This window comes from Psychroflexus maritimus, from assembly GCF_011089875.1.
GTDB lineage: Bacteria > Bacteroidota > Bacteroidia > Flavobacteriales > Flavobacteriaceae > Psychroflexus > Psychroflexus maritimus.
Genome location: NZ_JAANAS010000001.1, coordinates 57672 through 173014, shown reverse-complemented (window position 1 = coordinate 173014; position 115343 = coordinate 57672). Strand labels below are relative to the sequence as shown.

The following is a 115343-nucleotide window of genomic DNA, read 5'->3' as shown; positions in this document are numbered from 1 at the left end:
TTTTTCAATACCATCAATCAGGTTTTGTGCCGATTTCTCCGCCATTCGTTCTAAGGGCAAAACCTGTTCTTTCTTTAAGGTGTATAAGTCGGCATAATTTTCAATAAGTTTCTCTTTAACTAATAGGGCTACTGTTTCTCCACCCAAACCTTCAACATCCATAGCTTTTCTTGAGATGAAATGCTGAATTCTTCCAGTAACTTGAGGCGGGCATGAAGTAGCATTAGGGCAAAAATGCAAGGCTTCTCCTTCTGTTCTAACTAATTCTGTATTGCATTCAGGACAATGTGAAATATAGTTGGTGGGTTGGCTTGATGTATCTCTTTTTGTAAAATCAACGCCTACTATTTTAGGTATAATTTCTCCACCTTTTTCAACAAAAACCACATCCCCTTCTCTAATGTCTAATTTTTCAATTTGATCGGCATTATGCAGTGAAGCTCGTTTAACTGTTGTTCCAGCCAATTGAACAGGAGCTAAATTAGCTACAGGAGTAATTGCTCCGGTTCGCCCAACTTGGTAAGTAATCTCTTCCAGACGAGTGCTTTCTTGTTCTGCTTTAAATTTGTAGGCCATAGCCCAACGAGGAGATTTAGCAGTAAATCCAAGCTCTTCTTGTTGCTGAAGTTGGTTAACTTTAATTACCACGCCATCGGTTTCATAAGGTAAGTTGAAGCGTTCTTGGTCCCAATAATTTACATAGGCTAAAACCTCTTCAATAGAATTGGCTAATTTAAAATGAGGCGGTACTTGAAAGCCCCACTTTTGAGCTTTCTCTAAAGATTCTATTTGTGTTTGTATGCCTAGTTTTTCGCCGGTTATATTGTACAAAAAGCAAGCTAATGGGCGTTTGGCTACTTCTGCACTATCTTGCAGTTTTAAACTTCCTGAAGCTGTATTGCGCGGATTGGCATAAGGTTCTTCACCATTTTTTAAACGCTCTTGATTCATCTTGGCGAAACCTTCAAAAGGAAGAATAATCTCACCCCTAATATCAAATTTCTCTGGTACATCTTTTCCATTTAGTTTTAAAGGAACAGATTGAATAGTTTTAATATTTGCAGTTACATTATCTCCTTGTGCGCCGTCACCTCTTGTTACAGCTTGTTTTAATTCAGCATTTTCATAAGTTATACTAATGGAAGCTCCGTCATATTTTAGTTCACAAACATAAGCTATAGGGCCATCTACAAGTTTAGATATTCTTGTTTCCCAATCTATCAAATCTTCTTTTGAGTATGAATTAGACAGTGAATACATTCTGTTTTCATGCACTACTGTTTCAAAATTTTTGGTGACCTCTCCTCCTACACGTTTGGTAGGTGAGTTTGGGTCATCAAACGCTGGATATTTTTTTTCAAGTGCTTCTAGTGTTTTCAGTTTTTGGTCAAACTCAAAATCTGAAATACTTGGTTGGTCTAAAATATAATAATTGTAATTATGGAGTTGCAACTCTTCTCTAAGTTGCTCAATTCTGTCTTTTACTTCCATGTTGAAAAATTTGATCAAATTACATAAAATGATGATTGTTATTGATTAGCTCTAAAATTGAGCTTTCAATTTGGTCATCAAAAATAAGCAATTTTCGGTCTCTTACTTTACCTTGTGGACAAACAAAAAATAATTTATTAATATAATAAATATACAAATCTTCAAATTCAGGGTTGGCTTGCACTTGTAGTTCGAGGTTTTGTTGCAAGTTGTTTTCAATTACTTTAGACCTCCATAGCCTGTGTTGGTTATAATCAATATTGAGTCCAACAATATCAATTTCTGGATAAATTTCTCTTAAGCGATTGATTCTTGGTAGTCTTCGGTTTATATTAGAGTTTGAATATGCCGACCACGTATGGACAATGGTAGGCTTATTGAGGTGAGGTTCTAAGGTGATTTTTTCTTTATTTAAGTTGATAAATTCTAAATGACTTACGGTATTTCCTACTACAAACTGTTCATGAAAATCTGCAAGACGCTCTAGAAATTCAATGTCTGATTTCAGTAAGTTGTATTGATTAATTTCTTGAAGCGTATTTTGAATTTTTTCATCGGTATCTGCATAAGTAATTTCTAGTGTTAAAAATCGCTTGATTAAATGATTCTTTAAAAAGGGATTTTTTATAAGTTTGGAAGTTACCTTTCTTCTAGAAATTAGGTGTTCTACCGTATTCACTCTATGACAAAGTGATGGCTTAATAGATCGATTTAAACATTCATCTACTGCTAGGTTTTTTGTATAATTATCAAGAAATTTTAAATAAGCTAAATCCCAGTAAGAATTAGTTGTATTAATTTCTACATCTTCTCTGTAGTTTGCGATAGTTTCTTGATCCAATTGACTAAGTTTAGTGTCACTTCGCTTAGTCAAAAACAGATAGCTTTCATTGAGGTTGAAGGCATGATAGTGAATGGAATTGGTTAGGTAATTTTTGAAAAAATCAGAAATAGAAGATTCGTATTCTTTATCAGATTTAAATTTATCTAAATAGCTTTCACTAATCGAATTAGTTAAATTAAAAAATTCTTTAGGTGAATACTTGTGATGATTAAGAAGTAGGTCTTTATCTTTTCTGAAATCCAAAAAAAAGTTAATCATTAAATTATTCTCTCTGGCCGAATCTCCGCCAAAAGCTAAGGAGCCGTCAAAATCTACTGTATTTAAACGCAAGGTTAAACTATCCTTAGGTTTTATGTACAGGAGCTGAATTTCTGGAGAATGCTTAAAATGAAAAACCTTTTCTTTCAGAAGCTCTAATTCGTAGCTAAATTCACCTTGCTTGTTTAGAAAAATAGTATCTGTAAAGTTTTCTCTATCGGTTAAGATTAAGAAATTTTGATTAGGGTTTTTAATTTGCCCAGTAATTAAAGTCCTGTCTTTTTCCTTATTTGAACAGGAAACTAAAAAGCAAAAAGCCACAAAACAAAATAATCTTTTCATTACTAAAGGTTTAAAACAAATATAGAGAGGCTTTATTAGTGTACTTGTTAATCGCTCGTTAAAAGATAACACACCAAATGCATTTCATTAAATGAGTTTTTATACCTACTTTTGCAAAAAATTTATTTTTATGCTTTCAGTTTCAAATTTATCCATTCAGTTTGGTAAACGCGTTTTATTTGACGAGGTTAATGTCAATTTTTCTAATGGCAACTGTTACGGAATTATTGGAGCCAACGGCGCAGGAAAATCTACTTTTTTAAAAGTACTTTCTAAGCGGTTAGACCCCACTTCTGGGCACGTTCATTTAGAGCCTGGTAAACGCATGTCGGTTTTAGATCAAGATCACAGTCTGTTTGACGAATACAGCGTTTTAGATACAGTAATGATGGGTAATGAGCCACTCTTTAAAATAAAAAAAGAGATGGATGAAATTTATGCAAAATCAGATTTTTCTGATGCTGATGGTGAACGCGTAGGTGTTTTACAAGTTGAATTTGAAGAAATGGACGGCTGGAATGCTGAAAGTAACGCTGCCTCACTCTTATCTAATTTAGGAATTAAGGCCGATTACCACTACAGTCTGGTTAAGGATTTAGACGGAAAACAAAAAGTAAGAGTCCTAATTGCTAAAGCACTTTTTGGAAATCCTGATGTGCTCATTATGGATGAGCCTACTAACGATTTGGATTACGATACCATTAATTGGCTTGAAAATTTTCTAGCTAATTACGAAAACACTGTGATTGTTGTTTCTCACGACCGTCACTTCTTAGATGCAGTTTGTACTCATATTTCTGATATTGACCACGGAAAAATAACACACTACAGCGGTAATTATACGTTTTGGTATGAGTCTTCTCAATTAGCGGCAAGACAACGCGCACAGCAAAATAAAAAAGCAGAAGACAAGAAAAAAGAATTACAGCAGTTTATTGAACGATTTAGCGCCAACGTTGCTAAATCTAAACAAGCTACTTCTAGAAAGAAGATGATTGAAAAACTTAATATAGAAGAAATTAAACCTTCTAGTAGAAGATATCCAGCCATTATTTTTGAAAGAGAAAGAGAAGCAGGAGATCAAATTTTAAACATTACCGACTTAGCTGCATCCATTGACGGTGAAACATTGTTTTCTAAAGTCAACATCAATTTAGCAAAAGGAGATAAAACTATATTTTATTCAAAAGATTCTAGAGCAACTACTGCTTTTTACGAAGCTATTATGGGCAATGCTACTCCAGATAGTGGAAAAGTTGAGTGGGGAGTGACTACAAATCAATCTTACTTACCCAATGATAACTCTAGCTTTTTTGAAGAAGACATGAGTCTAGTAGATTGGCTGAGACAATGGGCAAAAACCAATGAAGAAAGAGAAGAGGTTTATGTACGTGGATTTCTAGGAAAGATGCTATTTAGTGGCGACGAAGCTCTAAAAAGTAGCACCGTGCTTTCTGGAGGAGAAAAAGTACGTTGTATGTTAAGTAGAATGATGATGATTAGAGCTAATGTTTTAGTTATTGATGAACCTACTAATCACTTAGATTTAGAATCGATTACTGCTTTTAACAATGCACTTAAAAACTTTAAAGGTAATTTATTATTTACCACCCATGATCATGAGTTTGCTCAATCGGTTGCCAACCGAGTAATTGAACTTACTCCGCAAGGAGTTATTGATAAATACATGACCTTTGACGAGTACATGACCGATAAGAAAATTAAAGAACAGCGTGCACAGATGTATGCCGTTGAAGCTTAAAAAGAATATCAACTATTTAAAAAAAGCATCCTTTTTTTGTTTGAAAAAAGGATGCTTTTTTAATGCTTAAAACCAAACTTATTCATCTATTGATTCAAATTTTTCGGTACCTTGTATTAGCCAACTTAAAAAATTATTAGCGTTTGGTGTATAGCCTACGGGACTATTTAGTAGTTCAAAATTACTATTCATTAAAACGTAATAAGGCTGCGAATTATTTTGGAAGTTAACCGTTTGAAAAGTAGCCCATTTATCACCAATAGTTTCTATTCTTTTTACTCCACCTTTTGGTCGTTCAAAATTAAACTGAAGCTCTTCAGGAAGTTTCTCACGGTCATCTACGTAAAGCGAAATTAAAATATAATCGTCTTGAATAACTTGATAAACCTCGGGAATGCTCCAAACTTGCTCTTCCATTTTCCTACAATTTACACAAGCCCAGCCGGTAAAATCTAAAAGTATAGGTAGGCCAGATTGTTTTGCAGCCGCCACGCCTTCATCAAAATCCTTATAAGCCTTTAAGCCTAGTGGTCCTGAACTATCTTTTTCATAAACACTATAAAAAAGAGGAGGAGGGAAACCACTTAACAATTTTAAATTAGCATGTTCTGTGTTAGTTAACCCTGGAATTAAGTAAATAACAAAGGCTATTGTAATAATTCCAAACCCTATTCTTGGTTTACCAAGTTTTGTTTTTGGTCCATCATGCGGAAAACGAATTATTCCAAACAAGTACAGCGCCATAGCTGCACCAATGATAATCCAGATTCCAATAAATACTTCTCTAGGTAAAAGCCCCCAATGTTCTACTAAATCTGCATTAGACAAGAATTTAAAGGCTAACCCGAGTTCTAAGAAACCAAGTACCACCTTTAAGGTATTCATCCAGCCACCAGATTTAGGCAAAGAATTGAGCCAATTAGGAAACAAGGCAAATAAACCAAAGGGTAAAGCTAAGGCTAATCCAAAACCACCCATTCCAAAACTGAGTTGTGTAGCCCCCCCGTCGGAAGTTAGTGAGCCTCCTAGTAAAGAACCTAAAATTGGCCCAGTACAAGAAAAAGAGACTAAAGCTAAAGTTAAGGCCATAAAAAATATCCCTAACACACCACCTACACTACTTGCTTTTTGATCTAATCGATTGCTCCATGAGTTAGGTAAAGTAATTTCAAAATAACCAAAAAAGGAAATAGCAAAGACTAAAAATATTGTAAAGAAAACAATATTTAAGACGGTATTGGTAGAAATATTATTTAAAATTTCTGGGTTTACAGAATCTAATAAGTGAAACGGAATACTTAACAATAAGTAAATGGCTAGGATAAAAACCGCATACATTACAGCGTTAATAAGTCCTATTTTTCGGGTTCTTGCTCCTTTAGTAAAAAATGAAACCGTTAATGGAATCATTGGAAAAACACAAGGAGTAAGTAAGGCAATTAAGCCTCCTATAAAGCCCAAGAAAAAAATAGTAGCATAGGATTTATCTTCTTCCTCATCTTCTAGTTGAGTAGAAGCATCACCTTTTAAGTCAATTTTTAAGGATTCTGTTAAGGCTTGGTCTTCTTCAGATAATTCAACTTCCTGTTCTACTAAAGCAAAACTTTGGTTTTTCATATCTAATTGGACCTGTATAAAATTAATATCCGGAGCTAAGCATTTTACATCATTACATATCATGAAGTAAATCTCTATTCCTAGTAAAGCTTGCTCATCATTGACCTTTATTTTTTGTTCAAAAATAGCTTCTTTTTTAAAATGTTTTAAGAAGGAATTGAAAATAGGATCCATAGCTTCAATGCCTTCAGATTCTGTAGTTTCTCCTAGAATTTCAAAAGCATTTTCTTCAAACTCAAAGCTGATATCGGTAGGAATGGGGCCGTCTTCTCCTTCTGGAATCTCACGCATAGAGGGTAATTTCCAACCTTTGTCTATAGTAGCAATTACTTTTAAGTTAATCTCTCCTTCTTCTTGAAAATCAATTGCTAAATCAAAATCTAAATGGCTTTCCATTTGATTTTCCTCTTCTTGATTTTGTTCAAATTGTGCTTGAACTAAAAAACTAACTAATAAAAATAAACTTAGTAAGAATTGCTTGAACTTAACTTGAATTGAATACATTTTTGGTCTTCGGTTTTAATTTTATAATTTTGAGAGGTGCGGTAACCCACCACCCAGATGATTTCATTTTTATTTAGTAAAACCCAAACCTCACTTTTTAGATGTTTGGGTACTTTTTCATCGTTTAAAAAATCACTTACTTTCTTTTTGCCATTCATTCCAAAGGGAACAAAAAAATCCGTTTGTTTCCATTTTCTAAGTTGAAGAGGAAAGGCTAAGTCGGCTTTCAAAAAATAAGCATATTGCTTTTCTTTTTTTATTTTTCCTTTATATTCGGATAACTTTAAAATAAAATTGTCAAAGTTAACTAATTCATTAGAATTATGAATTTGAATTTCATCTATTTCTTTCAAAATGTGATTTTTTTCAGTTAAGACTAAAAAATCACCATCTTTCATCAACCAATAATTAGGTGCAGAAACTTTTTTTCCATTCGCTGCATTAATTAAATGCGCTATGTCTTGCCAGGCAGTAAATTGGTATTGGTTAAGGAGCTGATATAAAATTGCTGTTTGATTAGGAAATTCTTGAAGCTTCTTAAGATTTATAAACACGGTTCCAGCTTCTTTTTTAACCACTTGATTGGCAACTGTATGAATGTAATCTTCAATCAAATTTTGAGCTTCATTTAGGTGTTGATGAGTTTGCTGAAAGCTCGCTAAAAAGTTTGGGTTTTCTTTTTTTATTAGAGGAATAATTTGGTTTCTAACTCTATTTCTTAAATAATTCAGAGATGCGTTTGAAGCGTCTTCTCTCCAATCAACTTGATGTGCTTTTGCCCAATCAATAATCTCATTTTTAGGCACCTTTAATAATGGACGTAATACCTTATCATTTTTTTGAGGAATTCCAGTAAGTCCCTTTAGTCCTGTGCCTCTAATAAAATTAATCAGGAAAGTTTCAGCATCGTCGTCACCGTGATGAGCCGTAAGGATATAATCTAATTTTTCTTGTTCACGAAGCTCTTCAAACCAATTATACCTTAATTCTCTTGCGGCAACTTGTGTAGAAGTTTTATGTTGAAGGGCATAAGCTTTTGTTTTCATTTTCTGAACAAAACAAGGAATTTTGTATTGTTTACACCAATCACTTACCAAGACTTCATCTAAATCACTTTCCTTATTTCTCAACTGAAAATTACAGTGTGCTACCACAAATTTTAATTTGTTTAAACGGCATAAGTTGGCTAACACCATGCTATCAACACCACCACTTACGGCAATCAAAAGTGATTTTTCCTGAAGCTGATAGTTAGCCACAAATTGATGAAACTGGTCTTGCATTCAAAAAAGTTTGTTCAAATATACATTTTATTGATTTAAATAGGTAATGAACTATAAATCACAGAAACTATGTTTTAAAGCTTAGCTCAAAACCTCTTTCATGGCTTTAGCTTTGATAAGGCATTCCTGGTATTCTTTCTCAGGGATGGAGGCAGAGGTAATTGCGCTACCTACAGCATAACTAATGTTTTGATTAGCTGAATTATACAAAATACTTCTAATTACCACATTAAAATCGAAATTTCCGTTAGGTGTAAAATAACCAATACTTCCGCTGTATAATCCGCGTCTAAATGATTCTAGTTTTTCCATTAATTGCATTGCAGATACTTTTGGAGCGCCTGTCATACTTCCCATAGGAAAAGTACTCTGAATTAAACTTACAGGTGAAAAAGTAGTTTTGGGTTGCGAAGTTACTGTTGAAATCAATTGATGTACTTGTTTAAAACTATACACTTTACACAGTTCTTCAACTTTAACCGAAGCTTTTTGAGCAGTTTTAGAGAGGTCATTTCTCACCAAATCTACGATCATGATATTTTCAGATTTTTCTTTAGGGTCGTTCTCTAAAGCTTTTTTCAAGGCAAGGTCTTCTTTTTTTGTTTGTCCACGTTTGGCTGTACCTTTAATGGGTTGAGAAATCAATTTTTGTTGATGGTGTTTCAAGTAACGCTCAGGACTTGCACATAGCGCAGAGTAATGTTCAAATTTTAAATAAGCAGCTTGCGGAGGGCTTGAAATTGCATTTAGTTTGAGGTAAGTGTGTAATGGATTTAGCACTACATTAGTAGCGTAAAAATCCATGCAAAAATTAGCTTCATATATGTCTCCTCTAGCAATATGAGCGAGTGTTTTTTTAACTGATTCAATATATCCTGAACGACTAATTCTTGGGGTTAATTGGATGGGCTTAGAGGGTTGAAGAGCAGGAATTTGATAATCTAAAATCACTCTAAAATCGGATTCTATTTCTTCTTCAACGCTAGTTAAGTAATGGAAAGTAACTGTATTCCCTTTTAATTCAATCACTTTTATTGGTTGAACAAAGTATAAGTTTGGAAAATTTACCTCGTCTTGATTATTAGACTGTAGGTTCTCAATTTCGTTTTTTAAATCGTAGGAAAAATAACCAAAAAGCCAGTCGTTAGAAAATTTTTGATACTCCTCCAATTGCTTAAAAGCATTACCTTCCTTGACTTTCAGAGCAGTAAAGGCGCCAATACCTACAATGCTGTCTGCAGTTGTATAGGTGTCCTTTTGTAGATTGCTATCTAAAAAAACACAATATTCATCTTGATTTGCCCAATGAAGTAGATTTTCCTTAAACTTCAAGACCTGTTTTAGTTCAAATTTAGCTTGCTTCCGCATTATATTTGTTGCTCAAAGTTAGTAATTACATCTTGAAACCCTAAAGCTAAAATTTCATCTGTAATTTCTTGCTTTTGTTCATCAAAATTAGTGGTAAATGAAGGGAAACTAAAGGCTTCAATAACAGCAGCACCGAAGCGCTTAAAGTAATGATCCTTAACAAAATTCAAGGCAGATTTTGCACCTCGTTGTCCTGGTGAAGTACTTGTAAGTAAAACTTTTTTTTCGGCTAAAAATTGAGCATCAATTCTTGAAAGCCAATCCATCTGATTTTTGAAAAAAGCTGAAACCATACTATTGTGTTCGTTAACTGAAACAATTAAGGCCTTGGCTTGATCAATTTTGTTTTTTAATTGATAGGCTTCAATAGGTATTCCGTTATCTTTTTCAAAATCTTCAGAGTACATAGGAAGATTGTATTCTGTTAATTGAAAAACTTCTACTTCAGCAGAAAGCCGAGAGGCAATAAATGTAACTAATTTTTGATTGATTGAAGAGCTAGAATTAGACCCAGAGAAAGCGATTATATTCATTGTTCTTTTTTCAGCTAAGGTAAAAATTGACTTAGAAATAAAAAAATAAATTTTTTGCGTGTAAAAGTTTGATTTTACCAACAACAATGAAACCAATAAATGCAGCTATTTACTCAAAAAAAAGCAATCATTTCAAGTTGTTTTACAGACATCAATTTATTGTTCCACGCTTAAGTTCACTGTTTTTTGTTGAATTCTGTTCATTTAAAGGGCTGTTAAAAGATAGCTTATACCAATCTAAGTTTGCATTTGTTTTATATTAGGCAAAAAATGGAAGAACAGAAGGCAGGAATAAGGTTCCTTATACCAACCTAATAAACCCAAAAGGCTCAATTAAAAAAACTATATTTGTAGCGCATAATTTTGACGATACGTATAATGAAAAATAAAACTATTCTGTTGTTTTTTATCCTGTTAATAGGATCGCTTGTTTCATGTAATTTAAATGATTATTCCAGGCAATTAGGAGTGGTTAATACCAAAGAAAAATATGCCTTTCAAGTAGAAAAAAACGATTATAAATTAATGGTAGATTTAAAAGAAGTTGCTACTGATTTTATTTTTGATATTAGGTATGCTACAAAAAATAACTTTACAGGAGAAAAAATTTACCCTTCTAATGATGCTTTTTTAAGGAAGTATATTGCTGAGGACTTAAAGAAAGCTAATGATTCCTTAATGAAATTAGGCTACCAATTAAAAATTTTAGATGCCTACAGGCCTTATAGCGCAACAATAAAATTTTATGAAATTTATCCTGATGGAGATTTTGTGGCTAATCCAATGGTAGGCTCAAGACACAATAGAGGCACTACGGTAGATGTTACTTTGGTTGATAGAAAAACTGGAGAAGACTTAGAAATGCCAACCAAATTTGATGTTTTTACAAAAGAAGCACACCCAAATTTTGATGATTTACCACCCCATATTATTGAAAACAAAATGTTACTAATAAATGTAATGAAACATTTTAAATTTGATGTACACCCTAATGAGTGGTGGCATTATGATCATGCAAGGTGGCAACGCTACCCAATGATGGACTTAACTTTTAAACAAATAAAAGACGTAGCTGAAAGTTACAAAGAAGAGGAGTATGATTTAAGTTTATAAACCAAATTTGCTTCAAAAATTGAAAATAATATCAGTGAAAGCTTCTTTAAAAAATTGTATTTTTGAAACGATTAAAAAAACACACAAAATAATGGAATACAGAATAGAAAAAGACACCATTGGTGAAGTTAAAGTACCCGCAGATAAATTATGGGGTGCACAGACCGAACGTTCAAGAAACAACTTCAAAATTGGTCCCTCAGCATCGATGCCTTTAGAAATAATTTACGGCTTTGCTTATTTAAAAAAAGCAGCCGCCTACACCAACGCAGAATTAGGAGTATTGGAAGAGGATAAGAAAAAATTAATTGCTCAAGTTTGTGATGAAATTTTGGCAGGTAAACACGATCATCAATTTCCACTTGTTATTTGGCAAACAGGTTCTGGCACTCAATCTAATATGAATGTAAATGAAGTTATAGCTAATCGAGTTCATCAAATTGAAGGAAATGAATTAGGGAAAGGAGAACGTAAAATTTCGCCTAACGATGACGTAAACAAATCGCAGTCTTCAAACGATACTTTTCCTACCGGAATGCACATAGCCATTTATAAAAAAATTGTGGAGGTGGCCATACCAGGAATCAAACAGCTTAGAAATCGGTTAGACGAAAAATCAAAAGCCTTTAAGGATGTTGTAAAAATTGGAAGAACTCATTTTATGGACGCCACACCACTTACCTTAGGTCAGGAATTTAGTGGTTACGTTTCTCAATTAGATCATGGATTAAACGCCTTAGAAAATACGTTGCCCCATTTGTTAGAACTAGCTTTAGGAGGTACCGCCGTAGGAACAGGATTGAACACCCCTAAAGGCTACGCATTAAAAGTTGCTGAATATATTGCTGAATTTACAGGTTATCCTTTTGAAAGTGCTGCTAATAAATTTGAAGCTTTAGCAGCCCACGATGCCCTTGTTGAAACACATGGTGCCCTCAAACAGCTTGCCGTTGCTTTAAACAAAATAGGAAACGACATTAGAATGTTATCTTCCGGTCCTCGAAGCGGAATAGGAGAAATTACTATTCCTGCCAATGAACCAGGTTCTTCTATTATGCCTGGTAAAGTTAATCCAACCCAATGCGAAGCATTAACCATGGTCTGTACTCAAGTAATAGGTAACGATGTTGCTGTAACTACGGGAGGTATGCAAGGTCAATTTGAATTAAATGTTTTTAAACCAGTAATGGCAGCTAATTTACTAGAATCAGCACAATTACTGGGCGATGCTTGCGTTTCTTTTGATGAAAATTGTGTTGCAGGAATTGAACCAAACCAAGCTAGAATTGATGAGCTTTTGAAAAACTCATTAATGTTAGTAACTGCATTAAACACAAAAATTGGATATTACAAAGCTGCTGAAATTGCAAATACAGCTCACCAAAATGGAACGACTTTAAAAGAAGAAGCCGTTAGATTAGGCTATACTTCTGAAGAAGAATTTGAACAATGGGTAAGGCCAGAAGATATGATTGGAAATTAGTAATCATAAAAACCTGCAATAATCAAAAAAACGCTTTGGATAAACTCCAAAGCATTTTTTTGTTAACTATTTTTTATACGAGAATTTAATCTTGTTTAAAAAATAACATGAGCTCTCACGAAATTTAATTCAACTACAAAATCAGTAATTGTTTATGGAATAAAGTGCTAACCCTCTAAATAAATCAAAGATTTTTGTAAATCTGGATTAAAACTTAATAAGGAAATTATAAAGAGTTTTAATTCTTCAATCTCGTAAGGTAAAAGATGTTTAACTGCTTTTTTTACTTCTTTAGTAAAGAGAGTAGTATCAAAACTTACTTTTCTAAGCACTTCTTTTGTGTATTCAAACATAGCTCTAGCCATAATTGAAAATATAATTAGGTTAAGTAGTTTTTAATCATATAATTCGTTATAAATTTTTGTCTAAATTAGTGAAAAGACTAGCTAAACAATGTTAACGAATTGTTATCAAAAAACGGAATCCTCAATTTTAACATACTTATTTTTTTAATTTAATAGTCCAAATAAACTGAAAATGAGAAACTAATTCATTTTTTTCATTATAACCTAAAGATTTCAAGTTTAACGTTTGGCCTTCTTTAGTTGATTTGCAACGTTCAATAGTTTCCCTAACCAATTCTCCTTGATTACATTCAAAGCGAATCACTCCTGTGGCTTTTTTGTGAAAAAAAGATTGATTTTCAAGAACAAGCATCGAAAAATTTTGGGGATTCCTGTTTATTTCTTGCATCACTAAAGCGCCTGTAGTTAATTCAGCAGCCATTGCTTGAACAGCAAAATACATGCTTCTAAACGGGTTTTGATTAAACCATTTATGTTTTACTTTACTTTTTGCTGAGGTTGATGAAAGATGAGTCAAACGAACTCCACTCCACCAAGCAGACGGGAGTTTAAAGAAAAGAAAAAAGTTGATTTTTGTTGAGTTCATAGAGTAATCCTGTTTATAGTTTAGCAAGTTCTAAAATAAGATAATTTACTCAAGCTTTTATACATTTAATTCACAAAAGCAAAATAATTCCAATTTTAGAAAATAGAGATAAGGTAAAACTGTTTTTTAATAAATAACTTTAGTATAGCAAAATCTAAAGTTGATAAATGTGTAGGAAGAATTATCAAGTTAAGATATAGTTATAGCTTTAAATAATTTAGTAACTTTGAATCCAATTGTAATATTAAAAAACTAAGCCTTGATTACACATATTAGCATTAAAAATTTTGCTCTAATTGATGATATTTCCATCCCAATCCGTGATAATTTCACGGTAATTACAGGAGAAACTGGTTCAGGAAAATCAATATTATTGGGGGCTCTTGGTTTGGTATTAGGAGAAAGGGCAGATTTAGAAGCGATTAAAGACCAAACTAAAAAGTGCGTTATTGAGGTCAATTTTCAAATTCAAAACTACAAGTTACAATCTATTTTTAAAAAACTTGATTTTGATTATGAAGATGAGACTATTATAAGAAGAGAAATTCTTCCATCTGGAAAATCGAGAGCCTTTGTTAATGATTCTCCAGTTAAGCTTCAGGGTTTAAAGAAATTAGGGCAACATTTAATCGATATTCATTCTCAACATCAAACTTTAGCTATTGGTAAAAAGGAAGTGCAGTATAAATGTGTAGATCACTTTGCAAAACATCAAGACAAGCTAGCTGATTTTCAATCAAATTTTTCTGAATTTAACCACCTTAAAAAACTTTTACAAGATTTAATAGATAAGCAAAAAGCAAGCAATCAAGCGCATGATTATAATTTGTTTTTACTTAAAGAATTAGATGAAGCAGAACTCTCTAAGGGGGTGCAAGAGCAATTAGAAGAGGAGCAACAAGCCTTAAGTAATGTAGAATTATTAAAAGAACAACTTTCTAAAGCTATACAGCTTTCAGAAAATGATGAAATAGGTACGTTAGATCAACTTAAAGAAACTTATAATTCGCTTTATTTACTAAATGACATAAAGCCTATTTACCAAGAACTTTCTGAACGCTTAAAAAGCATTCAACTTGAACTTGAGGATATTGTGATAGAGCTTAATAGACAAATAGATCAGGTAGAAGACAACCCTAATCTACTTGAAGCAACTAATGCAAAGCTCAATACTATCTATCAACTTCAAAAAAAACATCAAGTAGATAATGTAGATGAATTATTAGAAATTAATCGTCGTTTGGCCGATCAAATACTTCAGAAAGATCAACTAAAAGACGAAATAGAAGAAACAGAAAAGCAACTACTTGAGTATAGAAAAATGCTTCGCAAAAAGGCGGAAGATTTGTTTGAAGGAAGAAAAAAAGCTATTCCTCAGCTAGAAAACGCACTACAACAAATTCTATCAAAAATAGGCATGCCTTCAGCTACATTCCAACTAGAGCTCAATAAACTAGACACCTTATCTAGTTTTGGTATAGATGAATTGATTTGGAAGTTTTCTGCCAATAAAGGTAGCCAACCTAAACCGGTAGAAAAAGTAGCCTCAGGTGGAGAATTGTCAAGAATTACTTTAGCAATAAAGAGAATCTTAGCTAAAAACAGCAAATTACCAAGTATAATTTTTGACGAAATAGACTCCGGGGTTTCAGGAGATGTTGGAAGTAAAATAGGTGAGGTATTAAAAGAAATGGGCGAACAAATGCAAGTGATTTCAATTAGCCATTTACCACAGTTAGCAGCATTAGCAAAAAACCATTTTAAGGTTTACAAAACTGAAGGAAAAGACAATACTTCCACAAAAATTAAAAGCTTAAATAAGCACGAGCGAGTGGAAGAAATAGTTAGTATGTTAGGTGCTAATTTAGAAACTTTTTCTGCAGTAGAACATGCAAAATCTTTGTTAAACAGATAAAAACATTATATTTACGCAATTAAAAATAGACACTATGGCCTATAACTTATTAAAAGGAAAAAAAGGAATTATTTTTGGAGCTTTAGACGAAAACTCCATTGCTTGGAAAACTGCAGAGCGTGTAGTTGAAGAAGGAGGAGAGATTGTATTAACCAATGCTCCTATTGCTATGCGTATGGGAAGCATAAAAAAATTGGCTGAAAAAACCAATGCCAAAATTATTCCTGCAGATGCTACAAATGTAGAAGATTTAGAAAAGCTTATTGACGAATCTATTGAAATTTTAGGCGGAAAATTAGATTTCGTACTTCACTCTATTGGAATGTCAATAAATGTAAGAAAAGGAAAACACTATACAAATCAAAATTATGATTGGACACATAAAGGCTTAGATGTTTCTGCGATGTCTTTTCATAAATTAATGCAAACATTACATAAGAAAGATGCAATGAACGAGTGGGGAAGTATAGTTGCACTTACTTATATGGCAGCGCAACGCGTTTTTCCTGATTATAACGACATGGCAGATAATAAAGCCTTTTTAGAATCAATAGCAAGAAGTTTTGGCTATTTTTACGGGAAAGACAAAAAAGTTAGAGTTAACACAATCTCACAGTCACCAACACCTACCACCGCTGGAAAAGGAGTTAAGGGGTTTGATGGGTTTATAAATTATGCCGACCAAATGTCTCCTCTTGGCAATGCTACTGCAGCAGATTGCGCAGACTACACGCTTACACTTTTTTCAGACCTAACTAAAAAAGTAACCATGCAAAATTTATTTCATGATGGTGGGTTTTCAAATACAGGAGTTAGTGATGAAGTAATGGCTAAATTCGAGAAATAAATAATTAATTTTAAAATTATATTCAACATTGCGTTAAGAATTTGTAATTAATTTATAAATTTAAACCCAAATTAAAATTAGATTAATATGAGAAAAATAATACCCTTATTAGCTGTTGCTTTGTGTTTGGTTATATCTACCAATTTAAAAGCCTCAAGCTATTCTAATTCAAATCCATTTAATATACCATTTACTAGCGTTTCAAATCATTTAATTACTAGTAACTTAGATGCGTATTTATTTGAGGATTGTGACCCGATAGAAGCTCCTTATTTAGATGATTTAGATGGTGATAATTGGGTAGCAGGTTCTGGTTTTTTTAATAGTGGTTCCGAAATTGACCCATGTTGGGAAAGTAACCCAACCTCTGGTTTTTTCTGGGGAACAAGAACAGGTGATACCAACTCGTCAAACACAGGTCCAAGTGATGATGTGTCTGGAGGAGGAAATTATGTGTATTTGAGAACCTCCTCAGGTAATGATGGTGACCTTGCTACCCTTCAAGGACCAACAATTAATGTAGGGACTGCAACCGATCCAATCATCAGTTTCTATTACCACATGTTTGGAGATAATATGGGAACTTTAAGCCTTGAAGTAAGAGAGGAAGGAGATGCAGATTGGACAGAAGTGTTCAGTCTAACAGGACAACAACAAACTTCTTCAGCAGACGACTGGATTCAAGAAACTGTTGCTCTTACAGACTTTGATACGGCAACTAACATAGAATTTAGATTTTTAGGTGAACGCGGCGATGGCTCTCTTGGAAATATGGCCATTGATGAAGTTTATGTTGGTTCAGCGCCCACATGTTTTGATCCTGAAAATATAGCAATCACAACTGATGCTAACTCAATTGATTTAGTTTGGGATCTTGCATCGGAAGCTTCTGAAGGTTACATTTGGGAAGTTTATGAGTTTGGAAATAACCTAAGTGATGAAAACCCGTTTTTGGACGGAACTGTTGGTTCTACTGAAAACACACTAACTATAGAAGGCTTGCAAGCGGGCTCAATTTACACCCTTAGATTATTAAGTGATTGCGGTGTTGATGATGGTTTAAGTAGTGGATCATTAATTGAATTTGAAACAGAATGTGGGGTGGTATTTACCCCTTATGTTGAAAATTTTGATGGTCCAAGATGGGCTACAGGAACAACTGATGCAAACGATAATATGGTCTTGGATGAATGTTGGGAAAATGATGAACCTGTAGATGGTTTCTTTTGGGGAACTAGAACAGGAAATACTAATTCATCAGATACAGGGCCTAATCAAGACTTCAATGGAGATGGAAATTATATTTACCTTCGCTCCAATTCTACATCAAGTGGAGAAATAGCTTCTTTTAAAGGACCCGCAGCAAACCTAGCAAACTTAGAGGAGCCCTCCATATCATTTTACTATCACATGTACGGAGAGGATATGGGAACACTTAGTTTAGAAGCGAGAACACTGGGTGATACAGATTGGGTTGAAGTGTTTAGTATTTCTGGACAACAACAAGAATCAAACGGCGATTTTTGGGAAGAGGTTGTAGCTGACATCACAGATTTTGCAAACGAAACTATTGAATTTAGATTTTTAGGCGAAAGTGGAAGTAGTTCAGCTAGTCAAATGGCTATTGACAATGTTTCTATACAAGAAGCACCTTCTTGTTTTAATCTTACAGAATTTGATGTTTTAGGAGGAGACGTTTTTGCAAATGCAACTTGGAATAATTCGCCTAGTGCGTCAGAAGGATTTATTATAAATATTTATGAATCTGGAGCAAATATTGAAGTAGATGACCCTTTGTTCACAGAAATAGCAGAAGCTGGTACTAGTGAATTTGAAATTACAGGCTTAGAGCCATTAAATGATTATTTAGCTACTATTCAAGCAGATTGTGGTGCAGAAAATGGATTAAGCAATTTACGCCAAGCGGTTTTTAGTACTTTCAATACTGGAGATGCCTGTGGAGCTGCTATTGAAATTGATGAAGTTCCTTTTTCTGATTCCGATTCTACAAGTAACTATACTAGTATTTATAGTGGACTTCCAGGAAGCGAATGTGGAAGCACACTTCAACACTTAAACCAAAACGATGTTGTATATCGCTACACTGCTGAAGAAAGCGGAGGCCTAGATATTACTTTAAAAGACATTTCAGGGACTTATGCAGGAGTTTTTGTTTATGACACTTGTGACGATATAGGAGACTTTTGTCTCGACGGATTTGGAAATGCTTTTGGTGATGGTTCAAGCGATATTAATTTAATAGAAGTTCCTGTTGAAGCTGGTGAAAATTATTACATTGTAGTTTCTCACTGGCTTAATACAAGTATTGATTACACCTTAGAGGTAGATTTTATATCTTGTGCAAGACCAGGAAACCTTGGTGATCAAATCACAGGACCAGCAGAAATAGAATTATTTTGGGATGCTCTTGGAGATGAAACTCAATGGGAAGTGGAATATGGTTTAACACCAACGCAACAAGGAGACGAAGGAAATACAACAGTTCTTGTTGATCAAGAAAGCCTTATTTTAGACGATTTAGAATCTACCACCAATTACAGATTTTGGGTGAGAGGCGTCTGCGATTTAGAAACTGAAGATTATAGCGTTTGGGTTGGTCCTCACAACTTTAGAAGTCCAATTATCCCTATTGAGATTGGAGCAGGAGAATCTTATGAAGAGGTATATTGTTACGGAAACAATGAATTTAAAGAGTGGTTGTTTTTATCAACTGCAGATCCTATTGAAGAAGGATTATTAATGACTTGGAATTCTGGTAGTATTGAAGATTTAGCAAATTCCAACGACGTGTTAAGGATTTATGACGGATTTAGCAATGAAGGTAATTTATTGTGGGATTCAGATGATGATGGAGTAGAACTTACTGATTTAGAATTCGAATCTACAACAGGTGCTTTCTATATGATTTTAATTACCGATATTGCTCAATCATGTCAAGGTGGTCAGGGAGAGCTTCCTGAAGAATTTGATTTCAAAGTTAGCTCGCCTACAGACATCAGCACAACCGATTTTGATGCTGACAACTTTAGCTACTATCCAAACCCAATAGAAAACATTTTAAACGTAAACGCAATCAATGTTATTGACGATATACAACTTTTTGATATAACTGGTAAAAAAGTGAAAGCTTTTACACCTAATAATAATCAAATCCAACTAAATTTAGAAGGAATTCCTTCAGGAACTTATATCATGAAAGTTGAAATTAATGGTGAATCCGAAAACTTTAAAGTGATTAAGAAGTAAGTATTTATAAATTTTTAATAGAAAAAGGGGTAGAATTAATACCCCTTTTTTAATTTTATGTAATTTAGTTAATGAAGTAGTTGAATAATATCGATTTATAAACTTAATAACACAGCTATTTAAAAAATATAATTACTTTTGTGAAAAATTAAAATTATGGCATTAGAAATAACAGATCAAAGTTTTGAAGAAACTGTTTTAAAAAGTAAGCAACCCGTACTTGTTGATTTTTGGGCTGCTTGGTGTGGACCATGTAGAATGGTTGGGCCAATCATTGACGAAATAAGCAAAGAATACGAAGGAAAAGCTGTTGTAGGTAAAGTTGACGTAGATGCAAATCAAGAGTTTGCAGCAAAGTATGGAGTTAGAAATATTCCAACTGTCTTACTTTTTAAAGACGGCGAATTAATTGAACGTCAAGTAGGTGTTGCGCCTAAAGAAACTTACACAGAAGCTATTGAAAAAGCTATGTAAGATATTCAAAAAATAAAATGTAAAAAAACCTGAGTCTTCACTCAGGTTTTTTTACATTTATACTTTATATGTAATGATGAATAGTAAGCAAATAAATAAAGAATCTAAAAAGTTTAATCATTTCAAGTTTCTTGCTAACCAAGTAATGGAAGGCTATATTAGTGGAATACATAAAAGCCCATTTCATGGATTTTCTGCCGAATTTGCAGAACATAAACTGTATAACAAGGGAGAAAGCACAAAACATATTGATTGGAAACTCTTTGCAAAAATCGATAAGCTATATACCAAAAAATACGAAGAAGAAACAAACCTAAGATGCCAAATAATCATAGACTCTTCTTCTTCTATGTATTTTAAACCCAATAAAAATAGATTAAGAAAAATAGACTTTGCTGTTATAGCTTCATTAAGCTTAATGCAAATTTTTCAAAAGCAAAGAGATGCGATTGGCCTTAGCATTTATAATGATGAGATTACTTACCATCAAAAGGCAAAAGGAAATAACGCTCATTTTAGTAATCTTGAAAACAAATTGATTGAATTAATAGATGAAAACCCACAAAATAAGAAAACTAAGACTTTCAGCTTTTTGCATCAGTTGGCTGAAACTTTGAGCAGAAGAAGTTTGATATTTATATTTTCCGACCTTCTTCAAACGGAGGTAGAAAATCAAAAACTTTTGGAAGCTATTCAACATTTGAAATTTAATAAACATCAAGTGGTTATATTTCATACTTTTAACGAAGATGAGGAAGTAAACTTAGATTTTGAAAATAAACCCATTAGATTTCATGATTTAGAGACTAACCAATCCTTAGATGTATTTCCAGAACAAATAAAAGATGAATATGTTCAAAAAATTAAAGCATTTAAAAATCAACTTAAAAATAGTAGCCAACAGTACCAAATAAACTATCAATATTGTAACGTGAACAGAGGTACAACTTCCTTAATCAAAAGTTTTTTAGAAGAGGTTCAATAATTAAAAATATAGAACTCAATAACTTAAAATAGGCAAGTAAAAAAAACTAAAAAAACCTAATAAAAAGATTTGTTGAAACAAAAAATGGTTTTATATTTGCACTCGCTACAAAGCAACGGTCTGGTAGTTCAGTTGGTTAGAATACCTGCCTGTCACGCAGGGGGTCGCGAGTTCGAGTCTCGTCCAGACCGCTTTTTTTTATGAAGTTGTGTTGTGAGTATGTAAATACTCGGGTTTTTTTAAAACCGTTGAAGAGCTTTTCCAAATGGAAAGGCTTTTTTTAATTCAAGTACACAAGTTAATCTATCGATTACTTTCCCCTTTAGTTTTAATAGCTTAATTAGAATTTAACAGGCCCTCCTTTTATCAGTTAATACTTATTGTATAATCGCCTAGGCAAATTCTAATATTTTTGTAAATTTCGAAAATATAGATAAATAAATGTTTTATGGAAAAAAGTGTATTGATTGAGGTAAAAAATAGTGTAGCATATATCAAGTTAAATCGCCCTGCAAAGTTTAATAGTTTTAATCGGGAGATGGCTTTGCTTTTACAGAAAACTTTAGATGATTGTATAAGAAATGATGAGGTAAGGGCGCTTGTTTTAATGGGAGAAGGAAAGGCTTTTTGTGCAGGACAGGATTTGGGAGAAGTAACTAATACAGATCAAAATCCGGGTTTTAAAAAGATTTTGGAAGAGCATTACAATCCCATAATAACTCGTATTAGGAACATTGAAAAACCAGTAATTGCTGCAGTAAATGGAGTTGCAGCTGGTGCTGGAGCTAATATTGCTTTGGCGTGTGATATTGTTGTTGCTTCAGAAAGAGCAAGTTTTATCCAGGCATTTTCAAAAATTGGATTAATTCCAGATTCTGCAGGAACCTTTTTTTTACCTCGCTTAATAGGTTTTCAAAGAGCCTCTGCATTAGCTATGTTAGGCGATAAAGTTGATGCTATTGAAGCTGAAAGAATGGGAATGATTTACACCTATTATTCTTCAGAAACATTTGATTTAGAAGTGGATAAATTGGCTAGACAATTGGCACAAATGCCTACTAAAGCTTTAGCTTTTACTAAAAAAGCCCTGAATAAATCTATGCAAAATTCATTAGAAGAGCAATTAGCTTTAGAATCTGAATATCAAATTGCCTCTGCGCAAACCTTAGATTACAAAGAAGGAGTAACCGCTTTTGTAGAGAAAAGAAAGCCTGTATTTAAAGGAGAATAATTAAAAACTTGAAAAAGTCCTAAAAAATAATCCCAGTAGGAATCCCACCTACTTAATTTTAAACTATAACTATCAAAATACTAAATAGTTATAAAAGTGCCCAGAGCGGGAGTCGAACCCGCACGCCCTTACGGACACATGGCCCTCAACCATGCCTGTCTACCAATTCCAGCACCTGGGCAATAAAGTAAATATAAAAAAAAACCTCTTAAAAGTAAGAGGAAGTTTTATTGTTTTTTAAATGCTTTTGAAAGCATCAAAAAATGAACTTAAATTTTGTGATCTGGCTGGGGCTTCCCGTATAATATTTCTACGGTCACTGCGTTTCCTTGAAATCTATCACGGGATAAACTTCTCGCCCATCAACTTCAGAACTTAAATTTTGTGATCTGGCTGGGGCTCGAACCCAGGACCCTCTCCTTAAAAGGGAGATGCTCTACCAACTGAGCTACCAGATCATTTTTTCAATGCGGGTGCAAATATACTAGCTATTTTTAAATATGCAATAAAATAATAAGTATTTTTGTGCTTTTATTTATTGTTTATCCATTATAAAATATAAGCTATTGAAAATAATATTATTAGGCTATATGGGGGTTGGTAAATCAACGCTAGGAAACGCACTCGCCAAAGAGTTAGAAATCAATTTTATTGATTTAGATGCCTATATTGAGCAAAAGGAAGGTAAATCGATAAGTGATTTGTTTGTAAACAAGGCTGAAATTAGTTTCAGGAAAAAGGAAACTAATTACCTCAAACAAATTTTAAATCACGAGTCGTCATTTGTTTTGTCATTAGGAGGAGGAACTCCTTGTTATGCCAATAATATGGAGTTAATCAATAAGTATTCAAAAAACACTTTTTATCTGAAGGCTAGTTTTCAATTTTTAAGCAAGCGCTTGTACAATGAAAAAAATGTTAGACCTTTGCTTCAGCATTTAAAGCATTTAGATGAATTTGAAGATTTCATTAGAAAACACCTTTTTGAACGTCAAAATTATTATTTCTTGGCTAATTTTACTATTAACGTAGAAACTCAAAGTATTGAAAACAATATAACTCAAATATTAAATCAATTAAATTAAAACCAATGAAGAAAACATTTTTTTTACTCTGTTTAGCTTTTACATTATCTTCATGTGACGAACTTCAACAAATTGCTAATGAAGCAGTTTTAACCAATCAATCTGATTCACAAATAAGTAGCGGCCTTAAACAAGCTTTAGAGTTAGGTGTAGAGCGTCAAGTTAAAGAACTCACAGCACCTGGTGGGTTTTTTCAAAATGAGGAGGTTAGAATTTTATTACCAGAAGAATTGAGAAAAGTTGAAACCGCGCTAAGAAGGGTAGGTTTAAATAACCTTGCAGATGAAGGATTAATAGCTTTAAATGCGACTGCTGAAGATGCCGTAAAAGAAGCTACTCCTATTTTTGTTAATGCTATAAAAAATATGTCAATTCAAGATGCACAAAAAGTTTTAATGGGTAATGAAAATGCTGCAACCCAGTTTCTTGAAAGACAAACTTCTGAAGAACTATATGCAAGCTTTTATCCTGTTGTTGAAGATTCTTTTCAAAAAGTAGGTGCTGATGAGATTTGGTCTAATTTGATTTCTAAATACAATAACCTTCCGTTGACCTCTAATGTAACCACCGATTTGTCTGATTATATCACTCAACAAGCTATGCAAGGGGTTTTTATAATGATTGCTAAAGAAGAAAAAGAAATCAGAAACAATGCTCAGGCTAGAACAACGGATTTATTGAGAAGAGTATTTAGTCTTCAAGATTAAGTGCTGATTATAGGTTGTGATTGTATAAACTTGATACTTTCTTGATTAAATAGAATAGGCGATTCAACATTAACTACATGCCCGCATTTTTCAACAATATAAAGTCGGGCTTTTTTATGCTTTTCTGCAATTTTCTTTACACTAGGCAAAAACAGATGGTCTTGTTCTCCCATAATATATAAGGAAGGAATATTGATGTCTTTTTGCCTAAAAAGCTTGAGTAGAGGATTAATTTCTGAAGTTAATTTGAACCATTTTATAAATTCCTTTTGGTATAATTTTTTAGCTTCTCTTACAAATAAACTTCTTGATTGCTTATGATTTTTTCGCGGCATAATAATGAAAGCAAAAAAACGATAAAGCAGTAAATATGGAATTACCGATTTAAAAATATTTCCCATTCGCATTAAAAACCTAGACCGTACATTCATTTTAAGTATTGCACCACCCATTATCATAGATTCTACTCGCTCTGGATACTTCTCGGCAATATTTCTAATTAAAATTGTGCCCAGAGAAATACCTATAAAATGACTTTTTTCAATTTTCTCAAAATCGATTACTTCAATTATATCTTCTGTAATAAAATCAAAAGTGTAGTCGTTTTTAAAGCTATCTTTAAACTGAATAGAATGATTTTTAGAGTTTCCGTGCCCTCTTAAGTCAATTAGCAAGACATTAAATTTCTTTTTAAAATCTCTTATTTGCTTAAACCAAATAGAAGAACTTCCTCCGGCACCATGAATAAAAGTAACCCAAGTCGAAGAATTTGAATGCGTATGTTTTTGATAGCTTATCACGTTGTAAAAATCGCTATTATTTATCTATTCAAGCATGATTTTTTAGAATAATTAATTTTTTTACTTTTTGTAAGCTCTTATATTGAATTTTTAATTGACATCTGTAACTTAATGTTTAAATTTGCTCACTATTAACGAATTTGTAGCTGAGCTAAATTTGACCTAATGACGTATTTCAGAAAAATTCTTCGCTTTGCGAAACCTTATAAAACTTTTGCTATTCTAAACATTATTGCGAATATTTTTTATGCTTTGTTTAGTACTCTAGCTATGATTTCGCTTTTTCCTATGTTAAAAGTTTTATTTGGTGATGATGAGCCAATTTATGAAAAACCTGTTTGGCAAGGATTGACTGAAGCTACTAAATATGCAGAAAATTATTTGAATTTTTTTATAACGCAAAAGGCTGAAGAAGGAGCAGATGTTTTAATTTACATGGTGGTTTTAATCATTGGCATGTTTTTACTTAAAAATTTCTTTAACTATTTAGCCATGTTTTTTATTACCTTCCTAAGAAATGGAGTGTTAAAAGATATTAGAGATGCAATGTATAAAAAAACCATTGAATTACCCCTTTCACATTATTCAGAAAAGCGAAAAGGTGATACTATTGCTCGTATTACTAGTGATGTTTTGGAAGTTCAGCATTCATTTCTATCTATTTTAGAATTGATTGTTCGTGAACCATTAACCATTATATTCACCATAATCGGTATGCTTGCAATTAGCTTGAAACTTACTCTTTTTGTTTTTATTTTTATTCCAATTTCTGGTTTTATTATAACCAGGATAGGAAAATCTTTAAAGAAAAAGTCAGATCGGGTTCAAGAAGAACAAGGACTTTTTTTGTCAATTTTAGAAGAAACCTTAGGTGGATTGAAAATAATTAAAGGCTTTAATGCTGAAAGAAAGTTTAATGAACGATTTCAAGCTTCAACTAAACAATATTATAATTTCTCAAATAAGCTTTTAAATAGGCAAAACTTGGCCTCTCCAACTTCAGAGTTTTTAGGAATAGGAGTAATTGCTATTTTACTTTGGTATGGAGGACAAATGGTTTTGGATGAAAAAAGTCTAGATGCCGCACTTTTTATTGTTTACATGAGTCTTTCTTATCAGATATTGACGCCAGCAAAAGCTATTTCTAAAGCTTCATATAGCGTGAAGAAAGGAAATGCAGCTGCCGATAGAATCCTTCAAATTTTAGAAACTGAAAATGAAATTGAAGACGCTCCTGATGCTATAAATAAAACTTTGTTTGATGCCCGTATCGAAGTTGATAATATCAGTTTCGCTTATGAGGAAGAGTGGGTGTTGAAGAATTTTAGCCTCCAGGTAGAAAAAGGAAAAACTCTAGCTTTAGTTGGTCAATCCGGTAGTGGAAAATCAACCATAGCTAACCTACTTACTCGTTTTTATGATATTCAAAAAGGTGAAATTAAAATTGATGGTCAAAATATTAAAAAAATCAGCCAAGCCTCTTTACGGCAATTAATGGGCTTAGTTACTCAAGATTCTATTTTATTTAATGACACCATTAGAGAAAATTTACTTATAGGCAAACAAGACGCTTCTGAAGAAGAACTTTTAGAAGCTTTAAAAATTGCAAACGCTTATGAATTTGTAATGAGTTTACCCAAAGGAATTGATACCAATATTGGCGATAGCGGCGGAAAATTAAGCGGTGGCCAAAAGCAACGAATTTCGATTGCCAGAGCCGTACTTAAAAATCCACCTATTATGATTTTGGATGAAGCTACTTCAGCCTTGGATACAGAAAGTGAAAAATTAGTGCAAAAAGCACTTGAAAATATGATGAAAAATAGAACTTCGGTAGTTATTGCGCACCGACTTTCAACCATTCAGTCAGCAGATCAGATTGTTGTAATGCATCAAGGCGAAATGGTAGAAAAAGGAACGCATGACGAGTTAATGCTGAAAAATGGAACCTATAGAAAACTGGTAGAAATGCAGTCTTTTGAATAATTAAAGACTATCATAAATAGAAACAACTTGCCAATTTATCATTTACATTAGCACCCAAATTATTTTCCATTGGAAGAACGTGAATTAGTTGAGAAGTTAAAAGACAAAGCCTTTAAAAATGAAGCCTTTGAAGAACTGCTTAACCAATATAAAGAGCGTTTGTATTGGCATATTAGAACTATGCTTAAATCTCACGAAGATACCGATGATGTGCTTCAAAATGTGTTCATTAAAATTTATAAGAATATTGATAAATTTAAAGGGAATTCTAAACTTTACTCTTGGATGTATAGAATTGCAACCAATGAAAGCATCACCTTTTTAAATAAACGAGCTAAGCGACTTCAAATTTCTGATGAGGAATTACATACTAAAATGATTAATGACTTAAAAAGTGATGTGTATTTTGAAGGAAGTGAAATTCAATTGAAATTACAAAAAGCTATTGCACAACTTCCTCAAAAACAACAACAAGTTTTTAATATGAAATATTTTCAAGATTTAAAATACAAAGAAATGTCAGAAATATTGGATACGAGTGTTGGAGCTCTAAAAGCAAGCTACCACCATGCAACTAAAAAAATAGAAGAATTTTTAAAATCAGTTTAAACTTTTTGTCTATATATTCGTCTAATAATTAGCATGAAAAATAAAAATGAAATAGAATCAGGGTTTAAAACACCTCCTCATTATTTTCAAAATTTTAATCAAAAATTGAAAGTAAAAATGAAGGATGAAAGGACTGATGAAGTAATACCTGGATTTAAAGTTCCTGAAGCTTATTTTGACCATTTAACACCTCGCATAAAGACAAAAATTGCTGAAGAAACAAAATTTGAAAAGGCTTCTCAGTCAAAAGTAGTTAGCTTAAGCTATTGGATGAAAACCGCCGCCGCAGTTTTGGTAGTGTTGGGAAGTTTGTGGTTTTTTAGTTTAAACAAAAAAGTGAAACCAAAAGCATCTAATACGCTAGTCATTGAAAATTTAGACCAACAGTTAATTAATCTTTATGTGGAAGATTACATCTTACCTTATGATGATTTGTCTTTTGATCTTTACAACGAATTTCAAATTAATGATATTGCTGAACATGATTTGATGGAAGTTGACCAACAAAAAATATTAAATTATTTTGAAGAAGATTTATACGATGCTGATTTTTTAAACAAATAAAATGAAAAATCTATTATTACTTATTGGATTATTTTTTACAAGCTCTTTTTTTGCCCAAGACGATGAGCAAATTTATGCGTTAAAGGTCTCTTATTTTACCTCTGAACTAAACTTGAGTAGTACTGAAGCCGAACGGTTTTGGCCGGTTTACAATCGAAATACGCAAAAGTATAATTCGCTTAAAGATGGAATTTGGAAAAGTATAAAAAACAGACTTAACCGAATTGATGAACTCACAGATGAAGAATCTATTCAACTCTTAGAAGATTATACCAATTATCATGATGAGCGTCTCATCTACCGATTAGATTTTATAGAAGAGCTCAAAGGTGTTATCTCTGCAAAAAAAATAATGAAATTGAAAAAAGCTGAGTATAATTTCAACAAGAAGCTACTAAAACAATACCGAAGTAAAAAAGAAGACTAATTATAAGGATTAAAAAGGTTGAAATAAATTTAACTTTATATACTTTTTCAATGAAATCAATACAGATTAGACTTGGTATTTTGCTTTTATGCTTTACGCTTTCACTTCAAGCGCAAAAATCTGAAGGAATAGGTGGGATTGTTAATCTTGAACGTCATCAATTTACCATAGGAACAGGATTTAATTACGAATTAGGATTACTTAGAAACCTAAGTATTTCAACAGGCTTTTCTCCTACACTTGGTGTACTTGAACAGGGAAGTATGTTTGGACTAGCTTTTAATACTAGAATTAGATACTACCATAACTTCAAAGAACGAACTGATGCATTTAAAAAAGTAACCGGTAACTCAGCAAATTACTTTGGTCCTGCGTCTTCGTTTTTTTGGGAGCCTTTGCTTCTTACCCATAACTTGAAGGGTGATAAAAAGTTTTCATTGGCGTTTTATGGGGGTTATTATGGGTTTCAGCGAACTAGCACAAAAGGCCTAAATATTACTCTTGAAGCAGGTGTTGGGTTTTATGATGCGGTTGCTACTCAGGGAGGATTTGGAGGATTATTCAGCTTTACCTTAGGCTGGGTACCTACCAAACAAGGAAGAAATGAACCAGAAATTTATTTAGATAAACCCAATCCACTGGAACAAATAGAAGAATAAATATCCAACTTTTTTAAGTTGGCTATTTATTGATATAGTAAAATAACTCAGTTTACTTCTCTACTCCAAACTCTTTTAAAATCGCATTGATTTTCTCTAAAGCTTTTTCTTGTTTTTGACCAAAATCTTCTACTTTAGAAAAGGCTTCATTTACACTTATATAGAATTTTATTTTAGGTTCGGTGCCACTTGGTCTTGCGGCTACCTTTGTTCCATTTTCTGTATAGTAAATCAACACATTTGACTTAGGAATAGCAATGGATTTAGTTTCGTTATTTTGTAAGTCTTTAGCTTCAGAAGTGCTATAATCTTCTATCAATACTACTTTTTCGCCGTTAATTTCGCTTAAAGGCTGCTTTCTTAAATCAATCATTTTTTGTTTGATTTCTTCAGCGCCAGCTAAACCTTTCTTTACTAAGGAAACTAAGTGTTCCTGATAAAAGCCGTACGTCTGGTAAATCTCAATTAATTTTTGGTAAAGTGTTTTTCCTTCAGCCTTTAATTCAGCGGCCATTTCACAGGTTAGCAAAATAGCCGAATTAGCATCTTTATCTCTAACTACATCAGAAACCATGTAGCCAAAACTCTCTTCACCACCGCCAATATAAGTTAATTCGGGATGGTCTTTAATTAGTTTTGCAATCCATTTAAAACCGGTTAAAGCTTCTTTATAAGTAACCCCGTAATCTTCAGTTAGTACCTTCATTAGAGGTGTAGAAACAATGGTAGAAGCAACAAATTCTTTCCCTGAAAGCTTTCCTGCTTTTTTCCATTTTTCCAGTAAAAACCAAGTCATTAAAACCATGGTTTGATTGCCATTTAATAATTGAATATTCCCCTCTAAATCCCTCACAGCAATTCCTAATCGGTCGCCATCTGGATCGGTGCCAATTACCAAGTCGCTGTTTTTTTCTTCAGCTAATTTGATAGCTATTTCAAGAGCTTCAGGTTCTTCTGGATTAGGCGATTTTACCGTAGGGAATTGTCCATCTGGCGTAGCTTGTTCATCCACAATATGCACTTGACTAAACCCCGCCTTTTCTAAAATAGGAGGAACCGTTTTAATTGCAGTGCCGTGTAAGGAAGTAAAGCAGATGTTGAGGTTTTTTCTAGCTTCTGGAGTGGCATCAAAGGTTCCTATTTTAACTACTTCTTCAAAATACTTTTGATCAATTTTTTTATCAAGGAGTTCAATTAACTCTTCATTTCCAACAAGCTTAATTTCTTCGTAATTTAAGTTTTCAATCTCTTGAATTATTTCCTCATCTTGTGGAGGTACCAGTTGACCACCATCTTTCCAATACACTTTATACCCATTGTATTCAGGAGGATTATGACTAGCCGTAAGCACAATTCCACAGGTACAATTTAAGGCTCTTACGCTGTAAGAAAGTAGGGGAGTAGGACGTAATTCTGGAAATAAATAGACTTTAATTTGATTGGCGGCAAATACATTAGCTACAACACGAGCAAGGGTATTGCTGTTGGTTCTACAATCATAAGCTATAGCTACAGAATGTGCTTGGTTGGGCAAAGTTTTATGAATGTAATTTGAAATTCCTTGGCTGTTTTTACCTAAGGTATATTTGTTTATTCGGTTGGTTCCAACGCCCATCACACCGCGCATTCCTCCCGTACCAAAAGAAAGATTTTGATAAAAGCTCTCTTCTAATTCTTTTTTATTTTGATCGATTAGCAGTTGAACTTTGTTTTTAGTTTCATTATCAAAAAAACTACTCATCCAATATTGAGCTTTTTTTAAAATATCTTCCATAATGTATTAATTTTCAATTTTTTTTGTACTCGATTTAATTTGATAGCGTTGACTTTGGTGGTCAATTTTCAAAATTAATTCGCCTAAAAACCCCGCTATAAACAAAAGTATGCCAATAAGCATTGCGGTTAATGCGATATAAAACCATGGATTGTTGGTCACTAAAATCGCTGGTAAGCCATTCCAAAGTTTATAAATTTTGGAAATACCAATCCATGCTGATGCAAAAAAACCAATGAGAAACATTAAGCCTCCTAGTGCTCCAAAAAAATGCATAGGTCTTTTTCCAAATTTGGTAAAAAACCAAACGCTGATTAAATCTAGAAATCCATGAACAAAACGCTCAGGCCCAAATTTTGTGCTTCCATACTTACGGGCTTGGTGTTTTACTACCTTTTCTCCAATGTTTTCAAAACCTTCATTTTTTGCTAGAATAGGGATGTATCTGTGCATTTCGCCTTTTACATCAATGCATTTAATTACTTCTTTTTTATAGGCTTTAAGCCCACAATTAAAATCGTGTAACTTAATTCCAGAAGTCCAACTGGCTACTTTATTAAAAAGCTTAGAAGGTATATTTTTAGTCAGTACAGCATCGTGTCTAACTTTTTTCCATCCAGAAACTAAATCAAATTTTTCTTCAATAATCATTTGATACAACTCAGGAATTTCATCTGGATTATCCTGTAAGTCGGCATCCATAGTAATTACAACTTCGCCAGCGGCTACTTTAAAACCAGCATTTAAAGCTTGTGATTTACCGTAGTTTTTAAGGAAATGAATAGCGTGAACAAATTCAAATTTTTGCGTAAGCTGATTTAAAATTCCTTCAGATTCATCTTTACTTCCGTCGTTGATAAAAATAATTTCAAATGAAAATTGATGTTCAGTCATTACCTTCAAAATCCATTCAACTAACTCTTGAATAGATTCTTCTTCATTAAATAAAGGAATAACAACCGAAATTTGCATAGTTAGTAATCTTGTTGATTATTTTTGAAAATCAAACCTAAGACTAAGCCTATAATGAATGATTTCAGCATTTGCCCAAACAAGGCTAAAGTTGCTAGGGTGAAAGGCGAAGTAAAAATTTCAAGTCCTTTGTAAGCGGCATCTTTTTCTTCAGTACTAGCATTGCTTTCTACAAAAGTTCGTTCAACTTCTTCAACTGCAGTTTCTTTCATTTCTATAATAAAATCTGGGTCAATTACGGTATAATGCAAGTATTGATAAACGGCATAAATCAAACCTCCAATTACGCCGGTTATAAGTCCGATTTTTATAGCGTTAGAAAGCGTAAGAATGCCATTTTTCTTTTTAAAATCAGTAATTGCGTAATAAAGTAAGCCAATTAAGATGACTAAACTTACAATTGATAATACAGTCTTGATGTTTTCTCCTTGGCTATAGGTTATAAAAAGTGTTAAAATTGAAATTCCTCCGTAAATAACTCCTGTATTTACCCCAAACTTTTGCACTGAAACTTGATTTTCCATTAATTTAAATTTAAATTGCTAAAATAAGTGTTTTATTTTTATTGTTCTTTTGTATTGGTCTATTTTGTTGGATTTTGTTACAAGCCCTTATTAAAAAAAACTTGATTTTCATTTCATTGCTTTTCTATTAGACGGCTTATTTTGCTTAGGTTTCAACTTATAGCCTATCTTTGCAACAAATTAATCACTAAATTTTACTCACATTGAATTACGTTTCAGTTGAAAATATAAGCAAATCTTACGGTATTTTAACTCTTTTTGAAGGGATTTCTTTCGGTATAAATCAAGGTCAAAAAATTGGGTTTGTGGCTAAAAATGGTTCGGGTAAAACCACCTTACTTAAAATTCTTTCAGGAAAAGAAACCCCCGACGAAGGTCAAGTGAATTATCGCAAAGAGCTAAAAGTTGGAATTTTACATCAAGAACCTGATTTAGACCCCAATTTGAGTATTGAAGAAGCTATTTTTGCTTCAGATAATCAGATTTTAAGAGCTATTAGTAAATATGAAAAAGCCCTACAAAATTTAGATGATACTGAAACTTACCAAGCAGCATTTGATCAAATGGATCAGCTTCAAGCTTGGGATTTTGAAACCCAATACCGTCAAATCTTATTTAAACTTAAATTAGATGATTTAAGTAAAAAAGTAGCCGATTTATCGGGTGGGCAAGAAAAGCGTTTGGCTTTGGCTATTCTGTTACTACAACAACCCGATTTGCTAATTCTAGACGAACCTACCAACCACCTTGATTTAGAGATGATTGAATGGTTAGAAAGTTTCTTTGCTTCAGAAAACATGAGTTTGTTTATGGTGACCCACGACCGGTATTTCCTTGAGCGTGTGTGTAATTCTATTATTGAATTAGATGAAGGCGAACTTTATACGTATAAAGGAAATTATTCGTATTACTTAGAAAAAAGAGAGCAACGCTTAGAAACGGAAGCAGCTACCGTTAGCAAAGCAAAACAGCTTTACAAAAAGGAGCTGGATTGGATGCGAAGACAACCTAAAGCCAGAACTACAAAATCAAAATCAAGAATTTCTGATTTTGGTGACGTAAAAGAACGCGCTCATAAACGAAGAAAAGACCACCAAGTTGAATTGGAAATAAATATGCAACGCCTTGGAACAAAAGTGGTAGAGATGCATAAAATTTCAAAATCCTTTGAAGGCAAAGATTTATTTACAGATTTTGATTACAATATTAAAAAAGGAGACCGAATTGGTATTATTGGAAAAAATGGTTCAGGGAAATCTACCTTCTTGAAAATTTTAACCGGTAAACTACAACCCGATACGGGCAAAGTTGTGATTGGTGAAACCGTACAATTTGGATACTATACCCAAGGCGGAATTCAAGTAAAACAAGGGCAAAAGGTAATTGATGTTGTACGTGAATTTGGCGAGTACATTCCTTTACAAAAGGGAAGAAAAATTTCTGCTCAACAACTTCTTGAGCGTTTCTTGTTTGATCGAAAAAAACAATACGATTTTGTTGAAAAACTAAGTGGTGGAGAACGAAAACGACTTTATTTATGTACGGTTTTAATTCAAAATCCGAATTTTCTTATTTTAGATGAACCTACCAACGATTTGGACATTATCACCCTAAATGTGTTAGAGAATTTCTTGTTAGATTACCCCGGTTGCTTGCTAGTGGTTTCTCACGATCGTTATTTTATGGATAAAATTGTTGATCATTTGTTTGTTTTTGGAGATCATCGAATAAAAGATTTTCCTGGCAATTATTCAGATTATAGAGAAATAGAAGAGCGTTTGAAAAATTCTGATGATAAAGAGGAAAAGCCCCAAGAAACAAAGTCTGTTTCAGCAAACACAAAGACCGATAAAACTAAAAGTTTATCCTATAACGAACAAAAAGCATTTAAAAAATTAGAAAAAGAAATACAGGATTTAGAAAAGAAAAAAAAGCAACTAGAGCATAAGTTTTTAGAAGAACTTTCTCCCGAAGAGATTAAGGGAAATTCTATTAACCTTGAAGAAATTACCCAGTCTATTGAAGCTAAATCTGATGAATGGCTGGAGTTGTCGATGAAAATGGAAGAATAAACTAATCCATTTTATCACTCAATTTCTTGAAAACTTTTCTTGGATTTTTGTTTTCGTAAAGTACTTTATGAACGGCATTAATAATAGGTGTTTTGGTTTTCTTTTTTGAAAAATAGTTGATTGTATAAAATTTTAATGCTGCTTTTTAAGGCAAAATAGCAAAGTTAATTTTATTAACAATAACCAAATCATTTTATAAAAATTGACTTAATTTTTGATTTTTTTTCATACTATTGTTTTAAAATAAATAACATGAAAAAATCTATCTCATTTTCAATTTTACTTTTGGTAATAATTAATCTTACAGGGTGTTCAAGTATAAAGGTCTCTGACGTATGGAAATCTGAACAATTTGAAGCTATAAAGGACAACAAAGTTTTAGTAATAGCAAGAACAGATAACACACAAGCAAGACTTGCCTTTGAAGGAGAACTCAAAGAACAATTAGAAAAAAATGGTGTTAAAGCAACAGCAAGTGCTACAACACTTCCTACAAAAATTAAAGTAGAAAAGGAACTAAGTCAAGATCAAAAAATGGCTTTTCGTGATTTTTTGAAAAATGAAGCTTACGACGGTGTGGTTTTAAGTGTTATTAAAGATGTAAAAGAAACAACCAGGACAGTAACAGAAGGCGGATATTACGCAGGAGCAACCCTGCCAAGGTATTATCCGTATTATTATACCGGTTTCTTTTCTTATTATTACAATCCACTTTCTTATTCAAGCTTCGGTACCTATGTAGAACCTTCTTCAACAACTTATTCTTATAAGACTTATATAGTAGAAACCGTTGTTTACGATTTAAATCAAAAGGAGGGAGAGCAATTGTTAGCTGTTATAACCGCTTCTATAGAAGATCCTTATAATTTAGATAAATTTGCCAAAACTTACGCCAAGAAATTGGTTAAATCTTTGAAGTAAAGCCAATTTAAAATTCAGTTTTTGTGTTTAAACTTTTACGAAAGCCAAAGTTATGATTAACAAGTTGCTTGTTCTTTTGTTTTCTTTACTAGGAATTGTTATTTTAATCTATAGTTTTTTTCTACCTACAGACTCTGAGATTTATCGTTTACTTTGGTATTATGATTTTATTTTATGCTTGTACTTTTTATTTGATTTCTTAAAGCAGTTTTTTGAATCTAAAAATAAATTTCGATTTTTTTTCACCGTAGGTTGGTTAGATCTTTTGTCAGCTGTTCCGGTTATGTATCAATTTCGATTCTTTAGGATTTTTAGAATTGTAAGAATTATTAGAATACTTAATTCTATCACCTCTTTAGCATCTATATTAGATTTTGTTAAAAGTAAACCCAAACAAAGTTTTTTTGGATTCATCATCTTTTTTATTGTTTCTTCTTTGTTAATAACTTCTGTTGGTGTATTGTATCTAGAACAAGAGGTTGGTAATATTACCACTGCCGAGGATTGCCTTTGGTGGGCAATGGTTACAATAAGTACTGTTGGTTATGGCGACCTCTACCCTGTTACAAATTTAGGTAGATTTTTAGCAATGATTTTAATCTTTACAGGTGTTGTTTCTTTTGGTGCACTTCTATCCTATATTAATGGACGCTTAAATTCATTTAAAAACTAGTACATACAATCTTATTTAATGTTTCTAGAAATGTGTTACTATTCTTCTTATACTAGTTATTATTTGAAATTCCTGTAAAAGAAAATGGAGGTTTTTAATTATCTAAATTCGAAAAATCAGACCTAGCCAAAGTTATGCTTTTTTTGTAATGAAAAAGATAGCAAGAAAAAAGGCGTTTTATTGCCGTAATTTCATTTGATAAATGGTATTGTATTTAATGAATGTTTTTTTAAATCTTGTTTGGCAGATTTGGTGACTTCTACTTCATACTTTCCCATATGGAATCTGTTTCAAGTAAAAAGGTTTCACCATCTTCAATTTCCTTTTCAGCATTTTTAATTTTAGCCACAAATTCTGGGTTGTAAGGGGATTCTGGTTCTTCTAGCATTTTTACATCCTTTTGATCTTTATCAATATGAAATGCTTTTAAAAAAGCGAGTAGTGTCTTTCCTTTTTCAGAACCCTCATTAATTTTTAAAGTTATAGTAACTATACTATGTAACTGTTACAATTACAAATATACCTATTTTTGTGTATTGAAACTGTTTTTTTTGCGACAGATGCTTTTCTACGTGAACCAAATAATTCTGTATAATGACTTTAGGATTATGTCTTTTTATCACAATTACAGTCACCCAACACCTTCAATGAAATAGAAATTTTAATTTCGTAATTGAATTAATCCCGTGAGTGAAGCGATACGGGACAACATCAATTACCAAACACCCATCACCCTACACCAAACAAGCCACCACCCCTCAAATTTTAACACTAATTGCACAAAACTTGCATAAATCTGCAAAAAATCTGCAAATAAAAAGTTTATTTTTATGACTTTTATACGTTAGTTTTGGAATGTAAACAAAAAGGAAACTGAAATCTAAACTGATGGTGATAATTTTTGACATTAATTAATATGGAAAAACAAATTAAATTGTTGTTGATTTTATTTATGATGACAGCTAGTTGTAATCACGTAGTAGATGAGTTTAAATTAACTGGTGCTGAGATAAAAGAAATTGATGACTTAACTACACAATACCAAAAGCAAAGCTATCTTGAAAGCATTTTTAAAAGCGATCAGACTATAAGAGAAATATGTGCAGGATTGATTGTAGCTAATGGATTAGATTCTATTGAACATAAAAATTGTATTAGGGAGAACAATGAAATTGATGCTATAAATTTGCTTAAAATCGAATATTTTTTAGAAAAATACGGTTATCCTTCTAAGTCTGTTTATGGTGAAATCGCAGCTTACACTCCATTTTTAATTATACACCATAGTGATAGCAAAGAAGCTAGATTAAAAAATTTCAATTATTTGAATAATGCTTATCACAATCAAGATATTAAAGAAAGTTCGTTTCTTCTTTACTTGAACAGATTTTACAGGATGACCTATGGAAAACCTTTTAATAAAAATACAGAAGTTGATGAAGTGTCTGCACTTATAGATATTCTTGAGCTTAATGAACATATGTGATATTTTATGGCGTAAACCGAAAAGTCTTGAATGAGTAGGGGAAAACAAAATATTTACAAATGAAAAAAAAACTCAAATTAAATAGGGAAAGAATAGTTTCCTTAAACGACAAACAAAAGCTAATTATAAATGGAGGTTCTGCATCACAGGACGAATTAGCTTTAACAGGCAGTAGATTAATTGTTTGTGGGTCAAAAAAACTTGTTCACACTCCTGTAAAGGTATCGTTTGTGTACCCGTTTAAATTATTCTACAATTTACTGGTTTATGGTAAAGCAACAAGATTTTACCATAAACCATACCTATTCAAATATTTAATTTTATTCTTTTCGACGTTTATTTTAAACAGCTTTGAGATTAACTCTCAAATAAATTTTGAAATCGCTAAGCAATTAGATGATAGAGTAAAAATTGTAGCTTTAGGAGATCCTACTCATTTTGAAGGAACTATCAACTCAGAACGTATTCATCTAATTAAAGAGTTACACCAGCAAAAAGGATTTGGCATAGTTGCTTTTGAATCTAATCTATTTGAAGTTTACTATGGGTATAGAAAATTTTTAGCTACAGATAATCCTAATCCAATATTTCAAGGTATGTATAACATGCTAGCATGCACAGAAAAATATGAACTTTTTGAGTATGTAAAGGAAATGAACAAAAAAAAAGACTCTATTCTAATTATTGGATTTGAAACCAAATTCTCAGGAGAAAATACGGTAGATAATTTTAAAGATTTCCTGAAAACTGAATTACCTGAGATCGATTTAAGTTTAATAAATGATGAAGTTTACTTTGAATATTTGAAAAAGTTAGTCACAAAAAGTTCTTATCATTTAAAGCTAAAAAATGATATTCAAAAAGATTATATTATCAACCATACAAATAAAATAGTAAATCATTTAGAGAAAGTTGAAATGGAAGCCACTTCAAAAATGATTTTGACACAAACCTTAAAAAATATTATTGCAGATGCAAAAAGAATTAGTTTAGACAAGCACCACGACATAAATAATTTAAGAGATTATGAAATGGGTAAAAACATTAGTTTTTTAAAAGATAGTTTAAGTCCTATATACGGCAAAATAGTTTTATGGGGTTCTTCTACACATTTTAGAAAAAAGCCTAATGCATCAAAATATTTCAAAAATAAGAATATAATTTCTCTAGGAGATGAGCTAAATAAGAGATATGGAAACGAGTATTATTTTATTGCTTATAGCTCATATAATGGAAAGAAGAAAAGGTTTTTGTGGTTCGACAAGAAGCTTAAAAAACCTAAAGAAGAGGCTTTAGAGTATCTAGCAACAGAATCTTTTAACGACCATGCTTATAAAGATTCTATTTATTTTTTAAGTTTTAACTCTAACAATCCTTATCATCTAACCAACATGGACAATAAAAATAAATGCAGGATTTATGGTCATTATTACGATTCAATTATAGAAGAAGATTTTGATGCTTTGGTTATAGTCAAGGATACTAAACCTTATACAAGATTATGAATATTGGAATATTAGACCTTGGTATTTTTGATTTGGAGAATGAAACAGCTGAAAATCTTTTGAATCAAAGCTTTTCATATGTAGAGAAAGCTGATATACTAGGATTCTCAAGATATTGGTTTGCTGAACATCATGCACCAGATACTATAATACCTCTACAAATGAAGATAAAGTTTACTTGATAGATATAGAAATTGCTAATTCATATTTTTCTATTTCTGTAAATAAAAAAATCATTAATATCAATGATGTGAAATATTTTATTCACAGAAAAGGGGATATTAATCTTTTAATAGACTTGAAAAATTTAGATGATAAAACTTCACAAGAAGTTGAATTTCTAGAAAAAGAACTTATAATAATTAAAAACTATATTTTTTTAGCACTTCAGACTCAAACAAAAAAATATTTTGGTGATTATTTTAAACGTTACCCTAATGAACTAAATTATTTAAATATTGCAAATTCTGTTGGCTTAAAGATACCTGAAACAATAATTACACCATCTAAAGTAAAGTTGAATGATTTGATTTTCAGTAAAAAACATTCAACCTCATTGTGTTTTTGTTGTTAAATTTTTAGAATTAAGCGTATTTTTAAAAAAAATACTCAATTTTATTTTTTTACTTTATTATAAAGTTTGTAAAATTGTAACATAATATTTTGATTTAAATCCATCATGGAAAAAAAATACATTGGTTTAGTCTTATTAATTTCTGTTTTTATTGGTTGTGATCAGGAAAAAACTGCTGAACCTCAGCCTGATTTAAAGGTTAAAGTAGTTCAACCAATTCAAGAAGATATAATTATAGAAAAAGACTTTGTTGCTCAGGTTTATGGTTATAGAGATGTATCTGTTAGAGCTAGAAATGAGGGTTTTTTAGAAGCCCAAACATTTCAAGAAGGAGGTTTTGTTAAAAAAGGACAACAACTCTATAAAATTGATGCTGAACCCTTAAGAGAAGCCGTCATAAAAGCAGAAAATCAACTCGAAAGAAACAAAGTGAATCTGCAGCGCGCTATTAGCGATTTAAATAGGATAGAACCTTTAGCAAAAATTAATGCTGTAAGTCAAAAAGAATTGGATGCTGCAAAGGCAGAATCTAAAGCTCTTGAAGCCTTAGTTAATTCCTCTAAAGCCAACTTAAACATAAGTAACTTGAGATTAAGCTATGCAAGTATTCAATCGCCAGTTGACGGAGTAGTAGGTAAAACCCTTGTTCAAGTTGGGGAGTTTATAGGAAGAGCAACCGATAATAAAATCCTTACCACTGTTTCTGTAATCGATTCTATTCGTGTTGAGTTTTTTATTACAGAAAATGATTATTTAGCTTTTTCTAAACGTAGCCAAGAAAATCAGTCAAAGCTCTTAGAATTGCCTTTACGTCTTGTTTTAAGCGATGGTAGTGTTTTTTCAGAATTAGGAAAAATTAAGTTCATAAATAGAGAAGTAGATAATATTACTGGAGCAATCCTTGTTCAAGCAATTTTTCCAAATAAAAAGCACCTGATTAAACCTGGACAATTTGCACGAGCACGTTTAGGCGTTTCTGAATTATCAAATGCATTGCTTATTCCCAAAAGATGTGTTAGTGAAGTGCAAGGAAATTTTAGTGTATTTAAAATAAATCAAGCGAATAGAGCAGAAAAAACTAGAATTAATATTAAGGAAAAATACAAAGACTTTTACGTGGTATCTAATTTAAAACCAGAAGATAAAATCCTTTATGAAGGCTTGCAAATGGTTAAAGATAGCGTGAAAGTTAATCCAGAACTTGTTGAGTTTAAGTCGCAATTTTTGACCAAATAATTATGAAAGAACAAAAAGATATATTTTTTGTAAGAAGGCCTATTGTTGCTATTGTTATTTCATTGTTTATGGTAATTGTTGGCGGCGCATCCATTTTGGGACTAGCTGTAGAGCAATACCCAGACATAACCCCGCCAGTAGTTCGTGTAAGTACGCTTTTTTCTGGGGCAAATTCTACCACTGTAGAGTCTTCTGTAGCAACTCCGTTAGAGCAACAGTTAAATGGTGTAGAGAATATGCTTTACATGAAATCTACCAATGCAAACGACGGCAGCATGAGTCTTGAAATAACTTTTGATTTGGGTACCGACCCAGATATGAATACAGTTTTTTCTCAAGCAAGAGTAGCAACTGCTACACCAAAATTACCAGAACAGGTAAAACGTATTGGCGTTACTACTAAAAAAACAATGAGTAGTATATTAATGCTATTATCGATTACTTCACCTAATGAAACTTATGATGGAGATTTTTTGGGGAATTATTCACTTATTAATATACAAGATGAGTTAGCTAGGATAAAGGGTGTTGGAAGAGTTCAAGTTTTAGGAGCAAGCGATTACTCGATGCGAATTTGGGTAAAACCAGATCGTTTAGCAAAATTAAATATTGCCGTTCCAGAAATTGTGAAAGCAATTCAACAGCAAAATGTGGTTGCACCTGCTGGAAAATTTGGTGCAGAACCTGCGCCAGAGGGAACCGATTTTACTTACACCGTTAGGCTACCTGAACAACTTATTGATGAAAGTGAGTTTGAAAATATTGTTATTAGAACTTCCGAAGATGGTAGCCAAATCCGGATGAAAGACATTGCCGAAATTAAATTAGGGAATGAAAATTATGATTCATTTTCTAGAACTAATGGAAAAGCATCAGCTGCAATAGCTATCTATCAGTCTCCTGGTACAAATGCCGTAACTTTAGCAAAAGAGGTTAATCAAGTTATGGATAAATTAGCCTCATCATTTCCAGAAGATGTAGCTTATGATGTTTCTCTAGATGCAACAGAACCCATAGTAGCTGGAATAAACGAGATTATTGAAACTTTAGTAATTGCTTTAATACTTGTTATTTTAGTAGTTTATCTTTTTATACAAGATTGGAGAGCAACCTTAATTCCTACATTAGCTATTCCTGTTTCTTTAGTAGCTGCATTTATGTTTTTTCCTTTACTGGGTTTTACCATAAATTCCTTGTCGCTTTTAGGTCTAGTTTTGGCTATTGGTATTGTTGTTGACGACGCTATTGTAGTTGTTGAAGCAGTGCAAGTAAATATTGAAAAGGGAATGAACCCCAAAGCAGCAACTTCAGCAGCGATGAAAGAAGTGACAGGGCCTATTATAGCAACAACTTTAGTAATGGTTGCTGTTTTTATTCCTGTAGCTGCAATGGCAGGAATTACCGGGAAGTTATACCAACAGTTTGCAATAACAATAGCCGTTTCTGTTGTTTTTTCATCAATCAATGCCTTAAGTTTAAGTCCGGCATTATGTTCATTGCTAATGAAAAAGCCTACCGAAAACAAAGGCCTGTTGGGTCGTTTTTTTAAATCTTTTAATTCATTTTTTGATAAAAGTACACGTTCATACGGTAATGCAACAAGTGCCATTGCTAAAAAGCTAACCCGAGGAGTTATTTATCTCTTAATAACAGTTGTAGCAGCTGGTTTCTTAGGGAAATTAGTTCCTGGAGGATTTTTGCCTGAAGAAGATCAAGGCTACTATTTTGTTAATGTTCAGTTACCTGATGCAGCATCAACCCAAAGAACCGATGCTGTAGTTCAGAAAATTGAGGACCAACTCATGCAAGAAGCAGATATAGATTACGTCACTTCTGTTACTGGTTATAGCGTACTTTCTGGAGCCATGATTCCTAATAGTGCTTTTTTGTTTGTGAAATTAAAAAATTGGGATGACCGTGAGCTAGGGGTGAATGATATCATCAAAAGAACAAATAAAGGTCTTACCTCAACAATTATTGAAGCACAGGCTTTTGCTTTTGGACCTCCAGCCATTCCTGGATTAGGTAACGGCTCAGGATTTAGTTTAATGATACAGGATAAGAGCGGAAACAAACCTTCTTATCTTGCAGAAGAAACCTATAAGTTTATTAGTGAAGCGCAAAAGCGTCCTGAAATAGCTTCAGCTTTTACAACTTTTCAAGCTAATGTACCTCAACGAAGAATTATTTTGGATAATGATAAGATTTTGAAAGCTGATGTTGCGATTGGAGATGTTTATAACACGTTTGCAGCATTTTTAGGAGGTGTTTATGTCAATGATTTTTCAAAATATGGTCGTCTCTATAAAGCTTATGTCCAAGCAGAACCAGAATATAGGCAAGACGAGGATAACTTAAATTTATTCTTTGTGCAAAATAAAAAAGGGGTTTCTATACCTTTGGCTAATTTTGTAAAAGTCGTTCCTGATGCAGGTCCCGATTATACGGTACGGTTTAATATGCTTCGAGCTGCTGAAGTAACAGGTGCACCTGCTGCAGGTTACAGTTCAAAACAGGCTTTAGATGCGCTAGAAGAAGTAGCTGAATTAAGCCTACCTTCAAACCTCACTTATAGTTGGAATGCCATGAGTTATCAAGAAAAAAAGTCCTCTGGTCAATTATCTATTATATTTAGTTTTTCACTATTGTTTGTGTTTTTAATTCTAGCTGCTCAATATGAAAGCTGGAGTATGCCATTAGCTATTCTTCTAGGAACTCCTTTTGCTTTGATGGGGGCTTTTATGTTTTTATACATTGCTCGTTTCTTTAGTGATAGCTATATGACAAACATATTTGCACAAATTTCTTTGGTCATGCTAATCGCTATGGCGGCCAAAAATGCCATTTTAATAGTAGAGTTTGCTAAAATTAAATTTGATGAAGGACTAAGTTTATTTGATGCAGCAGTAGAAGCCGCAAAACTTAGATTTAGACCTATTTTAATGACTACATTTTCTTTTTTATTAGGTGTTTTGCCTTTAATTTTAGCCTCTGGAGCTGGAGCCGAAGCCAGAAAGGTAATGGGGGTGGCTCTTCTTGGTGGTATGGGGGTAGCTACAATCATAGGGGTGTTATTGTATCCAATGTTATTTGTTCTTATTGGTAAACTAGCTGGTTTTGAAAATGATAGAAAAATTGAACCTAAAAGCAAATAAAATGAATTGTAAGTATTTATATATTATTTTTGCTTCAGTTGTTGTAATTGGTTGTAAATCTGGAAAGAATTATAAAGGAACTCAGGTAGAAGTTCCAAATCAGTTTTATTTTGAAGAAGAAATCCAACCTGAATTCAATACTATCAATACAAAAGATTTAAGTGAAGACAGTATCAATAATATTGGTTTTTTCAACTTATTTCAAGATGCTGTTTTAGATAGTTTAATCCAAAAATCTTTAGTCTATAATCAGGATTTAAATATTGCCGCAGAAACAATAATTCAATCACAAGACGGCTTAGTTGTTCAGCGTTCTGCTATGCTTCCTTCTATTGGTGTTGATGCAGGTGCTTCAAATGGAAATTTTCAAGGAGTTGTTCTTCCCCAAACTCAAAAAAACTTTTATGCGGTTGCCTTTGCAAATTGGGAAATTGATTTCTGGGGAAAATTTAGACGCTTAAACGAAGCAGCAAAGGCTCGTGTTGTTCAAAGCGAAGAAGGTTATAGAGCCACTAAATTAAGTTTAGTTTCGGCTGTTGCTACTAATTACTTCCTTCTTTTGGATTACCAAAATCGCCTTGAGATTTCTGAACGTAATTTAGCGCTTCGAGATAGTGTTCTCCAAATTATTGAAAGTAGATATGAAAAAGGAATTATTGCAGAAATTGATGTAAATCAAGCAGAAATTAAACGGGCTGTTGCAGCTGAAGCTGTTCCGCTTTGGAGAAGGCTTATTGCGCAAACAGAACATCGAATTAGCCAATTAACTGGAGCAAACCCTGGCCGTATTCTTACATCAACTAATTTACTTGCCATTGATACCACCATTACAATTCCATCAGGCTTACCAAGTGATTTATTGGCAAGACGCCCGGATATTGTTGCCGCTGAGCAAAATTTAATTGCCCAGAATGCATTAACAGGTTCTGCTAAAGCTAATTTGTTACCCAATATAAGTTTAACTGGACTGGTAGGAGGAGCTTCTAACGAGTTATCAATGCTTACAGATGGGCCTTTAGCATGGAATATTGGTGGCTCACTTTTAGCTCCACTTTTTAATTTTGGTCGTTTACAAAGACAAGTCAATATTGAAGAAAGTAAAACAAGACAAGCCTTACTTGCCTACGAACGAACAGTGTTAGATGCGTTTAGGTCGGTTGAAGATGCATTGGTGGAAATCTCTACTTTAAAAGAGCAACTAAAAGCTAGAAAGCAACGCTTAGATGCGTCTATTAACGCCCAGTTTTTGTCTGGTGAGCGCTATGATAAGGGGGTTACTAGCTACTTAGAATATTTAGAATCACAGCGGCAAGCTTTTGAGTCTGAACTTAATTATTCAGAAACAAGGAGACAACTATTAAATGCTTATGTTAATTTGTATGCTGCTCTTGGCGGCGGATGGGAATTATAATTAATTAAACTCCCAGCCAAATCCAGTTGTAAAAATGTAATCTAAATTGCTACCAGATACTTTAGACTGGTTGTCATAGTTAAATTGAAGCCCTGCTTTTATATAAAAATCCATAGGCAGTTTGTATTTAGCATCAATCATATAATCTAATCTCCTTCTTCCGCTTTCAGATAAACTTGGAAAAAAATCAATTCTACTTACCAATTCAACATCCTTGAAGTTAAATAAATTTAAATTTGCACTAATAAAAGTCTCAGTAGATTCTTTAGACTCTTCCACAAAATCTTCCATATTGTAATTTACACCCATAGATAACCCTAAAAGTAATTTATTGTTTGTAACTAAATAGCGTCCAGCTCCTAAACGATAAAGATACCTGCTGTTTAATGCTTGTTGTGTATTTGATAAATATCCAAAAGAGCTTAATAAATACCATTTTTTAAGTAAAATTCTTTTTACTTCTACTTGAGCGTTAGTCCTTTCAATTTTATCAATATTATCTTGTCTAGACCTTAAACTATTAAAATCGGTATTCATGTACCATTTTGGTCCTTTGTAATAGAAGCCACCAGAAAAGGTTAATTGCGCAGCATTGTTTGCCCGCGTTAAATTGTACCCTACATCAAAATTACCACTAAAACGTTTCCAGAGAACGTCTTCAAGTATTTCAAGCCGTATTAATTCACTAAGCTGGAAGCTTTCTTTTTGATGAGTTTCAGAAGTAATACTTACTTGATTTACAGCTTCAGAATTCACTTTTCCTGTTCTTCTTCTTCCATGGCTTAACATGACAAAGCAGGTTTTTTGAATGTGGATTTTGGTAACATCTTCAAAATCAATCCGGAAGTCGCTATCACTGTAAGAAGTTTTTAGGACTAAAACCCCAGAATTTATTTTTTTTACTTTTCCATACAGCACATCTCCACTTTTAACTTTCACTGTATCAACTTGACCATAGCCAATGTTGAGAAACAGAAATACGCTAGTTAAACTTAGTAAAATTTTCATACAACTACATTTACTTTAAAGTTCAAAGCTACTTATAATTATTTTCACAAAAAAGCATGGATTTATTTTTGCACTAAGCCTATAAAAAAAAATATAACACTTAACTTGTTTAGATAAATTTAAAATTCAAAGATAAATCTTTCGAATGTTGGGATTTATCTATGATAATGTAAGAAAAAGTTAATCCATTTTATCACTTAATTTCTTGAAAACTTTTCTTGGATTTTTGTTTTCGTAAAGTACTTTATGAACGGCATTAATAATAGGTGTTTTGGTTTTCTTTTTTGAAGAATTGTTGATGATGTAAGCACTTTTTACCGCATAATATCCTTCGGCAATCATATTCATTTCTAATTGTGCACTTTTTACGGTGTAGCCTTTACCTATCATGTTTCCAAACATTCTATTTCTACTAAAAACGGAATAGCCGGTCACTAATAAATCACCTAAATAGGCAGAATCATTAATGTTTCTTTTCATTTTGTAGCGTTTTTTAATAAATCGCTTCATTTCACGAATAGAATTACTCATCAAAACACTCTGAAAATTATCTCCATAGCCCAAACCATGAGCCATACCAGCGGCAATGGCATAAATATTTTTCAACACAGCGGCGTATTCAGTGCCAATTACATCTTCAGTAATTTTACATTTAATGTAGTCACTACTCATGTATTGTGCAACCAAATTAGCTTTATCTTCATTAGCACAGGCAATTGTAAGATAGGAGAGACGTTCTAACGCAACTTCTTCTGCGTGACAAGGCCCGGTGATTACACCAATGTTATCGTAAGAAATTTTGTACTTTTCGTTAAAATGCTCACCTACAATCAAGTAACTCTCAGGAACAATTCCTTTTATAGCACTAAAGATAATTTTGTCTTTAAAGTTTACTTTTATTTGATTTAAGGCTTCGTTTAAAAATGCAGATGGAATGGCAAAAATGAGTACATCAGCGTTTAAGACTGCCTTGTTAATATCGTTAGTTAAAATTAACTTATCTGTATCAAATTCAACAGAACTAATGTAATTGGGGTTATGAGAATGCATCAGTATATGGTCAATAGCTTCATTATTTCGCATATACCAAGTTATTTGATCAAGATTTTCAGAAAGCATTTTTACAATAGCAGTTGCCCAGCTTCCGCCTCCAATAACCGAAAAGTTAGGTTGAGTGGTGTTCATGTTAATCAATTATTTTGGGTTCGAAAATAAGTAAAATTAGCAAATCTCAATCGTATTCGTAGTTTTTTTAAAAAGAATATAAAACTATATCAAAAACTTAGTCTTTAAAATCAAATTCATAATTGTTAGCTTCGCTAGTATTTTAGTTCTTAAATTGTTTTAAGGCTTGCTATTATTTTTCTATTTTTAAACACTTTCAGTAATTAAAAATTGAACAAAATAATTATGAACATCAATAAAGTATTAGTCGCTAACCGAGGAGAAATTGCTATTAGAATATTTAGAGCTTGTACAGAAATGGGCATCCGGACCGTTGGAATTTACACTTTTGAAGACCGGTATTCTTTACACCGTTATAAAGCTGATGAATCCTATCAAATTGGTAATGACGATGAACCTTTAAAGCCTTATTTAAATAGTGAAGAAATTATACGTGTGGCTAAAGAAAATGGGGTAGATGCCATTCATCCTGGTTATGGTTTTTTGTCTGAAAACCCCAACTTTGCAGAAGCTTGTCAAGCTCATGGAATTATTTTTGTAGGCCCGGATGTAGCTGTGCTCAAAGCCTTGGGAGATAAAATTACCGCTAAAAAAGTGGCTATTGAAGCAAATGTCCCTATTATTGAAAGTAATAAAAAAGACCTCATCTCATTGGCTTTAGCCAAAGAAGAAGCAGAACGTATTGGTTTTCCCTTGATGCTCAAAGCCGCTTCTGGAGGCGGGGGAAGAGGAATGCGTGTATTACGCTCTATTAATGAATTAGAAAATGCATTTAATGAATCTAGAAGAGAAGCAAAAAATGCTTTTGGTGATGAAACCGTTTTCTTAGAAAAATTTGTTGAAAACCCAAAACATATTGAAATTCAGATTGTTGCCGATAATCATGGTAATGTAGTTCATCTTTTTGAAAGAGACTGCTCTGTTCAAAGACGTTACCAAAAAGTAATTGAGTTTGCTCCTTCCTTCGGGCTTGATGACGAAGTGAAGCACAAGCTTTATGCCTATGCAGTTAAAATTTGTAAAGCTGTTGATTATAACAATGTTGGAACGGTAGAATTTTTAGTGGATGATGACGGAAGTATTTATTTTATTGAAGTCAATCCAAGAATTCAAGTTGAACATACAGTAACCGAGGTAGTTACCAATGTAGATTTAATCAAAACCCAGCTTTATGTGGCGGGAGGTTACAAGCTTTCTAGCCCAGAAATAGCTATTGAAAGTCAGGAAAAGTTACAACTTAATGGGTTTGCTGTACAGTGCAGAATTACTACCGAAGACCCTACAAATAACTTTCAGCCTGATTATGGTACCATTACCACTTACAGAAGTGCTTCTGGTTTTGGAATTCGATTAGATGCTGGAAGCATATACCAAGGGGTGAAAATTTCACCCTTCTTTGATTCTATGTTGGTAAAAATTTCAGCTAGCGGTAGAAGTCTTGAAGATGCTTGTAAGAAAATGAGAAGAGCTTTAGCTGAATTTAGAGTGAGAGGTGTTAAAACAAATATTTCGTTTTTAGATAATATTTTAAAAGATAAAAATTTTAGAAATGGTGATGTTACAGTAAACTACATTAAAAATAATCCTCATTTATTTGAAATTGTAGAACCAAGAAATCGCGCAACAAAATTAGTTAATTTCCTAGGGCATGTTACCATTAATGGCAATGAAAATGTAAAACAAAAACAGGATAATCCTAACTTTATTGTACCGCAAATTCCATCATGCCAAGTTCAAAAGCCACATGCTAAAGGAACAAAGGATTTGCTAAACGATTTGGGGCCTGAAGCGTTTTCAGCATGGTTAAAAAAAGAAAAATCAATTCATTATACCGATACCACATTAAGAGATGCTCATCAAAGTTTGTTAGCAACGCGAATGCGAACTTTTGACATGATGAAAGTAACCGAAAACTATGCTTTGCAACATCCTGAAATATTTAGTTTGGAAGTATGGGGTGGAGCTACATTTGATGTTTGTATGCGTTTTTTAAGAGAAAATCCTTGGGAACGCTTAAGAAGAATAAGAAAAGCCGCTCCTAATATCTTATTACAAATGCTACTTCGTGGTTCAAATGCGGTGGGTTATACCGCCTATCCAGACAACCTAATTGAAAAATTTGTAGCTGAATCTTGGGAAAATGGAGTTGATATCTTCAGAATTTTTGATTCGCAAAATTGGATGAAGTCTATTGCACCCTGTATAGAACATGTAAGAAAAAACACCCAAGGAATTGCTGAGGCTTCCATGTGTTACACCGGTGATATTTTAGACCCTAAGCGAAGTAAGTATAATTTGAACTACTACCTACAATTAGCTAAAGATTTAGAAAATGCCGGAGCCCATATTTTAGCTATAAAAGACATGGCAGGTTTGCTGAAACCGAAGGCGGCTAAAGAATTAATTACGGCTTTAAAAGCAGAGGTTAATTTACCCATACATTTACACACGCACGATACTTCTTCAATGCAATCTTCTACCTATTTAGAAGCTGTAGATGCTGGGGTTGATGTAATAGATGTGGCCTTAGGTGGTTTGTCAGGGCTAACTTCACAACCTAATTTTAATGCATTTGCTGAAGTAATGAAGTATCACCCAAGAGAAAACAAGCTTAATTTAGAGCGATTAAATGATTATTCCATTTATTGGGAGCAAGTAAGAACTTACTATTATCCATTTGAATCAGGATTAAAATCAGGTTCTGGCGAAGTGTATAAACACGAAATTCCGGGTGGACAATATTCTAATTTAAAACCACAAGCAGAATCTTTAGGATTAGCCAATCGTTTTCATGAAATCACTGATATGTATGCGCAAGTTAATCAGTTGTTTGGCGACATCATTAAAGTAACCCCAAGCTCTAAAGTAGTAGGAGACATGGCGCAATATTTAGTGAGTAACAATTTAAGTATTGAAGATGTTTTAGAGAAAGGGGAGACCTTGAGTTTTCCTGCTTCGGTAATTAATTTATTTAAAGGCGATTTAGGACAGCCTGTGGGTGGATTTCCAAAGAAAATTCAGAAGCTAATTTTACGGGATGAAAAACCTTACACAGACCGGCCTAATGCTCATTTAGAACCTGTTAATTTTGAAAAGGAAATAAAGGAATTTCAGAAAAAATTTAAAGATGGTTTTGACCGCGAATTAGAAATGACCGATTTTCTTTCCTACAAGCTATATCCTAAGGTATTTGAAGAGGCTTATCAGCATCATTTAGAGTTTGGTAATGTGGCCGAAATTCCTACTAAGAACTTCTTCTATGGAATTGAGCCTGGCGAAGAAATTGTGGTAGAACTAGATCGAGGAAAAACACTTTTAATAACCTTGATTTCTTTTGGCGAAACTAACGAAGAAGGAATGAAAACTATCTTCTTTAAAGTTAATGGTCAGACTCGAACGGTTTTAGTTCGAGATGAAAGTGTAGAAGTAGATCAAGTAAAGCATCAAAAAATAGATAAAGAAAATCCTTTACAAATTGGTGCTCCAATGCAAGGTTCACTAACTGAAATATTGATTAAGGAAGGGGAAGAAATTAACAAAAATCAGGCTTTATTTGTTATAGAAGCTATGAAAATGGAAACCACTATTACAGCAAATACAACTGGCAAGGCAAAGAAAATTCATATTCCTGCTGGTGAAATGGTTTATGCAGATGATTTGGTGGTTGAATTGGAGTAATAACCATGTTTTTATCTTCTTAACCTGAGTTAGATAATTATCGGTTTTTTAAACCTATTTCAAATAGTGAGTTGAGCAAAATTTTTGAGAATACTGCTTTGCTCAAGATTGTTTAAAATGTTCATTTTTTTCAACTCAATACTATTCTAATTTCATAGCAATCACAATTATTAATATATTCGCACTAAAATTTGTGAAGTGGATTATTTACTAATTGCCATTGGTTTTGTGCTCCTTGTTATTGGAGGTGAATTTTTAGTGAAGTCTTCAGTAGGGCTTTCCTTTAAATTGAAGTTATCTAAAATGGTTATTGGCTTAACTGTAGTCTCTTTTGCTACCTCTGCTCCAGAACTTTTAGTAAGTATAAAAGCAGCTCTTGGTGGAAATCCAGACATTGCTTCAGGAAACGTTATAGGCTCAAATATTGCAAACATTGGTTTAGTGTTAGGGCTTACCGCCATTATTTTACCTATGGAATTTGACCGTGACTTTTTTAGGATGAATTGGCCTTTCATGATGTTACTTTCCTTTTTGATGTATTATTTTTTATGGTCTGATGCTGTCATTACTTTTTTTGAGGGTTTTATTCTTATTGTATTATTATTAATTTTTTTATTTGTCCTTTTAAGAAAATCTAGAGGTACTAGTGCAATTGCAAATTCTGAAGTTAACGAGCAACTTGAACAAGCAAGTTATTTCAAAATCATAATTTGGTTACTTATTGGTGGTAGTGCTCTTTTTTTTGGGTCAAAATTTTTGGTAAATGGCTCCGTAAATGTAGCAGAAAATTTAGGAATTAGTAAACGAACCATAGCAGTTACAATGATAGCTGTTGGAACAAGCGTTCCAGAATTAGCGGCTTCAATTATTTCTGCTTTAAAAGGCGAAAAATCAATATCACTCGGAAATTTAATTGGCTCTAATATCTTTAATATTGGTTCAGTAATAGGAGTTACGGCAATGATTCAGCCTATTCGTTTAGAATCTGACTTAGTCCTTACTAACGATATGGTTTGGATGATTTCCATTAGCGCTTTAATTTTACCTTTGGCTTTATTACCGAAATTTATGGTGTTAAGCAGGTATAAAGGTTTTTTGATTTTTCTGTCCTATATTGTTTTCTTATTGCTTCTTGTGGTTAATAAATTTAATTCATAGATTAATTTGAGGTTTGTTTGCTCTAAAGAGTCTTTAGATGCGCTTTATTGAATATCTTTTATGGTTATAATACAAGTCTAAAACCACCGTAAATTCCAAAGGGATGTCCTGGTCTTAATCCAGCTGGTACCCTAGCTACTGGATATTCATTGTCAAGTAAGTTGATGGCATTTACCATCAAACTTAGCTTTGGAGTGACTTGGTAATTGGCTGTGGCATCAATTAAAAACATACTCTCTATACTTTCTTCAGTAGGAATTACACCTTGACCTGGCATGCTTCTTAATTCTCCTCTATACCTTGCGTTTATGTTTGCGCTGAATTTTCCATATTCAAGTCCAATGCTCGTATTCCATTGATGTTCTGCAATATAAGGCATAAAATCACCACTTTCAACATTTCCCCAGATGCTTCTTGGTGCTTCAAAATCTGAGTTAAACCTAGCATCTGTATAGGTATAACTAAAATGAATTGGCAGGCTTACTTTCTCATTTTTTTCTAACAAATTATAACTTACCTGAAATTCAATTCCCTTAATTAAAGCAGCCCCAGCATTGAATACGTCTAGGTCATCGCCAAAAGGCCCTCCGCCGGCGGCGGCATTACTTCCCAGCATGGTTGAATAATCATTAAAAAAACCAACTAATTCACCTTGAATTCCCCAAAAATCAAAGCGCGAACCTAATTCAAGATTAATACTTTCTTCCGGGTCTTGTCCATTTTGAGAGCTTGGAGGAGCAAATCCTTTATGGGCACCACCAAAAAATGAAAATTGATTATTTAGTTTATAATTAGCTCCAATTCCAGGAATTAATTCACTTAGGTTGTTTTCTCTTTCAGATAAATCAAAACCTGTTCTTTCTAAATCAACTGTACCCCAATTTTTTCTAGACATTACAACATTCTCGTAGCGTAAACCCGGGGTAATGCTTAAGTTGTTGAATTTAATTTTGTAAAGCATGTGAGCCGAAATAGCTTCTGCTGCATCTACACGGTTGCTTTCGCTTCCTTTTGCTTCAGCAGATGTCAAGCTCATACGCCCATCTAACATTCTAAAGTTTTCATACCACTGAAAACGGTCAGCTTCATCTCTGTGATACCGAAAGCCAACTTCTATATCGTGAAAAATATCTCCTGTATAAAAATGATGATCAAACTTAGTTTGAATACCTCTTGAATAATACACACGATTATTATTTTTATTTCTCAGGGCATCATCAGGAGAATTTGCTGCTCCAGTAATCCACGACATTAGTTCTGGATACATACTTGGGTTGTCTAGGATTTGTGAAATTCCTACATCATTTCCATCAATATTGGTAACGCGATCTAGTTTGAACCAGTTTCTTGAAAAATCAGTATTGTATGCGGTAGTTGTAATTTGTGTTTCTGGATTAAATTGAAAGTTATGGGTTAAGCTAATATGCCTGTTTTTGGTTTGCATAAAATCTTTTTGAGAAGCAGCATATCTTCTGAATGGGGTTTTATCGAAATCTTCTCTGGTTAAACCTAAATAAGTTTCATCGCTTTTTTCTCTAGCATATTGAAATTTGAGTTGTAAGGATTGTTGAAACTTAGCCTCAGCTTTAGAATTAACGCTAAACTTGGCCATAAAATCATCTCTGTTAAAACCTGTCCTTCCAGGACCATCCAATTTTTTAAAACCTGTTGAACGAGTGTTTAAATACTCAACTACATAACCAAATTGTTCACTTGAATCTCCAAATCTAGCCAGTGAATTTGCCGTTCCAAATGACCCATAAGTAGCTGATAATTCGGCTTTGAAATCGTCAGGAATATCGGTAGAAACAAAATTGATTGCTCCACCTGTAGTAAACGGTCCATATTGTATTTGGCTACTTCCCTTAAGAATTTCAACCGATTGCATTCTAGCCACATTAGGGAAGTAATAGGCTGGGGGAGCGGCATAAGGAGCAGGAGCAATTAAAACTCCATCTTCCATTAAGGTAATGCTTCTAGATCGTTCTGGATTGGTTCCTCGGATACTAATGTTTGGTCGTAAGCCAAAACCATCTTCTTCATATAAATTTACTCCTGGAACCTCTCCTAAAATTCGATCTATATTAAAATAATTGTGTTTTTTTAAATCCTCTGTAGAAATATAATAGGCTGAACCCGTTCTATTCCTAGCCTCAAATTTACTACCCAACATCTTATTGGCAGAGATGATAACCTCTTCTAAATCTTCAATACTATCAGTAGCCCATTCATTTAACAAATCATCAGCAGTTTGTTTTTTAGGCGAGTCTTTTTCCTGCGCATTTACTCGAATAAAAGCAATTAAAGCTATAAAAAAACAAGCTATTTTTATACTTGTGTTCAGCATTATTTAAATGTATTGAAAATTTTTGCAAATGTATTTGCTAGCTATATCTTAACCAAGTTTATTAAGACTTAATTTAAATAAATTTTGTTTGTATTGATTGTTGTCATTTTTTTACTTTATTTTTCAGTAGCAGGTAAAGCTTATAAAAAGTTTCTTTTTGCTGTTTTCTGCTTGAATTTATATTTATATCAAGTTAAAATTTAATTTTCATTTTGAACCTAAGTATAGCATATTGTAAATTTGAAGAAAAATGTTGCTATGTTAGAAAATGTGAATATCAAAGAAAAGCTAGATGTTGAGCGAGGAAGATGCAACGAAGAAGCACTTTTGGAAGAAGTACACCAACTACTTGCGGAGCCAACTCCCAATCAAAAAATTGCTAACCGTATTGTAAATCCTCAACATCAACTCCCTAATCAATTTAATTTTGATTTACTTGATGCTTCAAGAATCTATCATATTTCTCAAATAGGAAAGATTTGTATAGATTATCGTTTACGTTTTCTAGACGCTAAACTTTTTAAAGGTGATATTCCAAAAGAAGCCTATCAAGAAATAGCAAGTTTAGAAGCTAAACATGCTACTGAAATTAATCAATTTAAAATGATTGCTCCTGCCAAGCTTTTTAAATTAGAAAATGCAGATGACCCGATTCTGTTAGCTTCATTAGGTAACGATTACTATTACTTTATACACCAGTGGGGGAATGATTTGCACTCACTTAGAAAAATTATAATGTGGCCATTAAAGACTTTCGAAAATTTTATGATTACATTATTTGCGCTAAGTGCTTTAGTAACATTTTTAGTACCTTCTGGCTTACTTTCCGAAAATTCTACTACAGAAAAGCTGATGCTCTTTATGTTTATGATTAAATGGATGGGAACCATTGCTCTTTACTACGGTTTTGCCAAAGGTAAAAATTTTAGTAGCGCTATTTGGCAAAGTAAATATTATAATGCTTAAATTTGCAACGTTTTTATATATAATTGACCCCCATATATTATGGGGGTATTTTTTTAAATCATGAAAAGAGAAGACCTTTTAAAAGTAACTGAAGAATTTGGAAGTCCAATTTATGTGTACGATGCTGAAAAAATAATTTCACAGTATAAACGCTTGAACAATGCTTTTAAAAAGGTCAAACACTTACGCTTGCATTATGCTGTAAAGGCCTTGTCTAATTTATCTGTTTTGAAACTTTTTAATGAATTGGGAAGCGGATTGGATACGGTTTCAATTCAAGAGGTGATGCTAGGTTTAAAAGCGGGAGTTTCTCCAGAAAAAATTATTTACACACCAAACGGAGTTTCAGTTGAAGAGCTTGAAAAAGCAGTTGAATTAGGTGTTCAGATTAATATAGATAACTTAATTGTTTTAGAGCAATTTGGAGCAAAACACCCCAATGTACCTGTTTGTATTCGAATCAATCCGCATGTAATGGCAGGTGGAAATACAAATATTTCGGTAGGACATATTGATTCTAAATTTGGTATTTCGATACATCAAATGCCACATATAATTAGAATAGTTGAGAATACGGGAATGAATATTAATGGAATTCACATGCACACGGGAAGTGATATTTTAGATATTGGTGTATTCTTGCATGCAGCAGAAATCCTTTTTGAAGCGGCGCAAAACTTCAAAAATCTTGATTTTATTGATTTTGGTAGCGGTTTCAAAGTTCCTTATCACGCTAACGATATTGAAACAAATGTAGAGGAGTTAGGAGAGCAATTAAGCACGCGTTTTAATGAATTTTGTAAATCTTATGGGAAAAACTTAACCCTTGCTTTTGAGCCTGGAAAATTTATGGTTAGTGAAGCAGGTCAGTTTTTAGCTAAAGTGAATGTAGTAAAGCAAACAACTTCTACTGTTTTTGCTCATGTTGATACTGGGTTTAATCATTTAATTAGACCTATGTTTTACGGTTCAAATCACGAGATAGAAAACGTGTCTAATCCTAATGCAAACAAACGTTTTTATTCAGTTGTTGGCTATATTTGTGAAACAGACACCTTTGCTAATAATAAAATGATTAGTGAAATAAGAGAAGGTGATTTTTTATCTTTTAAAAATGCGGGTGCTTACTGTTTTTCTATGGCCAGTAATTATAACTCAAGGTTTAGACCAGCTGAAGTTTTGTGCTATAAAGGCGAAGCTCATTTAATCAGAAAGCGTGAGACTTTTGATGACTTAGTTCAGAATCAAGTGGAAGTTGATATAAATTTGAATGCTAATAAAAAGACATCGGTTTCTGAGCCTGCTTAGTTTGTACCTGGTTTATACAAAAAAAAGGGAGTCAAATTAATTGCTCCCTTTTTTTATTGTTTATTGTCAACTTTTTAATTAATCAAATTCAAATTCTTGGTCTTCACCAACTTTAGCCTTTCTTACATTAATCACTTCATTTTGTTCATCTACCATAAAAACAACTAAATCCAATTGCTCTACGTTTTCAATTTCTTCAGGAATAGTAATGCTAAAAGTTTTTGATAAAAGGTTACCCTTTTTCGACTCTTCGTTACTAATCTCATCACCTAAAATATCTGTAAGAACTTTTCTTAACGTATAATTGTGAACATAGTTTTGAATTGGGTTTTCTCCGTTGTAAAACGAAGTATAATTTGTTTGTGGGTAAACCAAACCGTTTTCTTGCAAGTAAACAATTAACTTGGTGTTTTCGTAATCTTCTGTAAATAACGTCTTAACATCTACATCCAAATTATTGTTTTCAATAGAAGAATGAATGGCAAAGTCTAAATAAGGTCTTTCTCCCTGAGTAAATTCTAAAACTTGGGCAATATTATCTGGTTCTGGAAAAGCCCATTGATGTACTCTATTGATAAAACCTTTAGGGTAACCAGGAGTATCGATTAAATCTTCTAGTGGTTCAGCTTCCTCAAAATTGTAAGGGTCTGCTGTTCCTGTTGGTGCTCTATGAATAGCTGAAAATACAACATTATCAGAAAAATCTGAGGCTAAACTCATTGCATGAGAGAGCCTCGGGCACCAACCGCACCATGTACCGGTATAGTCTTCAATTAGTGCTCTTTTTTTAAAAACTTGATCGGTACCATCATGAAAATTTAATTCGAACGAAGACTCAAGATTTAAGTATTCAGCTTTCAGGGTGAAACTTGTAATAGAGTTGGACGATAGTTTTACGTAGGCATCTATTATTTTTGTTTCATCCTCTTGGTCGTTAACTATAATCAGTTGATCTTCTGAAATTAATTCGTCATCAACAAATAGTTGAGCTTCGTGAGTAATATTTTCACCTCTGTTAGTCTCCAGTCTAATCTCAACTTCACTGCCAATAAGCACTCGGTTGCCTTGATCACTACTAAAAATCACATTGCTGATACCTTCTTGAGTTACATAGTTTTCTTCGCAACTATGCAAACAAAGTAGCAAGGGTAAGAATAACAATAATCTTGCAAAGTACCTTTTCATGCTTATTCTTTTATGATTTTTATTTGAGAACTTCCTTTATGATTTGAAAATTTAGCAATATAAAGTCCTTGACTAAGCTGATTTAAACTAATTTGATTAAATCCTTTTTGAACTTGACTTGAAAGTACTTTTTTTCCTGATAAACTAAAAACTTGCATTTTAAATTGATCATTACTATCAAGGTTCAAATTTGATTTTACTTGTGTATTGTGAACATTAATTCCTAATTTAGGCAAATCAAATTCTAAGTTAGAAAAGGTTTCATCATACACATAAGTAATAGTTATCTCATCAAATTCATTTCCTTCATCATCTACCGCATAAAATCTTAAATCGTATTCTATAGTAGTTGTGTTTTCATCACCTGGATCAGAATTGATAAAATAATCATCTTGACTATTGTAGCTTTCTGGGCTAATAATAGCCCCATCTGAAGGATAAGACATGCCTTCTTCTACAGAAAAAATGCATAGTGGCTGAACACAAAATACGAAATCAGATCCGTCTGTTCCTCTAAGCTCTTTAACTTCAATTTTGGCGGTAATGTTTTGGTCTTCACTTTCGTTAAACATAAAAAATTTTAACTTACCTTCTTCACCACCAATTGTTCCTGTTTCGTTGAAAGTAAAGGTTTCACCATCTTGAAAAAGCTCTCCGTTAGCTTTCTCAACTCTTAATTGAGCAAAAGAGAAGCTAACAAATAGTATTAAGAATAAACTTGTATTGAATATTTTGTAGTTGTTCATTAAACTTTATTTTATGATTAATTTTTTTGTCGTTTTTTTATTACCAGCAGTAAATTCAGCAATATAAACACCACTACTTTGATTTATTTGAATTTTAGAACTACTGCTCATGTTTTTTTGACTATAAACTTTTTTACCTTGAATATCAAATACGTTTACGTCAAAGCTTTCCGAACTTGAAACATTAAATGCTCCATTACTAGGGTTTGGATATACCTCAATAGTTTCTAGAGTAAAGTCATTCGTGTTCATCGTTGTAAGATGCTTCATAGCTCTATTAAACAAAATTTCTGATCCAAAATCTCCAACGATTTCTTTATAAACACTTTGTCCTTCATAAAATATTTCAATGCCTGCATCAAAATTTCCACTAAGGCTCCATCCATCTCCATAACTATCTAAGAGTTCGATAGAAAAACATTGTTCGCCAGCTGGTAGTAAAACATCGTGAATTTTTGTAGTAAGGGCATCTGGGCCACCGCCACCAAAATCTTCAGGACCTTCTTCATAAGGGCCTCCAGAAATTACAGCATTTCCAGCTTCATCTAAAATATTCCAAGAGATTTCCCCTGGGTAGTTGTCGGTGTAAACGTGTACTTCAATATCTCTTCCTGTTGGCGAACTAACCTGAACTTCTGTATTTTCAGACTGAGCTACATCTGAATTATGTGGGAGGGTATTATTTACAGAAACAACTTCAGCAAAAACTAAATCACCTTCATTGGCTTCAACATCAAAATTAACAAGAGTAGAATCCCATTTATCAAGATTCACAGTTTCATTTACAGTTTCAACAGTGCCATTCACATTCACTTCAACTTCTATGGAAGTAACGGTGTTTCCTTGGTTAGTGATTTCAGCTTGAACACTTGTGGTCTCTCCATCTTCACATACCTCTATACCGCCTATTTCAACTGAAACATGGTTGTCGGAGTTGCTTAAATTTACACTTGCACAATTAGAGTTGATGTTATTTTCAATACCTTCTCTATTTAATTGACCCATTTCGTAAACAAATCCATCCGGACAAATTCTGTAAACAGTAGGGAAGTAAGTAATTTGGTAACTCTGAGCTATAGCTTGACTAGCAATGATGGGGTAAGGAGTACCTTCTACCCAGTTTCCAATAGTAGGACTTCCAATACCATACAGTAAGTCAACTGCGTCTTCAGCCTCAGCACTACCTTCCACATAAAGTATAACTACTTCATCTGAACCTTCAGGGCCGTGACTATAGTAAAAATCTTTAAAAAAACCTGTTTGCTTATAGTTCCAACAAGGGCCACACCATGTGGCAGAAATATTTAAAATGACCGTCTTGTCATCATCTAAATAGCTTTGGAGGTGATGTGTGTTTCCAAATATGTCATCAACTGTAAAATCTGGAGCAACTGAACCATCTGTAATCTGCGCATGACCTAAATGACAAATAAATAATGCCATAAAAGCAATAAGTAATTTTGTTTTCATCGTAATATTTTTTAAAAGTTATAAGCAAATATAATATAAAAAATCATAAAAGTTAAGTTTTAGTTATTAAATCAAAAATCTATCTTAAGCATTGTTGTTTAAAAATATTGTTTTAATATTGCCTTAACTAAATAAAAAATGAAATGAGACTTATAATTTTAGCTTTTTTGTTGCTTTCTTCAACGCTTGCTTTCACACAAGATGAATTACCTAATGTTACAATCAAAGATTTAAAAAATAAACCAATAAATGTAAAAACTGCATTTGCTGAAGAGGATAAAGTTTATGTGTTTTCTTTTTGGGCTACTTGGTGTGCACCTTGTTTAGCAGAACTCGAGGCAATTAATGAGCATTATGACGAATGGTCTGAAGAGTTAAATATGGAACTAATAGCAATCTCTACCGATGATTCAAGAACTCGAAGACGAGTAAGACCTTTACTTAACGGTAAAGACTGGCCTTATCAGGTGTTACTTGATAGTAACCAAGAATTAAAACGCGCCTTATCAATTGTAAACATTCCTTATTCTATAGTGGTTAAAAATAAAAAAATTGAGCATATTTTTAATGGTTATACTCAAGGAGCAGAGCATGAACTTTATGAAGTAATAAAGGAATTGTAAAACTATGAGAAATTATTATTACCCATTTTTAAGTTTCTTCCTCCTTTTTAATTCACTTTCGTTTTCTCAAAATCCCCAACAATCACAAAATGATGAGTTAGAGGAAAAAAAAGACTATGGAAGATTTTATGGTGGTGTAGAGTCTAATCTTCAATATTACTTAGAAGATTCTGGACTTGAAAGTGCTATTGTACCTGAAAACCCTCTTCGTTCTAATAATTATTTATACGCTAATTATACTTATAAAAATTGGACAGCAGGCGTTCAAGTTGAATCTTATGAAAAAAACGCCTTGTTAAATTACAATCCAAAGTTTAATGGTACAGATTTAGGGATTTTTTATGTTGACTATAAAGGCGAAAAATGGAACATCACCTTGGGTCATTTTTATGAGCAGTTTGGTAATGGAATGATTTTGCGTGCTTGGGAAGATAGAGCCCTAGGAATCAATTCTGCTTTACGAGGTGGTAGGGTAAGATTTACGCCCAATTATAATATGGAATTTACAGCTTTATACGGAAGACAACGTTCTGGTTTTGGTGTAACTTCTGGTGATTTATTTGGCTTTAATGCCGATTTTTTCCTTTCCGAATACCTTAATTTGTATGAAAAAAACCAAGACCTTTCAGTAGGTTTTAGTTACTTGGGAAGATATGAGTCGTTTGATAATTATTCACAATTACAAAGCCCCGACTATAATGAGCTTACCAATGCCTTTTCTTTACGTGCAGATTATATGTGGAAATCCTTTTACGCCAACGTGGAAGCGAATTATAAAACAAAGGATGGAATTATAAATGTTCAAAACCTTCTTTCTGATACCTTTGCTGAACCTGGAAATGCAGTCACTTTTAATTTTGGCTACTCACAGTCTGGATTGGGTGTTGATGTAAGTTTGCGAAGAATGCAGAATATGGGTTTTTTCTCCCAACGTGAACCTTCAACTTTTACCAATTTTGAAGGCGATCAATCTACTTCTTTTGATTACCTAGATACCTTTATTAATTTCACACCCGCACTTACAAAGCAACATCATTCTCTTTTGGCTAATATTTATGTTTTTCAAGCACAACAAAACACTTCTTTTGAAGATACTCAAATTATGCGTGCCGGAGAAACAGGTGGTCAAATAGACTTTTTCTATAAATTTAAAAAAGGTACTTTTTTTGGCGGTAAGCATGGTACTCATGTTTTCCTAAATTATTCCAATTGGTTTAATTTACCAGGTAAATATACCTTTAATCCACCAAGTTATGATGTAGATTTCTTTGGACGTGGAAATAAGTATTTTTCTGATTATAGCATAGAAATCAAAAAGAAACTTAATAATTCATGGCATTTAGGCTTCAATTACATTAATCAATACTACGATCAACGATTGTTAGGTGGAGGAGATTTAGTAAGAGCCGATATTATTACAGCAGAGGCAACCTATAATTTTAACAATAAGCGTTCATTGCGGTTAGAACTCGAAAAAATGTGGGCAGTTGGCGATCGAGAAGATTGGTTTGGTGGTTCTATTGAATATAACTTTAATGAAAACCTATCCATTTACTTTTGGGATATTTGGAATTATGGTAGCGAAAAAGCAGAAGAACGCGTGCATTATGTGAATGTTGGTGGAGCTTACCGAATAGGAGCCTATCGCGTTGCCCTAAATTACGGCCGTCAGCGGGGTGGTTTAGTTTGTGTAGGAGGAGTGTGTAGATTTGTGCCTGAAAGCTCAGGTTTAACCATAAATTTCAATACTTCTTTTTAATTTTGTTGATTATTTTGCAATAAATACACTGCTTATTCAAGCAGAATAGCTTTTAAATCGGCATACAATAAATGTATGGGCATTCCCATTACCGTATAAAACGAACCTTCAATTTTTTGAACACCAATTTGCCCAATCCAATCCTGAATTCCATAAGCTCCAGCCTTGTCTAAGCATGAATAATTGGATATGTAATATTTAATTTCTTCTTCGCTTAGTGGCTCGAAAAACACATTTACTTGGTCACTCTTCGTAATTTCTTGATCTTTAGTTTTTATGGTGTACGAGGAAATTACCTGATGAACTTCGCCAGAAAGGGACTTAATCATCTCAAAAGCTTCTTCTTTATCTTTTGGTTTGCCTAATACTTTTTGATTTTTACATACAATAGTATCTCCTGTAATCACCATTTGTTTTTCGGTATTTATATTGAAAACGGATGCTTTCTTTTGACTTATGTAATTAGCCACTTCTGCATTAGAAAGTTGAGAAGGAAAGCGCTCATCTACTTCTCTCAGTATTACCTTAAAATGAATACCTAGGTTTTTTAATAATTCATTTCTTCTCGGCGATTTTGAAGCAAGGATTATTTCCCAGACTTTTGAAGCATCTTTTAACATGATATTTTTTTAAAGAAGCAATATACTAAGTACACCAAATAGCATGGTGATTTTTAGTACAATACTTACACTTTTATAGTTGATTTTTTGTTTTTGGTATTCCATACTCATCCAAAATAGAGGCACAAATAGAAAAATACTGAAATAAATTAAGTTCATCCAGTTTCTTTGAAACCAAAAGTAATAATAAAATAAAATACTTATGAAGCATACAAAAAGAATCAAGTAGATAATCTGGCGACTTGTTTTTCGTCCTAAGACAATAGGAATTGTATTGCGTTTCATAGCGTAATCGGCTTTAATTCCTTCAATATCGTTATTGATTTCACAAGCTAAATTAAGCAAAAAAGCGATTAAAGAAAAAGAAAACAAAAACCCAATAACTAACTTTTGTTTAATTAATTCATCGAGTTGAACGAAGGTAAAGGGAAGCACCCAAACACTTATCAAAATCAAAAAACTAATCAGTAGATTGCTACTTAGTAAAATTCCTTTAATTTTTTTTGAGTAAATAAAAAGCATTAAAATGTAACTTAAATAAATCACTATTTTTTCTAATGCGTTTAATTTGATTAATAGAACACTAATTAGAACAAGGCTCAACATGTTTAAAAACAAATAGTATTTTTTAGCTTTTTTTCTTGAGATGGTTTGACCAATTAGGTTTTTTTCAGACTTGTTTATTGCATCTGGATCAGCATCGTAAATGTCATTGATTAAATTTCCACCACCCGCTATAAGAAGACAACTTAAACAACTCCCCGCAAAGTCAATAAAATCAATATCTAAGTGGTATCCTAATTTTGGAAATAAGAAGTAAATAATAAGCATTTGTGTCGCTCCAAGCGTCAGCAAATTGATTGGTCTTAGCACAAATAAGTAAGCCTTTGTTTTTTTTAAAAGCTCCAATTTCCTTGTACTTTCAGTACTTGCTCTATGAGGTCACGAACACAATTTTCACCTCCTTTTTTATGCGAAATATAATGTGCAATGGCTTTCACTTCTGGAACTGCATCTTGTGGGCAAGTGGCTAGTTTTACTTCCTTCATCGGGTAAATATCAGGAATGTCATCACCCATATAAGCAACTTGTTCTTTTGTGTGCCCATAGATGTCTAAAAACTCATCTAATACTTCTACTTTATCTTGAACACCTAAATATACATTAGTAATTCCTAAAGCTTTTAATCTAGATTTCACATCTTCGTTTTTACCGCCCGAAATAATGCAAACTTCGTAATTTTTTTCAATAGCATATTTTAATGCAAATCCATCTTTTACATTCATGCTTCGCAAAAGTTGACCTTTCTCTGAAATATGTAAAGAGCCATTGGTTAAAACGCCATCTACATCAAAAACAAAGCATTTTATGTCGTTCAAAAGGTGTTTATAATTTTTGTTCATATTTTTCAATAATTGAATTTGTGAGTTGTTGATAAAGTTGTTTGTGTTTTTTGGAGCCTAATAAATTTAAATGAGCGTTTATAGTGCTTTGATCATTTCTTTTTGCTGGGCCTGTTTGCGCTTCAGTAGGAGAAAGCCGTTGAACTTTTTCTGCGGTTTCCTTAATGAGTGGTTTCAATACTTCAAATGCAACTTCCTTTTCTTCACAAATTTCTTCGCCTGTGGCATATAAATGATTAACAAAATTGCAAACAAAAACTGCTGCAGTGTGTAAGGAACGTCTTTGTTGCGATGAAATTGAAAAAACTGAATCCGAAATAGCTTGAGCTAGGCCTTCAATTGCTTTGTAAATAAAATTGTCTTCGGCTTCTAGACAAAAAGGGATTTCTGCATAATTCAAATCACTTTCTTTACTGAAGGTTTGAAGTGGATAAAAAACAGCATTTTTACAATTCTTATCAAGGAGGTCTAAACTTCCAGAGGTATGCATGCAGATAATTTCTGGGCGAGCTATTTTTTCAATAAAACTTTCTATGGCATCGTCTTTTATGCAAACCAAATAAAAATCAGCTGGCTTCAATTCTTCAATAGAAGAGACTCTGTTTAAGTCAAAAGTAAATTGGTTACAAAAATCATTCACTTTGGATTCATTTCGTCCATAAATCTCTTCAATTTGGTAATCTTTTAAAAGTGAAATTGCCTTTACCATATGAAAAGCAACATTACCTGTACCAAAAACACTTACTGTCTTCATAAGTACAAAGATAGATTTTTCAGTTTAACCGCTTCATTAAAGGTTAAAAGAAATGTAGGATTTTAATACTTATTTTAATTTATTCAAAATTAACATAGACTTATCAGATTGATGGATAGTATTCCTATCAAAAATCATTAGGTTTTAAGTATCTTTGTGCTTCAAAATTATTGTTATGATTCAAGAAAAAATAGCCAAGATTTTGTTTTCCACCAGACTAATGGCTGTTCTATTTGTTATATATGCCGTAGCTATGGCAGTAGGTACCTTTGTAGAAAATTCTTACACTACATTAACAGCCAAAGATTGGATTTATGATGCTTGGTGGTTTGAGGTAATTATGGTATTTTTTGTAATTAATTTTATCGGAAATATTTTTCGTTATAAATTACTGAGTAAAAAACGTTGGACTACCCTTATTTTACACCTCTCATTTATCCTTATTTTAGTTGGGGCATGGGTAACTAGGTATATTGGTTATGAAGGAATTATGCCTATTCGTGAAGGAGAAGTAGCCGATACTATGCTTTCAGAAAAAACCTATTTATCAACTTTTGTTTATGGTGAAATTAATGAGGAGCCAAAGCGTTTGAGGAAATATCATAAGATGAGGTTAGCCCCTAAAATAAATAATAATCAAAAGGTAACCACTTATTTTGATGGAACCCCAGTAAACTTTGAAGTGGTAGATTTTATTCATCAAGCTAAAGACGATTTAATTGAAGATGAAAATGGAGAGTACTATTTAAAGATTGTTGAAACAGCAAGTACCGGTCAACGTCAAGATCGCTTTTTAAAAAGTGGACAAGTAGCTAATATAAGTAATGTTCTTTTTGCTTTTAATAAACAAACTGATGGAGCGGTTAATATAAATGGTAGCAACGCTACAGGCTTTACTATTAAGTCACCCTTTGAAGGAGAATACATGAAAATGGCCGACCAATCCAAAGGCATGTTAGTAGCAGATAGTATTCAAGAACTTCAACTTAGGTCACTATACAACATAGGAGGGATGCAGATTGTTTTTCCAGAAAAGGCTATTAAAGGCAAGTACGACATTGTAAAGGAGGAGCGTCCTTCAGAAAATACACCAGACGGAGTGAGGATTAAAGTGAGTTCAGGAGGTGAGTCTGAAGTAGTTTCTATGTTAGGAGGAAAAGGCGTTTTAGAAGACCTAGAAAAAGTGGAAGTAGGAGAATTTGAAGTTCACCTACGCTATGGAAGTAAAGAACTTGACCTCCCGTTTTCTATTAAACTGAATGATTTTATAGCGGAAAAACATCCAGGTACTGAAGACCGATCCCAACCAAGTTACAAATCCTATAAAAGTAAAGTAGAAGTTATAGATGGGGCCAACTCTTATAATTATGATATATTTATGAATAATGTACTTGATCACAAAGGCTATCGTTTTTTTCAGGCCTCATTTAATCCAGATGAACGAGGCACTATTTTAAGTGTTAATCATGATTGGTGGGGTACATGGATTACTTACATAGGCTATTTTTTGTTGTACTTTGGACTCATGGCAATTATGTTTGATAAAAATTCGAGATTTGGCGAATTGAAAAAGAAAATTGATAAAGTAAAAAAGAAAAAGGCACAATTAACAAGCCTATTTATTCTTCTGTTTGGTCTAAGTGCATTTGCTCAAACTCCTCAAGACAGTATTTCTAAAGTAGATGAAATTGAACAAGAAGAGCTTGCAGAGAAACACTCTGATCAGGAAATTCCTAGAGCAGATGGTGAAGAGTTAGAAAAACTTATTAGGGAAAATGCAGTTAAGCCAGCGCATGCCAAAAAGTTTGGCGCTTTAGTTATCCAAGATTACGGTGGAAGAATGAAACCCATCAATACCTATTCTTCACAACTTTTACGAAAGCTAAGAAGAACAAAAAAATATGCAGGTTTAAATTCAGATCAAGTGCTGATTTCAATGATTGAAAATCCAAATAATTGGTATCCAGCACCTATCATTTATTTACAACCTAAAAATGACTCTATCCATAAGGTGTTAGGAATAGATAAAGGAATTAAACATGTAGCTTTGACCGATTTCTTCTCTGCCGATGGATCGTACAAACTTTCTCCTTTTTTAGATGAAGCATACAGAGCCCAAGTGCCCAATCAATTTCAAAAGGACTTTATTAAAGCCGATGAACGTGTAAACTTATTATACAATACTTTGCAAGGTAGCTTTTTAAGGATTTTTCCTGTACCCGACAGCCCTACAAACCGTTGGGTTTCTATTCCAGAAATTCGAGAGGAAGAAGAGGAAGTGTTTTTTGTTGAGAAAGATTCAGTTATTGTAAATAATGTATTTCCTCTTTATATGGAAACACTTCAACTAGCTAAAAAGAACAATGATTATAAACAACCGGAAGTACTTCTCGAAATTATTAGTGGTTTCCAAGCCAAGCATGGATTTGAAGTAATTCCTGCCGATTATAAAGTTAAAACTGAAATTTTATACAACGAAATAGACCTCTTTAATCAGTTATACAAGTTCTACCTGCTTATTGGCTTATTAATGATTATAGCTGTTTTAATTAAGATCTTCAAAGAAAAAAATAAACTGATTAAATATACCATTTTTACCACGAAAACACTCTTAGTTATTTTGTTCCTAGCTCATACTCTTGGGCTTGTAGCAAGATGGTATATTTCTGGTCATGCGCCATGGAGTAATGCGTATGAGAGTATGATTTACGTGGCATGGGCTTCCATGTTTTTTGGTTTTGCTTTTGGAAGAAAAAGTGAGTTGACTTTAGCTTCAACCGCTTTTGTTACAGCAATTGTACTTTGGGTTGCTCACCTCAATTGGCTTGACCCAAGTATTTCAACTTTACAACCTGTATTAGATTCTTACTGGTTAATGATTCACGTTGCTGTAATAGTTGGAAGTTATGGGCCTTTTCTTTTGGGATGTGTTATTGGAATTGTTGCTTTATTGTTAATGATGGCTACCAATCAATCCAATCAAAAGAAAATGAAACTAAACATTCAGGAACTTACTTACATTAACGAAATAGCTCTAACTGTTGGTTTAATCATGTTAACCATCGGAAACTTTTTAGGTGGCCAGTGGGCTAATGAAAGTTGGGGTAGGTATTGGGGCTGGGATCCTAAAGAGACTTGGGCCTTAATTAGTATTTTTGTTTATGCATTCGTCATTCATATGCGATTAGTTCCTGGCTTACGTGGACTATTTGCGTTCAACTGGGCTTCAATTTTAGCCTTTGGTTCTATCTTAATGACCTATTTTGGGGTTAATTTCTATCTCACAGGCTTACATTCTTATGCAAGTGGCGACCAAATCATAAGCTACCAATTTATTATTGGAAGTATTCTTGTTTGGTTTGTTTTAGGCCACTTTGCTTACAGAAAACATAAGCAGTTCTATAAGTCGAAAGCTAATAAAACAGCTTCTCAGGAAACCTAAGTTTTATTTTTTAAGTCAGTCAAAAAAGTCTTTTAGTTACTAGTTTCTAAAGGACTTTTTGATTTTTAAATCAGAAACAGCTATTGAATTCTTCCAACTCTTTATCAAATCAAATTTTAAATAAATTTATGCGTAAAAACCACCCTCAATAGTCCTTATTTTACTTAACTAAGTTTTAACTTGATTCATTTAAACTTCTTTAATCATCTAAGGTCTTAGTAATGAACAAAAAATAATTTCTGTGAAATATCAATATTTAATAGTATCGATTTTATTAGGCTTTTTGACACAAGCTCAAAATTTTGAAATTACGGGTAAGGTAATAGATGACCAAGGCTTTGAGCTAGAAATGGCATCAGTGAGTATAATTGACCCCAAAAGCGAAGAAGTCATAGAAGGCGGAGTAACCGATATGGAGGGAAAGTTTTATCTAGAAGCTCCAACAGGAACCTACACGGTAAAAGTAGAATTTATTTCTTTTGAAGATAGAATTTACAAAAAAGTAGAACTTAATAAAAATTTAGATTTTGGTACCCTAGAGCTACAAACTCAAGTTGATGTTTTGGACGATGTTAATGTGGTTTATGAAACTACACAGGTAGATGTTCGTCTAGATAAGAAAATTTATAATGTTGGAAAAGATTTAACCACTGCAGGTGGTACGGTTAGTGAAGCTTTAGCTAACGTACCATCTGTAACGGTAGATGTTGATGGAGCTATAAGTTTACGTGGAAATTCAAATGTTCGTATTTTAATTAATGGAAAACCTTCTTCGGTTGCTGGTTTTGGAGACCAAGACGTTTTTCAACAATTGCCAGCAGACGCTATTGAATCTGTAGAAGTAATAACAAGTCCTTCGGCTCGTTATGATGCTGAAGGTTCGGGAGGTATCATTAATATTATTCTGAAAAGAGAAAAAACACTAGGTGTTAACGGGGCTTTTCGTGGAACAATAGGTGATCCTAGAAATACTGGCGCTTACACTAACATCAATTTACGTACCGATAAATTTAACATATTTAATAATTTAGGTTATACCGATCGTAAAGTTCCAGGAAATGCTTTTTTTGATAACCAATATCCAGATAACCCAAATTTTGATAGGATTATTGAAAATAGAAAGTATGATAGAAGTGGTAAAAACTTCAATATGAATACAGGTATAGAATATTTCTTTGATGAAAGTTCATCTTTAACCGGTAGCTTTTTTATGCGATTAGGTGATGACTTAGACCGAACGAGAAACAGAACAATACGTTTTATTGATAACATCCAAAATAGTACCACACTTAGAACAGAAGAAGAGGAGGAGGACGATAAGCGTTTTCAATATGCATTAAATTATGAAAAGCGATTTGATCCAGATAATCGCAACCACAAATTAACTGCAGATTTTCAATATTCAAAAAAAGATGAAAGTGTTGACAATCGCATTTTTGAAGATGTAGTACTTCCAACAACTGATTTTGTTGCTAGGCAAGATGTCTTTGAAACTGAAGACGAAGATAGTTTTTTATTTCAAGCTGATTACGTTTTACCTATGGGTGATGCTCAATTTGAAGCAGGTTTTAGAGGTGATTATTCAGATTCAAAAGAAGGGTTTTTAGTTAATAGAAAACCAGCAGCCAATGAAGATTTTGAAGTAGATGGTTTTGTTTCAAGCACATTTAATTTTCAACAAAATATAACGGCCGTTTATTCACAGTATGGAAATAAGTTAGGAGATCGGTTTTCATATTTATTAGGGCTTCGTTTTGAACAAACCCAATTAAAAGGAAAGACAACCCCAGTAGTGGAAGAAAATTTTCAACAGAATTTTGATTTTGATAAAACCTTTAATGGCTTATTTCCAACGCTTAACTTAGTTTACGAATTAGGAGAAGAAGAGAATTTAACTTTAGGCTATAACCGAAGAATTAACCGCCCAAGAAGCTGGTACCTCAATCCATTTCCTTCGCAATCCAGTAGAACCAATATTTTTCAAGGAAATCCAGACTTAGATCCTGCATTTGCAAATGCCTTTGATTTAGGGTATTTAAAACGATGGGAGCAAATTACCTTAACTGGATCGGTGTATTACCAAAGAGAAACCGAATCTTTTGAACGTGTACAACGTGATACAGGTCGAGATACAGAAGAAGATGGAATAGATATTATTGAAAATATTCCAATTAATTTATCTACTGAAGAACGTTATGGCGCTGAGCTAGGGATACTTTATAATCCTGCTAAATGGTTTCGAACTAATTTGAGTTTTAATTATTTTAGATTTGAAAGTGATGGTAGCTTTGAAGATATTGAATACGGAGCAACAAATGAATCTTATTTTGGTAGATTTAGTGCAAACGTAATTCTGCCTTGGGATATACAATGGCAAACCAATGCTTTTTATCGCGGACCAAGAGAAAATGCACAAACAAAAACAGACCCAATTGCATCTCTAGATTTAGCTTTTAGTAAAGATATTTTAAACGATAATGCTACGCTATCAGTTAATGTAAGAGACTTATTTAATACCAGACGAAGAGAACAATTTACAGTTACACCTAATTTTATATCAGATAGCGAATTCCAATGGAGAGAGCGGCAAATAACATTTACTTTTGTCTATCGCTTTAATCAACAAAAGGATAAAAAAGACAGAAATAGAGGCGGCGGTTTTAACGATGACGGAGGTTTTTAACTTAAGCAAACAAAACATAAAAAGTCCTGCAATGTTGATTCATAGCAGGACTTCATTTGTGTATTACCTTTTACTTCAACTAATTAAAGTTGCATTTACTAGTTTAATTCAAGGGGAGTTATATACTGAAAAGAAAATTTTATCCTTTTAAAAATAATATGATGAGCTATCATCTTCACTGCTAGTTGAATAAGAGTTAATGTATAGCTTTATTTTATTTGTTGTTTGAATTACCGGCTACTTAAAGAATAAAAAAAGGCGTTCATTTACACGAACACCTTAGATATAGAATTTTTATGACTTTTATGTTAAGCCTCTTTTTTATTTGCTTTAGCTTCCTTAAAACGTTCAATTAATGAACCACCAATCCAGTAGGGTAAAATAGCAGTCAAAAATACCAATAACCAAAAACCAATCAATAAAATTATTACAAATGCTAAGAAGCCTAAATATTGTTGAAATTCAAACATAGTTCATTAATTTTATGGGTACAAATATAAAATAAAAATTGAAGATTAACGCATATTTTTCATCATTTGCATCATTTTTTTGCCACCACCGCCTTGCATCATTTTCATCATTTTGCTCATTTGGGTAAATTGCTTGAGTAGTTGATTAACTTCTTGAACAGAAGTTCCTGAGCCTTTTCCAATTCTTCGTTTTCTAGAGGCATTAATCATTTTTGGATTTTCTCTTTCTAATGGGGTCATAGAGTGAATAATAGCTTCAATATGTTTAAAAGCATCATCATCAATATCCATGTTTTTCATCATCTTCCCTGCGCCAGGAATCATTCCCATTAGGTCTTTCATATTCCCCATTTTCTTAACCTGCTGAATCTGCTTTAAGAAATCATCAAAACCAAATTTATTTTTGGCAATTTTCTTTTGAATTTTCCTAGCCTCTTCTTCGTCGTATTGTTCCTGAGCGCGTTCAACTAAGGAAACAACATCACCCATACCTAAAATACGGTCGGCCATTCTTGAGGGGTGGAAAACATCAATAGCGTCCATCTTTTCTCCTGTACCAATAAATTTGATTGGCTTATCAACTACAGACTTAATAGAAATAGCTGCACCACCGCGTGTATCACCATCAAGTTTAGTTAGAATAACTCCATCAAAATTTAAACGGTCATTAAAAGCTTTTGCTGTATTAACAGCATCTTGACCCGTCATAGAATCCACTACAAAAAGTGTTTCTTCAGGTTGTATTGCTTGATGAATATCTGAGATTTCATCCATCATTTTTTCATCTACAGCTAATCTACCAGCTGTATCTATAATAACTACATTATGTCCATTTGCTTTGGCATGGTCTATTGCTGATTCTGCAATCTTAACAGGATTTTTTTCCTCTTTATTAGAAAAAACCTCCACGCCAATTTGTTCTCCAACAACGTGTAATTGGTCTATAGCAGCAGGTCTATATACATCACAGGCAACCAAAAGTGGTTTTTTTGTTTTTTTGTTTTTTAGAAAGTTAGCCAATTTTCCAGAAAAGGTTGTTTTACCAGACCCTTGTAAACCCGCCATTAAAATTAGGCTAGGTTTGCCCGATAAATTAATGCCAGCGGTATCGCCACCCATTAATTGGGTAAGCTCGTCTTTTACAATCTTAACCATTAATTGGTTTGGCTTCAAAGACTTTAATACATCTTGTCCTAGTGCTTTTTCCTTTACTGTATTGGTAAAGTTTTTGGCAATTTTAAAGTTAACATCAGCATCAACCAAAGCTCTTCTCACTTCTTTCAAAGTTTCAGCTACATTAACTTCAGTTATTTGACCATGACCTTTAAGTACATGTAAGGCTTTATCTAACTTATCACTTAAACTATCAAACATAGTATATAAAATTTGTGGCAAAAATAATCAAATCAATACTAAAGAAAAATTAATCTTTACTTTTTATTGCTTGAGCTTGGTGTATTTTTAGAAATAAAAAAGCCTTCTGTAAAAAAGAAGGCTTCTTGAAAATTAGTTAAGTAATTAACTTACTTTGTGTAACCATCCGTGTTTATCTTCAGCTCTATTGTATTGAATGTCTTGCAACGACTTTTTCATAAAATCACTATAAGGGCTTTCTACTTCGGGTAAATCTCTATAAACTCCATCATGTTCAAAACCTATAACCTTGGCAATAGTTGCTGCGGTTCCAGTTCCAAAGATTTCTTTTAATTCCCCTTTTCTAGCGGCTTCAACAATACGTTTAACTTCTACAGGTGCAATTTCAATTTCAATTCCGTTATCTTTAGCTAATTGAATAACACTCTTTCTTGATACACCATCTAAAATCCGATCGTTGGTTGGGGCGGTAAGTAATTTATCTCCAATTCTAAAGAAAATATTCATTGTACCAGCTTCTTCAAGATAGTTGTGTGATTTTGCATCCGTCCAAATAACTTGTTGATAGCCTTTTTCTTTGGCTAAATTAGTAGGATAAAATTGTGCTCCATAGTTTCCTGCTGCTTTTGCATATCCAACTCCGCCGTCAGCAGAGCGAGAATATTCTTGAGCAAAAATTACTTTAACAGGTTGGCTATAATAAGCCTGAGCAGGACAAGTAATAATCATGAATCGGTATTGATCTGAAGGAGATGCCGCAACTCCTTCTTCTGTTGCAATGACAAAAGGCCTAATATATAAGGAATTTCCTTGCCCTGCTTTTATCCAATCGGTATCTAATTGAAGTAAAGTTTCTAAGCTTTCAAAAAAGAAATCCTTAGGAAATTCTGGTATAGCTAAACGCTTTGAAGATTTATTGATACGTTCAAAGTTTTGTTCAGGCCTAAATAAATGAACCTCACCATTATCATCTTTAAAGGCTTTCATTCCTTCAAAAACAGCTTGGCCGTAATGAAAAACTTTTGCAGAAGGGGCGTACTCCATTGGACCATAAGGAACAATTTGAGGAGTTTGCCATTCTCCATCCACATAATCACAATACATCATATGGTCAGAATAATTCTTTCCAAAGGCTAAATTATTAAAGTCAACTTGGTTAATTCTAGTCTTCTCTATTTTTTTTATGTTTAATAATGGCTTACTTACGTTCATTTGAATTAAATTTGTAGCAAATGTAGTATTTTTTAGTGAGACTATTTTTTGTCAATTCATTAATTTTCTCCTAATTTTTATCAATTTTACAAACAAATTACCATGAAAAAATTATTATTATTATCAATGCTGTCGTTTTTTTTAAGTTGTGATTCAACATCTACAAAAGACGAAAAAAATGAAAAATCAAATGAAGTTGAACAAATTGAGGCTGAAGCAAAAGAGCTTGTTGAAGATGAGCAAAATGAAGAAGACGAATTAGTTTTTACTGAAAATGATCACTTTTACATTTATGGCGAAGAGTTTGCACCCGAAGGAGTTTTAGACGCAGTGGCTTTAACTGAAAAATATGCGAATATGAAAGTAGGAGATAGTATTCCGCTTATGGTAAAAGCTAATGTAAATTCGGTTTGCAAGAAAAAAGGCTGCTGGATGAAATTAGATTTAGCAGAAGAAAAAGAAGCTATGGTGAGATTTAAAGATTATGGCTTTTTTGTGCCTAAAGATATTGATGGCAACGAAGTTCTTGTTGCAGGTCATGCTTTCATTGAAGAAACTTCAGTTGAAGACTTAAAACATTACGCTGAAGATGATGGCCAATCTGAAGAAGAAATTACTCGTATTACTGAACCAAAACAAACACTTTCTTTTCAAGCAACTGGAGTGCTTTTAGAAAAATAAGCTAATGAATATTGAAAAAATAATAACCGCAGATGGTTCAAGTTCATTGTCTTTAGTTGGTCAAAATGAACACTACCACTCAACACATGGAGCGATTCAAGAAGCTGAACATGTTTACTTAGCTAGCGGTCTCGATTATTTTTTTAATTCGCATCATTTAATTACAAAAGCAAATATCTTAGAAGTAGGTTTTGGTACAGGTCTAAACGCACTTCTAAGTTTGCTTTTTGCTACCCAAAATAAAATCCCTCTTAATTACACATCCATTGAAGCTTACCCTTTAAAATGGGAAGTTATTAAGGACTTAAATTACCCAGAATTACTTGATTTAAGTCATCAGCAATTTCAGCTACTTCACGATTTGCCTTGGAATAGATTTGAAAAAGTGAAGGCATATTTTAGCCTTCGAAAAATAGAAATAAAGCTCGAAGAAATTAATTTTATGAACGAATTTGATGTCGTTTTTTTTGACGCTTTTGGCCCAAGAACACAACCTGAACTATGGGAAAGACCAATTTTTAAAAAAATCTTTAAAGCCATGAAAACACCAAGTGTTTTTGTGACATATTCTGCAAAAGGACAGGTAAGAAGAAATTTGATAGATGTTGGTTTTAAGGTTGAAAAAATTCCAGGTCCGCCCGGAAAAAGGGAAATGCTGAGGGCAAAAAAACAACAAGTTTGATACTTTGTTGCTCTGATGTTAAACCTTATATAAACATTTTTCTCGGCTCCAAGATTACGCTAAATTTGAGTTTTAAATAATGAATTATGAAAATTCTTATCACAGGTGCAACAGGAATGATTGGTGGGGAGTTGGTGAGTAAATTTCACGAATTAGGAGTAGCTATAAATTATCTTACTACCGCTAAAGACAAAATCGAAAAGCGTGAAGAGTATCAGGGTTTTTATTGGAACCCTTCTCAACAAGAAATTGATCTAGATTGTTTCAATGAAGTTTCTGTAATCATCAATTTAGTGGGAGCTAATGTAGCTTCTAGATGGACTTCTACTTATAAACAAGAAATTATTGATAGCCGGGTGCAGAGTGCTCAAACTTTGATGAAAGGTTTACAAGCTATTGACCACCAAATTGAATACCTTATTTCGGCAAGTGCAATTGGTGTTTACCCAGATTCTTTAACTAAATTGTATGAAGAAGATGAAACTAAACTTAATGATGAGTTTATTGGTGCAGTAGTTCAGCAATGGGAAAAATCGGTAAATAAGTTCAAGGATTTAGGAATCAAAGTGGCTAAGTTGAGAATTGGATTGGTGTTATCAGACCAAGGCGGCGCCCTAGAAAAAATGAAACAACCCATAGCCTATTATGCTGGTGCTCCTCTCGGGTCTGGAAATCAATGGCAATCTTGGATTCACGTTGACGATTTATGTGAAATGTTTATTCATTGTATAAAGGAACAAGAAGAGGGAGTTTTTAATGCTGTTGCTCCAAATCCTGTAAACAATAAAGAACTTACTTTAGCTATTGCTAAAACCCTAAATAAACCAATCATTTTACCCAATGTACCCGCATTTGTGCTAAAGCTAATGTTGGGAGAGATGGCAATTATCGTGCTTTCTAGTCAGTATGTAAGTTGTAAAAAAATTGAATCAACTGGTTTTCAATTCACTTACACCTACCTTAATAACGCCTTAGACAACTTACTTCGTTAGTGTTTTATTTGTAAGTAAAACTTGTTTTTTATACATTTATTGAAATTTTTTAAAAATGCGAAAATGTATTGTATGCATTACCTTACTTTTAGCGCTTAACATTCAAGCTCAAAAAACTATGGAATACTTAGCCTTAGGCGATTCTTATACGATTGGTGAAGCTGTGCCAGAAAAATTGAATTGGCCCAATCAACTTGTTCAAAAACTTCAAAAAGATGGAGTTAAAATCAATCAGCCTTACATTGTTGCCACTACTGGCTGGCGAACTGATGAATTAATTGAAGCCATTGAAACCGATACGCAACTAAAAAATAAGTACGATTTAGTTTCTTTATTAATCGGTGTTAATAATCAATACCAAAATAAACCAATTGAAATTTATGACAAAGACCTTAGAAAACTTCTATCCATAGCTATAGATAAATCAGTTCATGGGGCAGGTGGAGTTTTTATGGTGGGTATTCCAGACTATGGAGATACTGCGTACGCCAAGAAAAAAAAATTGACCAACGTGGCAGAAAATGTTGAAAAATTTAATCAAGTAGCCTCAGCCATAGCCAAAGAATACAATATTCCATTTTACCCATTATTTACGCTATCACAGAAATTTTTTGGACAACCTCAAATGTTTGTTGATGATGAATTACATCCTAGTGGAAAACAGTATCAAAAATGGGTAGATTATTTTTATCAGCAATTAAAAAAAGATCGTATTAATAAATAACACCTTCATTTGATATTTAACTAGGTAGAAGTTAACCAAAACCATTTGATATGACAGAAGACTTTATCCATTACCTCTGGAAATTCAAAAAATTTGAAAGTAATAATGCAAAAACACAACAAGGAGAAAGCCTTGAAATACTTCATCTAGGTTGGCACAATCAAGATGAATCTGGTCCCGATTTCTTTAATGCGAAAATTAAAATTGGTAATCAGTTGTGGGCTGGAAACGTAGAAATTCACATAAAATCTTCAGATTGGTACCAACATAAACATCAAGAAGATTCGGCTTATGATAATGTGATTTTACATGTGGTCTGGGAAGATGATGTTGAAGTTTACCGAAAAGACAATTCGCTTGTTCCAAGTTTTCAGTTAAAGGAATTAGCCAACAAAGAAGCCCAAAAAACTTTTGAAAATCTACTTTACCAACCCAAGCAATTTATTAATTGTGAATTTGCTTTTTCAGATTTCGAAGATTTTCAAATTCAATCTTGGTTAGAGCGTGTATTTATAGAACGCTTAGAAGTTAAATCTAAATTGGTTTTAGATTTGCTTGCATCTTCAAAAAATAATTGGGAAGCCGTTTTTTTTGTTCTATTGACCAAAAATTTTGGGCTGAATGTAAATGGTGAGTCTTTTTTAAGCCTTGCACATTCGTTTGATTTTGGAATTCTAAGAAAACTCGCTTCCAATCAATTGGCTTTAGAAGCTCTTTTTCTTGGTCAATCTCACTTGTTAAGTAAAGCAAGCGATAAGGCTTACGTTCAAAAGCTTCAGCAGGAATATGACTTTTTGGTCAATAAGTATCAATTGAATAATAAGCAAGTTGTTGTTCCAAAATTTTTTCGCTTAAGGCCGCATAATTTTCCGAGTCTTCGTCTTGCACAATTAGCAAGTTTGTATGCTCAAAATACCGATTTTTTTAATGTTTTACTTCGTTTAGATTCAGCAACAGAAGTGAGAAATTTATTTAAAGTTGAATTAAATAGCTTTTGGAAAACCCATTATAGCCTAACCAAAGAAAGTAATGCGTCTAGTAAAAAGTTAAGCAAAAGTTTTATTGATTTAATTATTATAAATACAGTTGTGCCCGTTCAATTTAGTTTTGCTAAATTTACAGCCAATGCATATTTACAACAAAAAGCCTTAGATTTAATTGCTTCAATAAAACCCGAAGTAAACAGATACACAAAAGGATTTAAAAAAATGAAAAAAACGATACCCGAAAATGCATTGCAATCTCAAGCATTAATTCATTTAAAAAAAGAGTATTGCGACATGAATAAATGCTTAAGTTGTAATTTGGGAACAAGTTTAATAGGAAAAAGATGATACAACACGTTAGGTATTTTTTTGAACGATATGGATTTTACGTTAGTACCCGCCTTGCTGATCGTTTAGGGATGAAGGTCAAGTCTGTACGTTTGTTTTTTGTCTATGTTTCCTTTGCTACTTTTGGATTAGGTTTTGGTCTATATCTAACATTGGCTTTTTGGTTAAAATTAAAAGACATGATTTACACCAAACGGACTTCGGTTTTTGATTTATGATTTTTAGATATTTTAAATCCAGGGTTTTATTTTCGGTATTTTTACTTATACTTATAATAGTAGTAGGAACATTCGGTTATGTTCTTATTGCTGAAGTTTCTTGGTTAGATGCATTGTATATGACCATCATTACAATAAGTACTGTAGGATATACAGAAGCTGTTCCCCTGGATGGATATACTCGATTATTCACCATTTGTTTAATCGTTACCAGTCTCTTGCTTACAGCCTTTATAATAAGTTCGTTAACTGAGTATTTGCTAAATAATTATTCATTAGGTAAACTGAAAAAGAAAGCTATGAAAGTGGAAATAAAAAACTTAAATAATCATGTTATTTTGTGTGGATTTGGGAGAAATGGACAACAAGCCTATGAAAAACTAAACACTTATAATAAGGAAGTTGTGATTATTGATTCTGATGCAAATTTATCTTCCGAATTTATTGATAAAGACGTCTTGCATGTAGAAGGAGACGCCACAGAAGATGAAGTTTTGATTGATGCAGGCGTTAAAAATGCCTCTCATTTAATATGTGCCTTATCTCAGGATGCTCAAAACCTATACGTTGTTTTGAGCGCAAGGCAACTTAACGCTGACCTTAAAATTATTAGCAGAGCAACAAGTCTTTCGGCTTATAAAAAAATTAAATTAGCTGGAGCTAACAATGTTATTCTTCCAGAAAGCTTAGGTGGTGACCATTTAGCTTCCTTGGTAGTTACCCCAGATTTACTCGATTTTTTTAATAACTTGTCTATTTCAGATGGCGATACAGAAAATGTAAGAGAACTTCCTTTTTCTACACTTTGCTCAGATGGAAAACCAAAGAAAATAATTGATTTAAATATCAATAATGAAACAGGTTGTAATGTAATTGGTGCAAAACGAAAAGATGGAAGCTTTTATGTAAATCCTGAAGATGATTTTGAAATTGAGGAAGGAACTCACCTTATAATTATTGGAAATACAAAACAAATTAAACGATTGAAATCTAAATTTGACTTAAACTACTGATTTATTAACTCTAAACTTTAATAACCCGATGAAATTTTGCATATTGCAACGTTAAATTATGATTAGCAAAGAATTAAACTTTAACTTATGAATTTTAAATACCTTTTTAGCTCAATTTTTATATTTCTTTTTTCTGTATTTATGTTCGCACAAGAACTTGAAATTGAAACTAAAATCACAAATCCTTCTAAAAACATAAACGACGGTAAGATTACTGTAAAGGTGTTAAATGGGAAGCCCCCTTATAATTATAAATGGTCAAAACAAGAAACACCCCAAAGTTCAGATTGTGCTTCAGGCTTAGTAGAAGGAATTTCTTATTCGGTTACTATAACTGATGCCGAAGGAAGAACCCTTACTAATTCGGCAAAAGTTGAAGCTTCTTCTATTGCAGAACATTTTAATGGTACTTTTAAGCCTATTGTTGATGCTTTAGGAAGTGTGCTTTTCTGGGATCCATTTGCAGCTTTAGGAATTTATGACCCGATTGTTTATGCAGATATGAAGTATGTTTTTGCTCCTGGTTGGACATCGGATACGGAAAATAAATTCACTTTAGAAAAGTGGTTTTTTGAAGACGGAGCCCAAATAAAGCAAGGAGATAAAATTGCTGTAATCGATCGAGGTGCTGATGGAAAAACTAATGTAGAAGCGACCACCGATGGTAAATTAAAGCACTTAGTAAAGGAAGGAGAGTTTATTTTTAATCCTGAAAATCCTGAAGATTTAATTGAAACTAACGCTCATCTTTTTGCTCAAATAGAATATGATAACCCCGTTCCTTTAACACATCCTAATGGTGATACTAAAAAAAACGCTATTCCTTTTATTGTAATTTGGTTAATTTTTGGAGCAGCATTTTTCACCATTCGATTAGGATTTATTAATTTTAGAGGATTTAAACATTCTTTACAGCTTGCAAGTGGAAAATATGACGAGCCAGATGCTCCTGGAAGGATTACCCATTTTCAAGCTCTTGCAACAGCCGTATCAGCTACAGTTGGTTTAGGTAATATTGCCGGAGTTGCCATTGCTATCACATTGGGAGGGGCTGGAGCAACCTTTTGGATGATTGTAGCTGGTTTATTGGGGATGTCTTCTAAATTTGTAGAATGTACCTTAGGAGTGAAATATAGATTTATAAACAAGGAAGGTAGAATTTTTGGCGGCCCTATGAATTACCTAAAGTACGGTCTTGAAAAACGAAACCTCGGAAAACTAGGTAAGTTTCTTGCTGGCTTTTTTGCTATTTTAGGAATTGGTGCTTCGTTTGGAGGAGGTAATATGTTCCAAGCTAATCAATCATTTGAGATTCTTTCTAGTCAAATACCAATGCTTGCAGGAAATGGTCCTTGGTTTGGAGTGTTTATGATGGTCTTAGTTGGTGTGGTCATTATTGGCGGAATTAATAGCATAGCCCAAGTTACTGGTAAAGTTGTGCCTATTATGGCAGGGATTTATGTGCTTGGTGCCTTGATTGTTATAGGAATTAATATTGAAAATATCGGTCCAGCATTCAGTGCAATTTATGATGGTGCATTTAATGCTGATGCTTTAAAAGGAGGTTTCATAGGAGTACTTGTGGTTGGTTTTCAACGAGCTGCATTTTCAAATGAAGCCGGTGTTGGTTCGGCAGCAATTGCTCATTCAGCAGCTAAAACAAACCACCCGCCATCAGAAGGTTTTGTGGCCTTGCTAGAACCTTTTATTGATACTGTAGTTGTTTGTACATTAACCGCCCTCGTACTTATTTTTACAGGAAAACACGAAATTACAGATGCTGATGTTACCGGTGCAGAATTAACTTCAATGGCCTTTGGAAGTGTTATTTCTTGGTTTCCGTATGTGTTAGCAGCAGCGGTTTTCTTGTTTGCATTTTCAACTATGATTTCATGGTCTTATTACGGAATGCGTTCTTGGACTTACATATTTGGAAAAAGCAAACGATCTGAATTAATTTATAAAATTATATTTTTGTTCTTTATTGTATTGGGAGCTTCAGTAAGTTTGGGAGCTGTGCTAGATTTTTCAGATATGATGATACTAGCTATGTCTTTCCCTAATATAATTGGTCTATACATATTAATTGGAGAGGTGAAAAAAGACGTAAAGAAATACAATAAAAAACTCAAAAAAGGAGAGCTGTACGTGAAAGCAAAATAAATTTTATACTCATCCTATTATGAAAAAATCAAGGGCACCAAAATATTGGTTGGATTTAAATAAATCTCAGCAAAAGGGTATTTTGGTGCTTTTGTTTTTAATGATAGCCGCTATTTCATATTATGCTTTTGTGCAACTAAACCCTGAATCAAAAAGTTATAACCAAGTAAAAGTTGATGCTAAGCTTAATGCACTTCAGAAGAAAATAGATTCGCTTCATCAAATTAAAGAAGAGGAAGCTAATAAGCCTAAAATATATCCATTTAATCCTAATTTTCTAACAGATTTTAGAGGTTACCAATTAGGAATGACCACAGAAGAAATTGACCGTTTAATTGATTATAGAGCAACAAATCAATGGGTGAATTCTGCAAAAGAGTTTCAGCAGGTAACTAAAGTTTCAGATAGTTTACTAAAGAAAATAGAAATCTATTTTAAATTCCCAGATTTTGTTAAACGAAAAAATACTCAACAAAATACAAAGAAATCATCAGCTACTTTTGTTAAAAAAGACATTAACAAAGCAACTATTGATGAGTTAACGGCTGTAAAAGGAATAGGCGATGTGCTTGGAAAAAGAATTATATACCAAAGAAATCAACTTGGCGAATTTATAGATTTAATTCAGCTAAAAGATGTGTGGGGTTTGAAATACGAAGTAAGACAGGAACTTGAAAAGCGATATTTCGCAAATCCACCTGAAGGTTTTAAAAAGTTAGAGCTTAATAAAGTTTCTGTAATTGAATTAAGCGAACTTCCTTATTTTAATTATGAACTAGCCAGAGAAGTGATTAACTTCAGACAATTGAATGAGGGAATTTCTACTTTTGATGATTTAGCAAAAATACAAGACTTTCCATACCATAAAATTGATAGAATTAAATTATATTTGGTCATTAATAAGTAATTGATAATTAAATTACTTTTAAGTTGAACAATATAAAAAGCTATCATAATGAATTTATACTTTACTGAAGAGCACGAAATGTTTCGTAAGAGTCTCCGTGAATTTTTGCAAAAAGAAGTAGTTCCTCATATTGAAAAATGGGAAGAAACAGGTACTATTGATCGTTTTATTTGGGAGAAGTTTGGAGAAATGGGGTACTTTGGGCTTAATTACCCTGAGAAGTATGGTGGATTAAATCTCGATTTATTCTATACCGTGATTTTTCTTGAAGAGTTACAGCGTATAAATTCGGGTGGTTTTGCTGCGGCTATGTGGGCTCATGCTTATTTGGCAATGACTCATTTAAATGCCGAAGGAACGGAAGATATAAAAAACGAATACTTAGCTAAAAGTATAACCGGCGAAATGATAGGTTGTCTATGTATAACTGAACCATTTGGAGGTTCTGATGTGGCAGGAATGAGAACAACTGCAAAAGATCAAGGCGATCACTACCTAATCAATGGCTCAAAGACATTTATTACCAATGGTGTTTATTCAGATTATTTGGTTGTTGCAGCTAAAACCAGCCCTGAATTAGGAGCAAAAGGAATGAGTATTTTTCTTGTAGATAGAGAAACTCCTGGCATAGCTGCTACCAAGTTAAACAAATTAGGTTGGAGAGCTTCTGATACTGCCGAAATTGCTTTTGACAATGTAAAGGTGCCAAAGAAAAATCTAATGGGAGATGAAAACAAAGGCTTTGGTTATATTATGCAACATTTTGCCTTAGAGCGCTTAATTATGGGTGTGAATGCTCATGCTAGAGCAGCATATGCTTTAGAATATACTTTAGGGTACATGAAAGAAAGAACAGCATTTGGAAAAACAATAGACCAGTTTCAAGCCTTGAGACACCGATTTGCAGAACGCACTAGCGAAGTAGAAATGGCTAAACAATTTAATTATTCTATCACTAAGCGTTTAGATCAAGGTGATTATGTAGTTAAGGAAGCAAGTATGTCTAAGTTACTTTCTACAAAAATAGCAGATGAAACTATTTATGATTGTTTACAATTTTTAGGGGGTTATGGGTATGTGGAAGAATATCCATTAGCAAGAATGTCTAGGGATAGTCGTTTGGGCCCCATAGGCGGAGGCACAAGTGAAATTTTGAAAGAAATTATCGCCAAAATGGTTGTAGATCAGAAAGAGTATAAGCCAGTGACGGAGTAACTTTTTAATTCGAATTTTGATTGTTTCTTGGTTTTGGCGCAAATGCATTCAAAATTATCGCCAAAATGGTTGTAGATCAGAAAGAGTATAAGCCAGTGACGGAGTAATTCTAGACATCAGCGTTTTATGTTGAAATACGAAGACAAAACAGTTAATATTTTTTAACTTTGTTGCTTCGAAATTCGCTTTTAAAGGAATAAATTAAATCAAGAAGTTCAATGTATGCTATCTAATTTTATTGATTATTTGAGTTTAGAGAGAAAGCTTTCGCCCAAAACAGTAGAAGCTTATCAAAACGATTTACTTCAATTTCAAAACTTTATATTTAATCACTTTGAGCTAGAAGAACTTAAGTTAGCTAACTACTCAATAATAAGAAGTTGGATAGTTTATCTTAATGAAAATGAAATAAGTAATAAAAGCATCAATAGAAAAATATCAAGTCTAAATACGTTTTTTAAATATTTGCTTAAAACAAATGACATTACAGAAAACCCATTAATTAAGCATAATTCGCTTAAGACGCCGAAAAAACAACAAGTTCCATTTTCAAAAGATGAAGTTTTAGAATTGCTTTCACATTTTGCAAATCTAAAAGCCCCCACTTATGAGCAGGCAAGAAATCATCTTCTCATAGAGTTGGTTTATTCAACTGGAATAAGAAGAGCTGAGTTAATTAATTTAAAAATAATCAATATTGATTTTCATAACAATCAAATAAAAGTATTTGGAAAGCGAAGTAAAGAGCGAATTATACCTATTTTAGAAAGTCTTGTGGAGAGAATTAAAGCGCATTTAGCAATTTACAAGCATATCAAAAAGTCGAATTATTTGTTTGAAACCAAAAAAGGTAAACCGCTTTATCCAAGTTTACTTTATCGTATAATTAATGAAAATTTTGCACTTGTGAGCACAAAGTTTAAGCGAAGTCCTCACTTGTTGCGTCATTCGTTCGCAACGCATTTACTTGATAATGGAGCTTCAATTACAGCAGTTAAAGAATTATTGGGTCATGAATCTTTAGCCTCAACAGAAATCTACGCGAAAAACAGTATAGAAGCCTTAAAAAAGGCCCATAGTTTTGCTCATCCGCGTAACAAGAAAAGCGGTTAAATATATGTTAATCAATATTTTACATTTCAAATAAAAAAAAATATCAAAAATCTATAGTTTTATTTTTTTTAAATAAAATATTGTCTCTATATTTGCACACCGAAATCAGAAATACTGATGCCGATGTAGCTCAGCTGGCTAGAGCAGCTGATTTGTAATCAGCAGGTCGTGGGTTCGAGTCCCTCCATCGGCTCTTTAATTTCAAGTTCAGAAACATATTGTATTGGGGAGATACTCAAGCGGCCAACGAGGGCAGACTGTAAATCTGCTGACTAAGTCTTCGCAGGTTCGAATCCTGCTCTCCCCACTGAATTTTTGCGGGAGTAGCTCAGTTGGTAGAGCGTCAGCCTTCCAAGCTGAATGTCGCCGGTTCGAACCCGGTCTCCCGCTCTATTTTTTTGGAGCAAAATTAAAAATTTTGCCGACGTAGCTCAGGGGTAGAGCGTTTCCTTGGTAAGGAAGAGGTCACGAGTTCAAATCTCGTCGTTGGCTCAAAGAAATAAATTAAGTCGCAGGGATATTTGTACCTTGTTGGCTTTAAGTTGTTTGAAAAGTAAACACTAATATATAACTAAGATTAAATAATTAATTATGGCAAAGGAAAATTTTGATCGTTCCAAACCGCACCTTAATATAGGTACAATAGGACACGTAGATCACGGAAAAACAACACTTACAGCTGCTATTACAAAAGTTATGGCAGATGCTGGATATTCTGAAGCTAGTGCTTTTGATCAAATTGATAATGCACCTGAAGAAAAAGAAAGAGGTATTACTATCAACTCTTCTCACGTAGAGTACCAAACAGAAAAACGTCATTATGCGCACGTTGATTGTCCAGGTCACGCGGATTACGTAAAGAACATGGTAACTGGTGCTGCTCAAATGGATGGTGCTATCTTAGTTGTTGCTGCAACAGATGGACCTATGCCTCAAACTCGTGAGCACATTCTTTTAGGACGTCAGGTTGGTATTCCAAGAATTGTGACTTTCTTAAATAAAGTTGATTTAGTTGACGATGAAGAGTTGTTAGAGTTAGTTGAAATGGAAGTAAGAGATTTGTTGAGCTTCTATGAATATGATGGTGATAATGCTCCTGTAATTGCTGGTTCTGCATTAGGTGCTTTAGAAGGTGAAGAGAAGTGGTCTAAAACAGTACTTGAGTTAATGGAGGCTGTTGATGATCATATTGAATTACCAGTGCGTGATAACGAAAAAGATTTCTTGATGCCAATCGAGGATGTTTTCTCTATTACAGGTCGTGGTACAGTTGCTACTGGTCGTATTGAAACTGGTGTAGCTAATACTGGTGATCCTGTAGAAATCATTGGTATGGGGGCTGATAAATTGAAGTCAACTATTACTGGTGTTGAGATGTTCCGTAAAATTTTAGATAGAGGTGAGGCTGGAGATAACGTAGGTATCTTGTTAAGAGGTATTGAGAAATCTCAAATTACAAGAGGTATGGTAATCACTAAACCTGGCTCTGTAACTCCGCATGCTAAATTTAAGGCAGAGGTGTATATCTTGAAGAAAGATGAAGGTGGACGTCACACGCCATTCCATAATAACTACAGACCTCAGTTCTACGTAAGAACTACTGATGTTACGGGTACAATTAGCTTGCCTGATGGGGTTGAGATGGTTATGCCTGGTGATAACTTAACTATTCATGTAGAATTGCTACAACCTATTGCGCTTAATGTTGGTCTTCGTTTTGCAATCCGTGAAGGTGGACGTACAGTAGGTGCTGGACAGGTTACTGAGATTTTAGACTAATTAATTTAGTTGAATATATAATCTAGACTCAAGGCATTTTTATGCCTTGAGTTTTCTAAAATAATTACGGGTTTAGCTCAGTTGGTAGAGCACTGGTCTCCAAAACCAGGTGTCGGGAGTTCGAGCCTCTCAACCCGTGCACAAAGCTAAACGCCCTTGTTGGTTAAAGTTTAATTTAAAATAGATATGGCAAGTTTTTCAAAATATGTAAATAGTTCTTTTAGAGAATTAAAAAATAACGTCACCTGGCCAACCTTAAAAGAAGCACAGCGATTAATGCTTATTGTAGCAATTTTTTCTGTTCTTTTTTCTTTAGCTATTTGGGGTGTTGATGAAGTTTTTGGTGGAGTTATTAAACAATACTTTAGCTGGGTTAAATCATAATATATGTCTGAGAATAACGCTAAAAAATGGTATGTAGTTCGTTCCGTAAGTGGTTCAGAAAACAAAGTTAAAGATTACATTGAGAAAGAAATTGCTCATAATGGAATGAATGATTTTGTTGATGAAATCCTTGTGCCTACTGAAAAAGTTGTACAAATTAGGAACGGTAAAAAATACCAAAAAGAAAAAGTTTATTTTCCTGGATATATAATGATAAATGCTAATTTAGAAGGTGAAATTCCTCACGTTATTAAGTCGGTAAATGGTGTAATTGGCTTTTTAGGTGAGACAAAGGGTGGAGATCCAGTGCCTTTAAGGGAGTCTGAAGTTAATCGTTTACTTGGTAAAGTTGATGAGCTTTCAACTCAAAAAGATAATGTGTCTATACCATTCACTTCTGGCGAAAATATAAAAGTTATAGATGGACCATTTAATGGGTTCAATGGTACTATTGAAAATATAAATGAAGAAAAACGTAAACTTAAGGTAATGGTAAAAATCTTTGGAAGAAAAACACCAGTTGAGTTAAGTTACATGCAAGTTGAGAAATTATAAATGTTACTCATATATAATTAGTTGGTTTTAATGCTTCCCACTTAAAACTAACAACAAATAAATTTAAAATGGCAAAAGAAGTAAGTAAAGTTGTAAAGCTCCAAGTGAAAGGTGGTGCAGCCAATCCTTCACCACCAGTAGGTCCCGCATTAGGTGCTGCCGGTGTGAATATCATGGAGTTTTGTAAGCAATTTAATGGAAGAACACAGGATAAAGCTGGGAAAGTTTTGCCGGTTGTTATTACTGTTTACAGTGATAAATCTTTCGATTTTATTGTAAAAACTCCACCAGCAGCAGTACAAATAATGGAAGCTGCCAAAGTTAAAAAAGGTTCAGGTGAGCCTAATAGAGCTAAAGTTGCTGCTATAACTTGGGATCAAGTTAAAGCAATTGCTGAAGATAAAATGCAGGATTTAAATGCATTTACAGTTGAATCTGCTATGAAAATGGTAGCTGGAACTGCTCGCTCTATGGGTGTTAACGTAAAAGGAGACGCTCCTTTTTAATCAAAAAAAACATTTTTTAAAATGGCAAAATTAACAAAGAAACAAAAAGAGGTTGCAGCGCTAGTTGATGGCTCAAAGTTATATACCGTAGTAGAAGCTTCTGGTTTAATTAAAGAAGTAAGTAAAGCTAACTTTGATGAGTCTGTAGATTTAGCTGTTCGTCTTAATGTTGACCCACGTAAAGCAAACCAAATGGTGAGAGGTGTCGTTACTCTTCCTCACGGAACTGGTAAAGAGGTAAAGGTACTTGCACTTGTAACTCCAGATAAAGCAGAAGAAGCTAAAGCAGCTGGAGCTGATTACGTAGGTCTTGACGAGTATATTGAAAAAATTAAAGGCGGTTGGACAGATGTCGATGTAATAGTTACTATGCCTTCAGTTATGGGTAAACTTGGCCCTTTAGGAAGAATCTTAGGACCTAGAGGATTAATGCCTAATCCAAAAACTGGAACGGTAACTATGGATGTAGCAAAAGCTGTTGGTGACGTTAAAGGTGGTAAAATTGACTTTAAAGTAGATAAGTATGGTATTGTACATGCTTCAATTGGTAAAGCTTCATTTGAAGCTGACAAAATTGCTGGTAACGCAAAAGAATTATTATCTACCATAGTAAAGTTAAAGCCTTCTGTAGTAAAAGGTTCGTATATTAAATCAATTAATATATCAACTACTATGGGACCAGGAATTAGTATAGATACGAAAAGGTTCACCGAGCAATAAATTAGAATTATGACAAGAGAAGAGAAATCACAAGTAATACAAGATTTAACTGCCCGGCTAACAGAAACTCCAAGTATTTATTTAGCAGATATTTCTGGATTAAATGCAGCTGTAACAAGTAACTTAAGAAGAGCTTGTTTTAAGGCAGATATTAAATTAATGGTAGTTAAAAACACCTTGCTTGCAAAAGCAATGGAAGCTACCGATAAAGATTTTGAGAATTTACCTGAAACTTTAAAAGGTAATACCTCAATTATGCTTTCTGAAACTGGAAATGCACCGGCTAAGGTAATTAAGGATTTTAGAAAAAAGAATGAGAAACCTGTCCTTAAAGGGGCTTATGTTGAAGAAGCTGTTTATGTTGGAGATGAACAACTAGATGCTTTAGTAAATATCAAGTCTAAAGAAGAGGTAATTGGCGACATCATTGGATTGTTACAGTCTCCTGCTAAGAACGTTGTTTCTGCACTTAAATCAAGTGGCAGCAAGCTTTCAGGAATACTTAAGACCTTATCCGAAAAAGAATAAAGAATACACACTAATAATTATACACTAAAAACGATAGAAATGGCAGATTTAAAAGATTTTGCAGAACAATTAGTTAACCTAACAGTTAAAGAAGTAAACGAGTTAGCTGATATTTTAAAAGATGAATATGGAATTGAACCAGCCGCTGCAGCAGTTGCAGTAGCAGGTGGTGCTGCCGGTGGCGGAGAAGCTGCTGAAGAGCAAACCGAATTTGACGTAATTCTTAAAGCCGCAGGAGGTTCTAAACTTAAAGTTGTAAAGCTTGTTAAAGAATTAACTGGACTTGGATTGAAAGACGCAAAAGCAATGGTTGATGGTGCACCAGAAACAGTAAAAGAAGCAGTTTCTAAAGATGAGGCTGAATCTTTAAAATCTCAACTAGAAGAGGCTGGAGCAGAAGTTGAGCTTAAGTAAGCTTTACTTAAATTTGATATTAGGTTTAGGCCTCAGATAGCATTCTGATGGTCTAAACCATTTTGCGTATTTATACGCTTTTGGATGTAGAAGTACATTTTTAATTATTTAATTTTGCTTTTAAAGCATTAAATTATTTCCTAAATGTTAGCAACGATAAAAGAACGAGTTAGTTTTTCATCAGTTAAAAATAAGCCTGATTATCCAGATTTTTTGGATATTCAAGTCAAATCTTTTAAAGATTTTTTTCAGCTTGAAACTAAAACTGATGAACGATCAAATGAAGGTTTATACAAAACTTTCATGGAAAATTTCCCAATAACCGATACGCGAAATCAATTCGTATTAGAGTTTATTGATTATTTTATAGATCCACCTAGGTACTCTATTCAAGAGTGTATTGAACGTGGATTAACTTATAGCGTACCTCTCAAGGCTCGTTTAAAGTTATACTGTACAGATCCAGAACACGAAGATTTTGAAACCATCGTACAGGATGTTTATTTAGGCACAATCCCTTATATGACACCTAGCGGAACTTTTGTTGTTAATGGAGCTGAACGTGTAGTTGTTTCTCAACTTCACCGCTCACCTGGAGTTTTCTTTGGTCAATCTTTTCACGCTAACGGAACTAAACTTTATTCTGCTAGAGTAATTCCTTTTAAAGGTTCTTGGATTGAATTTGCTACCGATATTAATAGCGTAATGTACGCCTATATTGATAGAAAGAAAAAATTACCTGTTACTACTCTTTTTAGGGCTATTGGCTTTGAAAGAGATAAAGATATTCTTGAAATCTTTGACCTTGCAGAAGAGGTTAAAGTTTCAAAAGCTGGGCTTAAACGCGTACTTGGTAGAACACTTGCAGCTCGTGTACTAAACACTTGGTATGAAGATTTTGTGGATGAAGATACCGGTGAGGTTGTTTCAATAGAGCGTAACGAGATTGTCTTAGATAGAGACACTGTTCTTGAAAAAGACCATATTGAAGAGATTATTGAAACAGGCTCTAAAACCATTTTATTACATAAAGAAGATAACTCAACTGGAGATTACGCAATTATCTACAACACGTTGCAAAAAGATCCAACTAACTCTGAGAAAGAGGCTGTTGAGCATATATACAGACAATTACGTAACGCTGAACCGCCAGATGAAGAAACCGCTCGCGGAATTATTGAAAAACTTTTCTTTAGTGACCAACGTTACAACCTCGGAGAGGTAGGTCGTTATAGAATGAATAAAAAATTAGGTCTTGATATTGATATGGACAAAAAAGTCCTTACAAAAGTTGATATCATTACTATAATTAAATACTTAATTGAATTAGTAAATTCAAAGGCTGAAGTAGATGATATTGATCACTTATCTAACCGAAGAGTTAGAACTGTGGGTGAGCAGCTTTCTCAACAATTTGGTGTGGGGCTATCTAGAATGGCAAGAACTATTAGAGAACGAATGAATGTTCGTGATAATGAAGTTTTTACACCTATTGATTTAATTAATGCAAAGACTTTGTCTTCTGTAATTAATTCGTTTTTTGGAACCAATCAGCTTTCTCAATTTATGGATCAAACTAATCCGTTAGCTGAATTGACTAATAAACGACGCCTTTCTGCATTAGGGCCTGGAGGGCTATCTAGAGAAAGAGCTGGTTTTGAGGTTCGTGATGTACATTATACACACTACGGTAGATTATGCCCAATTGAAACTCCTGAAGGACCAAACATTGGTTTGATTTCTTCCATGTCTGTTTACGGTAAAGTTAACGGGATGGGATTCATTGAAACACCGTATCGTAAAGTTGAAAATGGAAAAATTGATCTTAAGTCAGATCCTATTTATTTATCGGCGGAAGAAGAAGAGGGTAAATTAATAGCGCAAGCAAATATTCCTATTTCTGATGATGGTACTATTCAGCCTGAACGTGTTATTGCACGAATGGAAGGAGATTTTCCTGTAGTTGACCCCAAAGAAGTTAATTATATTGATGTTGCTCCAAATCAAATTTCAAGTATATCGGCTTCACTTATTCCATTTTTAGAACATGATGATGCCAACCGTGCATTGATGGGTTCTAATATGATGCGTCAAGCTGTTCCTTTACTTAGAAATGATTCCCCAATTGTTGGTACAGGACTTGAAGAGCGAGTTGCTAAAGATTCTAGAGTTCTTATTAACGCTGAAGGAGAGGGTGTTGTTGATTACGTTGATGCTGATAAAATAGTTATTAAATATGACCGAACAGAGGATGAACGTCTAGTTAGTTTTGATTCTGATGAGAAAACTTATAACTTGATTAAGTTCAGGAAAACCAATCAAGGAACTTCTATAAATTTAAAGCCAATTGTAAGAGCTGGCGATCGCGTATCAGAAGGTCAGGTACTTTGTCAAGGTTATGCAACAGAAGCAGGAGAGCTTGCACTTGGTAGAAATATGAAAGTTGCTTTCATGCCTTGGAAAGGATATAATTTTGAGGACGCTATCGTGATTTCTGAAAGAGTTGTTCGTGAGGATATGCTCACATCTATTCACATCGACGAGTATTCTCTAGAGGTTAGAGATACCAAACTAGGTAATGAAGAATTGACTGCTGATATACCTAACGTTTCAGAAGAGGCCACTAAAGACCTTGATGAAAATGGTATGATTAGAATTGGTGCTGAAATTAAACCTGGTGATATTTTAATAGGAAAGATTACACCAAAAGGTGAAAGTGACCCTACTCCAGAAGAAAAATTATTAAGAGCAATTTTTGGAGATAAAGCTGGTGACGTAAAAGATGCTTCACTTAAGGCCTCTCCGTCACTTAATGGTGTAGTTATTAATAAAAAATTATTCTCTAGAGCTGTAAAAGATAAGCGAAAGCGTGCTAAGGATAAACTCGAAATTGAAAAACTTGAAGCGAAGTATCAAGTTAAATTTGAAGAGTTAAGAAATCATCTTATAGAAAAACTTTTCTCAATAGTAGGTGGCAAAACTGCTCAAGGTGTTCAAAATGACTTGGGTGAAGAAGTTTTACCGAAAGGCAAGAAATTTACACTTAAGATGCTAAATTCAATTGATGATTTTGCTCATCTTACTAAAGGTGTTTGGACTACAGATGATCACTTGAATTCATTAGTAGCCGATTTACTTCACAATTATAAAATTAAGCAAAATGACCTTCAAGGTAATCTTAGAAGAGAAAAATTTACCATTAGTGTTGGAGACGAATTACCTTCTGGAATTCTTAAATTAGCTAAAGTTTATATTGCAAAAAAACGAAAGCTAAAAGTAGGAGATAAAATGGCAGGTCGTCACGGTAACAAAGGTATTGTTGCTAAAATTGTAAGACAAGAAGATATGCCGTTCCTAGAAGATGGAACGCCTGTTGATATAGTCCTTAACCCTCTTGGTGTACCTTCTCGAATGAACATAGGGCAGATATACGAAACTGTTTTAGGTTGGGCAGGTCAAAAATTAGACAAAAAGTATGCAACACCAATTTTTGATGGAGCAACTATTGATCAAATTAATGAACTTACCGATGAAGCAGGAATTCCTAGGTATGGACATACCTATTTATATGATGGAGGAACCGGAGAACGCTTTGATCAACCTGCAACTGTAGGGGTAATTTATATGCTAAAACTTGGTCACATGATTGAAGATAAAATGCATGCTAGATCAATTGGTCCATACTCATTAATTACTCAACAGCCACTTGGTGGTAAAGCACAGTTTGGAGGACAGCGTTTTGGTGAAATGGAAGTTTGGGCTTTAGAGGCTTACGGAGCATCTAGCACACTTAGAGAAATCCTTACTGTTAAGTCGGATGATGTTATCGGTAGAGCAAAAACCTATGAGGCAATTGTAAAAGGTGAACCGATGCCAGAGCCTGGAATACCAGAGTCGTTTAATGTATTAATGCATGAACTAAAAGGACTTGGTTTAGACATCCAGTTAGAAGAGTAAAGTTAAGCTCCAAATTTATTTTGGGGCTTGCTTCAGTTTATATTTTTAAATTAATTCTTTATTACTTGTATTATGGCAAGAAGAAATGAGAATATCACTCAAAAGAGATTTAATAAAATCTCAATTGGTTTAGCTTCACCAGAGAAAATCTTAAATGAATCTCGAGGCGAAGTCTTAAAACCTGAAACTATTAATTACAGAACCCACAAGCCCGAACGTGATGGTTTGTTTTGCGAACGTATCTTTGGCCCAGTTAAAGATTACGAATGTGCTTGTGGTAAATATAAAAGAATACGCTATAAAGGAATTGTTTGTGATCGTTGTGGTGTAGAAGTAACCGAGAAAAAAGTAAGAAGAGAGCGTGTTGGACACATTAACCTTGTAGTTCCGGTTGCTCATATTTGGTATTTCCGCTCCTTACCTAATAAATTAGGTTATCTACTTGGTATTCCATCTAAAAAGTTGGATATGATTATCTATTATGAAAGATATGTTGTAATTCAGCCTGGTGATGCTAAAAATGAAGAAGGAGAACCTTTAAATAAAATGGATTTTCTTACTGAAGAAGAATACTTAAATATATTAGATAGCCTACCTCAAGAAAATCATTACTTAGAAGATGACGACCCTAACAAGTTTATTGCTAAAATGGGAGCTGAGTGCCTCGAGGAAATACTTAAACGTCTAGACTTAGATGAATTATCTTACGATTTAAGACACAAGGCGAATAATGAAACTTCTAAGCAAAGAAAAACAGAAGCACTTAAACGTCTTCAAGTAGTTGAAGCTTTAAGAGACTCTAAAAATAACAGAAATAATAATCCAGAGTGGATGATTATGAAAGTGGTTCCTGTCATTCCACCAGAATTAAGGCCATTAGTTCCTTTAGATGGTGGTCGTTTTGCCACTTCAGACTTAAATGATCTTTACCGAAGAGTTATTATTAGAAATAACCGATTAAAAAGATTAATGGAAATTAAAGCTCCTGAAGTAATTTTGCGTAACGAAAAGCGTATGCTTCAAGAGTCGGTAGATTCTTTATTTGACAATACTCGAAAGTCTTCTGCAGTTAAGACAGATTCTAACAGACCATTAAAATCTCTTTCAGATTCCTTAAAAGGAAAGCAAGGTAGATTTAGACAAAACTTATTAGGTAAGCGTGTTGATTACTCTGCACGTTCAGTAATTGTTGTTGGTCCAGAACTTAAGATGTTTGAATGCGGTCTTCCAAAAGATATGGCGGCTGAACTTTACAAACCTTTTGTGGTGCGAAAGTTAATAGAACGTGGTATTGTGAAAACAGTTAAATCTGCCAAGAAAATCATAGATAAAAAAGAGCCAGTTGTTTGGGATATTTTAGAAAATGTATTAAAAGGACACCCGGTACTTTTAAACCGTGCTCCAACTTTACACCGTTTGGGTATCCAGTCTTTTCAGCCTAAACTAATTGAAGGGAAAGCTATTCAATTACATCCTTTAGTATGTACTGCATTTAATGCCGATTTTGATGGTGACCAGATGGCAGTGCACTTGCCTTTAGGTCCTGAGGCAATTTTAGAAGCTCAATTATTAATGCTGGCATCTCATAATATTTTGAATCCAGCTAATGGTTCACCTATTGCTGTTCCTTCTCAAGATATGGTTTTAGGACTGTATTATATGACAAAGCTTAAAAAATCAACCCCAGAAGAACAAGTTGCTGGTGAAGGATTAACTTTTTACTCTACTGAGGAAGTTGAAATTGCATATAATGAAAAACAACTTCATTTAAATGCTTCAATTAAAGTTAGAGCAAAAGATTATAACGAAAAAGGAGAATTAGTTAATCAAATTATTGAGACTACTACCGGTCGTGTATTATTTAATAAACATGTTCCCGAAAAAGCTGGTTTTATTAATGAAGTTTTGAACAAAAAGGCTTTAAGAAACGTTATTTCTAATGTTCTTAAACTTACAAGTGTACCTGAAACAAGTGAGTTTTTAGATAGTATTAAATCTTTAGGATATGATTTCGCTTTTAGAGGGGGATTGTCATTTTCGCTTGGAGATATTATTATCCCTAAAGAAAAACAAGAACTGATAGACGCAGCTAACGAAGAAGTAGCTGGTGTTGTTGGAAACTATAACATGGGATTAATTACCAACAATGAACGTTATAATCAGGTAATTGATATTTGGACAGCAACCAATGCCAACTTAACTGAATTAGCTATGACCCGAATTACAGAAGATAAACAAGGCTTTAACTCTGTATTTATGATGCTTGATTCAGGAGCACGTGGTTCTAAAGAACAAATTAGACAGCTTACTGGTATGCGTGGGTTAATGGCTAAGCCTAAAAAATCTACTGCAGCGGGTGGAGAAATTATTGAAAATCCAATACTTTCTAACTTTAAAGAAGGTTTATCAATTTTAGAATACTTTATTTCTACTCACGGTGCTCGTAAAGGCCTTGCCGATACAGCTCTTAAAACCGCTGATGCAGGTTACTTAACTAGAAGATTAGTAGATGTTTCTCAAGATGTGATTGTTCGAGAGGAAGATTGTGGAACACTAAGAGGAATAGAAGTAAGCGCATTAAAGAAAAATGAAGAGGTTGTTGAAAAGCTTGCTGAACGTATTTTAGGTAGAACAGCCTTGAATGATATTATTGATCCAATTACTGAAGAGGTTTTTGCTAATGCTGGACAGGAAATTACAGACTTGATTGCTGAAAAAATAGAAAAATCGGCCTTGAACTCTGTTGAAGTTAGATCTCCACTTACTTGTGAGTCTAAACAAGGAATTTGTGTGAAGTGTTACGGAAGAAACTTATCTACTAACAAAACCGTTCAAAAAGGAGAAGCTGTAGGTGTTATTGCTGCACAGTCTATTGGAGAACCAGGTACACAGTTAACATTAAGAACCTTCCACGTAGGAGGTATTGCTGGAAACATTTCTGAAGAAAACAAACTAGAAGCCAAGTTTGATGGAGTTGCAGAAATTGAAGACCTTAAAACTGTGAAAGGAGAAGATAATGAAGGTAAAAGTGCTAATATAGTTATCTCTAGAACTTCCGAACTTAAATTGATTGATACTAAATCAGGAATCACTTTAAGTACAAATGTAATACCTTACGGCTCACAGATTATGGTTAAGCCTGGTGCTAAACTTAAAAAAGGCGATGTTATAGCCAAATGGGATCCATATAATGGTGTTATTATTTCAGAATTTGCTGGTCAAATTAAGTTTGAAAATATCATTCAAGGAGTAACTTATGCGGTAGAATCTGATGAGCAAACAGGATTTGAGGAAAAAGTAATTACAGAGTCTAAAAACAAACGTAAAATACCTACTCTCCATATTCTTGATAAGCATGGAGAGAAACAACGCTCTTATAACTTACCTGTTGGTGCGCATTTAATGGTGGATGATGAAGAAGCTATTAAAGTTGGTAAAGTACTTGTAAAAATACCTCGTAAATCTTCAAAATCTGGTGATATTACAGGTGGTCTTCCTCGTCTTACTGAATTGTTTGAAGCGCGTAACCCATCTAATCCAGCTGTGGTTAGTGAAATAGATGGAGTTGTGTCTTTTGGGAAAATAAAACGAGGTAATCGTGAGATTATAGTTGAATCTAAATTAGGAGAAGTTAAAAAATATCTAGTTAAACTTTCTAATCAAATTCTTGTTCAAGAAAATGATTATGTAAGAGCAGGAATGCCACTTTCTGATGGTTCAGTTACTCCTGAAGACATTCTTAACATTAAAGGCCCTTCAGCAGTTCAACAGTATTTAGTTAACGAAGTACAGGAAGTTTATCGTTTACAAGGAGTTCAAATTAACGATAAGCACTTTGAAGTTGTTGTTCGTCAAATGATGCGTAAAGTAAAAATTAAAGATTCAGGAGATACTACTTTCTTAGAAAATCAATTGGTTCATAAAGAGGATTTTATTGATGAAAACGATAGTATCTTTGGAAAGAAAGTAATTGAAGATGCTGGCGACAGTATTAATTTAAAAGCTGGGCAAATTGTAACTTTACGTCAATTAAGAGACGAAAACTCAATCTTGAAGCGTGAGGATAAGCAGCAAGTTGTAGCTAGAGATGCAGAGCCTGCAGTTGCTACGCCAATACTTCAAGGTATTACAAGAGCTTCACTGCAAACTAAGTCATTTATTTCTGCTGCATCTTTCCAAGAAACAACAAAAGTATTGAACGAAGCCGCTGTAAGTGGTAAAGTAGATTTACTTGAGGGACTTAAAGAAAATGTTATTGTAGGTCATAGAATTCCTGCAGGAACAGGTCTTAGAGAGTTTGATAACTTAATTGTTGGGTCCAAAGAACAGTTAGACGATATGATGTTGCAAAATCAAGGTCAAAAAGTGAATTTTAATTAAAAACAAATGAAGATGAGTGATCAAAATAATACCAATAAGAAAAAATTGAATATTCAATTGGATGAAGAAATGGCACAGGGTAAGTATTGTAACCTTGCTATCTTAAATCACTCGGCTTCAGAGTTTGTTTTAGACTTTGTTAATGTGATGCCCGGATCTCCAAAAAGCAAGGTGCAGTCAAGAATTATTATGACTCCACAACATGCTAAACGTTTAGTGAAAGCTTTAAACGATAACCTTGCACGATTTGAAAAAGCCCATGGTAAAATAGAATCTAAGGATCAACCAAGTATTCCCTTAAACTTTGGTCCAACCGGACAAGCTTAAAATAAAAAAACCGTCCTAATCTTAGGGCGGTTTTAAATTTTAATTTAACTACTTAAGTTAGCAATTCAATAACACGAATTACTAACTTTTTTTATTTTTTTCAAAGGATGACAATTTGACACAAATTTGTAATTGGCAATCAATTTGATTTATATCTATAAATTTAATAGCAATGAATGAAACATCAAATAAAAATATAGAAGACTTGAATAAAAACACTACTAATTCTGAACAAAATTCAGAAGTAAATTCAAGTGAATCAGAAACACAAGAAAATCCGAAAGACGATATTCATGTTGAGACTTCAGATAACCAAGCTGATGAAGTTGAAACCGCAAGCCATAAAGATGCCTTAAACGAAGAGGAGGTATTGACTGAAGAGGAAAAACTTAAAAAGGACCTGAACGCGCAAAAAGATAAATATGTTCGCTTATTTGCAGAGTTTGAAAATTACAAACGTAGAACAAGCAAAGAACGTATGGATTTGTTTAAGACTGCTGGTCAGGAAGTGATGCAGTCCTTGCTTCCTGTTCTAGATGACTTTGATCGTGCACTGAAAGAAGTTAGAAAATCTGAAGATAAAGATTTGATTCAAGGAATTGAATTGATTAATAACAAGCTTTCAGAAACACTAAAATCTAAGGGCTTAGCTTTAATGCATGTCAACGCTGGAGATGCTTTTGATGCTGACTTGCACGAAGCTATTACACAAATACCTGCTCCAACTGAAGAACTAAAAGGTAAAATTGTTGATGTTGTTGAAAAGGGCTATACCTTGGGCGACAAAATCATCAGGTTTCCTAAAGTTGTAACAGGAAAATAAATATCCATAAATCTAAGCAATGAGCAATAAGAGAGATTATTACGAAATATTAGGTATAGATAAAAATGCATCGGCTGCCGAAATTAAAAAGGCTTACCGGAAAATGGCTGTTAAATATCATCCAGATAAAAACCCTGATAATCAAGAAGCAGAACAAAAGTTTAAAGAAGCTGCAGAAGCTTACGAGGTTTTAAGTAACCCCGATAAAAAAGCTAAATACGATCGCTTTGGTCATTCTGCTTTTGACGGAGCCGGTGGCTTTGGTGGCGGTGGTATGGATATGGATGATATATTTAGTCAGTTTGGAGATATTTTTGGAAGCGGTGGTTTTGGCGGCTTTGGTGGTTTTGGTGGCGGTCAATCAAGAAGACAAGCACGCGGAGGGAATCTTCGTATTCGAGTAAAGTTAAATCTTGAAGATGTAGCTAACGGAATTGAAAAGAAAATTAAAGTAAGTAGAAAAAAACAAGCCACAGATACAACTTATAAGACCTGTTCAACTTGTAAGGGAACTGGACAAGTTACCAGAGTTACCAATACCATTTTAGGTCAAATGCAAACAGCTACAACCTGTAGCGCTTGTCAAGGCAGCGGAAAGACTATTGATAAAAAAGGGAAAGGAACTGATGCTTATGGCCTAAAAATGGAAGAAGAAACGGTTAGTATCAAAATCCCTGCAGGTGTTGAGGATGGCATGCAGATGAAAGTTTCTGGGAAAGGAAACGAGGCCCCAGGTGGAATAGCAGGTGACCTTATTGTTCTTATTGAAGTAGATGAAAAGACCGGCGAACTTCAACGAGATGGAGAGAATTTACATTATGATTTATACATTAATTTTTCAGAAGCTGCCTTAGGAATTTCCAAAGAAATTACAACAGTTTCAGGTAAGGTTAGAATTAAAATAGAGCCCGGAGTACAAAGCGGAAAAATCCTTCGCCTAAGAGGTAAAGGTCTTCCACGCTTAAATGCCTATGGATCTGGCGATTTACTTGTGCATGTAAATGTCTGGACTCCACAAGAATTGAACAAAGAACAACGACAGTTTTTCGAAAAGAATATGGAAGATTCTAACATGCAACCTAATCCGCAAAAATCTGACAAATCATTTTTTGAAAAAGTAAAAGATATGTTTAGCTAATTTTGTTAGTTAACATTAAATTATATATATTTGAACATCACTAATTTTAGTGATGTTTTTCTTTTTCATAGCAATTTTTTTCCCATCCTAATTCATTAGGGTGGGTTTTGATTTTTTAGTAAATTTACTTCCTATAAACTTATTGTAATCATGCAGCAAATCCTTATTGTAGAAGATGAACCAGCCATTCGAAGAGTTTTAGTTAAAATTCTTACAGAAGAAAATTCCTCTTATAAAATAGTAGAAGCAGTTAACGGTGTTGACGGTCTTCAAGCCTTTAATAAACAAGAATTTAATTTGGTTTTGTGTGACATTAAAATGCCTAGAATGGATGGTCTTGAAGTTCTTGAAGAAATAAAGAAAATCAATGTTGATGTTCCCGTTGTTATGATTTCTGGTCACGGTGATTTAGAAACAGCTGTAGAGAGTATGAAAAAAGGTGCTTTTGATTACATCTCAAAACCACCTGACCTTAACCGGCTACTTAATACCGTTCGCATTGCCTTAGATAGTGCTAAATTAAAGGTAGAAAACAAACAACTCAAGAAAAAAGTAGCTAAAGGTTTTCAAATGATAGGAAAATCAGCAGCCATTACTGAAATCAAAAATGTGATTGAAAAGGTTGCACCCACCGATGCTCGAGTTTTGATTACTGGACCAAATGGAACGGGAAAGGAACTCGTTGCTCATTGGTTACATCAGAAAAGCGATAGATCTAAAGCCAATTTTATAGAAGTAAATTGTGCGGCAATACCCTCAGAACTTATTGAAAGCGAATTGTTTGGCCATGTAAAAGGAGCTTTTACTTCAGCGAATAAAGATCGAGCTGGTAAATTTGAAGCAGCCAACGGTGGTACTCTTTTTTTAGATGAGATAGGCGATATGAGTTTGTCGGCACAAGCAAAGGTTTTAAGAGCTCTTCAAGAAAATAAAGTTCAACGAGTAGGAAGCGATAAAGATTTAAAGGTTAATGTACGAGTTATTGCAGCAACTAATAAAGACCTTAAAACAGAAATTGATAACAAGAATTTTCGGGAAGATTTATACCATAGACTAGCTGTAATAATGATTAAGGTTCCATCCTTAGACGAAAGGAAAGACGATATACCTTTGCTCGTGGATTATTTCGCAAAGAAAATAGCTAAGGAAAATGGAACTTCTGCTAAAGTATTTAATCAAACTGCAGTTGATGAACTTATGTCTTACAATTGGACTGGTAATGTGAGAGAATTACGAAATGTTGTTGAACGCCTTTTGATTTTAGGCGGAGATGAAATTTCTAAAGATGACGTTGAGCTTTTTGCTTCAAAATAGTTAGTTTATTTGCTTAACTTACTATTAACTTGATTGACTTGTTATCTTTATTCTAATTAAATTCAGTTATACGTAAATTAATCTTTTTTTCTTGGTGCATCGTACCTTAAAAAGTACATGGTATCACCGCTTGGGTGCTGCCATTTTTTTATTACTTGAAAACCATACCTTTGATAAGCTATACTTATTCTTCGGGTTCTTGTTTCTGCAAAAAGAGGAATTTGCTTTTCTTGGGCCATTCTGTAGAATTCATCTTTCATCTTATAAGCTAATTTTTGTGTATTAACTCCTCTTGAATTTTCTAATATTCCCCAAAACCAACAATATAAATAATTATCAATTTTTGGTCTTGCTTGCCTAACTACTTTTTGTGTTTTAAGACCTTTCCATCCTTTTTTTAGTCCAGTTACTTTAAAGGCTAATTTTAAATCATCTTTAAGCGTTTGCCAAAAACCCTCTTTAAAATTTTTATTTTCAAATAAAATAGCAATTCCCGCATAATCTTTACTTACAATTAAAGCATCATTACGCAATGCTTTTTCAACCATATATTTAGCTAAATACCTAAATCTTTCTTCTTTTTTATCATCATTTTTCACCACTTCTAGCGAGCTAGGAATTTCTTGTAAAAGCACAGCTACATTACTGATTACTTTCTTTATATCTAAATTTTTGGGTTTTTCCAATGCTTTTGTGTTTTGTGGTGTTGGTAAACAAATAAATCCAGCTAAAAAATTAGCTGGATTATAATATCTACAAATAAGCCTTACTTATAAGTTTTGTCCTTCTCTAATAGACTGAACATACTGTGCTTTCTTAATCTTTTGTCTTTTAAGAACAGAAGGCTTAGTAAATTCTTTCTTATCTCTTAATGTTTGTAAAACTCTTGTATCGCGAAACTTTCGTTTTAACCTCTTTAATGCACGATCAATTTTTTCTCCGTCTTTTACTTTTATTATTAGCATATAAATCTAAATATTAGTACGTTATATTTTTCTAATTTCGAGTTGCAAATATAATAAATTAATTTGTTTTCAAATTACAGATTCACTATTTTATTTAATTAATTGCAATTTCTATTTTTCAGGATTTTCTTTAATAAATCATTAGCTACTTCTTGCCAAACAAATCTTTTAATTTGTCTTTCGCTTTATCTTCAATACTTTCTTCTTTTTTACCTTCTTTATTTTTCTTTTCATCGTCTCCCAAGATATTTTTTAACCCGTCTTTTATTTGATTTTCTGCTTTGTCTTGAAGTTTTTCTTTTTGCTTTTCAATGATTTGACTAGTTAAATCCTGAATAGCTGATTGAAGATTAAGCGTTAATTTAGGTTTACTAAAACTACCGCTTATACCTACAGGTACATCTACAAACATGGCTTTTATATCTTCATTACTTAACTGTGCTACTTGTTTACCAATAGCATTTCCTAGGAGTTGAGCTGGAACTTGAACGTCTAAATCATAATTCATGCTTCCATCAAATAAATGACTTCCCTTAACATTAACATCCACCTCTTCTACTTGAATCTTAAAAGGTTCAACATCTATTTTTCCATTACTAAAACTGGCTTGTGTTGTAAGATCGGATAAATTAATTTTAGAGAAATCTAGAAAATTCAGTTCGTTGTTTAAATTGTTAATTAATGGTGTTTTTTCTGGATTTACATTAGCTTGATTAATTTGTGCTAAAACTCCACCAGTTAATGAGTTTAGCACGGGACTAAAATCTGGTGTTAATTCACCAGTTAAATCAAAATTTGTACTTATTCTACCAGTTAGTGCAGCTGCAATTGGTGCTAGATTTTTAGCCAACTCCATTTGACTAAATACTTCAACAATATCAACTTTAACTAAACCAAGTTTCATATTGAAATTTGCTTGTTCGTCCTGCGTAGAGACCATTCCGTTCATGGTAATGCTTCCCCCAAAAATACCTGCTGAAACATCTTGTAGGTTCACCGATTCATTTTTAATTAGCATACTTCCGCGAGCATTTTTAAGTTTTAAGTTGTCATAGGTTACATTTTCTGCAGTAAAGTCCATAGCAATATCTAAAAACTTTGGTATTTTAATTTGTTCAGTTGCCGTTTCAGCGGTTTCATTATTTGTGGTTTCATCGCTTTCTGCTGAAGTCATGAAATCAGCTACATCAAAGTTAGTAGAGTTCGCATTGAACCTTCCTTTGAGGTCTGCGTTAGAAAACACAAAGCCCATTAAATTGTCCATTCTCCCCGAAGCACTTAGATCTGTTTTTCCAGTTTTCATTTTAAATTCTTGTAATTCAATATTGTTAGTAGAAAACTGCACAGCGGCTGTTGCTATTTCATAAGGATTTTTCAAGTCCTTATCAGCATATTTAAAATCAGATAGCCTTAAATTTCCTGATGCATTCACTCTTTCATATCTTTCTTTTTCAATATCAGACATCACGAAATTAGATTTAATATTTGCAGTGAGTAAACCGTTTAAATCTATTTCTGTTGGCAAAGGGTAAGCCTGACTAATTTTCTTTAAGTTGATGCTGCCATTGGCTTGAAAGGCTAATTTCATGTCCTCAAAAATATTTTCAATAGTAGCTTTAGCATTAAATTGATCTTGGTCTATTCTAAATTTGACATTGTCAATTTTAGCTACCAAATCATCTATTTGGGAGGTGTTGCTAATAAGGTCAATTTTCATTGAAATATCATCTACTTTTTTAGGTAAGTCTGGGTAGTTAAACGAAGCATTTACAGCATTCATAAAAATGCTAAATTTTGGAATTTCATTAGCTGAAATTTTTCCTTTTGCAAAACCTTCTACTTCAAATTTTCCAGTAGTTTCAACACCATCTAGGTTACTTGCATAAGCTTTTGGAATTAAAGCTAAAAAGTTTTTAAAGTCTGAAGAAGGAGTGGAGAATTTTAGGTCAACTTCGTAGTCCTCTTTATTCATCTTAAAAAAACCGTCAAAAGCTAATGCCAATTGATTAATAACAGCTTCATTTTCTTTGAATGTAAACTTCATTTGATCAAGGTTCATTTCTATAGCGGCATCTAACTGAAGATAGTTTTTATTTAAGTAATTTGTCTCTTCAAAATCAACACTAAGTTGAACATCGGTGTGTGTGTTTAAAGTGAATATTTCTTCAGCAAAATTACCATCACCACTATGATTTAGGTTTCGAAGTAGAGCAAAAGTTTTGGAGTTGTAATCACGGTAGCTGATTTCTGAATTATTAATTTCGTAATGTTGTAATTCAAATTTAAAATCGTTTTCTTTATCTTCAGAAATTTGCTTTTTTTCTTCAGACTCTTTAACAATATCATAGTTGGCTATACCTTCTTCATTAACAACCACATTAATTAATGCTTCATCTATAAGAATTTCATCAAGGCTTATTCCGTCGTTTTTAAACAGTTGCATCAGTCCCATTTTAGCACTTAATTTTTTTGAATAAACAAGTGTATCGCCTTCAAATGGTGTTTGGTTAGTCAAGCTAAATTCTTGAAGACTTAACTCTGCTTTGGGAAAACTCTTGATTAAGCTTAAATCAAGTTGGTTCCAGCTAACTTTGGCATTTAGTTGTTGATTAATATTTTCTTTTACTAGGCTTTCTATTTTTCCCTTAAATAAAAATGGGGTTGCAATTAGGGCAATTAGTAAAATAAGAATTAGGATTCCAAAAACTTTGAGTGCTTTTTTCATAAGAATTTAATTTACTAACAAAGATACATTTTATCTTTTTTGTTTTTTTTAAAAATGATTAATCTTTACTAAAATTTGAATATTGAAATATGAACTGCTTTTGTTGTTTGATTGTGGTCGATTTTTCTTATTATATTCGATTTTATCTAGTTTTGGGTTCAGTTTTTTTAGGGGCTATAAACAACAAAAGCCTCTTTAGTGGAGTTACTAAAGAGGCTTTGCTATTCAACAAGAATAGGTTTATTTAATTAACGAATAACTTCTATTAATGAATTTTGTTAGGGCTTCACCTTTCAATAGTCCTTTAGAAAGAAGTGCTAAATCTAAAGATTGCTTAATGATTTCTTCTTTTTTAGCTTCATCTTTTTCTGCTAAAATTTCGCTCATCATTTCATGATTAGCATTTACAATCAGGTTATACATTTCCGGCATATTTCCCATTCCAAACATACCACCGCCGCCAGTTTGTTGCATTTCTTTCATTCTTCGCATAAACTCGGGTTCGGTAATCATTAATGGAGCTTGTTTTGAATCTACAGCTTCCATTTGAACGGTGTATTTTTCTTTGGTGATATACTTTTCAAAAGTCTCTTTTAATTGTTCTTTTTCTTCATCAGACAACTTAGAAATAACTTCTTCATCTTTGCTAATTAAATTGTCGATATGGTCACTATCTACCCTTACAAATGAGATTTTATTTTCTTTAGCAGTTTCAATTTTTTGAATTAAGTGAGAAACAATAGGAGAATCTAACAATAATATTTCGTAGCCTTTTTCTTTCGCTGTTTCAATATAGCTGTGTTGTTCTTCAGCATTTGAAGCATAGAGAATAACAAGCTTATCATTTTTATCGGTTTGCTTGTCTTTAATTTGCTCAACTAATTCATCATAAGTAAAAAATTTATTTTCTGTAGTAGGATAAAGTGCAAATTTGTCTGCTTTTTCAAAGAATTTCTCATCGGTTAACATCCCGTATTCAATCACTACTTTTATGTCGTTCCATTTCTTTTCAAAATCCTCTCTGCTGTTTTTGAAAATCGATTTTAACTTATCAGCAACTTTCTTAGTGATATAATTTGAAATCTTTTTCACCGCACCATCAGCTTGAAGGTAGGAACGCGAAACATTTAATGGAATGTCTGGCGAATCAATAACCCCGCGAAGCATAGTTAAAAACTCAGGAACAATACCCTCCACATTATCAGTTACAAATACTTGATTTTGGTAGAGTTGAATTTTATCCTTTTGAATACTCATATCTTGAGTCATTTTTGGGAAGTATAAAATTCCTGTCAAATTAAATGGATAGTCAACATTTAGGTGAATGTGAAACAATGGTTCTTCAAATTGCATTGGGTAAAGTTCTCTGTAGAAGCTATTGTAATCTTCTTCCTTCAAATCTGTTGGTTGTTTAGTCCAAGCAGGATTTGGATTATTAATGATATTATCTACAGTAACTTTTTTAGGTTCTTCGTCTTCTTTGGCATCTTCTGCCTTAGGGAGTTCTTTTTCTTTAGTACCAAACTTAATGGGTACTGGCATGAATTTGTTGTATTTGGTAAGTAGTTCATTAATTTTGTGGTCTTCTAAAAACTCTTCTTCACCTTCATTAATGTGCAAAACGATTTCCGTGCCTCGTTCTTTTTTGTCATGCTCCTCAAGCGAAAACTCGGTAGTTCCCTCGCAAGTCCAATGAGCAGCAGGTTCGTCTTTCCAAGATTTAGTAAAAATCTCAACTTTATTGGCCACCATAAAAGCCGAATAAAAACCGAGCCCAAAATGACCAATAATGCCTGTGTCTTTAGCGTCAGAATCTTTATATTTTTCCAAAAATTCTTCGGCACCAGAAAAGGCTACTTCATTAATATACTTTTTTACCTCTTCTTGCGTCATTCCCACTCCTTGGTCAATAATGTGAAGGGTTTTGTTTTCTTTATTAATTTTAATTTCAATCTTCGGATTTCCGATTTCAACTTTAGCTTCGCCAATTCTAGCCAAGTGTTTTAATTTTAAAGTTGCATCAGTAGCATTTGAAATTAACTCACGCAGAAAAATCTCGTGATCACTGTAAAGAAATTTCTTAATCAGTGGAAAAATATTTTCAACAGAAACATTAATATTACCAGTTGCCATAATTTTTTTGTGTTTAATTTATAATAAACCTACCAAATAAAATACCACTTCATCTTCTGTGACAAATTGACATTAAATAGTTACAGTATAGACAAAGATTAACAAAACATTCTGTTTAAGTGTTTCGTAAAAATATTAAACAAAATTATATTTGTGACAAATTTGAATTATGGCAACTAAAACTAAACCTAAAAAGAAAAAAATGACCCAAGAAGACTATATGTCCTCTTATATGGATTATGTGTTAACCCACGAAAGAAAGCCCAAATCAGTGTTTAAATTTTGTAAGGATTTAGGTGTTGAAGAAAGTGATTTCTATCAAAATTTTGGCAGTTTTGAAGGTTTGAGAAATAAAATTTGGGAGCATTTCTATCACAATGCCTCAAATTTAATGAATGCTAATGAAGAGGTTATGCAATATGAAAGCAGAGAAAAAATGCTTACCTTTTTCTTTACTTTTTTCGAAATATTAACGGCTAATAGGAGTTATGTAATTTATGTGTTAGATGAGCATGAAGATATGATGAAAAATTTATCTCAGTTGAAGGGATTGAGAAAGAACATTAAATCTTTTGCCCAAGAATTGATTGCTGAAGATAATGACGAAAAGAAATTTAACTTCTTGAAAAATTCTGAAAAGGTTTTTTCTGAAGGGGCTTGGATTCAATTTTTGTTTTTACTGAAATTCTGGAAAGATGATCAATCACCTGGTTTTGAAAAAACAGATGTCGCCATTGAAAAATCTGTAAATACTGTTTTTGATGTGTTTGATAACACACCTTTAGAAAAAGTATTTGATTTTGGTAAATTTTTGTACAAAGAGCAAATGGGTAAATAACTGAATGAAAACAATAGATAAAATACCTACAGGTAAATTAAGTAGAACTTCTAAATTAGTTTCTACAGGTGCTAAGATTGGCACCAATTACCTAAAATATTATTCCAAAAAAGCTTTTAATCCTGAGATAACTAGAGATGAGCTTGATGAGAGTAATGCAACCGATATTTATGACGGTTTAAAAAGTTTAAAAGGAAGTGCATTAAAAGTTGCGCAAATGCTTTCTATGGAAAAAAATCTTTTGCCTAATGCTTATGTTGAAAAATTTTCTTTAGCTCAGTTTAGTGTGCCTCCGCTTTCTCCTCCTTTGGTGAGAAAAACATTTAAAAAATACAACGGCCAATACCCAGAAGAGCTTTTTGACGAATTCACCTCATCTTCTGTTAATGCAGCTAGTATAGGTCAAGTGCATAGAGCTTTAAAGGATGGAAGAAAGCTTGCGGTTAAAATTCAATATCCTGGGGTAGCAGATAGCATTAGTTCAGATTTAAAATTAGTAAAACCAATTGCGCTGAAGATGTTCAATATCAAAGGCAAAGATTCTGATAAATACTTTCAAGAGGTAGAAAATAAATTACTTGAAGAAACCGATTATATTCTTGAGGTAGAACAAAGTAAACGAATTTCAGAAGCTTGCAGCCATATTAAAGGACTTAAATTTCCTATTTACTACCAAGAATTATCTAGTGAGCGAATTATCACAATGGATTGGATGGAAGGAAAGCATCTGTCTGAGTTCGCAAAAACTGATTTTTCAGAAGAAGTAGGGAATAAATTAGGACAATCTCTTTGGAATTTTTACATGTTTCAAATGCACGGGTTGAAAGAAGTTCATGCCGACCCTCATCCTGGAAACTTTTTAGTAAATGAGCAAAACGATTTAATTGCTATTGATTTTGGTTGTATCAAGAAAGTGCCAGATGATTTTTACATTCCTTATTTTGAATTAGCTAATCCAGCGCATATTAATGATATCGATTTTTTTCAGGGCAAACTGCGTGAGCTAGAAATTTTACGTCCTGATGATTCAAAAGAAGAGATTGAATATTTTACAGGTTTGTTTCACGAAATGCTTAGTTTATTTACACAGCCTTTCCACAGCGAAGAATTTGATTTTGGAGATGATGCGTTTTGGTCTCAAATAGCTAATCTTAGCGAAAAGTACTCAAGTGATACACAGTTAAGAAAAATGAATGGAAATAGAGGAAGTAAGCACTTTATATACATAAATAGAACTTTTTTTGGCCTTTATAATCTCTTGAATGATTTAAAAGCCAAAGTGAAGATAAACCAATACAAAAGCATGTTAGATTAAATTTCTTAACTTTTTTATTGGTTAGGTTGGTTGAGAGCCGTTCGTAATTTTTTTACGGCGGCTCTTGTTTATTATGCAAGCACAGTAAAATCTGGAATGTAAATTTGTCATATTTTTAATTTATGCTATCTTGTCGAATCAAATTTTAAGCATTTACAAATGTATCAATCAAAGATTATAGGATTAGGAAAATATGTTCCAGATAATATTGTTACCAACGAAGATTTATCCAAAATTATGGAGACCAGTAATGAATGGATTGTTGAACGAACGGGAATTAAAGAGCGTCGGCATATTGATAAATCAACAGGAGATACCACTGCAGTTATGGGTAAAAAGGCTGCCCTACAAGCAATAGAACGTGCAGGCTTAGATAAAAATGAAATTGATTTAATTGTTTTTGCCACACTAAGTCCTGATTATTATTTTCCTGGATGTGGAGTTCAAATTCAAGACATGTTAGGTATTCATACTTGTCCAGCATTAGATGTAAGAAACCAATGTTCTGGTTTTGTTTATGCACTTTCTGTAGCAGATCAGTTTATCAAAACAGGAATGTATAAAAACGTATTAGTAATTGGTAGTGAAAATCATAGTGGCGGATTAGACATGACAACTCGAGGACGTTCTGTATCGGTAATTTTTGGAGATGGTGCTGGAGCAGCCGTTGTTAGTCGCTCTCAAGAAAATAGTCATGGTATTTTATCCACTCATTTACACTCGCAAGGAGAGTTTGCTGAAGAACTTGCTTTAATTGGCCCAAGTACAAATCATTGGTTGCCTGAGATTATTAAAGAAAACCCTCAAGAAAACATTCCTTATTTTCCTTATATGAATGGGCAATTAGTGTTTAAAAATGCCGTAGTTCGTTTTTCTGAAGTTATCAAGGAAGGTTTAAAGCACAATAACTTAGAAGTTAAAGATATTGATATGCTTATTCCTCATCAAGCAAATTTACGTATATCTCAGTTTATTCAGAAGAAGTTCCAATTAAGCGATGAGCAAGTGTATAACAATATACAGCGTTATGGGAATACTACAGCAGCTTCAATTCCAATAGCCTTAACTGAAGCTTGGGAAGAAGGGAAAATAAAAGTAGGAGATCATGTAGTTTTAGCGGCCTTTGGAAGTGGTTTTACGTGGGGTAGTGTTATTATTAAATGGTAAATATTTAGTTTTAATAAGATTTAAAGGCTTGTGGAAATGAACCCACAAGCCTTTTATATATGGTTCTGTTCTGTTCTTTATTTTGAAGGCTAATTCAAATAAATAGTGTAAGAACCTGTTTATTATATAACGAAAATAATGCCATATTGTTACACACAAACTTCTGCATATTAGTAAATTAACTTTATTTAACGTTGTTTCTATTTTCACATAAAAACATTAAACAATTTTAATATGAAAGATAAAACGAACTTGGTTTTAGGAGCTTCGAGTAAAACTACTCGCTATTCAAAAATGGCTATTGAACTCCTTCAAAATAAAGGAGAAGATGTTATAGCTATTGGTTCAAAAGAGGCTGAGGTTGGCGATGTCAAAATTTTAACAACTTTACCTGATTATGTGAAGCAGGTTCATACGGTAACTATCTATCTAAAGCCACCGCTTCAAAAGCAATATGAGAAGATGATTCTTGATTTACATCCAAAACGTGTTATTTTTAATCCAGGCACCAATAATATAGAGCTTCAAAATAAGTTAGCAAGTGCAGGAGTAGAAGTTTTAAGCGCGTGCACCTTGGTGTTGATTCAAACTAATCAATACTAAACCAAAACTACAGATTAAGGCGTTTAAAATCAACACAAAAAAACCAAATTCAAAACCAAATGAGCTATTTATCCACCAACTTATAAGGTAGGTAAGTATGGGTGCTAAAATTGCAATTAAAGGAATTAAATAATCTCTTGGTTGAAGCTTTGTAAACATACCTATACAAAACATGGCTAGAATGGGACCGTAGGTGTAACCTGCAAATTCAAATAATTTAATGATCACGCTTTCATCTTCAATAACGTACCTAAATAACAGCATTACTCCAATAAAAACTAGAGAAATACAAACATGAATTAATTTTCGATAAACAACTTGCTTGCTTTTTTTTACTTTGGTTTCAATAGATAAAATATCAATACTAAAGGAAGTAGTTAGAGAAGTAAGCGCAGAGTCAGCACTTGAGTAAGCAGCCGCAATTAGTCCAAGCACAAAAAATACAGCTACGGCAAATCCCATATTTCCGCTAGCTGCAATACTAGGAAAAAGTTCGTCTTTTTTGGCTACAATATTATGTAACTCTGCATAATCTATCAATAATAATCCTAAGCTTAAAAATAGAAAATTGACAACTGTTAGCGTAAGTGTAAACCAAAAAATATTTTTCTGAGCGTCTTTTAGATTTTTGCAAGTAAGATTTTTTTGCATCATATCTTGGTCTAAACCTGTCATTACAATAGCAATAAAAGCTCCTGAGATAAACTGTTTCCAAAAGTAATTAGGACTACTTATGTTTTCGGTAAAAAATACTTGGAAATGTTTGTGATTGCCAAGGTATTGAAACATATTTTTTGTGGATATTCCTAAATCTTCAGAAATGTAATAAATACTTACTCCAAGTGCTAATAGCATAAATAAGGTTTGAAGGCTATCTGTCCAAACAATCGTTTTTATACCACTTTTAAAAGTGTATAACCAAATTAAAAATACGGTAACGCTAACAGTTAGGTAAAACGGAACATTAAGTTGGTCAAAAACCAATAATTGAAGTACATTAGCCACTAAAAATAATCGAAAACTTGCGCCTACAAGTCGAGACAAAATAAAAAACCAAGCGCCTGTTTTGTAAGCGTGATTACCAAACCTTGTTCCTAAGTAAGTATAAATGGAAGTTAGGTTTAAACGATAGTACAAGGGTAATAGCACTAAACTGATAACAGCATAACCAAGGGTGTAACCAAGAACCACTTGAAAATAACTAAATTGATCAAATTCTACTGTGCCCGGTATAGAAATAAAAGTAACTCCACTTAGGGAGGCTCCAATCATGCCAAAAGCTACTAAATACCAAGGCGATTGCCGATTAGCTTTAAAAAACTCGTCGTTGTTACCAGACTTATTGGTGAAGAAAGAAATTAGAACTAGAACACCAAAATAGGCAACGATTAAACATATAATCTGAAAGGGAGTCATAAGCTATCTATTATTTAGCAAGACAAATGTAGAAATATTGTTTGCAAAAATCTAAAAAAATGTATTTTTGAATAAAATTAATAGAATGTTTAAATATTACTTATTCTTAGTTAGTTTATTGTTTCTAGGGTTTTCTTTCCATTCTTCTGCTCAGGAATACAAACTGATGGTTGAATCTGGAGATTACAAAGTAGCCGAAATACAAGAAGAAGCAGAACGATACTTCAAAGATCGACAAAAGGGTAGAGGCAGTGGCTACAAACAATTTAAACGCTGGGAATACATGGCACTCAGGTTAATGGATAGCCAGGGCTATTTAAAATCAGAAGACTTTTATGTTCGAGAATTAGAAAAATATACTAGTCAATTTTTACAAAAACCAAGTTCTACTTATGCTTCAAATGATGAGTGGGAGGAGTTGGGACCTTTCGATTACAACGCAACAACTGGATGGAATCCAGGAGTAGGAAGAGTTACTGCTTTTAGCATTGACCCCGAAGATGAGAACCATATTATTGTAGGAGCCAATACAGGCGGAGTTTGGAAAACGCTAGATGGAGGTGAAACTTGGGAACCCTTAAACGACTACTTTTCAAATATGCATGTTTTCTCTACAGCAATGCATCCAACAAATTCGGATATTTATTTTTTTGGTTCAAATGGAGGCAGAATTTATAAATCGATTAATCAAGGAGAAACTTGGACGGAAATAGGTTCGGCTGGTAATTCTTTAGTCAATAAAATTTTAGTTCACCCAAACGATTCAAATATTATGTTTGCCACCTCAGAAAATTCTGGTATTTATAGATCTTCAGACGGAGGCGAAACATGGGAAAAGAAAACCTTTGATAACAGAGGATTTGATATTCAATTTTCACCAACAGATCCTTCTGTAGTTTATATTTCAGGAAGTGGCGTACATAAGTCAACCAATTCTGGAGTAAATTTTACAAGCATTAATGGTTTTAACAATGGCCCTAAAATGATTGGGGTTAGTCCAGATGACGCTAATCGGATTTATGTTTTAGAGGCTGATAATAACGTTTTTGGCGGATTGTATAAATCAGACGATGCGGGAGATACTTTTACTTTACTCTCAGAACACCTTGATAAAAATTACTTCGGCTATAGTACAGTTGCTGATGATGATTTAGGTCAAGCGCCAAGAGATATGGCTATTGCAGTTAGCCCTAATAATAAAGATGAAGTTCATATAGCAGGTATTAATGCGTGGCGTTCTATAGACGGTGGCACAAACTTCTTGCCTACTTCAGATTGGGTTCCTGGAAATGCTGCCAATGCGGGGTTGGGTTATTGTCATGCTGATGTTGACATCATGGAATTTTATGGTGATGTACTCTATGTAGGAACTGATGGTGGTTTTTTTAAAGTAGAGGATTCTGAAAATATTACCGCGGGCTATTTTACAGACTTATCTCAAAATTTAGGTATTCGTCAGTTTTATAAAATTGGGGTAGCTCAAACTCAAGAAACACAAGTTTCAGGTGGATCTCA

Annotated in this window: 94 protein-coding genes, 8 tRNA genes and 1 pseudogene (2 of these 103 cut by a window edge); 69 read left to right on the top strand and 34 right to left on the bottom strand. The window is 33.3% G+C overall.

Translation table 11 applies throughout. The features are described from left to right. On the bottom strand, positions 1 to 1491 hold the 5' portion of the coding sequence (gene ligA / locus G7034_RS00765; protein WP_166399042.1) for an NAD-dependent DNA ligase LigA. 507 nt of this gene lie to the left of the window's left edge; only the first 1491 of its 1998 coding nucleotides appear in the window; the start codon lies at positions 1489 to 1491; its stop codon lies off the left edge, out of view. 19 nt (positions 1492 to 1510) lie between these two features. Further along, positions 1511 to 2935 carry a TlpA family protein disulfide reductase gene (locus G7034_RS00760; RefSeq protein WP_166399041.1) on the bottom strand — a complete coding sequence of 475 codons (1425 nt, stop codon included), beginning with the start codon at positions 2933 to 2935 and terminating at the stop codon, positions 1511 to 1513. A gap of 130 nt (positions 2936 to 3065) precedes the next feature. Here G7034_RS00760 and G7034_RS00755 point away from each other — a divergent pair, with 130 nt between their 5' ends. Further along, positions 3066 to 4697 carry an ABC-F family ATP-binding cassette domain-containing protein gene (locus G7034_RS00755; protein WP_166399040.1) on the top strand — a complete coding sequence of 544 codons (1632 nt, stop codon included), beginning with the start codon at positions 3066 to 3068 and terminating at the stop codon, positions 4695 to 4697. A 78-nt stretch (positions 4698 to 4775) separates the two neighbouring features. Here the strand turns inward: G7034_RS00755 and G7034_RS00750 are convergent, their stop codons facing one another. The 4 genes from G7034_RS00750 to G7034_RS00735 form a co-directional block, all read right to left on the bottom strand. Continuing rightward, complete coding sequence (locus tag G7034_RS00750) at positions 4776 to 6818, bottom strand: protein-disulfide reductase DsbD family protein (protein WP_246166696.1); 2043 nt, start codon at positions 6816 to 6818, stop codon at positions 4776 to 4778. Continuing rightward, positions 6779 to 8101: a tRNA lysidine(34) synthetase TilS gene (tilS, locus tag G7034_RS00745; RefSeq protein ID WP_166399039.1), complete on the bottom strand. Its 1323-nt coding sequence runs from the start codon at positions 8099 to 8101 to the stop codon at positions 6779 to 6781. The genes G7034_RS00750 and tilS overlap by 40 nt, the downstream gene beginning before the upstream one ends. A gap of 81 nt (positions 8102 to 8182) precedes the next feature. Continuing rightward, complete coding sequence (locus G7034_RS00740; protein ID WP_166399038.1) at positions 8183 to 9469, bottom strand: anthranilate synthase component I family protein; 1287 nt, start codon at positions 9467 to 9469, stop codon at positions 8183 to 8185. Next, a complete protein-coding gene (locus G7034_RS00735; protein ID WP_166399037.1) occupies positions 9469 to 10002 on the bottom strand; it encodes an NADPH-dependent FMN reductase in 534 nt (177 codons plus the stop codon). Before G7034_RS00735 ends, G7034_RS00740 begins: the two co-directional genes overlap by 1 nt. Before the next feature lie 378 nt (positions 10003 to 10380). Here G7034_RS00735 and G7034_RS00730 point away from each other — a divergent pair, with 378 nt between their 5' ends. Next, positions 10381 to 11115 (top strand): M15 family metallopeptidase, encoded by a 735-nt coding sequence (locus tag G7034_RS00730; RefSeq protein ID WP_166399036.1) that lies wholly within the window; start codon positions 10381 to 10383, stop codon positions 11113 to 11115. A 91-nt stretch (positions 11116 to 11206) separates the two neighbouring features. Then, positions 11207 to 12598 (top strand): class II fumarate hydratase, encoded by a 1392-nt coding sequence (fumC, locus tag G7034_RS00725; RefSeq protein WP_166399035.1) that lies wholly within the window; start codon positions 11207 to 11209, stop codon positions 12596 to 12598. Between the two features lie 167 nt (positions 12599 to 12765). Here the strand turns inward: fumC and G7034_RS00720 are convergent, their stop codons facing one another. Together G7034_RS00720 and G7034_RS00715 are read right to left on the bottom strand one after the other, a co-directional pair. After that, positions 12766 to 12963: a hypothetical protein gene (locus G7034_RS00720; protein ID WP_166399034.1), complete on the bottom strand. Its 198-nt coding sequence runs from the start codon at positions 12961 to 12963 to the stop codon at positions 12766 to 12768. 136 nt (positions 12964 to 13099) lie between these two features. Beyond that, positions 13100 to 13549 (bottom strand): DUF4442 domain-containing protein, encoded by a 450-nt coding sequence (locus tag G7034_RS00715; protein WP_166399033.1) that lies wholly within the window; start codon positions 13547 to 13549, stop codon positions 13100 to 13102. Positions 13550 to 13808: 259 nt separating this feature from the next. Between G7034_RS00715 and recN the strand changes: the two genes are divergently transcribed. From recN to G7034_RS00680, 7 genes are all read left to right on the top strand, one after another. After that, a complete protein-coding gene (gene recN, locus G7034_RS00710; protein ID WP_166399032.1) occupies positions 13809 to 15464 on the top strand; it encodes a DNA repair protein RecN in 1656 nt (551 codons plus the stop codon). 34 nt (positions 15465 to 15498) lie between these two features. Next, positions 15499 to 16311, top strand: coding sequence for an enoyl-ACP reductase FabI (locus G7034_RS00705; protein ID WP_166399031.1), 813 nt, complete (start codon positions 15499 to 15501; stop codon positions 16309 to 16311). Between the two features lie 87 nt (positions 16312 to 16398). Next, positions 16399 to 19578 (top strand): T9SS type A sorting domain-containing protein, encoded by a 3180-nt coding sequence (locus G7034_RS00700; protein WP_166399030.1) that lies wholly within the window; start codon positions 16399 to 16401, stop codon positions 19576 to 19578. A 156-nt stretch (positions 19579 to 19734) separates the two neighbouring features. After that, a complete protein-coding gene (gene trxA, locus G7034_RS00695; RefSeq protein WP_166399029.1) occupies positions 19735 to 20052 on the top strand; it encodes a thioredoxin in 318 nt (105 codons plus the stop codon). A gap of 73 nt (positions 20053 to 20125) precedes the next feature. Beyond that, positions 20126 to 21037, top strand: a complete 912-nt coding sequence (locus G7034_RS00690; RefSeq protein ID WP_246166694.1) for a DUF58 domain-containing protein — start codon at positions 20126 to 20128, stop codon at positions 21035 to 21037. Between the two features lie 117 nt (positions 21038 to 21154). After that, positions 21155 to 21228 (top strand) — tRNA-Asp (locus G7034_RS00685). Between the two features lie 257 nt (positions 21229 to 21485). Beyond that, entirely contained in the window at positions 21486 to 22268 is a 783-nt protein-coding gene (locus G7034_RS00680) for an enoyl-CoA hydratase-related protein (protein ID WP_166399028.1), read from the top strand. 97 nt (positions 22269 to 22365) lie between these two features. Here G7034_RS00680 and G7034_RS00675 read toward each other — a convergent pair. Both G7034_RS00675 and G7034_RS00670 read right to left on the bottom strand, forming a co-directional pair. Next, positions 22366 to 22449 (bottom strand) — tRNA-Leu (locus tag G7034_RS00675). A 204-nt stretch (positions 22450 to 22653) separates the two neighbouring features. Beyond that, positions 22654 to 22726, bottom strand: a tRNA-Lys gene (locus G7034_RS00670). Positions 22727 to 22834: 108 nt separating this feature from the next. On the opposite strand from G7034_RS00670, the gene G7034_RS00665 reads away from it, so the two are divergent. Both G7034_RS00665 and G7034_RS00660 read left to right on the top strand, forming a co-directional pair. After that, entirely contained in the window at positions 22835 to 23353 is a 519-nt protein-coding gene (locus tag G7034_RS00665) for a shikimate kinase (RefSeq protein ID WP_166399027.1), read from the top strand. 5 nt (positions 23354 to 23358) lie between these two features. After that, a complete protein-coding gene (locus tag G7034_RS00660) occupies positions 23359 to 24060 on the top strand; it encodes a DUF4197 domain-containing protein (RefSeq protein WP_166399026.1) in 702 nt (233 codons plus the stop codon). Here G7034_RS00660 and G7034_RS00655 read toward each other — a convergent pair. Continuing rightward, complete coding sequence (locus G7034_RS00655; RefSeq protein WP_166399025.1) at positions 24057 to 24860, bottom strand: alpha/beta fold hydrolase; 804 nt, start codon at positions 24858 to 24860, stop codon at positions 24057 to 24059. The genes G7034_RS00660 and G7034_RS00655 overlap by 4 nt on opposite strands. Positions 24861 to 25025: 165 nt before the next feature. On the opposite strand from G7034_RS00655, the gene G7034_RS00650 reads away from it, so the two are divergent. The 5 genes from G7034_RS00650 (at position 25026) to G7034_RS00630 (ending at position 29105) form a co-directional block, all read left to right on the top strand. Next, complete coding sequence (locus G7034_RS00650) at positions 25026 to 26846, top strand: ABC transporter ATP-binding protein (protein ID WP_166399024.1); 1821 nt, start codon at positions 25026 to 25028, stop codon at positions 26844 to 26846. Positions 26847 to 26915: 69 nt separating this feature from the next. After that, positions 26916 to 27455 carry an RNA polymerase sigma factor gene (locus G7034_RS00645; RefSeq protein ID WP_166399023.1) on the top strand — a complete coding sequence of 180 codons (540 nt, stop codon included), beginning with the start codon at positions 26916 to 26918 and terminating at the stop codon, positions 27453 to 27455. Positions 27456 to 27488: 33 nt separating this feature from the next. Then, entirely contained in the window at positions 27489 to 28019 is a 531-nt protein-coding gene (locus tag G7034_RS00640) for a hypothetical protein (RefSeq protein WP_166399022.1), read from the top strand. Between the two features lies 1 nt (position 28020). After that, complete coding sequence (locus tag G7034_RS00635; protein WP_166399021.1) at positions 28021 to 28446, top strand: hypothetical protein; 426 nt, start codon at positions 28021 to 28023, stop codon at positions 28444 to 28446. Between the two features lie 50 nt (positions 28447 to 28496). After that, positions 28497 to 29105, top strand: a complete 609-nt coding sequence (locus tag G7034_RS00630) for a hypothetical protein (protein ID WP_166399020.1) — start codon at positions 28497 to 28499, stop codon at positions 29103 to 29105. A gap of 52 nt (positions 29106 to 29157) precedes the next feature. Here G7034_RS00630 and G7034_RS00625 read toward each other — a convergent pair whose 3' ends face one another. The 3 genes from G7034_RS00625 to G7034_RS00615 are packed head-to-tail and all read right to left on the bottom strand — an operon-like array spanning position 29158 to position 32375. Continuing rightward, positions 29158 to 30879 carry a phospho-sugar mutase gene (locus tag G7034_RS00625; protein WP_166399019.1) on the bottom strand — a complete coding sequence of 574 codons (1722 nt, stop codon included), beginning with the start codon at positions 30877 to 30879 and terminating at the stop codon, positions 29158 to 29160. Positions 30880 to 30885: 6 nt separating this feature from the next. Next, complete coding sequence (locus G7034_RS00620; protein WP_166399018.1) at positions 30886 to 31851, bottom strand: glycosyltransferase family 2 protein; 966 nt, start codon at positions 31849 to 31851, stop codon at positions 30886 to 30888. 2 nt (positions 31852 to 31853) lie between these two features. Continuing rightward, positions 31854 to 32375: a DUF4199 domain-containing protein gene (locus tag G7034_RS00615; RefSeq protein WP_166399017.1), complete on the bottom strand. Its 522-nt coding sequence runs from the start codon at positions 32373 to 32375 to the stop codon at positions 31854 to 31856. A gap of 203 nt (positions 32376 to 32578) precedes the next feature. Here G7034_RS00615 and G7034_RS00610 point away from each other — a divergent pair, with 203 nt between their 5' ends. Continuing rightward, positions 32579 to 34447 (top strand): ABC-F family ATP-binding cassette domain-containing protein, encoded by a 1869-nt coding sequence (locus G7034_RS00610; RefSeq protein WP_166399016.1) that lies wholly within the window; start codon positions 32579 to 32581, stop codon positions 34445 to 34447. Between the two features lies 1 nt (position 34448). Here the strand turns inward: G7034_RS00610 and G7034_RS11850 are convergent. Continuing rightward, positions 34449 to 34556: pseudogene (locus G7034_RS11850) on the bottom strand (NAD(P)H-dependent glycerol-3-phosphate dehydrogenase); the annotation flags it as partial. 143 nt (positions 34557 to 34699) lie between these two features. Between G7034_RS11850 and G7034_RS00600 the strand changes: the two are divergent. Both G7034_RS00600 and G7034_RS00595 read left to right on the top strand, forming a co-directional pair. After that, a complete protein-coding gene (locus G7034_RS00600) occupies positions 34700 to 35368 on the top strand; it encodes a hypothetical protein (protein WP_166399015.1) in 669 nt (222 codons plus the stop codon). A gap of 52 nt (positions 35369 to 35420) precedes the next feature. Next, positions 35421 to 36041, top strand: coding sequence for a potassium channel family protein (locus G7034_RS00595; RefSeq protein ID WP_166399014.1), 621 nt, complete (start codon positions 35421 to 35423; stop codon positions 36039 to 36041). Between the two features lie 259 nt (positions 36042 to 36300). On the opposite strand, the gene G7034_RS12055 is transcribed toward G7034_RS00595, so the two are convergent. Continuing rightward, entirely contained in the window at positions 36301 to 36513 is a 213-nt protein-coding gene (locus tag G7034_RS12055) for a DUF2683 family protein (RefSeq protein WP_394351929.1), read from the bottom strand. 444 nt (positions 36514 to 36957) lie between these two features. Between G7034_RS12055 and G7034_RS00590 the strand changes: the two genes are divergently transcribed. The 7 genes from G7034_RS00590 (at position 36958) to G7034_RS00560 (ending at position 45408) form a co-directional block, all read left to right on the top strand. Continuing rightward, on the top strand, positions 36958 to 37527 hold the full coding sequence (locus tag G7034_RS00590) for a hypothetical protein (protein WP_166399013.1): 570 nt from the start codon (positions 36958 to 36960) through the stop codon (positions 37525 to 37527). A 59-nt stretch (positions 37528 to 37586) separates the two neighbouring features. Beyond that, on the top strand, positions 37587 to 39032 hold the full coding sequence (locus G7034_RS00585) for an erythromycin esterase family protein (RefSeq protein WP_166399012.1): 1446 nt from the start codon (positions 37587 to 37589) through the stop codon (positions 39030 to 39032). Next, positions 39029 to 39214 carry a hypothetical protein gene (locus tag G7034_RS00580; RefSeq protein ID WP_166399011.1) on the top strand — a complete coding sequence of 62 codons (186 nt, stop codon included), beginning with the start codon at positions 39029 to 39031 and terminating at the stop codon, positions 39212 to 39214. Before G7034_RS00585 ends, G7034_RS00580 begins: the two co-directional genes overlap by 4 nt. Next, a complete protein-coding gene (locus G7034_RS00575) occupies positions 39211 to 39606 on the top strand; it encodes a hypothetical protein (protein WP_166399010.1) in 396 nt (131 codons plus the stop codon). Before G7034_RS00580 ends, G7034_RS00575 begins: the two co-directional genes overlap by 4 nt. A 105-nt stretch (positions 39607 to 39711) precedes the next feature. After that, positions 39712 to 40842, top strand: a complete 1131-nt coding sequence (locus G7034_RS00570) for an efflux RND transporter periplasmic adaptor subunit (protein ID WP_166399009.1) — start codon at positions 39712 to 39714, stop codon at positions 40840 to 40842. 2 nt (positions 40843 to 40844) lie between these two features. Beyond that, positions 40845 to 43997, top strand: coding sequence for an efflux RND transporter permease subunit (locus tag G7034_RS00565; protein ID WP_166399008.1), 3153 nt, complete (start codon positions 40845 to 40847; stop codon positions 43995 to 43997). 1 nt (position 43998) lies between these two features. After that, on the top strand, positions 43999 to 45408 hold the full coding sequence (locus tag G7034_RS00560) for an efflux transporter outer membrane subunit (protein ID WP_166399007.1): 1410 nt from the start codon (positions 43999 to 44001) through the stop codon (positions 45406 to 45408). Here the strand turns inward: G7034_RS00560 and G7034_RS00555 are convergent, their stop codons facing one another. Together G7034_RS00555 and G7034_RS00550 are read right to left on the bottom strand one after the other, a co-directional pair. Next, positions 45409 to 46416: a DUF481 domain-containing protein gene (locus G7034_RS00555; RefSeq protein ID WP_166399006.1), complete on the bottom strand. Its 1008-nt coding sequence runs from the start codon at positions 46414 to 46416 to the stop codon at positions 45409 to 45411. Positions 46417 to 46596: 180 nt separating this feature from the next. Next, positions 46597 to 47601, bottom strand: a complete 1005-nt coding sequence (locus tag G7034_RS00550; protein WP_166399005.1) for an NAD(P)H-dependent glycerol-3-phosphate dehydrogenase — start codon at positions 47599 to 47601, stop codon at positions 46597 to 46599. Between the two features lie 225 nt (positions 47602 to 47826). On the opposite strand from G7034_RS00550, the gene G7034_RS00545 reads away from it, so the two are divergent. Together G7034_RS00545 and G7034_RS00540 are read left to right on the top strand one after the other, a co-directional pair. Then, entirely contained in the window at positions 47827 to 51279 is a 3453-nt protein-coding gene (locus tag G7034_RS00545; protein WP_166399004.1) for a pyruvate carboxylase, read from the top strand. Positions 51280 to 51477: 198 nt separating this feature from the next. Then, positions 51478 to 52437, top strand: coding sequence for a calcium/sodium antiporter (locus G7034_RS00540; protein ID WP_166399003.1), 960 nt, complete (start codon positions 51478 to 51480; stop codon positions 52435 to 52437). A gap of 64 nt (positions 52438 to 52501) precedes the next feature. On the opposite strand, the gene G7034_RS00535 is transcribed toward G7034_RS00540, so the two are convergent. After that, positions 52502 to 54784 (bottom strand): TonB-dependent receptor family protein, encoded by a 2283-nt coding sequence (locus G7034_RS00535; protein ID WP_166399002.1) that lies wholly within the window; start codon positions 54782 to 54784, stop codon positions 52502 to 52504. Positions 54785 to 55042: 258 nt separating this feature from the next. Here G7034_RS00535 and G7034_RS00530 point away from each other — a divergent pair, with 258 nt between their 5' ends. Beyond that, entirely contained in the window at positions 55043 to 55750 is a 708-nt protein-coding gene (locus tag G7034_RS00530) for a hypothetical protein (protein ID WP_166399001.1), read from the top strand. Positions 55751 to 55810: 60 nt separating this feature from the next. After that, positions 55811 to 57058: a diaminopimelate decarboxylase gene (gene lysA / locus G7034_RS00525; RefSeq protein WP_166399000.1), complete on the top strand. Its 1248-nt coding sequence runs from the start codon at positions 55811 to 55813 to the stop codon at positions 57056 to 57058. 78 nt (positions 57059 to 57136) lie between these two features. On the opposite strand, the gene G7034_RS00520 is transcribed toward lysA, so the two are convergent. From G7034_RS00520 to G7034_RS00510, 3 genes are read right to left on the bottom strand one after another with little or no spacing between them, the layout of a single operon-like run. Next, positions 57137 to 58243, bottom strand: a complete 1107-nt coding sequence (locus tag G7034_RS00520) for an Omp28-related outer membrane protein (protein WP_166398999.1) — start codon at positions 58241 to 58243, stop codon at positions 57137 to 57139. A 2-nt stretch (positions 58244 to 58245) separates the two neighbouring features. Then, complete coding sequence (locus G7034_RS00515; protein ID WP_166398998.1) at positions 58246 to 58989, bottom strand: T9SS type A sorting domain-containing protein; 744 nt, start codon at positions 58987 to 58989, stop codon at positions 58246 to 58248. Between the two features lie 6 nt (positions 58990 to 58995). Then, a complete protein-coding gene (locus G7034_RS00510) occupies positions 58996 to 60459 on the bottom strand; it encodes a T9SS type A sorting domain-containing protein (RefSeq protein WP_166398997.1) in 1464 nt (487 codons plus the stop codon). Between the two features lie 143 nt (positions 60460 to 60602). Here G7034_RS00510 and G7034_RS00505 point away from each other — a divergent pair, with 143 nt between their 5' ends. Then, the gene (locus tag G7034_RS00505; protein WP_166398996.1) at positions 60603 to 61082 is read left to right on the top strand and encodes a TlpA family protein disulfide reductase; all 480 of its coding nucleotides are present in this window, start codon (positions 60603 to 60605) and stop codon (positions 61080 to 61082) included. A gap of 4 nt (positions 61083 to 61086) precedes the next feature. After that, complete coding sequence (locus G7034_RS00500) at positions 61087 to 62841, top strand: DUF6029 family protein (protein ID WP_166398995.1); 1755 nt, start codon at positions 61087 to 61089, stop codon at positions 62839 to 62841. Positions 62842 to 62873: 32 nt separating this feature from the next. Here G7034_RS00500 and G7034_RS00495 read toward each other — a convergent pair whose 3' ends face one another. From G7034_RS00495 to G7034_RS00480, 4 genes are read right to left on the bottom strand one after another with little or no spacing between them, the layout of a single operon-like run. Further along, a complete protein-coding gene (locus tag G7034_RS00495) occupies positions 62874 to 63461 on the bottom strand; it encodes a Maf family nucleotide pyrophosphatase (RefSeq protein ID WP_166398994.1) in 588 nt (195 codons plus the stop codon). A gap of 9 nt (positions 63462 to 63470) precedes the next feature. Continuing rightward, positions 63471 to 64370: a UbiA family prenyltransferase gene (locus tag G7034_RS00490; RefSeq protein ID WP_166398993.1), complete on the bottom strand. Its 900-nt coding sequence runs from the start codon at positions 64368 to 64370 to the stop codon at positions 63471 to 63473. Then, a complete protein-coding gene (locus tag G7034_RS00485; RefSeq protein ID WP_166398992.1) occupies positions 64358 to 64864 on the bottom strand; it encodes a KdsC family phosphatase in 507 nt (168 codons plus the stop codon). The genes G7034_RS00490 and G7034_RS00485 overlap by 13 nt, the downstream gene beginning before the upstream one ends. Continuing rightward, entirely contained in the window at positions 64848 to 65618 is a 771-nt protein-coding gene (locus G7034_RS00480) for a Rossmann-like and DUF2520 domain-containing protein (RefSeq protein WP_166398991.1), read from the bottom strand. The genes G7034_RS00485 and G7034_RS00480 overlap by 17 nt, the downstream gene beginning before the upstream one ends. Positions 65619 to 65793: 175 nt before the next feature. Between G7034_RS00480 and ccsA the strand changes: the two genes are divergently transcribed. Beyond that, positions 65794 to 69060, top strand: coding sequence for a cytochrome c biogenesis protein CcsA (gene ccsA, locus G7034_RS00475; RefSeq protein WP_246166693.1), 3267 nt, complete (start codon positions 65794 to 65796; stop codon positions 69058 to 69060). A gap of 241 nt (positions 69061 to 69301) precedes the next feature. Further along, on the top strand, positions 69302 to 71743 hold the full coding sequence (locus tag G7034_RS00470; RefSeq protein WP_166398990.1) for a TonB-dependent receptor domain-containing protein: 2442 nt from the start codon (positions 69302 to 69304) through the stop codon (positions 71741 to 71743). Between the two features lie 308 nt (positions 71744 to 72051). Here G7034_RS00470 and G7034_RS00465 read toward each other — a convergent pair whose 3' ends face one another. The 3 genes from G7034_RS00465 to G7034_RS00455 form a co-directional block, all read right to left on the bottom strand. Then, positions 72052 to 72213 carry a hypothetical protein gene (locus tag G7034_RS00465; RefSeq protein WP_166398989.1) on the bottom strand — a complete coding sequence of 54 codons (162 nt, stop codon included), beginning with the start codon at positions 72211 to 72213 and terminating at the stop codon, positions 72052 to 72054. A 45-nt stretch (positions 72214 to 72258) separates the two neighbouring features. Further along, entirely contained in the window at positions 72259 to 73587 is a 1329-nt protein-coding gene (gene ffh / locus G7034_RS00460) for a signal recognition particle protein (protein ID WP_166398988.1), read from the bottom strand. Between the two features lie 144 nt (positions 73588 to 73731). Then, a complete protein-coding gene (locus G7034_RS00455) occupies positions 73732 to 74799 on the bottom strand; it encodes a branched-chain amino acid aminotransferase (RefSeq protein WP_166398987.1) in 1068 nt (355 codons plus the stop codon). Positions 74800 to 74901: 102 nt separating this feature from the next. Between G7034_RS00455 and G7034_RS00450 the strand changes: the two genes are divergently transcribed. The 29 genes from G7034_RS00450 (at position 74902) to G7034_RS00310 (ending at position 102666) form a co-directional block, all read left to right on the top strand. Then, positions 74902 to 75480: a DUF4920 domain-containing protein gene (locus G7034_RS00450; protein WP_246166692.1), complete on the top strand. Its 579-nt coding sequence runs from the start codon at positions 74902 to 74904 to the stop codon at positions 75478 to 75480. Between the two features lie 4 nt (positions 75481 to 75484). Then, entirely contained in the window at positions 75485 to 76162 is a 678-nt protein-coding gene (mnmD, locus tag G7034_RS00445) for a tRNA (5-methylaminomethyl-2-thiouridine)(34)-methyltransferase MnmD (protein WP_166398986.1), read from the top strand. Positions 76163 to 76248: 86 nt separating this feature from the next. Further along, positions 76249 to 77154, top strand: coding sequence for a TIGR01777 family oxidoreductase (locus tag G7034_RS00440; protein WP_166398985.1), 906 nt, complete (start codon positions 76249 to 76251; stop codon positions 77152 to 77154). Between the two features lie 55 nt (positions 77155 to 77209). Further along, positions 77210 to 77878, top strand: a complete 669-nt coding sequence (locus G7034_RS00435; protein WP_166398984.1) for an SGNH/GDSL hydrolase family protein — start codon at positions 77210 to 77212, stop codon at positions 77876 to 77878. 50 nt (positions 77879 to 77928) lie between these two features. Continuing rightward, positions 77929 to 79212 carry a DUF2851 family protein gene (locus G7034_RS00430; RefSeq protein ID WP_166398983.1) on the top strand — a complete coding sequence of 428 codons (1284 nt, stop codon included), beginning with the start codon at positions 77929 to 77931 and terminating at the stop codon, positions 79210 to 79212. Next, a complete protein-coding gene (locus tag G7034_RS00425; protein ID WP_166398982.1) occupies positions 79209 to 79430 on the top strand; it encodes a PspC domain-containing protein in 222 nt (73 codons plus the stop codon). Before G7034_RS00430 ends, G7034_RS00425 begins: the two co-directional genes overlap by 4 nt. Next, entirely contained in the window at positions 79427 to 80443 is a 1017-nt protein-coding gene (locus G7034_RS00420; protein ID WP_166398981.1) for a potassium channel family protein, read from the top strand. The genes G7034_RS00425 and G7034_RS00420 overlap by 4 nt, the downstream gene beginning before the upstream one ends. Positions 80444 to 80530: 87 nt before the next feature. Further along, positions 80531 to 82606: an alanine/glycine:cation symporter family protein gene (locus tag G7034_RS00415; RefSeq protein ID WP_187349842.1), complete on the top strand. Its 2076-nt coding sequence runs from the start codon at positions 80531 to 80533 to the stop codon at positions 82604 to 82606. 19 nt (positions 82607 to 82625) lie between these two features. Then, a complete protein-coding gene (locus G7034_RS00410; RefSeq protein ID WP_166398980.1) occupies positions 82626 to 83513 on the top strand; it encodes a ComEA family DNA-binding protein in 888 nt (295 codons plus the stop codon). Between the two features lie 45 nt (positions 83514 to 83558). Next, entirely contained in the window at positions 83559 to 84728 is a 1170-nt protein-coding gene (locus G7034_RS00405) for an acyl-CoA dehydrogenase family protein (protein WP_166399124.1), read from the top strand. Positions 84729 to 84950: 222 nt separating this feature from the next. Further along, positions 84951 to 85841, top strand: a complete 891-nt coding sequence (locus G7034_RS00400; RefSeq protein ID WP_166398979.1) for a tyrosine-type recombinase/integrase — start codon at positions 84951 to 84953, stop codon at positions 85839 to 85841. A 119-nt stretch (positions 85842 to 85960) separates the two neighbouring features. Next, a tRNA-Thr gene (locus tag G7034_RS00395) sits at positions 85961 to 86034 on the top strand. A 32-nt stretch (positions 86035 to 86066) separates the two neighbouring features. Next, positions 86067 to 86148: transfer RNA gene (locus G7034_RS00390), tRNA-Tyr, on the top strand. 10 nt (positions 86149 to 86158) lie between these two features. Continuing rightward, positions 86159 to 86231: transfer RNA gene (locus G7034_RS00385), tRNA-Gly, on the top strand. A gap of 30 nt (positions 86232 to 86261) precedes the next feature. After that, positions 86262 to 86333 (top strand) — tRNA-Thr (locus G7034_RS00380). A gap of 99 nt (positions 86334 to 86432) precedes the next feature. Further along, entirely contained in the window at positions 86433 to 87620 is a 1188-nt protein-coding gene (tuf, locus tag G7034_RS00375; protein ID WP_166398978.1) for an elongation factor Tu, read from the top strand. 66 nt (positions 87621 to 87686) lie between these two features. Beyond that, positions 87687 to 87759 (top strand) — tRNA-Trp (locus G7034_RS00370). Between the two features lie 47 nt (positions 87760 to 87806). Beyond that, complete coding sequence (gene secE, locus G7034_RS00365) at positions 87807 to 88004, top strand: preprotein translocase subunit SecE (protein ID WP_166398977.1); 198 nt, start codon at positions 87807 to 87809, stop codon at positions 88002 to 88004. A gap of 3 nt (positions 88005 to 88007) precedes the next feature. Further along, the gene (gene nusG / locus G7034_RS00360; RefSeq protein ID WP_166398976.1) at positions 88008 to 88559 is read left to right on the top strand and encodes a transcription termination/antitermination protein NusG; all 552 of its coding nucleotides are present in this window, start codon (positions 88008 to 88010) and stop codon (positions 88557 to 88559) included. A gap of 68 nt (positions 88560 to 88627) precedes the next feature. Then, on the top strand, positions 88628 to 89065 hold the full coding sequence (gene rplK, locus G7034_RS00355) for a 50S ribosomal protein L11 (protein WP_166398975.1): 438 nt from the start codon (positions 88628 to 88630) through the stop codon (positions 89063 to 89065). Between the two features lie 21 nt (positions 89066 to 89086). Beyond that, positions 89087 to 89785 carry a 50S ribosomal protein L1 gene (gene rplA, locus G7034_RS00350; protein WP_166398974.1) on the top strand — a complete coding sequence of 233 codons (699 nt, stop codon included), beginning with the start codon at positions 89087 to 89089 and terminating at the stop codon, positions 89783 to 89785. Positions 89786 to 89794: 9 nt separating this feature from the next. Next, positions 89795 to 90313, top strand: coding sequence for a 50S ribosomal protein L10 (rplJ, locus tag G7034_RS00345; RefSeq protein WP_166398973.1), 519 nt, complete (start codon positions 89795 to 89797; stop codon positions 90311 to 90313). Positions 90314 to 90352: 39 nt separating this feature from the next. Then, a complete protein-coding gene (gene rplL / locus G7034_RS00340) occupies positions 90353 to 90727 on the top strand; it encodes a 50S ribosomal protein L7/L12 (protein WP_166398972.1) in 375 nt (124 codons plus the stop codon). Positions 90728 to 90871: 144 nt separating this feature from the next. Next, the gene (gene rpoB, locus G7034_RS00335) at positions 90872 to 94684 is read left to right on the top strand and encodes a DNA-directed RNA polymerase subunit beta (RefSeq protein ID WP_166398971.1); all 3813 of its coding nucleotides are present in this window, start codon (positions 90872 to 90874) and stop codon (positions 94682 to 94684) included. Positions 94685 to 94756: 72 nt separating this feature from the next. Next, positions 94757 to 99064 (top strand): DNA-directed RNA polymerase subunit beta', encoded by a 4308-nt coding sequence (rpoC, locus tag G7034_RS00330; protein WP_166398970.1) that lies wholly within the window; start codon positions 94757 to 94759, stop codon positions 99062 to 99064. A gap of 12 nt (positions 99065 to 99076) precedes the next feature. Beyond that, a complete protein-coding gene (locus G7034_RS00325) occupies positions 99077 to 99391 on the top strand; it encodes a DUF3467 domain-containing protein (protein WP_166398969.1) in 315 nt (104 codons plus the stop codon). A gap of 172 nt (positions 99392 to 99563) precedes the next feature. Further along, entirely contained in the window at positions 99564 to 100214 is a 651-nt protein-coding gene (locus tag G7034_RS00320) for a nucleotide exchange factor GrpE (protein WP_166398968.1), read from the top strand. Positions 100215 to 100233: 19 nt separating this feature from the next. Beyond that, complete coding sequence (dnaJ, locus tag G7034_RS00315; RefSeq protein WP_166398967.1) at positions 100234 to 101352, top strand: molecular chaperone DnaJ; 1119 nt, start codon at positions 100234 to 100236, stop codon at positions 101350 to 101352. A 150-nt stretch (positions 101353 to 101502) separates the two neighbouring features. Next, positions 101503 to 102666 (top strand): sigma-54-dependent transcriptional regulator, encoded by a 1164-nt coding sequence (locus G7034_RS00310; RefSeq protein ID WP_166398966.1) that lies wholly within the window; start codon positions 101503 to 101505, stop codon positions 102664 to 102666. A gap of 77 nt (positions 102667 to 102743) precedes the next feature. Here G7034_RS00310 and G7034_RS00305 read toward each other — a convergent pair whose 3' ends face one another. The 4 genes from G7034_RS00305 to htpG form a co-directional block, all read right to left on the bottom strand. Beyond that, a complete protein-coding gene (locus G7034_RS00305) occupies positions 102744 to 103352 on the bottom strand; it encodes a hypothetical protein (RefSeq protein ID WP_166398965.1) in 609 nt (202 codons plus the stop codon). An 84-nt stretch (positions 103353 to 103436) separates the two neighbouring features. Next, on the bottom strand, positions 103437 to 103631 hold the full coding sequence (gene rpsU / locus G7034_RS00300) for a 30S ribosomal protein S21 (RefSeq protein WP_166398964.1): 195 nt from the start codon (positions 103629 to 103631) through the stop codon (positions 103437 to 103439). Between the two features lie 145 nt (positions 103632 to 103776). After that, positions 103777 to 106356, bottom strand: a complete 2580-nt coding sequence (locus G7034_RS00295) for an AsmA family protein (protein WP_166398963.1) — start codon at positions 106354 to 106356, stop codon at positions 103777 to 103779. 240 nt (positions 106357 to 106596) lie between these two features. Continuing rightward, a complete protein-coding gene (gene htpG, locus G7034_RS00290) occupies positions 106597 to 108489 on the bottom strand; it encodes a molecular chaperone HtpG (RefSeq protein WP_166398962.1) in 1893 nt (630 codons plus the stop codon). A 169-nt stretch (positions 108490 to 108658) separates the two neighbouring features. Between htpG and G7034_RS00285 the strand changes: the two genes are divergently transcribed. The 4 genes from G7034_RS00285 to G7034_RS00270 all read left to right on the top strand — a co-directional run bounded on the left by G7034_RS00285 (position 108659) and on the right by G7034_RS00270 (position 112412). Then, positions 108659 to 109327, top strand: a complete 669-nt coding sequence (locus tag G7034_RS00285) for a TetR family transcriptional regulator C-terminal domain-containing protein (RefSeq protein ID WP_166398961.1) — start codon at positions 108659 to 108661, stop codon at positions 109325 to 109327. Between the two features lie 4 nt (positions 109328 to 109331). Beyond that, a complete protein-coding gene (locus tag G7034_RS00280) occupies positions 109332 to 110642 on the top strand; it encodes an ABC1 kinase family protein (RefSeq protein ID WP_166398960.1) in 1311 nt (436 codons plus the stop codon). Positions 110643 to 110801: 159 nt separating this feature from the next. Further along, complete coding sequence (locus G7034_RS00275) at positions 110802 to 111809, top strand: 3-oxoacyl-ACP synthase III family protein (protein WP_166398959.1); 1008 nt, start codon at positions 110802 to 110804, stop codon at positions 111807 to 111809. Positions 111810 to 112043: 234 nt separating this feature from the next. Next, positions 112044 to 112412: a CoA-binding protein gene (locus G7034_RS00270; RefSeq protein WP_166398958.1), complete on the top strand. Its 369-nt coding sequence runs from the start codon at positions 112044 to 112046 to the stop codon at positions 112410 to 112412. Here the strand turns inward: G7034_RS00270 and G7034_RS00265 are convergent. Further along, a complete protein-coding gene (locus G7034_RS00265) occupies positions 112368 to 113828 on the bottom strand; it encodes a sodium:solute symporter (RefSeq protein WP_166398957.1) in 1461 nt (486 codons plus the stop codon). The two genes, G7034_RS00270 and G7034_RS00265, sit on opposite strands and share 45 nt — an antisense overlap. 85 nt (positions 113829 to 113913) lie before the next feature. On the opposite strand from G7034_RS00265, the gene G7034_RS00260 reads away from it, so the two are divergent. Next, positions 113914 to 115343, top strand: partial view of a T9SS type A sorting domain-containing protein gene (locus G7034_RS00260; protein WP_166398956.1) — the 5' portion only. The gene runs 1066 nt beyond the window's last position; only the first 1430 of its 2496 coding nucleotides appear in the window; the start codon lies at positions 113914 to 113916; its stop codon lies beyond the right edge, outside the window.

Excerpts from the sequence above, each read along its gene's own strand:
- G7034_RS00760 (WP_166399041.1), bottom strand. The coding sequence starts at position 2,935 with ATGAAAAGATTATTTTGTTTTGTGGCTTTTTGCTTTTTAGTTTCCTGT.
- G7034_RS00755 (WP_166399040.1), top strand. The coding sequence starts at position 3,066 with ATGCTTTCAGTTTCAAATTTATCCATTCAGTTTGGTAAACGCGTTTTA.
- G7034_RS00750 (WP_246166696.1), bottom strand. The coding sequence starts at position 6,818 with ATGTATTCAATTCAAGTTAAGTTCAAGCAATTCTTACTAAGTTTATTT.
- tilS (WP_166399039.1), bottom strand. The coding sequence starts at position 8,101 with ATGCAAGACCAGTTTCATCAATTTGTGGCTAACTATCAGCTTCAGGAA.
- G7034_RS00740 (WP_166399038.1), bottom strand. The coding sequence starts at position 9,469 with ATGCGGAAGCAAGCTAAATTTGAACTAAAACAGGTCTTGAAGTTTAAG.
- G7034_RS00735 (WP_166399037.1), bottom strand. The coding sequence starts at position 10,002 with ATGAATATAATCGCTTTCTCTGGGTCTAATTCTAGCTCTTCAATCAAT.
- G7034_RS00730 (WP_166399036.1), top strand. The coding sequence starts at position 10,381 with ATGAAAAATAAAACTATTCTGTTGTTTTTTATCCTGTTAATAGGATCG.
- fumC (WP_166399035.1), top strand. The coding sequence starts at position 11,207 with ATGGAATACAGAATAGAAAAAGACACCATTGGTGAAGTTAAAGTACCC.
- G7034_RS00720 (WP_166399034.1), bottom strand. The coding sequence starts at position 12,963 with ATGGCTAGAGCTATGTTTGAATACACAAAAGAAGTGCTTAGAAAAGTA.
- G7034_RS00715 (WP_166399033.1), bottom strand. The coding sequence starts at position 13,549 with ATGAACTCAACAAAAATCAACTTTTTTCTTTTCTTTAAACTCCCGTCT.
- G7034_RS00705 (WP_166399031.1), top strand. The coding sequence starts at position 15,499 with ATGGCCTATAACTTATTAAAAGGAAAAAAAGGAATTATTTTTGGAGCT.
- G7034_RS00700 (WP_166399030.1), top strand. The coding sequence starts at position 16,399 with ATGAGAAAAATAATACCCTTATTAGCTGTTGCTTTGTGTTTGGTTATA.
- trxA (WP_166399029.1), top strand. The coding sequence starts at position 19,735 with ATGGCATTAGAAATAACAGATCAAAGTTTTGAAGAAACTGTTTTAAAA.
- G7034_RS00690 (WP_246166694.1), top strand. The coding sequence starts at position 20,126 with ATGATGAATAGTAAGCAAATAAATAAAGAATCTAAAAAGTTTAATCAT.
- G7034_RS00680 (WP_166399028.1), top strand. The coding sequence starts at position 21,486 with ATGGAAAAAAGTGTATTGATTGAGGTAAAAAATAGTGTAGCATATATC.
- G7034_RS00660 (WP_166399026.1), top strand. The coding sequence starts at position 23,359 with ATGAAGAAAACATTTTTTTTACTCTGTTTAGCTTTTACATTATCTTCA.
- G7034_RS00650 (WP_166399024.1), top strand. The coding sequence starts at position 25,026 with ATGACGTATTTCAGAAAAATTCTTCGCTTTGCGAAACCTTATAAAACT.
- G7034_RS00640 (WP_166399022.1), top strand. The coding sequence starts at position 27,489 with ATGAAAAATAAAAATGAAATAGAATCAGGGTTTAAAACACCTCCTCAT.
- G7034_RS00635 (WP_166399021.1), top strand. The coding sequence starts at position 28,021 with ATGAAAAATCTATTATTACTTATTGGATTATTTTTTACAAGCTCTTTT.
- G7034_RS00630 (WP_166399020.1), top strand. The coding sequence starts at position 28,497 with ATGAAATCAATACAGATTAGACTTGGTATTTTGCTTTTATGCTTTACG.
- G7034_RS00625 (WP_166399019.1), bottom strand. The coding sequence starts at position 30,879 with ATGGAAGATATTTTAAAAAAAGCTCAATATTGGATGAGTAGTTTTTTT.
- G7034_RS00620 (WP_166399018.1), bottom strand. The coding sequence starts at position 31,851 with ATGCAAATTTCGGTTGTTATTCCTTTATTTAATGAAGAAGAATCTATT.
- G7034_RS00615 (WP_166399017.1), bottom strand. The coding sequence starts at position 32,375 with ATGGAAAATCAAGTTTCAGTGCAAAAGTTTGGGGTAAATACAGGAGTT.
- G7034_RS00600 (WP_166399015.1), top strand. The coding sequence starts at position 34,700 with ATGAAAAAATCTATCTCATTTTCAATTTTACTTTTGGTAATAATTAAT.
- G7034_RS00595 (WP_166399014.1), top strand. The coding sequence starts at position 35,421 with ATGATTAACAAGTTGCTTGTTCTTTTGTTTTCTTTACTAGGAATTGTT.
- G7034_RS00590 (WP_166399013.1), top strand. The coding sequence starts at position 36,958 with ATGGAAAAACAAATTAAATTGTTGTTGATTTTATTTATGATGACAGCT.
- G7034_RS00585 (WP_166399012.1), top strand. The coding sequence starts at position 37,587 with ATGAAAAAAAAACTCAAATTAAATAGGGAAAGAATAGTTTCCTTAAAC.
- G7034_RS00580 (WP_166399011.1), top strand. The coding sequence starts at position 39,029 with ATGAATATTGGAATATTAGACCTTGGTATTTTTGATTTGGAGAATGAA.
- G7034_RS00570 (WP_166399009.1), top strand. The coding sequence starts at position 39,712 with ATGGAAAAAAAATACATTGGTTTAGTCTTATTAATTTCTGTTTTTATT.
- G7034_RS00565 (WP_166399008.1), top strand. The coding sequence starts at position 40,845 with ATGAAAGAACAAAAAGATATATTTTTTGTAAGAAGGCCTATTGTTGCT.
- G7034_RS00560 (WP_166399007.1), top strand. The coding sequence starts at position 43,999 with ATGAATTGTAAGTATTTATATATTATTTTTGCTTCAGTTGTTGTAATT.
- G7034_RS00555 (WP_166399006.1), bottom strand. The coding sequence starts at position 46,416 with ATGAAAATTTTACTAAGTTTAACTAGCGTATTTCTGTTTCTCAACATT.
- G7034_RS00550 (WP_166399005.1), bottom strand. The coding sequence starts at position 47,601 with ATGAACACCACTCAACCTAACTTTTCGGTTATTGGAGGCGGAAGCTGG.
- G7034_RS00545 (WP_166399004.1), top strand. The coding sequence starts at position 47,827 with ATGAACATCAATAAAGTATTAGTCGCTAACCGAGGAGAAATTGCTATT.
- G7034_RS00535 (WP_166399002.1), bottom strand. The coding sequence starts at position 54,784 with ATGCTGAACACAAGTATAAAAATAGCTTGTTTTTTTATAGCTTTAATT.
- G7034_RS00530 (WP_166399001.1), top strand. The coding sequence starts at position 55,043 with ATGTTAGAAAATGTGAATATCAAAGAAAAGCTAGATGTTGAGCGAGGA.
- lysA (WP_166399000.1), top strand. The coding sequence starts at position 55,811 with ATGAAAAGAGAAGACCTTTTAAAAGTAACTGAAGAATTTGGAAGTCCA.
- G7034_RS00520 (WP_166398999.1), bottom strand. The coding sequence starts at position 58,243 with ATGAAAAGGTACTTTGCAAGATTATTGTTATTCTTACCCTTGCTACTT.
- G7034_RS00515 (WP_166398998.1), bottom strand. The coding sequence starts at position 58,989 with ATGAACAACTACAAAATATTCAATACAAGTTTATTCTTAATACTATTT.
- G7034_RS00510 (WP_166398997.1), bottom strand. The coding sequence starts at position 60,459 with ATGAAAACAAAATTACTTATTGCTTTTATGGCATTATTTATTTGTCAT.
- G7034_RS00505 (WP_166398996.1), top strand. The coding sequence starts at position 60,603 with ATGAGACTTATAATTTTAGCTTTTTTGTTGCTTTCTTCAACGCTTGCT.
- G7034_RS00500 (WP_166398995.1), top strand. The coding sequence starts at position 61,087 with ATGAGAAATTATTATTACCCATTTTTAAGTTTCTTCCTCCTTTTTAAT.
- G7034_RS00495 (WP_166398994.1), bottom strand. The coding sequence starts at position 63,461 with ATGTTAAAAGATGCTTCAAAAGTCTGGGAAATAATCCTTGCTTCAAAA.
- G7034_RS00485 (WP_166398992.1), bottom strand. The coding sequence starts at position 64,864 with ATGAACAAAAATTATAAACACCTTTTGAACGACATAAAATGCTTTGTT.
- G7034_RS00480 (WP_166398991.1), bottom strand. The coding sequence starts at position 65,618 with ATGAAGACAGTAAGTGTTTTTGGTACAGGTAATGTTGCTTTTCATATG.
- ccsA (WP_246166693.1), top strand. The coding sequence starts at position 65,794 with ATGATTCAAGAAAAAATAGCCAAGATTTTGTTTTCCACCAGACTAATG.
- G7034_RS00465 (WP_166398989.1), bottom strand. The coding sequence starts at position 72,213 with ATGTTTGAATTTCAACAATATTTAGGCTTCTTAGCATTTGTAATAATT.
- ffh (WP_166398988.1), bottom strand. The coding sequence starts at position 73,587 with ATGTTTGATAGTTTAAGTGATAAGTTAGATAAAGCCTTACATGTACTT.
- G7034_RS00455 (WP_166398987.1), bottom strand. The coding sequence starts at position 74,799 with ATGAACGTAAGTAAGCCATTATTAAACATAAAAAAAATAGAGAAGACT.
- G7034_RS00450 (WP_246166692.1), top strand. The coding sequence starts at position 74,902 with ATGAAAAAATTATTATTATTATCAATGCTGTCGTTTTTTTTAAGTTGT.
- mnmD (WP_166398986.1), top strand. The coding sequence starts at position 75,485 with ATGAATATTGAAAAAATAATAACCGCAGATGGTTCAAGTTCATTGTCT.
- G7034_RS00440 (WP_166398985.1), top strand. The coding sequence starts at position 76,249 with ATGAAAATTCTTATCACAGGTGCAACAGGAATGATTGGTGGGGAGTTG.
- G7034_RS00435 (WP_166398984.1), top strand. The coding sequence starts at position 77,210 with ATGCGAAAATGTATTGTATGCATTACCTTACTTTTAGCGCTTAACATT.
- G7034_RS00430 (WP_166398983.1), top strand. The coding sequence starts at position 77,929 with ATGACAGAAGACTTTATCCATTACCTCTGGAAATTCAAAAAATTTGAA.
- G7034_RS00425 (WP_166398982.1), top strand. The coding sequence starts at position 79,209 with ATGATACAACACGTTAGGTATTTTTTTGAACGATATGGATTTTACGTT.
- G7034_RS00420 (WP_166398981.1), top strand. The coding sequence starts at position 79,427 with ATGATTTTTAGATATTTTAAATCCAGGGTTTTATTTTCGGTATTTTTA.
- G7034_RS00415 (WP_187349842.1), top strand. The coding sequence starts at position 80,531 with ATGAATTTTAAATACCTTTTTAGCTCAATTTTTATATTTCTTTTTTCT.
- G7034_RS00410 (WP_166398980.1), top strand. The coding sequence starts at position 82,626 with ATGAAAAAATCAAGGGCACCAAAATATTGGTTGGATTTAAATAAATCT.
- G7034_RS00400 (WP_166398979.1), top strand. The coding sequence starts at position 84,951 with ATGCTATCTAATTTTATTGATTATTTGAGTTTAGAGAGAAAGCTTTCG.
- tuf (WP_166398978.1), top strand. The coding sequence starts at position 86,433 with ATGGCAAAGGAAAATTTTGATCGTTCCAAACCGCACCTTAATATAGGT.
- secE (WP_166398977.1), top strand. The coding sequence starts at position 87,807 with ATGGCAAGTTTTTCAAAATATGTAAATAGTTCTTTTAGAGAATTAAAA.
- nusG (WP_166398976.1), top strand. The coding sequence starts at position 88,008 with ATGTCTGAGAATAACGCTAAAAAATGGTATGTAGTTCGTTCCGTAAGT.
- rplK (WP_166398975.1), top strand. The coding sequence starts at position 88,628 with ATGGCAAAAGAAGTAAGTAAAGTTGTAAAGCTCCAAGTGAAAGGTGGT.
- rplA (WP_166398974.1), top strand. The coding sequence starts at position 89,087 with ATGGCAAAATTAACAAAGAAACAAAAAGAGGTTGCAGCGCTAGTTGAT.
- rplJ (WP_166398973.1), top strand. The coding sequence starts at position 89,795 with ATGACAAGAGAAGAGAAATCACAAGTAATACAAGATTTAACTGCCCGG.
- rplL (WP_166398972.1), top strand. The coding sequence starts at position 90,353 with ATGGCAGATTTAAAAGATTTTGCAGAACAATTAGTTAACCTAACAGTT.
- rpoB (WP_166398971.1), top strand. The coding sequence starts at position 90,872 with ATGTTAGCAACGATAAAAGAACGAGTTAGTTTTTCATCAGTTAAAAAT.
- rpoC (WP_166398970.1), top strand. The coding sequence starts at position 94,757 with ATGGCAAGAAGAAATGAGAATATCACTCAAAAGAGATTTAATAAAATC.
- G7034_RS00325 (WP_166398969.1), top strand. The coding sequence starts at position 99,077 with ATGAGTGATCAAAATAATACCAATAAGAAAAAATTGAATATTCAATTG.
- G7034_RS00320 (WP_166398968.1), top strand. The coding sequence starts at position 99,564 with ATGAATGAAACATCAAATAAAAATATAGAAGACTTGAATAAAAACACT.
- dnaJ (WP_166398967.1), top strand. The coding sequence starts at position 100,234 with ATGAGCAATAAGAGAGATTATTACGAAATATTAGGTATAGATAAAAAT.
- G7034_RS00310 (WP_166398966.1), top strand. The coding sequence starts at position 101,503 with ATGCAGCAAATCCTTATTGTAGAAGATGAACCAGCCATTCGAAGAGTT.
- rpsU (WP_166398964.1), bottom strand. The coding sequence starts at position 103,631 with ATGCTAATAATAAAAGTAAAAGACGGAGAAAAAATTGATCGTGCATTA.
- G7034_RS00295 (WP_166398963.1), bottom strand. The coding sequence starts at position 106,356 with ATGAAAAAAGCACTCAAAGTTTTTGGAATCCTAATTCTTATTTTACTA.
- htpG (WP_166398962.1), bottom strand. The coding sequence starts at position 108,489 with ATGGCAACTGGTAATATTAATGTTTCTGTTGAAAATATTTTTCCACTG.
- G7034_RS00285 (WP_166398961.1), top strand. The coding sequence starts at position 108,659 with ATGGCAACTAAAACTAAACCTAAAAAGAAAAAAATGACCCAAGAAGAC.
- G7034_RS00280 (WP_166398960.1), top strand. The coding sequence starts at position 109,332 with ATGAAAACAATAGATAAAATACCTACAGGTAAATTAAGTAGAACTTCT.
- G7034_RS00275 (WP_166398959.1), top strand. The coding sequence starts at position 110,802 with ATGTATCAATCAAAGATTATAGGATTAGGAAAATATGTTCCAGATAAT.
- G7034_RS00270 (WP_166398958.1), top strand. The coding sequence starts at position 112,044 with ATGAAAGATAAAACGAACTTGGTTTTAGGAGCTTCGAGTAAAACTACT.
- G7034_RS00265 (WP_166398957.1), bottom strand. The coding sequence starts at position 113,828 with ATGACTCCCTTTCAGATTATATGTTTAATCGTTGCCTATTTTGGTGTT.